At 49.7% G+C, this 115,343-nt stretch carries 85 protein-coding genes and 1 pseudogene (1 of these 86 running past the window's edge); 21 read left to right on the forward strand and 65 right to left on the reverse strand.

What is annotated here, in order from left to right:
- Positions 1 to 1,983, reverse strand: a 1,983-nt coding sequence (gene pcrA / locus BN3795_RS05605) for a DNA helicase PcrA (RefSeq protein WP_068783732.1), incomplete at its 3' end; no start/stop codon positions are given.
- 318 nt (positions 1,984 to 2,301) lie between these two features.
- Positions 2,302 to 3,009 (reverse strand): heptaprenylglyceryl phosphate synthase, encoded by a 708-nt coding sequence (gene pcrB, locus BN3795_RS05610; RefSeq protein WP_068784047.1) that lies wholly within the window; start codon positions 3,007 to 3,009, stop codon positions 2,302 to 2,304.
- A gap of 352 nt (positions 3,010 to 3,361) precedes the next feature.
- Between pcrB and BN3795_RS05615 the strand changes: the two genes are divergently transcribed.
- Entirely contained in the window at positions 3,362 to 4,504 is a 1,143-nt protein-coding gene (locus BN3795_RS05615) for an acyltransferase (protein WP_068783733.1), read from the forward strand.
- 69 nt (positions 4,505 to 4,573) lie between these two features.
- Here BN3795_RS05615 and BN3795_RS05620 read toward each other — a convergent pair whose 3' ends face one another.
- The 9 genes from BN3795_RS05620 to BN3795_RS26250 form a co-directional block, all read right to left on the reverse strand.
- Positions 4,574 to 5,980, reverse strand: coding sequence for an undecaprenyl-phosphate glucose phosphotransferase (locus BN3795_RS05620; protein WP_068783734.1), 1,407 nt, complete (start codon positions 5,978 to 5,980; stop codon positions 4,574 to 4,576).
- On the reverse strand, positions 5,977 to 6,906 hold the full coding sequence (locus tag BN3795_RS05625; protein WP_068783735.1) for a glycosyltransferase family 2 protein: 930 nt from the start codon (positions 6,904 to 6,906) through the stop codon (positions 5,977 to 5,979). Before BN3795_RS05625 ends, BN3795_RS05620 begins: the two co-directional genes overlap by 4 nt.
- A gap of 92 nt (positions 6,907 to 6,998) precedes the next feature.
- Entirely contained in the window at positions 6,999 to 7,934 is a 936-nt protein-coding gene (locus BN3795_RS05630; protein ID WP_110945067.1) for a glycosyltransferase family 2 protein, read from the reverse strand.
- Positions 7,935 to 8,036: 102 nt separating this feature from the next.
- Positions 8,037 to 8,912 carry a dTDP-4-dehydrorhamnose reductase gene (gene rfbD / locus BN3795_RS05635; protein ID WP_068783737.1) on the reverse strand — a complete coding sequence of 292 codons (876 nt, stop codon included), beginning with the start codon at positions 8,910 to 8,912 and terminating at the stop codon, positions 8,037 to 8,039.
- Positions 8,909 to 9,931: a dTDP-glucose 4,6-dehydratase gene (rfbB, locus tag BN3795_RS05640; protein ID WP_068783738.1), complete on the reverse strand. Its 1,023-nt coding sequence runs from the start codon at positions 9,929 to 9,931 to the stop codon at positions 8,909 to 8,911. Before rfbB ends, rfbD begins: the two co-directional genes overlap by 4 nt.
- A 12-nt stretch (positions 9,932 to 9,943) precedes the next feature.
- Positions 9,944 to 10,492 (reverse strand): dTDP-4-dehydrorhamnose 3,5-epimerase, encoded by a 549-nt coding sequence (rfbC, locus tag BN3795_RS05645; protein WP_068783739.1) that lies wholly within the window; start codon positions 10,490 to 10,492, stop codon positions 9,944 to 9,946.
- A gap of 19 nt (positions 10,493 to 10,511) precedes the next feature.
- Positions 10,512 to 11,255, reverse strand: a complete 744-nt coding sequence (locus BN3795_RS05650; protein WP_068783740.1) for a sugar phosphate nucleotidyltransferase — start codon at positions 11,253 to 11,255, stop codon at positions 10,512 to 10,514.
- A gap of 70 nt (positions 11,256 to 11,325) precedes the next feature.
- Positions 11,326 to 11,637: a hypothetical protein gene (locus BN3795_RS26245; RefSeq protein WP_408635014.1), complete on the reverse strand. Its 312-nt coding sequence runs from the start codon at positions 11,635 to 11,637 to the stop codon at positions 11,326 to 11,328.
- Between the two features lie 299 nt (positions 11,638 to 11,936).
- Positions 11,937 to 12,215: a transposase gene (locus BN3795_RS26250; RefSeq protein ID WP_408635008.1), complete on the reverse strand. Its 279-nt coding sequence runs from the start codon at positions 12,213 to 12,215 to the stop codon at positions 11,937 to 11,939.
- A gap of 131 nt (positions 12,216 to 12,346) precedes the next feature.
- On the opposite strand from BN3795_RS26250, the gene BN3795_RS05660 reads away from it, so the two are divergent.
- The 6 genes from BN3795_RS05660 to BN3795_RS05685 all read left to right on the forward strand — a co-directional run bounded on the left by BN3795_RS05660 (position 12,347) and on the right by BN3795_RS05685 (position 22,168).
- Positions 12,347 to 13,117 carry an ABC transporter permease gene (locus BN3795_RS05660; protein ID WP_068783742.1) on the forward strand — a complete coding sequence of 257 codons (771 nt, stop codon included), beginning with the start codon at positions 12,347 to 12,349 and terminating at the stop codon, positions 13,115 to 13,117.
- Between the two features lie 19 nt (positions 13,118 to 13,136).
- Entirely contained in the window at positions 13,137 to 13,883 is a 747-nt protein-coding gene (locus tag BN3795_RS05665; RefSeq protein WP_198524658.1) for an ABC transporter ATP-binding protein, read from the forward strand.
- Positions 13,884 to 14,833: 950 nt separating this feature from the next.
- Entirely contained in the window at positions 14,834 to 15,091 is a 258-nt protein-coding gene (locus tag BN3795_RS05670) for a DDE-type integrase/transposase/recombinase (RefSeq protein WP_068783743.1), read from the forward strand.
- Positions 15,092 to 15,625: 534 nt separating this feature from the next.
- Positions 15,626 to 16,807: a nucleotide sugar dehydrogenase gene (locus BN3795_RS05675; protein WP_068783744.1), complete on the forward strand. Its 1,182-nt coding sequence runs from the start codon at positions 15,626 to 15,628 to the stop codon at positions 16,805 to 16,807.
- A gap of 30 nt (positions 16,808 to 16,837) precedes the next feature.
- The gene (locus BN3795_RS05680; RefSeq protein WP_068783745.1) at positions 16,838 to 20,965 is read left to right on the forward strand and encodes a glycosyltransferase; all 4,128 of its coding nucleotides are present in this window, start codon (positions 16,838 to 16,840) and stop codon (positions 20,963 to 20,965) included.
- Between the two features lie 27 nt (positions 20,966 to 20,992).
- Positions 20,993 to 22,168 carry an acyltransferase family protein gene (locus BN3795_RS05685; protein WP_068783746.1) on the forward strand — a complete coding sequence of 392 codons (1,176 nt, stop codon included), beginning with the start codon at positions 20,993 to 20,995 and terminating at the stop codon, positions 22,166 to 22,168.
- A gap of 209 nt (positions 22,169 to 22,377) precedes the next feature.
- On the opposite strand, the gene BN3795_RS26255 is transcribed toward BN3795_RS05685, so the two are convergent.
- Together BN3795_RS26255 and BN3795_RS05700 are read right to left on the reverse strand one after the other, a co-directional pair.
- Positions 22,378 to 23,933 (reverse strand): IS3 family transposase gene (locus BN3795_RS26255; RefSeq protein ID WP_408635009.1). Its coding sequence is split into 2 segments (ribosomal slippage): positions 22,378 to 23,276 and positions 23,276 to 23,933, totalling 1,557 coding nucleotides; the frame shifts between segments, so codons are not numbered across the junction.
- 233 nt (positions 23,934 to 24,166) lie between these two features.
- Positions 24,167 to 26,188 carry an HAD family hydrolase gene (locus BN3795_RS05700; protein ID WP_068783748.1) on the reverse strand — a complete coding sequence of 674 codons (2,022 nt, stop codon included), beginning with the start codon at positions 26,186 to 26,188 and terminating at the stop codon, positions 24,167 to 24,169.
- 1,188 nt (positions 26,189 to 27,376) lie between these two features.
- Between BN3795_RS05700 and BN3795_RS05710 the strand changes: the two genes are divergently transcribed.
- The 3 genes from BN3795_RS05710 (at position 27,377) to BN3795_RS25485 (ending at position 31,502) form a co-directional block, all read left to right on the forward strand.
- The gene (locus tag BN3795_RS05710) at positions 27,377 to 29,833 is read left to right on the forward strand and encodes an O-antigen ligase family protein (protein WP_068783750.1); all 2,457 of its coding nucleotides are present in this window, start codon (positions 27,377 to 27,379) and stop codon (positions 29,831 to 29,833) included.
- Between the two features lie 83 nt (positions 29,834 to 29,916).
- Positions 29,917 to 30,609 carry a helix-turn-helix domain-containing protein gene (locus tag BN3795_RS25480; protein ID WP_059046659.1) on the forward strand — a complete coding sequence of 231 codons (693 nt, stop codon included), beginning with the start codon at positions 29,917 to 29,919 and terminating at the stop codon, positions 30,607 to 30,609.
- Between the two features lie 26 nt (positions 30,610 to 30,635).
- Positions 30,636 to 31,502 carry an IS3 family transposase gene (locus BN3795_RS25485; protein WP_232729871.1) on the forward strand — a complete coding sequence of 289 codons (867 nt, stop codon included), beginning with the start codon at positions 30,636 to 30,638 and terminating at the stop codon, positions 31,500 to 31,502.
- A gap of 103 nt (positions 31,503 to 31,605) precedes the next feature.
- Here the strand turns inward: BN3795_RS25485 and galU are convergent, their stop codons facing one another.
- Positions 31,606 to 32,481, reverse strand: a complete 876-nt coding sequence (galU, locus tag BN3795_RS05725) for a UTP--glucose-1-phosphate uridylyltransferase GalU (RefSeq protein WP_068783752.1) — start codon at positions 32,479 to 32,481, stop codon at positions 31,606 to 31,608.
- Positions 32,482 to 32,629: 148 nt separating this feature from the next.
- Entirely contained in the window at positions 32,630 to 32,827 is a 198-nt protein-coding gene (locus tag BN3795_RS05730; RefSeq protein WP_068783753.1) for a hypothetical protein, read from the reverse strand.
- Between the two features lie 321 nt (positions 32,828 to 33,148).
- Between BN3795_RS05730 and BN3795_RS05735 the strand changes: the two genes are divergently transcribed.
- The 3 genes from BN3795_RS05735 to fucO all read left to right on the forward strand — a co-directional run bounded on the left by BN3795_RS05735 (position 33,149) and on the right by fucO (position 35,400).
- Complete coding sequence (locus BN3795_RS05735) at positions 33,149 to 33,322, forward strand: CopG family transcriptional regulator (protein WP_068783754.1); 174 nt, start codon at positions 33,149 to 33,151, stop codon at positions 33,320 to 33,322.
- A 143-nt stretch (positions 33,323 to 33,465) separates the two neighbouring features.
- Complete coding sequence (locus tag BN3795_RS05740) at positions 33,466 to 33,765, forward strand: DUF6809 family protein (RefSeq protein WP_068783755.1); 300 nt, start codon at positions 33,466 to 33,468, stop codon at positions 33,763 to 33,765.
- Positions 33,766 to 34,248: 483 nt separating this feature from the next.
- Positions 34,249 to 35,400, forward strand: coding sequence for a lactaldehyde reductase (gene fucO, locus BN3795_RS05745; RefSeq protein WP_068783756.1), 1,152 nt, complete (start codon positions 34,249 to 34,251; stop codon positions 35,398 to 35,400).
- Positions 35,401 to 36,462: 1,062 nt separating this feature from the next.
- On the opposite strand, the pseudogene BN3795_RS05750 reads toward fucO, so the two are convergent.
- The 6 genes and pseudogenes from BN3795_RS05750 to BN3795_RS05775 all read right to left on the reverse strand — a co-directional run.
- Positions 36,463 to 37,932 (reverse strand): annotated as a pseudogene (locus BN3795_RS05750) (peptidase U32 family protein); the annotation flags it as partial.
- A gap of 417 nt (positions 37,933 to 38,349) precedes the next feature.
- A complete protein-coding gene (locus BN3795_RS05755; RefSeq protein WP_068783757.1) occupies positions 38,350 to 39,015 on the reverse strand; it encodes a deoxynucleoside kinase in 666 nt (221 codons plus the stop codon).
- A gap of 2 nt (positions 39,016 to 39,017) precedes the next feature.
- Entirely contained in the window at positions 39,018 to 39,641 is a 624-nt protein-coding gene (locus tag BN3795_RS05760; RefSeq protein WP_068783758.1) for a deoxynucleoside kinase, read from the reverse strand.
- A 217-nt stretch (positions 39,642 to 39,858) separates the two neighbouring features.
- Positions 39,859 to 42,636, reverse strand: coding sequence for a DUF5704 domain-containing protein (locus tag BN3795_RS05765; protein ID WP_068783759.1), 2,778 nt, complete (start codon positions 42,634 to 42,636; stop codon positions 39,859 to 39,861).
- Positions 42,637 to 43,170: 534 nt separating this feature from the next.
- A complete protein-coding gene (locus BN3795_RS05770) occupies positions 43,171 to 44,103 on the reverse strand; it encodes a stalk domain-containing protein (protein ID WP_232729872.1) in 933 nt (310 codons plus the stop codon).
- Positions 44,104 to 44,408: 305 nt separating this feature from the next.
- Positions 44,409 to 44,624, reverse strand: a complete 216-nt coding sequence (locus tag BN3795_RS05775) for a DUF2759 family protein (protein ID WP_068783761.1) — start codon at positions 44,622 to 44,624, stop codon at positions 44,409 to 44,411.
- A 353-nt stretch (positions 44,625 to 44,977) separates the two neighbouring features.
- On the opposite strand from BN3795_RS05775, the gene BN3795_RS05780 reads away from it, so the two are divergent.
- On the forward strand, positions 44,978 to 46,615 hold the full coding sequence (locus BN3795_RS05780) for a nitrite/sulfite reductase (protein WP_068783762.1): 1,638 nt from the start codon (positions 44,978 to 44,980) through the stop codon (positions 46,613 to 46,615).
- Between the two features lie 178 nt (positions 46,616 to 46,793).
- Here the strand turns inward: BN3795_RS05780 and uvrA are convergent, their stop codons facing one another.
- Positions 46,794 to 49,673: an excinuclease ABC subunit UvrA gene (uvrA, locus tag BN3795_RS05785; RefSeq protein ID WP_068783763.1), complete on the reverse strand. Its 2,880-nt coding sequence runs from the start codon at positions 49,671 to 49,673 to the stop codon at positions 46,794 to 46,796.
- 791 nt (positions 49,674 to 50,464) lie between these two features.
- A complete protein-coding gene (uvrB, locus tag BN3795_RS05795; RefSeq protein ID WP_068783765.1) occupies positions 50,465 to 52,456 on the reverse strand; it encodes an excinuclease ABC subunit UvrB in 1,992 nt (663 codons plus the stop codon).
- Between the two features lie 258 nt (positions 52,457 to 52,714).
- Between uvrB and BN3795_RS05800 the strand changes: the two genes are divergently transcribed.
- The 3 genes from BN3795_RS05800 (at position 52,715) to BN3795_RS05810 (ending at position 55,754) form a co-directional block, all read left to right on the forward strand.
- A complete protein-coding gene (locus tag BN3795_RS05800; protein ID WP_068783766.1) occupies positions 52,715 to 53,551 on the forward strand; it encodes a flagellar motor protein in 837 nt (278 codons plus the stop codon).
- Positions 53,548 to 54,432: an OmpA/MotB family protein gene (locus BN3795_RS05805; RefSeq protein ID WP_068783767.1), complete on the forward strand. Its 885-nt coding sequence runs from the start codon at positions 53,548 to 53,550 to the stop codon at positions 54,430 to 54,432. Before BN3795_RS05800 ends, BN3795_RS05805 begins: the two co-directional genes overlap by 4 nt.
- Positions 54,433 to 55,103: 671 nt before the next feature.
- Positions 55,104 to 55,754, forward strand: coding sequence for a transcriptional regulator (locus BN3795_RS05810; protein ID WP_068783768.1), 651 nt, complete (start codon positions 55,104 to 55,106; stop codon positions 55,752 to 55,754).
- Positions 55,755 to 56,948: 1,194 nt separating this feature from the next.
- Here BN3795_RS05810 and BN3795_RS05820 read toward each other — a convergent pair.
- From BN3795_RS05820 to ftsE, 5 genes are all read right to left on the reverse strand, one after another.
- On the reverse strand, positions 56,949 to 58,370 hold the full coding sequence (locus BN3795_RS05820; protein ID WP_198524668.1) for a PDZ domain-containing protein: 1,422 nt from the start codon (positions 58,368 to 58,370) through the stop codon (positions 56,949 to 56,951).
- 132 nt (positions 58,371 to 58,502) lie between these two features.
- Positions 58,503 to 59,954 (reverse strand): S41 family peptidase, encoded by a 1,452-nt coding sequence (locus BN3795_RS05825; RefSeq protein WP_068783770.1) that lies wholly within the window; start codon positions 59,952 to 59,954, stop codon positions 58,503 to 58,505.
- 381 nt (positions 59,955 to 60,335) lie between these two features.
- On the reverse strand, positions 60,336 to 61,553 hold the full coding sequence (locus BN3795_RS05830) for a murein hydrolase activator EnvC family protein (protein WP_068784050.1): 1,218 nt from the start codon (positions 61,551 to 61,553) through the stop codon (positions 60,336 to 60,338).
- A gap of 280 nt (positions 61,554 to 61,833) precedes the next feature.
- Positions 61,834 to 62,748, reverse strand: a complete 915-nt coding sequence (gene ftsX, locus BN3795_RS05835; RefSeq protein ID WP_068783771.1) for a permease-like cell division protein FtsX — start codon at positions 62,746 to 62,748, stop codon at positions 61,834 to 61,836.
- Positions 62,738 to 63,424 carry a cell division ATP-binding protein FtsE gene (gene ftsE, locus BN3795_RS05840; protein ID WP_068783772.1) on the reverse strand — a complete coding sequence of 229 codons (687 nt, stop codon included), beginning with the start codon at positions 63,422 to 63,424 and terminating at the stop codon, positions 62,738 to 62,740. The genes ftsX and ftsE overlap by 11 nt, the downstream gene beginning before the upstream one ends.
- A 231-nt stretch (positions 63,425 to 63,655) precedes the next feature.
- Here ftsE and BN3795_RS05845 point away from each other — a divergent pair, with 231 nt between their 5' ends.
- On the forward strand, positions 63,656 to 65,245 hold the full coding sequence (locus BN3795_RS05845; RefSeq protein WP_068783773.1) for a VanW family protein: 1,590 nt from the start codon (positions 63,656 to 63,658) through the stop codon (positions 65,243 to 65,245).
- Positions 65,246 to 65,499: 254 nt separating this feature from the next.
- On the opposite strand, the gene BN3795_RS05850 is transcribed toward BN3795_RS05845, so the two are convergent.
- Positions 65,500 to 66,165: a PDDEXK family nuclease gene (locus BN3795_RS05850; protein WP_068783774.1), complete on the reverse strand. Its 666-nt coding sequence runs from the start codon at positions 66,163 to 66,165 to the stop codon at positions 65,500 to 65,502.
- 355 nt (positions 66,166 to 66,520) lie between these two features.
- On the opposite strand from BN3795_RS05850, the gene BN3795_RS05855 reads away from it, so the two are divergent.
- A complete protein-coding gene (locus BN3795_RS05855) occupies positions 66,521 to 67,831 on the forward strand; it encodes a CynX/NimT family MFS transporter (protein WP_068783775.1) in 1,311 nt (436 codons plus the stop codon).
- Positions 67,832 to 68,023: 192 nt separating this feature from the next.
- On the opposite strand, the gene BN3795_RS05860 is transcribed toward BN3795_RS05855, so the two are convergent.
- The 13 genes from BN3795_RS05860 to argC form a co-directional block, all read right to left on the reverse strand.
- Positions 68,024 to 69,292: an MFS transporter gene (locus BN3795_RS05860; protein ID WP_068783776.1), complete on the reverse strand. Its 1,269-nt coding sequence runs from the start codon at positions 69,290 to 69,292 to the stop codon at positions 68,024 to 68,026.
- A 97-nt stretch (positions 69,293 to 69,389) separates the two neighbouring features.
- Positions 69,390 to 70,940: an MDR family MFS transporter gene (locus tag BN3795_RS05865; RefSeq protein WP_068783777.1), complete on the reverse strand. Its 1,551-nt coding sequence runs from the start codon at positions 70,938 to 70,940 to the stop codon at positions 69,390 to 69,392.
- Positions 70,937 to 71,689 carry a bactofilin family protein gene (locus BN3795_RS05870; protein ID WP_068783778.1) on the reverse strand — a complete coding sequence of 251 codons (753 nt, stop codon included), beginning with the start codon at positions 71,687 to 71,689 and terminating at the stop codon, positions 70,937 to 70,939. Before BN3795_RS05870 ends, BN3795_RS05865 begins: the two co-directional genes overlap by 4 nt.
- Before the next feature lie 29 nt (positions 71,690 to 71,718).
- On the reverse strand, positions 71,719 to 72,441 hold the full coding sequence (locus tag BN3795_RS05875; protein ID WP_068783779.1) for a hypothetical protein: 723 nt from the start codon (positions 72,439 to 72,441) through the stop codon (positions 71,719 to 71,721).
- Positions 72,441 to 73,085, reverse strand: a complete 645-nt coding sequence (locus tag BN3795_RS05880) for a YhbD family protein (RefSeq protein ID WP_068783780.1) — start codon at positions 73,083 to 73,085, stop codon at positions 72,441 to 72,443. Before BN3795_RS05880 ends, BN3795_RS05875 begins: the two co-directional genes overlap by 1 nt.
- 228 nt (positions 73,086 to 73,313) lie before the next feature.
- The gene (locus BN3795_RS05885) at positions 73,314 to 75,314 is read right to left on the reverse strand and encodes a methyl-accepting chemotaxis protein (protein ID WP_332835589.1); all 2,001 of its coding nucleotides are present in this window, start codon (positions 75,312 to 75,314) and stop codon (positions 73,314 to 73,316) included.
- Positions 75,315 to 75,591: 277 nt separating this feature from the next.
- A complete protein-coding gene (gene argH, locus BN3795_RS05890; protein ID WP_068783782.1) occupies positions 75,592 to 77,007 on the reverse strand; it encodes an argininosuccinate lyase in 1,416 nt (471 codons plus the stop codon).
- A 254-nt stretch (positions 77,008 to 77,261) separates the two neighbouring features.
- Positions 77,262 to 78,500, reverse strand: a complete 1,239-nt coding sequence (locus BN3795_RS05895) for an argininosuccinate synthase (RefSeq protein WP_068783783.1) — start codon at positions 78,498 to 78,500, stop codon at positions 77,262 to 77,264.
- A 23-nt stretch (positions 78,501 to 78,523) separates the two neighbouring features.
- On the reverse strand, positions 78,524 to 79,486 hold the full coding sequence (argF, locus tag BN3795_RS05900; protein ID WP_068783784.1) for an ornithine carbamoyltransferase: 963 nt from the start codon (positions 79,484 to 79,486) through the stop codon (positions 78,524 to 78,526).
- Positions 79,487 to 79,490: 4 nt separating this feature from the next.
- A complete protein-coding gene (locus tag BN3795_RS05905; protein ID WP_068784051.1) occupies positions 79,491 to 80,753 on the reverse strand; it encodes an acetylornithine transaminase in 1,263 nt (420 codons plus the stop codon).
- 57 nt (positions 80,754 to 80,810) lie between these two features.
- Complete coding sequence (gene argB / locus BN3795_RS05910) at positions 80,811 to 81,596, reverse strand: acetylglutamate kinase (RefSeq protein ID WP_232729855.1); 786 nt, start codon at positions 81,594 to 81,596, stop codon at positions 80,811 to 80,813.
- A 78-nt stretch (positions 81,597 to 81,674) separates the two neighbouring features.
- Positions 81,675 to 82,910, reverse strand: a complete 1,236-nt coding sequence (gene argJ, locus BN3795_RS05915; RefSeq protein WP_068783786.1) for a bifunctional glutamate N-acetyltransferase/amino-acid acetyltransferase ArgJ — start codon at positions 82,908 to 82,910, stop codon at positions 81,675 to 81,677.
- A 41-nt stretch (positions 82,911 to 82,951) separates the two neighbouring features.
- Complete coding sequence (argC, locus tag BN3795_RS05920) at positions 82,952 to 84,007, reverse strand: N-acetyl-gamma-glutamyl-phosphate reductase (protein WP_068783787.1); 1,056 nt, start codon at positions 84,005 to 84,007, stop codon at positions 82,952 to 82,954.
- A gap of 230 nt (positions 84,008 to 84,237) precedes the next feature.
- On the opposite strand from argC, the gene BN3795_RS05925 reads away from it, so the two are divergent.
- Positions 84,238 to 84,939, forward strand: coding sequence for a PIG-L deacetylase family protein (locus tag BN3795_RS05925; RefSeq protein ID WP_068783788.1), 702 nt, complete (start codon positions 84,238 to 84,240; stop codon positions 84,937 to 84,939).
- A gap of 69 nt (positions 84,940 to 85,008) precedes the next feature.
- On the opposite strand, the gene BN3795_RS05930 is transcribed toward BN3795_RS05925, so the two are convergent.
- The 7 genes from BN3795_RS05930 to BN3795_RS05965 form a co-directional block, all read right to left on the reverse strand.
- The gene (locus BN3795_RS05930) at positions 85,009 to 86,730 is read right to left on the reverse strand and encodes a fibronectin type III domain-containing protein (RefSeq protein WP_068783789.1); all 1,722 of its coding nucleotides are present in this window, start codon (positions 86,728 to 86,730) and stop codon (positions 85,009 to 85,011) included.
- Between the two features lie 1,372 nt (positions 86,731 to 88,102).
- Positions 88,103 to 88,987 (reverse strand): YitT family protein, encoded by an 885-nt coding sequence (locus BN3795_RS05940; RefSeq protein ID WP_068783791.1) that lies wholly within the window; start codon positions 88,985 to 88,987, stop codon positions 88,103 to 88,105.
- 125 nt (positions 88,988 to 89,112) lie between these two features.
- A protein-coding gene (prfB, locus tag BN3795_RS05945) for a peptide chain release factor 2 (RefSeq protein WP_110945040.1) occupies positions 89,113 to 90,223 on the reverse strand; the annotation gives its coding sequence in 2 pieces (ribosomal slippage) (positions 89,113 to 90,150 and positions 90,152 to 90,223; 1,110 coding nt in all).
- A gap of 129 nt (positions 90,224 to 90,352) precedes the next feature.
- Positions 90,353 to 92,860, reverse strand: coding sequence for a preprotein translocase subunit SecA (gene secA, locus BN3795_RS05950; RefSeq protein ID WP_068783792.1), 2,508 nt, complete (start codon positions 92,858 to 92,860; stop codon positions 90,353 to 90,355).
- 222 nt (positions 92,861 to 93,082) lie between these two features.
- Positions 93,083 to 93,634 carry a ribosome hibernation-promoting factor, HPF/YfiA family gene (gene hpf / locus BN3795_RS05955; RefSeq protein ID WP_068783793.1) on the reverse strand — a complete coding sequence of 184 codons (552 nt, stop codon included), beginning with the start codon at positions 93,632 to 93,634 and terminating at the stop codon, positions 93,083 to 93,085.
- Positions 93,635 to 93,764: 130 nt separating this feature from the next.
- Positions 93,765 to 94,271, reverse strand: a complete 507-nt coding sequence (locus BN3795_RS05960) for a VanZ family protein (RefSeq protein WP_068783794.1) — start codon at positions 94,269 to 94,271, stop codon at positions 93,765 to 93,767.
- 127 nt (positions 94,272 to 94,398) lie between these two features.
- Positions 94,399 to 94,596, reverse strand: coding sequence for a cold-shock protein (locus BN3795_RS05965; protein ID WP_009225364.1), 198 nt, complete (start codon positions 94,594 to 94,596; stop codon positions 94,399 to 94,401).
- A 355-nt stretch (positions 94,597 to 94,951) separates the two neighbouring features.
- Between BN3795_RS05965 and BN3795_RS05970 the strand changes: the two genes are divergently transcribed.
- The gene (locus tag BN3795_RS05970) at positions 94,952 to 95,773 is read left to right on the forward strand and encodes a TylF/MycF family methyltransferase (protein WP_068783795.1); all 822 of its coding nucleotides are present in this window, start codon (positions 94,952 to 94,954) and stop codon (positions 95,771 to 95,773) included.
- Positions 95,774 to 95,891: 118 nt separating this feature from the next.
- Here the strand turns inward: BN3795_RS05970 and BN3795_RS24990 are convergent, their stop codons facing one another.
- From BN3795_RS24990 to flgK, 16 genes are all read right to left on the reverse strand, one after another.
- The gene (locus BN3795_RS24990; protein WP_110945041.1) at positions 95,892 to 98,633 is read right to left on the reverse strand and encodes a glycosyltransferase family protein; all 2,742 of its coding nucleotides are present in this window, start codon (positions 98,631 to 98,633) and stop codon (positions 95,892 to 95,894) included.
- A gap of 32 nt (positions 98,634 to 98,665) precedes the next feature.
- Entirely contained in the window at positions 98,666 to 99,997 is a 1,332-nt protein-coding gene (locus BN3795_RS05980) for a UDP-glucose dehydrogenase family protein (RefSeq protein WP_068783796.1), read from the reverse strand.
- Between the two features lie 44 nt (positions 99,998 to 100,041).
- Complete coding sequence (locus BN3795_RS05985) at positions 100,042 to 101,925, reverse strand: glycosyltransferase (RefSeq protein ID WP_068783797.1); 1,884 nt, start codon at positions 101,923 to 101,925, stop codon at positions 100,042 to 100,044.
- Between the two features lie 64 nt (positions 101,926 to 101,989).
- Positions 101,990 to 103,873 (reverse strand): glycosyltransferase family 2 protein, encoded by a 1,884-nt coding sequence (locus BN3795_RS05990; protein WP_110945042.1) that lies wholly within the window; start codon positions 103,871 to 103,873, stop codon positions 101,990 to 101,992.
- A gap of 8 nt (positions 103,874 to 103,881) precedes the next feature.
- Complete coding sequence (locus tag BN3795_RS05995) at positions 103,882 to 104,970, reverse strand: glycosyltransferase family 2 protein (RefSeq protein WP_068783799.1); 1,089 nt, start codon at positions 104,968 to 104,970, stop codon at positions 103,882 to 103,884.
- A 101-nt stretch (positions 104,971 to 105,071) separates the two neighbouring features.
- Complete coding sequence (locus BN3795_RS06000; protein WP_068783800.1) at positions 105,072 to 109,292, reverse strand: IPT/TIG domain-containing protein; 4,221 nt, start codon at positions 109,290 to 109,292, stop codon at positions 105,072 to 105,074.
- Between the two features lie 17 nt (positions 109,293 to 109,309).
- Positions 109,310 to 109,651: a hypothetical protein gene (locus tag BN3795_RS06005; RefSeq protein WP_068783801.1), complete on the reverse strand. Its 342-nt coding sequence runs from the start codon at positions 109,649 to 109,651 to the stop codon at positions 109,310 to 109,312.
- Positions 109,644 to 110,036, reverse strand: coding sequence for a flagellar export chaperone FliS (fliS, locus tag BN3795_RS06010; RefSeq protein ID WP_068783802.1), 393 nt, complete (start codon positions 110,034 to 110,036; stop codon positions 109,644 to 109,646). The genes BN3795_RS06005 and fliS overlap by 8 nt, the downstream gene beginning before the upstream one ends.
- Before the next feature lie 46 nt (positions 110,037 to 110,082).
- Complete coding sequence (fliD, locus tag BN3795_RS06015) at positions 110,083 to 111,561, reverse strand: flagellar filament capping protein FliD (protein ID WP_068783803.1); 1,479 nt, start codon at positions 111,559 to 111,561, stop codon at positions 110,083 to 110,085.
- A 15-nt stretch (positions 111,562 to 111,576) separates the two neighbouring features.
- Positions 111,577 to 111,912, reverse strand: coding sequence for a flagellar protein FlaG (locus BN3795_RS06020; RefSeq protein ID WP_068783804.1), 336 nt, complete (start codon positions 111,910 to 111,912; stop codon positions 111,577 to 111,579).
- 75 nt (positions 111,913 to 111,987) lie between these two features.
- Positions 111,988 to 112,836 carry a flagellin N-terminal helical domain-containing protein gene (locus BN3795_RS06025; RefSeq protein WP_068783805.1) on the reverse strand — a complete coding sequence of 283 codons (849 nt, stop codon included), beginning with the start codon at positions 112,834 to 112,836 and terminating at the stop codon, positions 111,988 to 111,990.
- 165 nt (positions 112,837 to 113,001) lie between these two features.
- Complete coding sequence (gene csrA, locus BN3795_RS06030; RefSeq protein ID WP_068783806.1) at positions 113,002 to 113,241, reverse strand: carbon storage regulator CsrA; 240 nt, start codon at positions 113,239 to 113,241, stop codon at positions 113,002 to 113,004.
- Positions 113,219 to 113,677: a flagellar assembly protein FliW gene (gene fliW, locus BN3795_RS06035; protein ID WP_068783807.1), complete on the reverse strand. Its 459-nt coding sequence runs from the start codon at positions 113,675 to 113,677 to the stop codon at positions 113,219 to 113,221. The genes csrA and fliW overlap by 23 nt, the downstream gene beginning before the upstream one ends.
- A gap of 76 nt (positions 113,678 to 113,753) precedes the next feature.
- Positions 113,754 to 114,326: a DUF6470 family protein gene (locus BN3795_RS06040; protein ID WP_068783808.1), complete on the reverse strand. Its 573-nt coding sequence runs from the start codon at positions 114,324 to 114,326 to the stop codon at positions 113,754 to 113,756.
- Between the two features lie 11 nt (positions 114,327 to 114,337).
- Positions 114,338 to 115,240, reverse strand: coding sequence for a flagellar hook-associated protein FlgL (gene flgL, locus BN3795_RS06045; protein ID WP_068783809.1), 903 nt, complete (start codon positions 115,238 to 115,240; stop codon positions 114,338 to 114,340).
- Positions 115,241 to 115,258: 18 nt separating this feature from the next.
- Positions 115,259 to 115,343, reverse strand: the final stretch of a protein-coding gene (gene flgK, locus BN3795_RS06050; protein WP_068783810.1) for a flagellar hook-associated protein FlgK. It continues 1,481 nt past the right edge of the window; 85 of the gene's 1,566 nt are visible here — the last part of the coding sequence; its start codon lies off the right edge, out of view; the stop codon is at positions 115,259 to 115,261.

The following is a 115,343-nucleotide window of genomic DNA, read 5'->3' on the forward strand; positions in this document are numbered from 1 at the left end:
GTAGCGGTCGCGCGGCACGCGGCCGCCGCCGTCCTCCTTCAGTTCCTCGGGGATTTCGTCGAGGAACCGGGACGGCGGGTTCGCCGTCGTGCGGCCGAACAGCGTGCGCATCTGCGCGCACGAGAGGAACAGCTTCTCTTCGGCGCGGGTGATGCCCACGTACGCCAGGCGGCGCTCTTCCTCCAGTTCCTCGTTGTCGAGGAACGCCCGGCTATGCGGGAAGACCCCTTCCTCCATGCCGATGATGAACACGACCGGGAACTCCAGACCTTTCGCGCTGTGCATCGTCATCAGCACGACCGCATCGTCGTTGGGTTTCTCGGCATCGCTGTTGTCGTTCATGCTGTCGATATCGGCGATGAGCGCCAGGTCGGTCAGGAAGGAGACGAGCGACTTGTCTTCATTATTGTTCTCGAATTCCAGCGTGACAGACAGGAACTCGTCGATATTTTCCAACCGGGAGCGGGATTCGAGCGTATTCTCATTTTGCAGCTCCAGCCGGTATTGCGTCGTTTCCAGCAGCTTCTCAGTCAGCTCCGTAACGGACAGATAGGGAACCATCTGATGCAGCCCGCTGATCATATCAAAAAACTCAACCAACGCGTTCCGCGTCCGCCCGGCAAAACCCAGATCGTCCACGACCTCAAGCACGCGGTAAATCGACGTTCCCCGCTGCGCCGCAGCATCCGCAAGTTTGGCCACCGTCGTGTCGCCGATGCCCCGCTTCGGCACGTTGATCACGCGCGTCAAGCTGATGTCGTCGTCCGGATTGGACAGCAGGCGCAGGTAAGCGAGCAGGTCCTTGATCTCTTTGCGATCATAGAACTTGATGCCGCCGACGATCTGATACGGGATATCCGATTTGATCAGGATTTCCTCGATGACCCGCGACTGCGCGTTGGTCCGGTACAAAATCGCGTGATCGCGGTAGTTGCGCCCGCTTTTTACACTATTATGAATTTCCGTTGTAACAAAATACCCCTCATCATGCTCCGAATCCGCGCGGTAAACTTTGATCTTGTCGCCGTCCCCCTTGTCGGTCCACAGCTTCTTCGGCTTGCGCCCGGTGTTCTGCCCGATCACTTCGTTGGCCGCGTTCAGAATCGTCGAGGTCGAACGGTAATTCTGCTCGAGCAGAATCGTCTTCGCCTCGGGGTAATCCTTCTCGAAGTTCAGGATATTGCTGATGTCCGCCCCGCGCCAGCGATAGATCGACTGGTCGCTGTCGCCCACAACGCAGATGCGGTGGTGCTTGTCCGCCATCATCCGGCACAGCATGTACTGCGCGCGGTTCGTATCCTGATACTCGTCGACGTGGATGTATTGGAATTTCTTCTGATAGAAATCCAGCACGTCCGGCGCTTCCTTAAACAGCTCGATCGTCTTCATGATCAGGTCGTCGAAGTCCAGGGAGTTATTTTGGCGCAATCGGTTCTGATACATCGTGTAGATCTTGGCTACGATCCCCTCGAAATAATCGCCGATCTTCTGTTCGTATTGCTGCGGTGTGATCAATTCGTTCTTCGCTGTGCTGATCGCCGCCTGAACCGCCTTCGGCTCGAATTTCTTCGTATCGAGGTTCTGATCCTTCATGCAGTTGCGAATGACGGACAGCTGGTCCGTTGAATCCAGGATGGAGAAGTTGGAGTTGAACCCGATCCGTTCGATATCCCGCCGCAAAATCCGCACGCACATCGAGTGGAACGTCGATACCCAAATGTCCCGCCCCTCCGAGCCGCCCACCAGTCGGGAGACCCGGTCCTGCATTTCGCGCGCGGCTTTGTTCGTAAAGGTGATCGCCAGGATTGCCCACGGCGGCGCCTTGCGGGTCGCAATCAGGTAGGCGATGCGGTGCGTCAGCACGCGCGTCTTGCCGCTGCCTGCGCCGGCCATGATGAGAAGCGGCCCTTCGGTCGCCTCTACGGCTTGTCTTTGCTGCGGATTCAGGCGGCTGACCGCCTCTTGTATGTTCACAGGTTGCATCAAACTTGCTCCTTCCTTATTTAAAAACACATCTCTTCGACTTCGGCTTCACCCTAGCTGATAACGGAACCCAGAGCCGCTATTCCCTCATTTCCCGAGCATTTCCCGGTGTAACGGACTCAGGCGACGCTATTTCACCCTAACCGAGTGGGGAGGGGCCGAATTGGGACAAATAAGGTCTTCTCAATCCGTTAGCTGCTACGGGACTCGTTATTCCGCGCGATAAGGTCCCTGGTGTCCGTTATCACCAGGGCCTCTCTGCGAAGACGTTGCTGGCCTGGCGTTTGTTCGGCTCTTGCCACCCCTCCATCGCCGCTTCTAGCTCTTCGCTGCAGTTGGGCCCTTCACCGCCGCTACCGTCTCCAACGCCTGCTCCAGGTTCCCGTACACGGCGTTGCCTACGACCACCGTATCGCTCACGGCTGCAGCGCGGCGCGCGGTTTCGGCATCCCCGATCCCGCCGCCATAGAACAGGCGCGCTTGATCCAACGTTCGCCGCACGTCCGACACCAGCTCAAAATCGCCGGTTCGGCCGCTGTACTCCAGGTAAACGATCGGCAGTTGCAGCAAGCGGTCAGCCACCTGGGCGTACGACCGTGCTGCCGCCGAGTCCAGCGGAGCTTGCGCTTCCGTCACCTCGGCCACGGTTGCTTCCGGATTCAGCACCAGATACCCCTCCGGCACCAGGAGCTCCCACGGGATCAGGTATCCGTATTGCTCAATCGCCCGGGCATGCTGACCGATGATCCAGTCGGGATGTCCGGCGTTCAGCACGATCGGGATCATATACAGGTCAAACCCCGGCACGACCGCCTCTAGGTCGGAGATCTCCAGCACGCAAGGCACCTCAAAACGACGTACGCGGGACAGCAAATCCACCGTATTCTCATAGGTCACCCCGCTGGAGCCGCCGATCATCACGGCGTCCGTCCCCGACAGGCACACCGCTTCCAGCGAGGCCTCATCCAGGTCGCGGTCCGGGTCCAGCTTAAACACATGCCGCCAGGCAGGTATCATCTGCTTCAAATTGTATTCCTCCAACGGCAATTTCAGCAGCATGACCGCGAAAAACGGGGCATCCTGCTCCGCCCCGCTCCCGCTCGTCCATCTGCTATAAGAATCATCATCACGCCTAGAATTCCAGTTCAGTTTCTCTGTTTCTAGTCTATGTTACCGGGGGTACCCTGTCAATGTTCGCGTCGAATGCGAACAGAAAAAAAGATACGTTTTTATCGGATTTTTGCCGCCTTGAACTCGGCATAGGTCAACCACCGCTCCCTATGATCCCCCGCCCCCGGTAGATTCAGGGAATACGGTTGACGAATACGCCTAATTTCTTTATGGTCATTCTATGCAAAACAACCGTGGAGGACAATTCATGAAGAGAAAAACGAAGCTGGAAGAGATCGAAGCGCTTCGCGGTGCAGCCTTCTTGGCCGTTGCGCTGCAGCATGCGATCGCCGGATTATTTGTTCAGCCCGGTTTGTCGCCGTTCTCCGTGAGCCTGGGGACGACCTTCCTGGGATTGATTCGGTTCGCTGTACCGCTCTTTGTATTTATCACCGGCGTAGTGTTGTTTTACAACTACGACCAGTCCTTTCAATATGGACGATTCCTAAAAAGAAGAGGGCAGCAAGTAGTTCTTCCTTATCTGTTCTGGACGCTCTTTTACTATGTTTGGGTGAGTATGCTTAGCGGGGGGGCTGTCTTTCATCATTGGGGCGAGTTCCTCCATGTCGTAGAGTTGGCTTTTACGGGAAAAGCCTCCTACCACTTGTGGTTTATGGTCATGATTATTCCGTTTTATCTGCTGTTTCCCGTCTTCCGTTTACTTCTGTCGGGCAAACGGCCGGCTTCCGCCAATTTGGCAGTCGTCTTGGCATTCCTGGCCGCCAACCTTGTTCTGGTTGAGGTACTGTCGAAGGGATACTTTCAATCGAACCAACCGATTCTGCAAATCCTCTACACCTACCTGGACCGAAACTTTCTGTTCTGGACATTTTATTTCGTATTAGGCGGGTTGGCCGGCTTGTATTATGAACGCTGGAAAAAGGCGATGCAGTCCCTATGGGGCGTCAGTCTTGCAATTACCATCCTCTTTCTGATTTATATCGGTGTGAAAATCTGGGGCATCAACGAAGGCCAGTCCGCCGGCAACTATTTGACCAGCTCCTACGTGACAGGGCCGCTCAGACCGCTGATGATGCTGGCCGTTCTGGCGATGCTTCCGGCTCTGTATTATGCGGCCCAACGCTTGACCGCCACGCCGACGAAGCTCGGCAGAACTTTAAGCCTCATCGGCAGGTACTCGTTTGGTGCCTATCTGGTCCATGCGTTTATTTTGCGATTCACGAACCTGCTAGCTTTGAATTATCTCGGTTTCCTGGGCGTATACGCCCAGACGCTAATTTCGTTTATCCTATGCGCCGGCATCAGCGTGGGCTTGTGCATCGGCTACCGCAAAATGAGAGATCGTTGGCGGAGGATGCGAGTTGGTGTGGACCGAGGGGTGGCGGGGTAAGCGGGAATCGAAAAAACGGTCTTTTCTAGGTGAAAAGACCGTTTTCTGCTGTCGGGAACTGTCTCCCGGTCAGTATGCATTTTTATTGATAAAGCCATTCACGACGGTTCGCAACACAATCTTGATATCCAATAAGATCGACCAGTTCTCAATATAGAAAATATCATATTTAATGCGTTCCTCGATCGACGTATCTCCACGAAGCCCATGGGTTTGCGCCCAACCGGTGATGCCTGGCCGAACATGGTGCTTCACCATGTATTTCGGCACTTCTTCCTTAAACTGATCCACATAATAAGGCCGCTCGGGGCGGGGACCAACCACACTCATATGTCCGGCCAGCACATTGAAAAACTGCGGCAGCTCGTCAAGGCTCGTCTTGCGGATAAAAGCTCCGAACTTGGTGCGCCGGGGATCGTTTTCCGTCGTCCACCCTGTGTCCTCGACTCCCTCGGGCAGCACCCGCATCGAACGGAACTTGTACATTTGAAACGTCCGCCGGTTTAACCCTACCCGCTCCTGCTTAAAGATCATCGGACCTTTCGAGGTTAACTTGACCCCTATGGCCACAAACAGCATCACCGGAGAAGTAAGGAGGATCGCCAGCAGGGAGAACACGATATCGAAGATTCGCTTGGCCACCCGATTCCCGGTCAAGTCCAGCGGAATATCCCTGACGTTAATCATCGGCATTCCGGCAAAATTATCAAAATACGGACGGGCCGGTAGATAATCGAAGAAATCCGGGATGATGAGCGTTCTGACCCCTACTTTTTCACAGATAGAAATGATCTGGGCATAACGGTGATGCGCCTCCAGGGGAAGCGCCAGAACGACCTCGTCAATCAACTTGTCCTGCAAGACGCTCTCCAGTTGATCGATCCTTCCCAGAATCGGTTTATAGCGTGCCGCCTCGATCCCGTCCCAGGCCTTATGATCATCCAGAAATCCGACGATCTCATAGCCAAGCTCGGGGTATTGTTTGAGATTGTTGTGAAAACGCTGGCCTAAGGACCCGGCTCCGAGAATCAGGACAAACTGCTTGTTGTACCCCTTCTTCCGAAGCTGCTTTAGGCTATTTTTCAAGAAGTACCGATAGAACAAGATCAGGAGCATGTTGAACATCATATAGATCGCCAAATAAAGACGGGAAATATCCACTTGCTTGAAGAAGAACATCAGGCCAAACAAAAGAAATAAACTCGCCACATGAACCTGAACGATCTTCCAGACTTCATCGGCGAAGCGTTTTTTGCGTTTAGGGGTATACAGGGAAATTAAGACGCCGACAAAAACCGCAATTGCCCCATAAACAACGCTCCAAAAAGCATATATCTCTACAGGCAGCGGCTTCTCGTAAGCGATCAGGCCGCTTTCGAATTTCACCCACCAAGCAAGCAGGAAGGAAATCTGGATGGACACAAAATCCGTCAGAATATACAGTTGGGTTAAGAACCGTTGGTTCTTACGGATCATGATCTCACCTCCATTTTAACTTCCGCCGACTCCGGCTTGACCGCTCCAGATGGCGTTCTCGCACCTAGCGGGAGCAGTTTGTTTTTGGCTAGGGATAAGAGGAGCTTCAACGAAATGCCGCTGTAAACGGCTGCGTTCGTGATCCAGGAATAATGACGAAGATAATGTTTCCGGTGAAAGACCCACATCGCGCGGTGAAATTCATAGATGATCTTAAAGGGCTTGCGCCGGCTGCTGGCTCCCTTATAGTGAACAATGTATGTAGCCGGATGATAATGAATGCCCCAGCCCGCTTGCTTGATGCGGTAGCACCAGTCGATGTCTTCTCCGTACATAAAGAAGGTTTCGTCCAGACCTCCAACCTGACGGATCGTCTCCTGTCTCACCAGCATAAAGGCGCCAACCAAGCAATCGACGGGGTAAGTCTCGTTCGGATCCTTGTACCCCAGCTGATACTGGTTAAACCGCGGATTGTCCGGAAAGAGCTTCGAAAATCCGAAAGCATAGTAAAACGATGCTGACGGCGTCGGAAATCCGCGCCTGCACGCCTTATCCAGCGAACCGTCCGGTAGGATGACTTTACATCCCGCTGCCCCGAGGTCTGGGTGTGCATCCATATAAGAAACCATGGTCTGGAACGTATCGGGTTGCACTACGGTATCCGAATTCAATAGCAGAACGTAGCGCCCTTGAGCAACGGCCATCCCTTGATTGTTCGCTTTGGCAAATCCCGTGTTGTCCTGATTCGCGATCAGCACCACATTCGGATACTCGCTACGAATCGCCTCCACCGAACCATCCGCCGAAGCATTGTCCACCACAATCACTTCGTACGAATAGACCGTCTCCGCGTCGTATACCGACCGCAGACAGTCCAAAGTCAACTGACGCGTATTATAATTTACGATCAATATACTTAAATCCATGATTTATGCGCTCCGAATCTACAAATATAGTAGTCTATCGACATTATATCACAGATTATCATGGTGCCCTATTTCCACATAATAAGAGTAAATCAGAGTTTCAACCTTTTCTTAATCCCCTGCCGCTTCTCCCGTAATTCCGGCAGTTGATGAATGAAGCCCTTCCATGCTCCAAGTACCTTGGGTTCTCTCAAAAGCATATACCCATTACTCGCCAGCTCGTAAGCAAGCAGCTTCGGCAGAGATTGGATCCAACGGTATCCCGACAGATTCTTATAGATCATTTTGTAGCGATTAATATAGGAATATTGGCGAATAAACAGGGGCTGCGATTGGCGGCTGCCCTTCTTCCAGCCTCTCTCATGAGTGGCCACGGCCTCCGCACAATAGTAGGCTTTCCAGCCAAGCAAGTTAGCCCGCCAAGCCACATCCACGTCCTCTTTATAGGCAAAAAAATCCTCATCAAAAAACTCGCCGGCGATCGATATTTCATCGATCATCGCGCGCCTGTACAGGGCAGCTGCACCGGATACGCCAAACACTTCGCCGGATTCTCTCCATTGACTGGCCGTTTCCCCAGCCCCGCGGTCAAAGGCGCGCCAAATCCCGTTCATCGCCAGACCGGTACTGTCGACGATCTCCAGAGTTGACTTTAAGATGAGCAGTCCCGTAGCACTCCCCACCTCTGGACGATGCTCCATGACCTCCACAAGACGCTCGACATATTCAGTTCCAAGCTGCACGTCTGGATTCAATACTAACACAAAGTCACTTTGCGTCAGTCGTATTCCCTGGTTGTGGGCAGGAGCGAAGCCGGTGTTGGTTGCATTCGGAACAAATCGTACGTTGCTCCCCTGAGCTTGCTCAATATATGCCCGCACCCGGTCCGCCGTCCCGTCTGTGGATGCATTATCAATAACGATAATCTCCTTGATCGGATAGGACTGCTGCCGAACGGCGCTCAGGCATTCCTCGATATCATCGGCGCTGTTATAGGTTACGATTTGGATGGTAACAGTTGGGTTCAATGGCATGGAGTAGGTTCCTTTACTAATGCTTTGTTGTAGAAATTATATCAAAGTGCTTTTAGAACGTATACTTCGGAGGGCAGAAAAAAAGCTAACCAGAAATTAACGTTCCTGGCTAGCCTTAAATTCTGTTATAAATGCGTTAAGCGCTTCTCTCCATGACCTTAAATCCTGAAACCCATTCGTGCGAATAGACAAGTGATCCATCACCGAATTTCGGGGACGCGGGGCCGGGCGAGGGAACTCGTCGGTTGTACACGGCTTGACTTGTGCCAGATAGTTTTGTCCTAGAATATCTCGGGCTTCCTCGAAAATCGCCTGCGCGAATTCATACCAGGTGCATTCTCCCGAGTTGGATGCATGATAGATCCCATACTTCTCCGTTTGGATCAAATCCAGCAAAAAGGCAGCTAAATCAACGGTATACGTCGGAGAACCTTTTTGGTCATGAACCACGGAGAGTACCGGTTTCGCTTGACCAAGTTTCAGCATCGTTTTTACAAAATTTTGTCCATGCAAGCCATATACCCAGGACGTCCGCACAATATAAAAAGCGGAAGACAAGCTTTGGACCAACACTTCTCCGGCTCGTTTGGACTTTCCATAGACACTCTGAGGATTGGTGTTATCGTATTCCTGGTATGGAGAAGCGGCGGTTCCATCGAAAACGTAATCCGTGCTGATGTAGCAAAACTTAGCTTTCACCTGCTCGGCGGCTAGCACCATATTTCGGGTCCCGACCGCATTCACCGCATAGGCCGCATCCACATCGCTTTCCGCCTGATCGACTGCCGTATACGCCGCACAGTGGATAATTACATTCGGTTTAAACTTCTTCACAACCTCCAGACACGCCGCATCATCGGTAATATCCAACGCATCTCGATCACTCGGTAATACCTGATGCCCCGCACTCTCAAACAGACGCACGACATCTTGCCCCAACTGTCCTCTTGCCCCGGTTACGAGTACTTTCATGCTTGCTCACCCAGGCGATTACCATACTGTTTGGCATAATACTCTTGGTAAGCCCCTGTTTGGATTCGGGTCCACCATTCCTTGTTATCCAGATACCAGCGAATCGTTTCTTTAATTCCGGTTTCAAAGGTATGTTTCGGCTTCCAACCCAGCTCCGTCATGGTCTTGGTAGGATCAATGCCATAGCGGCGATCATGCCCAGGACGATCTTGCACGTGCTTGATCAACGATTCCGGTTTGCCAAGCTGATCCAGAATCGTCCGCACAATATGCAAATTGGTTCGCTCATTATTTCCGCCAATATTATAGACTTCGCCATTACGTCCTTGATGGATGACGAGATCAATAGCACTGCAGTGATCCTCAACGTACAACCAATCACGAATATTTAAACCGTCGCCATAAACAGGCAAGGCTTCATCAGCCAGAGCTCTGGATATCATTAACGGGATTAACTTCTCGGGAAATTGATAAGGTCCATAGTTATTGGAGCAGCGCGTAATATTCACAGGAAGTCCGAAGGTCTCATGATAAGCACGGACCACCAGATCCCCGCCGGCTTTGCTTGCCGAATAAGGACTGTTCGGAGCGAGCGGCGTTTCTTCCGTGAACAGTCCTGTCTCACCCAACGTTCCGTAAACCTCATCGGTAGACACCTGAACGAATTTCTGGACTCCATGTTTTTTCGCTGCATCCAGCAAGACTTGCGTCCCCAACACATTGGTTTTCACAAAAATGTCCGGCTCCAGAATACTGCGATCCACATGCGACTCCGCCGCAAAGTTGACGACAATATCAACGCTTGTACCGATTAACTCATCCATTGCCTTGGCATCCGTAATATCCGCCTTCACGAAGGTGTGGTTCGGATTGCCCTCCACCGACTTCAAGTTCTCTAGGTTTCCGGCATAAGTAAGTGCATCCACATTTACAATCTTGTATTCTGGATGCTGTTTCAGCATATATAAAACAAAGTTGCTGCCGATAAATCCGGCACCGCCTGTAACGAGTAGTTTCATGAAGAGATCCTCCTAGTCGAAATTCATTTCCGCCTCCGCGAATGTCGGATGCCTCCGGTCTTTCTCCGAAAGCAATGGCTCACTTACCGGCCAATCAATGTTCAGTGCCGGGTCATTCCATAATATGCCGCGATCCTGTTCCGGCGAGTAGTATTCGTCCACTTTATAGAAAACTTGGGTATTCGGCACAAGAGTGCAGAACCCGTGCGCAAAGCCTTTCGGCACTAATAGTTGACGTTTGTTATGTTCGCTAAGGATAACCCCCACCCATTGACCAAAAGTCGGTGAGTTTCGGCGGATATCCAGGATGACATCATAGATAGCGCCAGATAATACTCGGATTAGCTTGGTTTGGGCTTTGGGATTTAGTTGATAATGCAGCCCTCTTAGTACCCCCGGTTCAGCTGACAAAGACTGATTATCCTGGACAAAGTTGATGGCTAATCCAAGCTTCTTCATCTCGGAATGATTATAACTTTCCATAAAAAAACCCCGGTGATCCCCATGTACCACCGGTTCCAGCAATGCAGCTCCCTGCAACTTAAGCGAGGTAAGTTTCACAGTCAACCATCCTCCCCAATTATAGCTTGAGCTTACCGAATTCTTCACTAAACACGAGGTCCTTGGCTAGCTCATTAGCCCGTGCTAGTGATGTGTGCGTTCCCGCATCCGTCCACCAGCCGGTTAGCACATCAAAGGTAAGTTCTCCCCGTTCAATATATGCATTATTGACATCGGTGATTTCCAATTCGCCGCGAGCGGAGGGCTTTAGGGAGCGGATAATCTCAAACACATGATGATCAAACATATAGATGCCGGTCACCGCATAATCGGACTTGGGATTCTTCGGCTTCTCTTCAATGGAGACGATTCGCTCCCCTTCAAGTTCAGGTACACCGAATCTAGTGGGATCCGGGACTTTCTGAATCAGAATTTTAGCTCCAGTCTGCTGATGTTTAAAACGTACCACAAAAGGTGTAATATCATCGGCAAATACATTGTCGCCGAGAATAACGACCATTTGATCATCACCCACAAACTGCTCAGCTAATCCCAGCGCTTGGGCGATCCCGCCCGCTTCGTCTTGAACTTTATAAGTAAACGAAACGCCCATTTCGCTACCACTACCGAGCAAACTCACGACATCCCCCATGTGTTCTTTACCCGTGACTAAGAGAATATCGGTGAGCCCGGCTTGTTTCAGCTTATGGACAACGTGAAAAACCATCGGATATTTGCCGACGGGAAGCAGGTGCTTGTTGGTGACTTTAGTTAAGGGATAAAGGCGGGAACCTGTTCCGCCTGCTAGGATAATAGCTTTCATAAGTTCACCTTTCTATTAGAAACAAAGGAATATGGTTACTAGGCACTCTCATTATACTTTATCCAACTAGCTAAGGATAGGATGTTTTCGACGATAAGACACAACAATGAGTCGCAGTGAATAAACCGATAGCAGAATTCATCCAGAGAAAACTACAAGTGCTTAGAATCGAACCCTTGGTAGGTTCCGCCGATAAAGGCCTTTGTTTTGGAGATGACGGTATGCAGCCGATCCTCCATCGGATTGAACAACTTGGGCTCATGCGGTAGCCCTCCTTGGCAAGCACTTGGTAAGGGTGATACTTATCGCTTGAGATCGTGGAACCCGGATCAATCATTTGGTGTGCAAAGTCCACTAACGTTGCACCCTTCACATCAGGAATAACCTTCTTTTAAGTACTTCGTGCAGCCTTTCTTTTTGAGCAGCAACGCGACAAGCACCAGTGTTTTATCGGTTCCGTAGCCGTACTAGCCACCTTTCGTAGAAGCGCCGAAAAATGCGTCGTCGAGTTCCACAATGCCTACCAGCGTGTAAGCAGCATCACGATCTCTCATAATTTTGTGGATTTTATGTCCCATTCCAGGCCGTCTGATAGGCGATTCAACGCTGTGGACAGGCACGTAGCCGAACCCCCGCGTGTCATATGCGATTAAAAGTTTGCCCAAAACCATTTCACTAGGTCTATTCGATTCTTCTCCAAGAGGTAGGTGTCAGCGGTGACCGTAGTCTAGTGACCAGCACTGCACAAACTCGTAGAGCTGAAGAAGACGCGTCTACTTCATACGCCCTATGTCCCAAGCATCTTGGGCAACAGAATTCATCCGTCCATTCCATATGGTAGAGGTGCTGGTGACACGAGTCCTCCGTTTGAAAAACCTTTTGAAATTGTATAAGCGTAAGAGCTCTTTTTAGCCATGAGAAAAACTCTCGAGCATTGTTTGTCTTTATTGTATCGAACAAACGTTTGCTTATCTTGAATTTACTGAGCTAAATGGATACTCATATAAAAAAATCTCCCTAGTACCACACAAGTAAGCTATAATAATTAAGAGTCCTGCCTATAGTTTAAAGCGAGGAGTAGCAAAGTGAAGATGTATCTCAACAATTTATGGAAATATAAAGACTTATTCGTTGAGCTAGTCAAGAAGGATATCAAGCTTAAATATCGCAATTCAGTTCTTGGTATCATCTGGAGTTTATTAAACCCACTACTAATGACTGCCGTCCTAAGTATCGTTTTCATGGCCTTATTCAAAAACAATATCGAACACTTCCCGCTTTATGTCATGAGCGGTCGAATTCTATATCAGTTTTTTGCAGATTCAACTAACTTCGCGATGAACTCTATTCACGCCAACGGGCAACTCATTCGCAAAGTGTACGTGCCTAAATACTTCTTCCCTTTGTCTCGCGTGTGTTCGTCATTTATAACAACACTAATTTCTATGGTTACACTAATCATATTGATGCCAATTGAGGGCGTACCTTTCCGATGGATGAACCTTTTATTTGTCATCCCTTTATTTTATCTGTTTGTCATTTCTGCTGGAATCGGGTTGTTACTGGCATCTATTAATGTGTTCTTCCGTGACTTACAGCATATGTACTCCATCGTGCTTATGATCATTATGTATATGACACCGATCTTTTATCCGGCGTCCATTATCCCGCAAAAGTATCAGCATCTCCTTCAATTAAACCCGCTACACCCAATAATGGAGATGTTTCGTGACGTTGTTACATATGGTACTATACCTACATTAACTCTTCACTATGTCCCGATCTTCTACATGTTCTTAACCGGAATACTAGGGTTGTTTGTATTCTACAAAACACAAGACCGATTCATCCATTATTTATAAAACTGAGGTATGCCCTAAAATGAGTGACATTACAATGAGCAACATTTCGATTGAAGTAAATCACGTTAGTATGAAATATCGGCTCACGACAGAAAAAATTGACTCTTTGAAGCACTTCTTTATCAAAAAAATAAAAAGAGAAATCCAATACGAAGATTTCTTTGCGTTGAATAATGTAAGCTTTTCTGTAAAAAAAGGGGAAGTATTGGGGATTATCGGGAACAATGGTGCTGGGAAAAGTACATTATTGAAGATCATATCTGGAGTGTTGAAACCAACTGAAGGTTCGTTCTCGCGACAAGGAACTTTGGCTCCACTTCTTGAACTTGGCGCTGGATTTAACAATGAATTAACTGGAATCGAAAATATTTATTTAAACGGCTTGCTTCTTGGATATTCCAAGAAGTTTATTACAGAGAAGCTTGAGGAGATTGTTGACTTCTCAGATCTAGGCAAGTTCATTCATACACCACTTAAAAATTATTCATCCGGCATGCGGGCGCGACTCGGATTCTCCATCTCAACAGTTGTCAAACCTGACATCCTCATTCTCGACGAAGTCCTCTCCGTTGGTGACAACAATTTTCGAGAAAAGTCAGAAAATAAAATACGCTCCATGATGGAAGGCGGCACGACTGTGCTGTTCGTATCACATTCTATGGAACAGATTAAAAATTTATGTGATCGTGCGTTGTGGTTGAGAGAGGGGCAAGTTGTTGAGATCGGCCCTGCGAAAGATGTTGTCCAAAACTTTACTAAAAAATAACCACTGCCCTCCTTGGTCGCTACTAAGACCGAATGAGGGCAGTGTTTTTTCAACATCAGATCTTGAAACGCGGTTGTTCTGTTTCTAAAAGCATATTGCTCGAGAGCAATTTTTTTTCGCCTTTCTACCAAACAAAAGCTTCGTAAATGCAAACATCGCTCCTTAGTTAAATGGAATTTTCGATCTTCTGTAGATATAAGAAACATTTATATATTCAACTACGCCTTGATGCATTTGCTACCAAGGGATGGTTTTCCCAATCGAAAACTTCTACATACTGTAAACTGAAACTCCGCATTCAAATCTATCGCTTAAAACCACATCCCATGGAACTTCACTGATATCCCTAGAACTTACTTACCAACCACTAAGACATCCTTCGTTGACCATTTCCGCATTATACACTTTAAACCAAGGCTTACCAGATTCAAATTATTTGTTGGTGGTTTGGTTATTCTGTTATAATATTTATTATGCTACATAGAAACTAAACAGAAAAAAGGAGTTTCTTATGGCAAGCAGTAGAAGGAAGTTTACTCCCGAAGAAAAAGCTAGTCTGGTACTAGAAATGCTCAAAGAGGAGAAGTCAGTTCCTCAATTGGCTTCGAGCACATGCCAATATCTTCAACCGGTGGAAAGTTGACGGCCCCCCCTGCAATTGTTTGTCGATGATCGCAAGGGCATCACGAAAATGAAACATGACCACGAACAACAGGTCAGCGAACTCTATGGCTGAGATTGGAAAGTTGACCAGTCAATTGTCGTAGCTTTTAAAAAAAATCTGGCCCATGCGGGAAATGGGCATTATGGTGATCTATCCTGGCCCGAACTTGAGTAAGCGCGATCTGCAGCATCGGACGTATCCCTATCTACTCCGAAAACTCACGATTATAAAACCGGATCAAGTCTGGAGTGTGGATATCACTTCCATCCGTATGAAGCACGGCTAGATGTACCTTTATGCCGTAATGGACTGGTATTCCCGCTATATCGTGGATTGGCAGATGGAGCAGTCTATGGAGATCGATTTCGTCTTGGAGGCGATGAAACGGGCGCTATCGAAGCAAAAAGCCGATATTATCACCAGCGACCAAGGCAGCCATTTTACGAGTCCACAGTACACAGATCTGCTGAAGGAAAAGGAAGTGCGCATCAGCATGGGGGGCAAAGGCCGTGCCAAGGACAATATCGTCATTGCGCGTTTCTAGCGCAGCTTGAAATACAACGAGGTTTATATCCAGGAGTACAACAGTTCGCGAGAGACGTGGAAAGGGGTGGAAAGCTACATCCATTTACACAACCACTACCTGCACATCAGGTCGTCCTCTTGTTTACATGTGAATAAAGGAAGATAACCCCTCACTCCCGCGCTTCGCTTGAGCTAGTACTCCATCCATTGGCAAATCGGTATGATGCTCATCCCCCATTTATGAATCTTATCTTTTTCCATATGCGGGGGAGGCTAGCGTCTACTCAGAAAATACTTGTGCATATTTTCATACCTTAAAATCTTGAAAATCCTGTCTTGACATCTTGTAGCACTCTTGTGGCACTATAGTTTTTGTATACTTGGGAAACTACAGTAAAATTTGAAATATTAATTGTTGATGAAATTATCTGCGGGTGACTTTAAGCTTCAGCAAAAATGCAAAGAACGAATATAGCAAATGTTATAAAAACGATTGGGGATTCACAAAGTGTATGCGAGGCATACTTAAATAGCAAATAATGGAGGTTGCCTTGTGAAAGTCACAGTAGTAGGTCTTGGGTATGTTGGAATGTCGCTAGCAGTTTTGTTATCGCAGCGGAATGAAGTATGGGCTTTAGATGTATCCACGGAAAGAGTGCAGATGGTTCGCCAAAAAAAATCCCCCATTATGGATAAGGAGATCTCCAAGTACCTGGAGGAAAAGCCCTTGAATCTCTTCGCCACAGATTGCCCCGAGGAAGCGTATAAAGATGCGGATTATATTATTGTTGCTACGCCTACGGACTATGATCCGAAAATTAACTACTTTAATACATCGTCAGTGGAAAGCGTAGTTGCACAGGCCAAAGAGCTTTCACCAGACGCTGTGGTTATAGTAAAATCTACCGTTCCAGTGGGCTTTACCGAGCAGCTTAGGCAAGAGGGGTTTCAAAACGTACTATTTTCGCCTGAATTTTTACGAGAAGGGCACGCTCTGTATGATAATCTGCATCCTTCGAGAATAGTAGTTGGAGTGCCGTCCGAGGATGTGTACCTTAAAGAACAGGCTGTAACATTTGCGGAGCTCTTGAAACAAGCCGCTTTATCTGAGGATGTGCCGGTATTAATAACAGGAGCTACCGAGGCGGAAGCGGTAAAGCTATTTGCTAACACATATCTTGCACTTCGTGTGGCATTTTTTAACGAATTGGATTCTTATGCCGAAATACGCAAGTTAAATACAAAGCAGATCATTGAAGGCGTGTGCTTGGATGCTAGAATAGGACAGCATTACAATAACCCATCCTTCGGTTACGGTGGATATTGCCTGCCCAAGGACACGAAGCAGCTTCTGGCGAATTATCGAGATGTACCGAACAATATTATCGCTGCGATTGTCGACTCCAACAGGACGAGAAAGGACTTCATAGCCGAACGGATTTTGGAAAGAAATCCAAAAGTTGTGGGTATTTATAGACTAACTATGAAATCAAATTCTGATAATTTCAGGCAGTCTTCCATACAGGGCATAATGAAGCGTATTAAGTCAAAGGGCGTAGAAGTTATTATTTATGAACCAGCATTGGCGGAAGACACCTTTTTTAATTCAAGAGTTGTAAGTGATTTAAATGAGTTTAAGAAAATATCCGATGTGATTGTTGCTAATAGATACAATGAGGAAATTGCCGATATGCTAGATAAGGTTTATACAAGGGATTTGTACCTTACAGATTAAGAGTTTGAATATGGAATATTGGAGGAGCTAATGTTGTTCACAATGTTGTTCATCAAAAGACTTAAGGATCTCGCTTTTAATTTTTTTGTAATTAAAAATTACGATATCAAAAGTGAATATGAAAAATATGTGAGTAAAAACATTAAGGAACATCATAATAATAGATTACAGAACAGATTACAGCGTTGGATGCTATTAATTCATTTGAATTATCAGTACCGTATAGTGCCAAGAGTTCATCGATTATTCGGCAAAGGTGCTAAAATTAATGGCAAAGGGAATAACGACAAGGTTCGTTATTTTGAAAAAGCAGAACAAAGAATGTCAATTGACGAAATGTTGACTGTGCTAAGCGAATATGATGTAATTTCATTCGATATTTTTGATACCGCAATTTATCGAAAGGTTGAAAAACCTACTGATGTATTTACTATTATGGCTGCTGAAATGGGTCATAATGACTTTCGAAAAATTCGTATGGATGCCGAAAACGAGGCACGAGCATTAAAAGAAAAGTTCTTTTTTACGCGTGAGATCACTCTTTCTGAGATTTATGATATCCTTGAGAAACATTATGGAATCGATCGCTATTGGATGAAAAGGGAGATCGAACTTGAGCTAGATCTTTCACAGGTCAACCCATATATATTTGAAGTGTACCAGCATTTGGTTGAAGCGGGTAAAGAGGTCATCTTTACGTCTGATATGTACCTACCTAAGGAAGCCATCATTGAAATGCTAAAAAAGAATGGCTATACAACTTATTCGAAACTATACCTATCCAATGTAGTTAAGTTGCGAAAGGGAGATGGAACACTTCAGAAACTGCTTCTTGAGGATTATAAAGGAAGACGAATCGTGCATATAGGAGACTCGAAAGCTTCAGATATTGACAAGAGCATTGAAGTCGGATTGGATGCTATTTATAATCCAGATTCGAGCACCTCATTTCGCGAATCTGATATGGACAATTTAGCCGGCAGTTTTTATCGTTCCATTATTAATACTAATATGAATAATGGAACGTGGGATAAAAGTCTGTATTATGAACATGGCTTCAGAGTAGGTGGTATTCTCGCTGCGGGATTCTGCGAACATATTAATGCAGTAGTCGAACAGAGAAAGATTGACAAAATCCTTTTCTGTTCCAGAGATTGCGAAATTCTGTGGAATGTATACAATCAGTTTTATAAAAAGTGTGAGAATGAATATTTGCAAATTTCGCGCTATTCTATTTTCAATATTACTAGCGAACGGTATTTATATGATCTGGCTAGCCGATATATTATTCGCTATATGAATAAATATAAATCCGAAAAAACCATCGGAAGAATTTTTGAAGAGAGCGGGTTTGAGTATTTAACAGACTATCTTAATGATGATCATATTGATAGATTTTGGTTTCCTGGCACAATTGACATAAAAAGAATTGAGCGCTTTGTTTTTAACCATAAGGATATCATTATCCAGCATAACGCTTCTATGGTTAATGCTGCAAAAAAGTATTATGCATCGCTTCTTGGAGATTCAAAAAATGTATTAGTGGTCGACATTGGCTGGAGTGGCACTTGTATTACAGCATTTAAGTACTTCGTAGAGAAACACTTTCCAGAAAAAAAATATCAAGTATCCGGTGCGTTGATGTGCACCAGTAGAAATAATTCTGTAACATCCAGTATCGAAAGCGGGGACATATCATCTTATGTTTATTCAAATTTGAATAATATGGACTTGACGCGTTATATGTTTCCGGGAGGGAAAACACTCTCTGTTACAGAGAGTGACAAGTTACATATGCCGTTGGAATTTCTTTTTACTTCCTGCGAAGGCTCTTTGATAGGTTATGAGGAACGAGAGGATGGTAGCATTGATTTTATAAAATCTAGCTATACTCCTAATAATACTCATGAAATTCAAGAGATGCAATCCGGATTGATAGATTTTATAAAGATCTTTAAGGAATACACAACACCTTATGAAAAGCTATATACGATTTCTTCCTATGTAGCATTCAATCCGTTGAAAGAATCAATTAGATATCAACAATATATCAAGGCTGTATATCAAAACTTTACTTACGATGCCATGACGGCTCCATTTGCGGCTGCTAATGTCATAAGTTTTGGACAACTGTTCGGAAGTTCTTCATCAAACCAACAGGTTTCAGATGTGTCGCAAGAAAAAAAACAAATCTTGTTTATTAGCCCAGCATTGACTTATACTGGAGCACCCAGGAGTTTGCTTCGTATGTGTAAAGTAGCAATTGATCTTGGATATCATCCAGTGGTTTGGAGTGCAAAAGACGGTCCTTTTGCTGATGAATTCGCTAAGATAGATATTAAAGTTCAAATTGTCCCCGAAGCTGAATTGCAAAAGCACAAGGTCGTTCAGCAGATTAAATCCTTTGATATGGCAGTATGTAATACGATTGAAACGGATAGCTATGCAAGGCTATGTGAACGGTATATCCCGACAGTGTGGTATATTAGAGAGGCCACTAACATACCTGACTTTATCAGAAATCATTTTCGCAGAAACTATACACTTAAGCACAGCAAGAATATATATTGCGTAAGTCAATATGCAGCTGACGCAATCAATCCATTCGCTAATAATAAGGTCAAGGTCATCCACAACTGTGTAGAAGATGAAGTCGATATGGCAACACAATACCATACTGGTTCGGCAGATAAAGTCCGTTTTGTCCAGTTTGGAACAATAGAATACCGAAAGGGATATGATGTGTTGTTGTCGGCATTCAAAGCTATGCCTGAAAGGTACCGCGATTCGGCAGAATTGTATTTTGCCGGTGGCTTCATCAGTAGCGGAGCGCCGTTCTGTTCTTATTTCTTCAGTGAAATAAAAGATGAACCAAACGTCCATTACCTTGGTGAAATTCAAGGGGAAGAGAAAAAGATAAGTACACTGTCTACTATGGATGTCGTCGTTGTTGCCTCTCGTGATGAGTCATGTTCCTTAGTTGCCTTAGAAGGCGCTATGCTTTCCAAACCGTTGATTTTGACAGAAAATGTAGGTGCAAAGTATGTGGTTGGCAAGGATAACGGTGTAGTTGTTAAAACGGGAGATATCGATAGCCTGAAAATCGCTATGATGAAATTAATAGATAAAAAAGATGAGCTTGCGTCGATGGGAAGGGCATCACGTGAGTATTATGAAAAGTACGCAAGTATGGATTCCTATAAGCAGGATATGGAAAAGCTTTATTCTCTAACTGAAAAGAAAAAGTCATTAGCTTTCTTCATAGAAAAAACAAGAAATAAATTCCGCTATAATAAATATAGGGTAGTTTATGAGGAAATCCGTGAACAACAAAATAATGCTAAATCGCGGAAAAAGAAGGAAGATGTTGTCGTATCATTGACATCGCATCCTGGAAGGATAAACACAGTCTCTTTATGTATCGAAACATTGATAAATCAGACAAGTACCCCCAAAAAGATTCTGCTTTGGTTATCAAAAGATCAGTTCCCGCAATTGGAGAAGAATTTACCGGAAGAACTGATTAAATTGGAGAAGGAGCATTCTATTTTTGAAATTCGTTGGGTCGATAACGACATAGCACCTCATAAAAAGTATTTCTATACCATGAAGGAATACCCAGATATTCCTGTCATTATTGTTGATGATGATGCGTTTTATGATTCTACCTTGATTGAAAAGCTTATGAAAAGCTATCGTGCATTCCCTGATTGTATTTCGGCTATGCGTGCAAATCTAATGACATTTGAAGATAGACAAAAATATAGAGCCTACAGCGGATGGATTATGGAGTATAAAATGTTGCTGGACACTCCTTCTTATCAACTAGTACCTACGGGTGTCGGTGGGGTTCTTTATCCTCCAAAGGCGTTGCCGGAACAGGCGTTTAATTATGAGGCAATTATGGAAACCTGCCGCTATTGTGACGATCTGTGGCTTAAGGTGTTATCCAGTCATAATGGATACCGTACAGTTGTCCCAAGAGATTTCTGTCTACCCAGAATTATTCCATCGACTTCAGAAACTGCTCTTTGGCGGTTAAATGTAAACCAGAACAATAATGATACTTCAATGAAAAGTATCTTAGAATATTATGATAAGAATATTGGGCGAAGTGCTGACTGGTTGCAGAAGATATGGAAGGATCGTTACTGTTAAATTGTAATAATCCAAAAGAGGGATATTATGCCGAGAACAAACAGACAAATAAATAAGGATTCAGTAAGTAACCTGCGATTGCATAGCCTAGATGCATTGCGTGGTATAGCTGCACTTCTTGTTATTATTACACATTATGACACTGCTACTGGACCAATAGTCAGTTATAGCGGATTTGATATTTCGCATATTCCATTATCCTTTTTCGGAAATCAGTTAACAATATTGGGATATTCTAATCTTCTAGACTTATGGAATTCACTTGGTTGGGGGTATTTGGCTGTTCAGTTGTTTTATGTTTTGTCAGGGTTCATATTTATGTACGTTTATCAAAAACAGATAACAACCTGTGAGAAAAATTTTACTGACTTTGTGGTTGCACGGTTTTCAAGGTTATATCCGCTTGTATGGGTTACAACCTTTATAATGATTGGAATTTTTCTGTTAGCAGGTAAAACTAACGAACTTTCGGTCTATAGAGTTATTGTAAATTTTTTGATGTTAGGTGGGTTTGAAGGTAATAATAAATTTGGTATTAATGGTATCAACGGTCCAATGTGGACACTAACGGCGGAGATTTGGGCATATGCCACATTTTTTCTTATCTGTCGATATTGGGGTAAAAATAGATTAGTGTTTATAGTGCCAGTTCTGTTAGGTATGTTCATTAATCAGATGAACATACAATCAATAGGTTTTTTTACACCGAACTATATTCGAGTTTTTATTGGTTTCTTTATGGGCTGTTTGACATATGTGTTGGTTTCAGCGGTCAAACAAGAGAAGTCTTCAAGGCGATTGGGTTGGTGGAGTCTTCTTATCTTTATGGTTATTATAGGAATTGGAATGGCAACCGGAAATAAAAGTATAGGCGACATAACTATTGTATATTCGTTGTTGATATTTCCAGCACTCATTATAGCCGTAATGAATGTTAAGTGGCTTCGCAAATTTCTTTCAATGAGATTCTTTCGCTGGCTCGGCGACTTATCATTTGGTATCTACTTGTGGCATTGGCCTACCTTCGCATTATTTGGGATATTATACAGAAAGGGCCTGCATATCCCGCTAAATTCAAAGTGGTTTATGTTAATGATTTTTGGTATAGTGCTTGCAGTTGCACATTTATCATTTTACTATTTTGAGCGACCAATGCAGAAGTTTATACGAAAAAAATACTCTGAACATAAAATGTCCGTGTAAGTAATAATATGCTTATATGTATGTGGGCAAGTGTTAGGACTGCATGATCGTACTGTTGGTAACTAGCCAATACTGTCAACGCCAATGATAAAACATAAAAACCGCTAGTTAAAAAACGTAGCAACTCTGAGCAAACTGACAGCTAAATCGGGCCATACACTTTATGAACTGCTCCCCGTCAAGTAGACAGTACAAAAAATAAAAGTCAGTTAGGCGGCCTTGGTCCTGAATTCCGTTGGACTTAGGCCGTTTAGCTTTGCTTGTAGTTGTTCGTAATTGTAAAAGTGTATGTAGTCATCAATATCCTTTTTGAGATCCTCGAAGCTTTGGTAGGTATGCAAATAATACTTCTCGCATTTCGAGGTTCCCCAGAAGGATTCCATCGGTCCGTTATCAATGCAATGCCCTACTCGGGACATACTCTGCTTAATTTCAGCTTCGTCCAACAGCTCCTTAAAGCGCAATGACGTATATTGGAAACCACGGTCACTATGAAGCATCGGTGTGCTGTTGGGGGCTGCCTGCAAGGCTAAATCCAACGTCTGAAACACGAGAGGATTATTATTGGAGTGTCCCAGTACGTAGGAAATAATCGATTTGTCATGAAGATCAAGGATTGCGCTTAAATAGGCCTTCTGGCCATTACCGTATTTAAATTCCGTGACATCCGTTACCCACTTCTCATTCGGCGCTTCGGCCTGGAACTTACGATTAAGTATGTTCTCAGCCACCTGCTGCGGCGTAGAACGCTCATACTTCTTTTTCTTTCTACGGATGACGGACTGGATTCCCTTCATCTGCATAAGTCGTTGTACTCGTTTATGGTTAATCGATCTTTGCATTTGTCGACGCATATGTAACGTTAATTGCCGGTAACCAAAGGTGCCCTCGACTTTCTCGTACAAGGACATCATCACTTCCGTTAACTCTCTGTTCTCCATCTCGCGCATCCCAGGAGTGCGATGAAGCCACTTGTAATAGCTTGACCTCGACACCCCGGCAACCCTACACAAAAGCTGTATACTGAGTGACTCTGCTTGCTGGACAGCCTGAATATCAAGGTAGATGTTCTGTTGCCGGTGTTGGCTTAGGGACGCCTCCTTTCGAACTCTTGTAACTTTTTTAAGAACGCATTCTCCGCCCGGAGCCGCTCGTTTTCGTACCCCAGCTTTTTCATGTCGAGTTTTTGCTGATCTGCTTCGGTCAATTCTTCAGGCGCCCTTGTACGCCCTCTGCCGTCTTGCAATGCATCCTGGCCGCCTACTGCATACTTTCTTACCCATCCGTACACTTGCTGGTAAGAAACCTGGAACTGCTTCGCTGTTTTTGTGTAATCTTGTCCATTGGCAAGGCAGTACAAAACAATGTCAATTCTTTCTTGCCATGTTGTAGAACGTCCCTTGGTCATAGCCTTTGTTCCTCCTGTATAAGCTTTTAAACTGCTATGACCATTATACTTCTTAATCCAGTTGGCAAGTTGCGTTCGACTCGCAATCCGATATTTATCGATAACTTGGTTCTGCGACAATCCCCCATCCAGGTAATCTTTAACCGCTTGGCCCTTCAACTCCTCAGAATATCTACGATTACGAGTGCGGATCGCTAATCCCTCATAACCATATAGCTGATAACGACGTCGCCATTTGGCTATTGTAGACTTGTTCAAACCGTACTTCCTGACAGCTCCCTTTATTCCAATATCGCCGCTTTCAATTTCTTGAAGGATATCTAACTTCTCAGTAGCACTGAGCTTCTTTTTAGGCATGAAAAAACTCCCCTTACAGTTAACAGGTTTTATTATTTCACCTGTCTACCGTATGGGGAGCATATCATTAATACAGTGGGTGGCCCGGTTTTTTAATGGCCCAGTCCTCTTAAGGGCATAAGTTTGATCGTTTAGACCTGGATTCATCTTATAAGGGCGGCGGTTACATGGATGATGCCAGCTGTAATGCTAGATCCCCCTGCAGATAGCCCATCGCGCACTCGAGGTTTTAGCTATCTCCGTAGCTTATCTACAATATAAGGAATCACTTTGCGTGGATTATATAGCGCTTTAACAAATAATCTATACCCTTTGTGAAAGATGCTGTAAATTTTATTTGTCGTTTTATAAAGTACGTATTCTTTTCTTCTGAATGTGTTTCCATCCCACATAATCGCACTAGGCCAAAGATTGGTCCTAGCTCTACGAATCTCTTTATTTTTCTCCGTTCTACTTGCCCCACTTGGAACTGAACTCACATACACCTGCTTTGAATGAGAGTCTCCAATTCCAACAATGCCTGTCAGCTTGCTAAACTCCATCAAATCTTCGTACCGCTTATCATTAATAAACGTCATATAATCGCTCAAACATTCTTCAGAATTCAAGCCATGCAAGTATTCAGCATACTTCTCGTACTCATCCGATATGCTCAGGATAGCCAAGCTCATATCTTGAAGCGCCTGTATGACGACTGGATTATCCTCCACGTTTTTCAACACCGGAATCACCCGATCACCTACAAGTTCAAATCCTACAAGTGACCCATGAGGAGCAGAAAAAATGAATTCATACATCATGACGTTATCCATAATGCTTTTTCGATAACGGCGAGGTCTACCTAGATTAAAAGCATAGCCCTTTACCTTATCGGTAATATCATCGTAAACATTCTCGATTGTACCTAAATAGTAGCCATGAACAGACAAGCCCGTAATATCACAAATTGCCTTATGAGTCGAACCTCTCCAGCCGACATCAACAACATGGATCTCGTGATTTCCATTTATGCCATGTTGCTTTAAATACATTTTCAATAAATCCTTCTCTGCACTCAACTGATTAACAATATCTGGATATATGGACTTCAGTAATTCTCTAGCATTACGAGTATCACGCTCATTTTTCAACTTATCTGTAAAACCTATAAATCCGAAAGATTCGATTCTATCCGCATAGTGTTGCTTATCTAAACGCAGATTATCAAATATTTCGCCTACCGTAACACTCTGGCCCAGTCCAGTATTATGTGCCGTCAACAACTCTAAAGCTTCCTCCTGCTTCATATTGAGCGCATTAGGAACTTGATAGGCCCTTCTGGAAGCGTAGAGATATTGAGCTGTAGGCAGGTCTTCCCGATGTGCTGCCAGTTTCTCATAAAGCTTATATGGCAAGTATCCGTCTCGTGCCAAAAAATAAACATTAGGTTTACCTTTCAATTCCTTCATCAGCCACGTTATAAATCCGTAGAATAAGGAAGAAACCGTATTAATGCCGAACCGTTGCCAATAGTTTAAGGTTTCTTCCGTTTCGGTATAATTGATCTGAATCGCCTTCATGATGGATTGTCGTAATGTATATGCACCCTTTACGCCAGCTCTTATCCGTACATCCTCATAATGATAAGCTTCAATATTTTCTTTCTTAGCATTCTCGTAATCGGAAACCCGATTGTCGCCAATATGTAGCCAGCCAGATTCAAGCTGATATTGTTCTTTAATATGTCGATACATGCTGCGGGAGGACTTTGTATAACCATCGGCACCCGAGACCCATAAAGCATCGAAATCATCATATCCATTCTCTTTCAATAGAGATCCTATGAACTCCTTTGGCAAATACATATCCGAGATAAACCATATCGTTTTACCTTGTGCAAGAGCATAATCATAGATGCGCTTAATAAACCGATTTCCAATTGTAAACTCTCGCTCAATCGATATTTCAAGCTGTTTCGCGTCATAACTTTGTTTATCTCCTACTCGTTCCGCAAGCACTTGGTAGATCTCATCGAAATGGACGTCTTCCCGCTTCGAACGTTTTCGCGCTTGGCTTTCTGCCTCTATTCTTTGTTTTTTGAAATTCGGTATCGGATTTTGATCTTCTGTTAATTTCTGCTCAATAATTGCAAAAATATCGACAGGATAAAGAACGTTACGTAACAATGCCGTATCGAAAATGTCGAAAGAGATATAATCATTTTGATCAATCTGTAGACACAATTGCTCATACTCAATCTGTATCTTATTGTTCATAGAAATCTCCTCAAAAAACAGTACATGGCATGCCCATTCAGCCAGTACGCCCCAATATAACCATTCTCGATTAATTATAACACACATGACCTACTGTAGTTTGAGTAAGTAACTGGAAATCAAATACGGGGTCCAAAATAATTCGCGTAAATCCAAAAAATTCTTGACTTTTCGAGAATGCCACAGTAATCGCAGAGGATACCTTTTTTCAAGGTATACTTCTAGATTACAGGTGGGATCCCAATATCTGCGTTCAAAAACCATGATTTACGAAGTTGAATCACAGTGAAAGTGCTGGTACACCCTTTCTCAAATGCTTGTGGTGAGCGATCTGACTTCTTACTGCTGCTCACGCTGTCCGGTATCATGAAACACAGTGGCACGCCGTCTGACTACTTCGTTTTCTCTATGTTGTCGGTTTCGTTTCTAATTGCTCCTCAGTAGTTCAGATGGTGCAACTGGCCGATAAAAAGACGCCCTGCTAAAAGAAGTGAATTGATGCTTGACCTGTGGAGACTTGCGCGGTACACCTTAAGCTACTTCCTCACGAAGGGCTTCGCATAAGACGTCATTCGGTAAAAACCGGTTCATGCGCTTACAATAAGTTTCTATGAAACTAACCGACCTGAAATGTCGTCTATCTCGATGATTCCTTTGCCAAGCAGCTTCCATACCTGAGTTGGCTCTATGACCACTCCACCAAAGCTTGGGCGACGAATTTGGCCGTTTCGTAAGCGGTTTTGAAAAGCGGACTGAAATACCCTCTCTTCTAATGCCATCCCGAATCCGAGATGCAACACCACGCGCATTTCGAGCTATTATTCGCAGCAGAAATGTTGCTCGCTACGGCGCTTTTCAAATTGAATAAAGAAAAAACGAGTGATGAGAAAGGCTACCCCACGGCAAAATGGTTTTTGGCCTCTTCCACACTCATTGCCAGGTTCGCGAAAAAAACCACAAAGGCATTCAGCGAATCTTTATTGATTGTTACACACATGTAAAGCAATTTGCAAGACTCGTTGCATTGTTTTGGCCACCGCATTATCTCATGATTCTTTGGGCTCTCCAAAACCGGAATTTTACCAGAGTCTACCTCGAACTGCATAAGTCTTGAGTTCATAAACTAGTTTATTGTAAAGAAACTATGCTAAAATAATTGTCGTACCTATTCGCAAAGGAGATAAATACGTGTCGAATCCAGTATACGGGAAAAAAGCCACAGCGTCGAGAAATGGGGAAAAGTTACCTGCGGCGCTTTGGGTGTTAATGGTCGGGTTGATTTTGTTCTTGGTCTGGTCCCCGTTCCAGGCGGGTCTATTCAACGGACTTGCTTTAACTTTCGAAGAAGCGATCTATTGGGCAGTGATTGTGGGCAGTCTGTTGATGCTGGCCTGGGTCGCCGCCTACTTTAAAAGTATCAAGCTGGAAGACCAGCGGGATTGGACGGCGCTGTTCGTTCTGCTTATTCCCATAACTTACATTATCGCACTGATTTCCGCAGCTAGCCAGTACTTTGCTGCCAATATGGTGTTGATTCAGTGTCTCTATGCTTTTATGTTCATCATCGGACTATACCTGATGCAACATCGCAAAGTGAACCAAATCCTGGAAACGACGATGATCAGTGTAGCTTATGCCATTGTCCTGTTCGGCTTGTTCAACTGGCTCGGACAAGGTCGGACGGTGTCGGCAATTGTCGGCTGGTTTACAGATACCGTCGTCAACGGACAGTACAACCAGGCAGTTTGGGTGGACGCTAACGGTCCGCGGCTGGCATCGGTATTCCAATACCCGAATACATACGCCGCTTTCCTCATGGCGTTCTTCTTCGTTGCCGTGTTTGCGATAACCCGTTCGAAAAAATGGTATGGACAAGCCATCCACGCCTTTATGCTTGTGCCGATTGTGCTCTCGTTATTACTTACTTTGTCACGCGGCGGTTTGGTGTTCCTGCCGATCGTGTTTATCGTTTTGCTGCTGTTCCTCAAGCCGGCGAAGCAGATTCTCTGGATCGTATACTGCCTGATTGCCGGAGTCGGCACCTTGGTCATTGCCAAGCCTGTAACCGAACTGGGGCAGCAATTCCATCTGGGACAGATCGGCGATCCCGCTAAAGGGTGGTTCCCTGTCTTGGCCGCTTCGATCGTTCTGGCTGTTGTCGCTTGGCTGATCCAACGTTTTATCGCGCCTCGTTTGGAGAACGGCACGCGCAAGTGGGCCGGTAAGAAGCTTGCCAGCTTGTGGCTGCCTCTCGTTTCCGTTGTGGCCGTAGGCATTTTAGCAGCCTTGCTCTTGGGAACCAATCTCAAGCATGTTCTGCCCGGCAATATCGGGGAACGTTTGGAGAACCTCAATCTACAGCAGCACAGCTTCCTGGAACGGATCACGTTTTACAAGGATGCCGTGAAGGTTCTCAAGGATTATCCGATTATCGGTGCAGGTGGCGGCGGTTGGGCGTCCATTTTCGAAAAATATCAAAACAACCCTTACGAAAGCCGTCAAGCACACAGTTTTGTAATGCAGTACCTTGTTGAGGTCGGAATTTTAGGCTTCCTGGTTATGGGGGCTTTCCTGATCTTCATTTTCTATAAATATATTCGCGGGTACATCAAAGCGGATGAGCAACATCGCGAGTCCTACTTCGTTTACTTCATCATCGTCCTGTCCATTCTGATGCACAGCTTGATGGACTTTAACATGAGTTACGTCTTTTTGGGCATATTGGTATTCCTGGGGCTTGCGGGCATGGCTGCAGGGATGGATAACCGTCCTGTGCCAAAATTCAGCATGAAGGCGGGCACGATTCGCGGAATTTATAGCTCGGTTATGGTCGTTGCTTCTCTCGCCCTGATCTTTATCTCGATCCCTTATATTCAGGCGAGCCAGGGAGCTTCTCAAGGAAAATTCCTGATCGCGACGAGCAGTGATTTCCAGGAAATCAAAACTCCTCTGGATGAAGCGCTGAAAAAACGCAGCAATCATCCGGACGCCGTCATTTATATGAGTGTCTTGCTGCAAGCCGGATTTGAGCAAACGAAGGATGAGGCTTTTTACAATCAAGAGCTGATGCTCCTCACGAATGCCCTGAAAAAAGATGCTTTCAACAAAAATATGTACAACCAGTTGATCAAGCTTTATGAAACCAAAGGGGAGTATGACAAAGCCTACGTCGTGCTGCGGGATAATGCCGACCGTTACGCTTGGGACATGGCATGGTATGAGAAGCTGATCGTCCAGTCATTCGAACTGGGTTATCAGGCGCTTGGCCAACAGGATGTTGCAAAAAAAGAGGATTACTTCAAGTCCGGTCTGGCCGCCTATCAGCATGTGGTTGACGGGGTTGAGCACCTGAAGACGTTGCCTGAGGGTCAGATGCAAGGGAATCCGTTTGAAATCACGCAACCGATGGTGTTAAATGCCGGTAAAATGCAATTCATGATGAATGAATCGGCTAAGGCCGCGGAGATCTTCAAGGTTGGTCTTAAAGATGATTTGACCGACGGCACGAACCGCGAGATTGCCCGCTGGTATCTGGCTGCTTTGCAGAAGACAGGCGCCAGCGACCAGGCCGTGTACGACCAGTTGCTTCAAGCCGATCCTTCCGAGAAGGATTCGATTGAGCAATTAGCTAGCTTGACGTTCTAAGCAAAAAAACGGTCTCTCCCAATGATAAGCTACCCCTATATAGGACAATGAAATATAACACGTCCTATATGGGGGTATTTTTCATGTCCAAATCAATGAAAGGGATACCGACAGAGGAGAAAGTAAATCTGGTTGAAAAGTATCTGAAAGGTGAAATAAGTAGAGCGTATGCAGCAAAAGAAGCAAATGTGGATCCGGGTACCATTGCTCTATGGGTTAGACTTTACGAGGCAGATGGCCCTACTGCTTTAATGGATCAGAAGCAGAATAAAAAATATTCGACGGAGCTGAAGCTAAAAGCTGTTACTGAATACCTATCCGGAGTTGGAAGTCAAAGTACAATTTGTAAGAAATACCATATACGTTCACGAGACCAACTCCATCAATGGTTAAAGGTGTATAATTCTCATGGGACTCTCAAATCCACGACTGGAGGAAGTTACATGAGAAAGGCAAGAAACACCAATCCGGAAGAGCGGTTAAAAATAGTCCAGGACTGCCTGACAAACAATAAGAATTATGGGGCTATTGCCCTAAAATACAGGGTTTCCTATCAGCAGGTACGTAACTGGGTGAAAAGGTACGAGGCGATGGGCTCTGCCGGTCTTGAGGATCGACGGGGACGGCGTGCCGGTACGTTACCAGGCAGAACGCCCGAAGAGGAATTACGTGATCGTATTGTTCAGTTGGAACGTGAAAAACTTGACCTGCAGATGGAAAATGACCTGTTAAAAAAAGTAAGGGATTTGGAGAGGGGGCGACGACACTTACTCTGATCAGGCATCAATGCGAATACGAAGCCATTAAGGAGCTTTCTGAAGAGAAGCATTATCCTGTCCATAAACTGTGTAAATATCTGCACATCGCGCGATCCGCTTATTACAGATGGCTTAAATGCCCGAAGAGTAGACATCAGATCGAGAATGAGGAAATTGCTAGAGAAATTCGGGAGATTCACGATGAGCATCCGGATATGGGATACCGCAGAATCCGTGATGAACTTGCAATATATCATGACATCAAGGTTAATGACAAACGGGTTCTAAATATCAACCGGAAGTTGCAAATTCACTCCTGTATAAAGTACAAATCCAAGAGCTGTACTAGGGGTTCTAGCAACCCATACCATATCGCCAATAACTATCTGAACAGGGAGTTTCATGCCGAGGCTCCAAACCAGAAGTGGCTGACAGACGTATCCGAGTTTAAGTACCGCACGGGTACAGAAGTACGTAAGGTCTATCTGAGCGCTATCCTCGACCTATATGACCGCAGAATCGTGGCTTTTAAAATCAGTGACCATAATGATAATCCACTGGTGATGAACACCTTTGATGAAGCGATACAGCTTGAGCCGGACGCACACCCGCTCTTCCACAGCGATCGGGGATTCCAGTATACAAGTAGAGAGTTCTATACGCGGCTTCAGCAGTCGCATATGAAGCAGAGTATGTCGAGAGTGGCACACTGTATTGATAATGGACCGATGGAAGGCTTCTGGGGAATACTGAAACGTGAGATGTATTATGGGCATCGCTTTACTGACCATGATGTTCTTGTAAAGACAATATCGGATTATATCATTTACTACAACAACCGGCGTTTACAGCGTCGACTGAAGATTATGACACCGATGGAATTCCATAATAATTATCTGCAAGCTGCATAAACACACTGCCCGCCGTAAACCGGCAGGCAGTGTGTATAAATCTTATAGTTTTTCATTGTCCTCTTGACGGGTAGCACACCACCACAAAAGGAGAGGCCGTTTTCTAGTTCAAGCTATCCAAGATAATCTCCGACATATATTTGATGAGTTCGTCGCGCAGCTCGGGGTTTTCGAGGGCGTAATGGATGGAAGTTTTGATAAAGCCCAACTTCTCGCCAACGTCGTGGCGGGTGCCTTCGAAATTGTAAGCAAGGATCCGTTCAGTTGTTCCCAGTCGCGAGATGGCATCCGTCAGTTGGATTTCCCCGTTGACGCCAACCCGTTGCTCTTCAAGGATGCCGAATATGGCTGGAGTCAAAATGTATCTTCCCATGATTGCCAGATTGGAAGGCGCTGTTCCGGTCTTTGGCTTTTCTATTAATTGATTCGCCAGATATACGCGGTCTTCGATCATAGTAGGATCTACGATCCCATAGCGGGATACTTCGTCCCAATCCACCGGCTGAACGCCTACCACGGATGCTTTATGCTCGTCATATACATCAATCATCTGCTTTAAGCAAGGTACATCCGACTCGACGATATCATCGCCGAGCAGCACAGCAAACGGCTCGTCCCCGATAAACTTGCGTGCGCACCATATTGCATGACCGAGGCCTTTGGGCTCTTTTTGCCGAATATAATGAATGTCCGCCATCTCCGAGGATTTGCGGACTTCCTCCAGTAATTGAAATTTGCCTTTTTCGTTAAGGTTATACTCTAGTTCAAATGAGGCGTCGAAATGATCTTCAATCGCGCGTTTGCCCTTCCCCGTCACAATAATGATATCTTCGATGCCGGATGCGACCGCCTCTTCCACGATATATTGAATTGTGGGCTTGTCGACGATGGGCAGCATCTCTTTGGGCATCGCCTTGGTTGCCGGAAGGAATCGTGTGCCTAGACCAGCAGCGGGTATAATTGCCTTGCGAATTTTCATGAACAGATTTCTCCCTAGATAAGATGTAAAACTCCAATGCTGTTATTATATCACAAGCAACCGCACTAAATAGCTAGGCGGACCTAGAGTTATCCTCCGGATCCGCCGAATAATGATATTTCCTGTACGTTTTATATTTAATTCATCCTTACTGGATCCAAAATTTTCGCCATGTGAAGCGCTGGGGAAGTTGTTCCTCGTCACGGATCCGATTCCCCGGTTCCGGCGTGTGCAGGAAGCGTTCGGTGCCGAACTCGATTTTACGATATTCTTGTTCGCCGCCGATTTCCAGCCGTCCTTGTACGCGGGTCACGACCGACTGCATCTCGAGGAAACCTTCAAACATCACTTTCACCCTCCTAAAAGTTTGTGAGCGAAGCTCGAAACCAAGGTGTATCTCCGATGAACCAACCTCTGTCAAACCCGCTCTGCACCTGATTTGTTTACGCTTTCATTATAGCATATCAACGATTTCTTTATAACCGATAAAGATCGGTTATCGCCCCTTTCGAGGCCTAGTTCACAAACCTTCCACAAGTTGTATTTGATAGGAAAACAGGTGTCCTTGCAGGGTGTTTTTCTTCAATTTTCTGGAATTTTCTAATTGACTTAACGTGGGACAAATTATATAGTTTATTTGTGTGGGACTGAAAGTGAGGTGAGTACCTTGAGTCCACGAACAGGACGGCCAAAAGCGGAAAATCCCAAGAAGTACAACATCAAAGCGCGCTTCGATGAAGATTCGTACAACGCCTTGAGCGCTTATTGCGACAAGCACCAAATTACCATCACCGAAGCGATTCGGTTGGGGATCAAGAAGCTTTTGTCCGAACAAAAGTAAAAGGAAGCGGCGCCCATCCCACAAAGAACGACGCCACTTCCCCCCAAAGGCAACCCCAAGAATGGAAAGTTGCATAAATATCCTACCATGTGCAATCTATCCTTTCAAGGAGGCGGCCTCTTACATGGAAAGGGAGGGTTTACATGCCAAACCTATTGGAAGAGTTGTATGCCGGTCATATTATGCCGGATGAAATGATCGTTTCCCGTGACCCCCGGTACCGTCCGGTGTGCCGGCAAATTTCCGATCTCACCGAATACTGGCACAAGAAACTGGGCGAAGAAGCCTTCAGCGAGCTGGAAAACCTGCTCGACCTGCATGCCAAAGCCAATGCCATGCATGCCGCGGCCGTGTTTTCACACGGCTTCAAGCTGGGAGCGGCCCTCTTCGCGGAAGTTTTCAATGGAAAAGACGAGCTTGTCCGCCCAACCTCATCCCTCTAAATACGGGGCGTGAACGAACAGCGGAATTAGGTCCAGAGAGCCCGGTTAGCCGATCCGATCCATGCGGCTGGCTGGGCTTTTTTGAGCTGCATAAGTGCATTTCATGTTCCGCAGAAACGCCTATTGGAGCGACTGAAAAGCAAATGTGCAGTTGTTTTGAAATCATTTGGAAAATTAAGGGTCTACGAGCGGAAATGAACTGCAGTTTTACATTTGATAGGCTAGATCGGGGCCGTTGGGCGAAAACCACCTGCACTTTTGCATTTCGTACGTATTTATGCTTCAGCCATCCTCACAAAACAAAATAAATTCACATTTATTATGTTGTTTTATGTTGAATCACCAACACTCAACGATTATGATGTAAACAGACGGAAGTTGCCAAGTCCCCTTCGCGGTGATGATATTTCACTGTCCGGAGACGTAGAAACAGAACCCGGCAGCTTCATTCAAGTGAAAATTTTCACTACTAGGAGGATGAACATGAGTCAACGGATGATTTTGAATGAAACGTCGTATTTCGGTGCCGGAGCGGTTGCTAACCTTGTGAATGAGGTGAAGGGCCGCCATTTAGGCAAAGCACTGGTGGTCACGGACAAAGAGTTGGTGAAATACCAAGTGGTCGCTAAAGTCACGGAACTGCTGGATAACCACGGATTGCCGTACGCTGTGTTCGATGAAACGGTAGCCAACCCTACCATCGAAGTGGTGCAAAAAGGAATCCAAGCCTACAAGGCGGAAGCAGCCGATTATATCATCGCCATCGGCGGAGGATCGCCGATCGATACAGCCAAAGCCATCGGGATCATCATCCATAACCCGGAATACGCTGATGTGCGCAGTCTGGAAGGTGCGGTCGCAACGGCCAAGCGATCCGTGCCCATCATCGCCATCCCGACAACCGCCGGTACGGCAGCCGAGGTCACGATTAACTACGTCATCACCGATGCCGAAAACAAACGCAAATTCGTTTGCGTGGATCCCCATGACATTCCGGTCGTGGCGATTGTCGACCCCGATATGATGAGCTCCATGCCCAAGAGCCTGACCGCCGCCACCGGGATGGATGCCTTAACCCATGCGATTGAAGGATACATCACTAAAGCCGCTTGGGAGCTGACCGATATGCTTCACCTCAAAGCCATCGAGGTGATCTCCCGCTCCCTTCGCGGTGCCGTCAATAATGAGACGACAGGACGTGAAGGCATGGCGCTGGGCCAGTACATTGCCGGGATGGGCTTTTCCAATGTCGGGCTGGGGTTGGTTCACGGAATGGCGCATCCGCTGGGGGCATTTTATGATACACCGCACGGGGTAGCCAATGCGATCCTGCTCCCTACGGTCATGGCCTATAATGCGGACTATACTGGCGAAAAATACCGCGACATCGCCAAAGCCATGGGCGTTCCGGGAACCGAAGCCATGCGTTTACAGGAGGCACGCCATGCTGCGGTGGCCGCAGTACGGCAGCTATCGCTGGACGTCGGCATCCCGGCTCATCTTCGCGAGGTGGGCGTGAAGGAATACGACATTCCGGCGCTGGCGAAATCCGCCTTCGAAGACGTCTGCACGGGCGGCAACCCGCGCGACACGTCGATCGCCGAGATTGAGGAGTTGTATCGGGGGATTTATTAAGTCGGACGGGTTCGAAGCTCGGGTTGGTCGGGGTGTCTGAGTAGAGTGGGTTTTGAGGTTGACAGGGATTGGACCGGGGCTACTGAGGTACTGGGTTACTGGGCAGGATTACGGGTTACAAGGAGTGACTGACGAAGCATCGCAAGAATGGCTATGGAAGTTACGGGTTGCGAGTTACGAGCTACGGGTTAGGAAATACGGTTTGTGGTTTGTGGTTTGTGGTTTGTGGTTTGTGGTTTGTGGTTTGTGGTTTGTGGTTTGTGGTTTACGAGTTACGGGGTTACAGTTTACGGTTTACGGTTTACGGTGTTACGGCTTACTAAGGTTGTCCGAGGATAGTTGGGAGAGAGTCTGGCCGGCCCGCATTGATCGGGATGGAGTCATGTCTCATATTGGCTTGGTCGCGTTGAGTCGCGTGGTTCGCATTGAATCGGGCTAGTAGCGTTAAATCGGGTTGATTCGAGTCGGGTTGGTTGGTTCAGTTTGGCGGCTAACGGAACTCAGAGACGTTATTTGCTCCAACAGTGGGAACACGAATTTGTAACGGAACCAGGAGACCTTATTTGCCCCAAAATGACCGCAGACACCCACTTTAAGCTGAATAACGCCCTCTTGTTCCGTTAGAGCGGGAAATATCCGGGAAATGGGCAAATAACGTCGTTCAGTTCCGTTAGAGTCTTTTACCTCGGGACCAACCCGTCTTGGGCTCCTTTCGAAAAAAGTTCGCAAACGTGTAAATTTTATTTTGATTGTGATACAATGAAAGTACTTATTAAGGAGCCGTGCTTGCAGGCACAGCCCCGGGCAATAGCCGCTTTTAAGGGCGGTAGGCTTTTATTGGAATGGCAGCAAATAGACCGATTCCTTGGCCGAGGGCGGTCTATTTGTGTTTATGGAAGGAAAGTATCAGGACCATTAAAGTCGCGAATGAGATCATTAGTTGCTTGTCTACTATTATACTATACTTGTTAAGTAATGGTATTTTCATAGATTACAACAAAAAGGGAGCCCCTGCGGTATAACTACCGCGAACCCCGGGGGCTCCCTTCCTTATTTATTNAGCTGAAACACCGTGCCGCCGAGACGCCCGAACTGCTCTTCGAGCAGGGCAGCGTCCATCGGCCGTTTTTGCGCGACCTCGAGCTCCAGCTCCGAGTCGACTTGCACCGTCGTTCCCTTCTGTACATCCGTCCAGAAGGTCGACAGCAGCCCGCCGGCGTGGCCCACCGCCCGCACATGCACCGGGAAGACGCGATACGGCTTCTCGGTCTCGTACGTTTGACGCAGCCGCTTGTCGAGCGCCGGATCGCTGGTCTTCCAGATGCGATCCCCGACGTGCACGCGGCGCAGATCCACGTCATTGCGCCCCGGCACAATGTCGACGATCCAGCCTTCCCCGGCTTCGCCTTCCTGCTTCACGCCTTGGCGGCGCAGATCGTAGACGCGGCCGCCTTCTTCTTTTTTCGTCGGATCCCCGGCATCAAATACGATCCCGTCCCCGCGCTTCAGCGGCGCTTCCAGCTTGCAGATGACACCATCGCGCAGCACCTTCTCCACGCGGCCCAGGTAAACGCCCCGGCTTTTCGGGAACGTTCCCTCGACCAGCTTCTTATTGTTCGTTCCTTCCAGGAAGCCATGCGTAAAGCCGCGCGAAAAGCTCTGCTGCAGCTCGCGAATCTCTTCCTTCGACGGGCGGGTGTCGTCTCCATCAAAATAACGATCAATCGCCTTGCGGTATTTGCTCACCACGTTGGCGACGTACTCCGGGCTTTTCATCCGGCCTTCGATTTTGAACGATGTTACGCCCGCTTCGATCAGCTCCGGCATGATGTCAATCGCCGCCAAATCCTTCGGCGACAGCAGGTAGGCCACATCCCCCATCGGCTTCAGCTCGCCGTCGACGATCAGATCGTACGGCAAGCGGCACGCCTGTGCGCATTCGCCCCGGTTCGCCGAGCGCCCGCCCCACATTTCCGACGTCAGACATTGGCCCGAGTAGGACACGCACAGCGCCCCATGCACGAACACCTCCATCGGCAGCTTGGCTTGCTCCCCGATCACCTTGATTTGCTTCAGGTTATTTTCCCGGCCCAGCACCACGCGTTCCATATTCCACGGCTTCACAAACTCCACGGCTTCCGGCGAAGTGATCGTCATCTGCGTCGAACCATGAATCGGAAAATCCGGCGACAATTCGCGGATCAGCTTCACCAGCCCAAGATCCTGCACAATAACCGCATCCACACCCGCGTTGATGCACGCTTCAATCAGTTCCTGCGCGTCCCGCAGCTCGTCCTCGAATACGAGAATGTTAAACGTGAGGAAGCCCTTGACCCCATAGCTATGCAAAAACGCCATAATCTCCGGCAGCTCGTCCATCCGGAAATTGTTCGCCCGCGCCCGGGCATTAAACTTCTCTACGCCAAAAAAGATCGCGTCCGCCCCGTTCGCCACCGCCGCCCGCATGCAATCCCAATCGCCGGCCGGCGCCAGCAGCTCCACATCCTGCCGCGTTAACGTTGTCTTGCTCATGTATATCCTCCCAAACCGGCTGCAGCCGGCATGTATTCTACTTTATTCGTTCGGAAAACTTCAAAATTAAAGTGTCAACCAACTTATATATTCTAGCAGACATTGCTCGTGCACTCTAGCCCCCTTATGACCCTTCGCGCGGCTTCTTTACACCATTATCCCTTTCGTTCAGGATCAGGGGGAGGGATCGTAATGAGAGAAATTTGGGTGGGATAACAAGCATACGGTTACGAGGTGGCCATTTTACTGTTGCAAGCTGAGCCTTTTGTTCCCTACTTCCCACGACCTGAGGCAACGGGATAATCATCAAAAGAGCGGGGCACAGATACCCCCCACCCAGGTCCACCCTATAATTTATAATTCTCAACGCGCAAAAAAGAAGCCAACGGAAGCTGATCTCCCATTGACTTCTTCCCATTATAAACCTATCCGCTTCGCCCGCGAGGCCTGGATAATCTCCCCCGCCTGGCGGATGATCTCATCCAGCGACGCTTCGTCCGTGGCATCGTATTCGTCGATATTCAGCCGCAGCACCGGGCAGGCATTGAACTCCTCGATCCATTTCGCGTACCGTTCATGCATATGCTGCCAATAGGAGACGTCCGTCTGAATCTCCATTTCGCGGCCTCGCAGCTGAATCCGCTTCAGAATGGAAGACAGATTCCCTTCCAGGTAGATCAACACGTCCGGATGCGGAAAATACGGCGTCATCACCATCGCCTCAAACAAGCTGGTATACGTCTCGTAATCCGTCTTCGACATCGTGCCTTGATCGGCGTGCATTTTGGCAAATATTCCGGTGTCCTCGTAAATCGAACGGTCCTGGACAAATCCCCCGCCCGCTTCAACGATCGCCTTTTGCTCTTTAAACCGCTCCGCCAAGAAATAGATCTGCAGATGGAAACTCCAGCGCTCAAAATCATGGTAGAACTTCTCCAGATAAGGGTTGTTGTCGACCTTCTCCATCGAGGTGCGGAAGCCAAGACGGGAAGCAAGCGCGGTGGTTAAGGTGGACTTGCCGACGCCGACGGTACCCGCTACCGTGATCAAGGCGTCTTGGGGGATGTGAAATTGATCCGTCATTTTTATAAGTGCTCCTTTATCTTGGCAACGATCTGTTCGAAATGCTCCGGGTGTTCCACGAAATCCAGCGCATTCCCGTCAATCGTAATCACGACCGTCTCCGGCTGCTGTGCTTGCAACTGCGTAATCGCCGTTTCATAATCTTCGATCAGTTGCTGTAAGTAACCCGGATCGATGTCCTGCTCAAAGCTGCGCCCGCGTTTTTCAATTCTTTTCAACAAGGTGGCAAGCTCCGTTCGGATATACACAATGACATTGGGTTTAGGAAGATCATCGGTCAGCAGATGATAAATCTGCAGGTATTTTTCCCGTTTGTCCCCATGCAGCGTGCGCTGGGCAAAAATCCAGTTTTTATAAATATGATAATCCGACACGACCGGCAAACCCCGGGACACATAATTTTGAACCGTATCCTCCAGTTGCTTGTACCGGTTGCACAAAAAGAACATTTCCAGTTGAAAGGCCCATTCCTCGATATTCTGATAGAACTTGTCCAGGAACGGATTCTCGTCGACGATCTCCTTCAACAGCGGGTAATCAAACCGTCCGGCGAGCATCGTAGCCAGCGTGGTTTTTCCGGCTCCGATGGCGCCTTCCACGGCGATAAACGGGCATGGCTTCTTCACTTAAAGGTCCTCCCAAATCTCACTTGCCTGAAAAATAGACTCCAATATTGTAACACAGAATTCACAGCATCGTGGGGAGAAGTTCGCAGAAAAAGAGGAACCCTGTCGTCCGGGCCAGGAATCGCTCCGAGCAACAAAGTTCCCCACACCTTTTAATCCTCATCAGCGAAGGAATCCATCGATTTCTCTCTCTTGCATGGACCGCACGGCTTCCCGACTAATGCGTCACCAACGGCCGAAAATCATCCCGGCTCGACACATCCGCATGATAGAACGCCACATCCCCATCCTTCAGCGTGTAGTGCCGCCCGTAAGGGTCAATGACACTCCGCGCGAATCCCTCCATCCCGGCCCACTGGTTCATCAGCGGCGCGCGGATATATTGGAGGTACGGTTTCCCCGTCTCCCCGTTCCGCACGGTCTCGATGTTGAAGTTCACGACGAGATATCCCTTTTTCAAAAAAATCGCCGATCGATCCGTCAGCCCCCCATGTGTCCGTCCATACTCCGCCACGTTTGTACCCGCCGGAACGGCGTACAATTCGGCCGGCAGGCTGTATTCGCCGTACCATCGTTGTACCGCAGCATTCGCCCGCGCCGGATCTACGCCGGAGGGAATTCCCGTCTTCGGGCCCATCAGCGTGCGTACTCCCTCCGGCAATCGCAGCAGACTAAAGCTGCCGACGGGTGTTTTTTGCTGCGACTGTTTCTGAATGTAACGTTGCACGAACTGGCTTCGCCCAATCCCGGCCACCTGATTAAAGGTATAATCGTGATCGTATCGATAGAGCGCCGTGTCCGTCAATTCCTCGATGGGCACATTTCTCAACCGTTCGTTCAGAACAACATAACGCTGCACCTGATCCGATGCCGAACCGATTCGTACATAACTCCGGCTCCCGGTATGGTAATACAGGTCGACGGGCTGCCGCGTCCCCTTCGTTGCGTCGATGAAATCAAATGTAGGCGTAATCACGATTTGATCCAAGGGGCCAAACATGTTCCCTTTCGTTTTGAGGTCGAATTTGAAATGGTAGCCTGTTTTGATCACCGTGTTTTTGTAGAGCGGATGACTTCCCGGGCGAATCGGCAGTGTGTACAGCGGCGGATTGCCTCTGGGCGCTCCATCAATTCCGTTAAGTCCAACCCAGTAAGCCGCCCCTGTAGGCGTCCGGCTTCCCGCCGCCGCCCGAAACACGCCTTCCCAGTTGTAATCCGCGATATCCGTCACCTGAAAATCGTACACGCGCCCAATCACGTCAACCGGCACTGTGCCGTAAGCGATATGATGGCTGAGGTTCAAGTTAGCGTTCGTCTGCTCCGTGGCTCCGGAGGGCGCATTATGCGCGATGGTGCGGAATTCGACCGTATAGAACCCTTCATCCACCCAAACGGGGAGGTAGAAGGCAAATTGCTCCGGAGATTTGTCCACTTCGATCCAGGTGTTTTTCGGATAAAACGCCGCCTTCGTTCCCTCGTACACATCAAACGGAAAACGAACCTGCTTGCTGCCTATATATTTCAAATAGTCCCGATTCCCGTACCCCAGATAATTCGTGTGTTGGCCACGGTTGGGCATCATGACCATAAAAGGGCGATCCAAAATGATCGCGGATCGTCCCGCCGCCGGAGTCGTTTTCTGGTTATGAGCCCGGTCGTCGGAGACACCGGGGTACATTACCACAGGCGTATGTACGGTAACGCTGTTGATGCCGTTGATGGGGAAGCTTTTGTCGGAGCCGCCATTGATATTGCCGCTCATGAGCCCGTAGGAAATCGTCCCGGTGCTTGGCTGATTCGCTCGATTCGTCTTGCTGGTGGGAATGACCTGTCCCGGACTGTACAGCACATTGTTGGAGATTTGAGTTGCCGTGGGAATCTGCCCCGGCCGCGGTCCCGTCCGTTCGGTTTGAGTGCCGTTCATGACCGTACTGCCGTTGAAGGTGAGGCTGTCGTTTTGGACCTTAACCTCGTCAACGGCGTCCTCAGCATAGGACTTTAAGTTTTCCCCGCTGACGTCCGGTTTCGTTTTCCCGCCCGACTTGCTCCCGGAAGGCGCCTCCACCGTACTCGGCGGCGATGGCGGAGTAAAATCGCCGGACTTGGATGTGACGTAGCTTGGCGGCGTATACCCATTAGGCGATATCCGGATGCCATTTCCATCAAAAGCGTAATTCTGCAGCGCCGCTTCGTTAATTTTGTAAACCTCCAGGTTATCGATCACCCAGAACGAATACTTCCGCTCAATCGTATACGACTTGGTCACCGTCTCGCTGGCCGACTGCGGGTCGGGTTCGGTATGCGTGTTCCCTTTCTCGTCCGTGACTTCTTTTCCGGGATCCCAGGTTAGTTCAAACGTTCGGTTCACCGTAATGGCAAAGCTGCAAGTTCCGCTCATTTCCACAAATTTATTTTGGGATAGATAGCTTTTGGCAAGCACATTCCCGTACAAACTCTCGGTTGTGGGGATGCCATCCAACACATTGAATCGTTCAGACCCGCGGCTGTCCGCCCGAATGACCGCGCTGACCGTCGGATCGTTCAGCGGGACGTCGATGATGTTGCCGCTGGGAGCAGGTGAAGTGCACCCGCCGGTCGGGTTACCAGGATCTCCTCCAGGAGGTAGCCCCTCCTTTTCATAATAGTAGTAAACGTAATAAATGGAGAAGTTCCCTTCATACTTGAACCCTGGCGGGTCTCCCGTAGCCTCCGTCGGCCCTCCTTCCGGCTCTCGATCAATCCTTTTCTGATAACCCTTATAGGTATAGTCCGGCGGAAGATTCTCCCGATGCTTCGCTTGAAAGAACTGATCCTTCACAAGTTTATGCGTTTCATTCTTAAAGCCATCCACCCCGTCCAGCGGGGTACCTTTGGTTGTGTAATATTTGATTATTGCTTGGCCTTCCTCAGGTTCAAGTGTGAACTCAAAAAGAATCGGAAAGTAATAACGATATGCTTTAACGCCCGCCCCGAATTCGCCAGGGCTGTGTTCCATAGCTATTACATCATATATGTCTGATGAGTAAAGACGCCCAGTAACCCCAAGGCGAAAAGTAATATTACTTGTTCCTCTACCGTTTATCCCCTCTGCCGCTCCTACTGAGATAACTTGAGAAAAATAATTTTCTAAATCGTTTATGTTTCCAGCTCTTGAGTTCGTATAATATTCAATATGCTTTGGATTACTTGCTGTAAACTTTTGAATCTGTACATCCAGAACTTTTCGCCCAGGGAATGCAAAATTATAATTATGAAATAATTCATCACTTCTTACCGTTTCTCCAGGAGACTTCGTTACCCAATCCCCTGCAGAATTCGACCATATTTCATAGGACATGAATCCGACGGCATATCGCTTATTGGGATCCCCTGTCGGATCCTTGTATGGAGTGATATGAGCGTTACCAAAATCTGAACTCGAGGCCGATTTGACTTGTTCCGGACAATAAAACGATACAATGTATGTAAACATTAAAGTAAAGCAAATAGCTTTCCAACCTATTTGCTTGTGCAACATTCAACACCACCTTTAATCAATCCTCTTGAAATCATTCTTAACGAATACTGCTGCATCCGAATCGACATCTATTCCGACATAATCTACCTTTTTCAGTTTTAAATTCAAATAATTTTTATCCCTAAGCAAATCTTCATCCTTACGCGCTATAATCTGATGGTATTTAATTCTTAAATTACGTTCCAAGTCAACTCTCTCTCGTAGTCGAACAATCTCCCCCCTATACCTTAGGGGCCCACCATTTTGCATTAAGTAATAATTTGTGCCTATCTGCGATTTACTATCAGATATAGATCGTAAATACTCCATTCCATCTGCTGACTGGGCATAATCAATCCGATAAATAATCTCATTTTCAAACCTAATCGGAAAATCATCTTTACTTAGGATACGAACTTGAGAGTAAGTGATATTGCCAAACTTTAAGACATACTCTCCCTTCTTAAACAAATCCAAATACGGCTCAATCGACACTGGCTTCGCCACATCTTCCAATTTAGGGACTTCTGTGCTGCCAATCCATATGTACTGATTCACGCTGTCCCACTTAACGGTTTCACCTAAAGCTTTGCTGACGAAACGAAGCGGTACCAGCGTCCGGCCGTTAACAGCCACGGAGGGAGTATCCATAGTGACAATTCCCCCGTTAACGGTTGCGGTTCTTTCCCCTATCGTCATAATGATTTGGCGGTCGTCTTTTTCTATCGATATCTCCTTACCGGTTAACGTCAACCTGCCGCCTAATTTATCTGTTACAAAACGCAGTGGAATCAGTGTACTCCCATTTTTGATTTGCGGTCGGACATCCGGGAAAGCGACTCTACGAGCATCGACCAGGACTTCGATCATCATGTTTTTGACCCTAGGAGTGTCTGAGTTCGCCGCGTTTGCGACTTGTCCAATACTCCCTAACAAAATACAGCCCAAAAATCCAACCATCAGCATCTTCTTCACTTTCATCACTCCCATAAAGCGAATTATTTTCTCATTCAGGTACAGGAAAATTATGTTTTCTCACTTATTCGCTGCCCTCTTTCCCAAACCTCCTTTGTTCTTGCTTTTCTGATAAAATCATCCATTTTGTTCAAAGCAAAAAAGCACACCTCGCCATCTAAATGATGTCAAGGTGTGCTTCACCTGCCACTTATTATAATCCATATCCTGTCAATTGAAAAGACACCTCATTCCTTCCCCAGGAATCAAGTGCCTTGGCTTATTTCATATCATGAAATAGGTATCGTTCGCCCGGTTTAGCTAAACCAGGTCTTAATCATGATCGCATCCGACGCCAAAAAGACCAACAAGCTGATAATCCCAAAAGCGATAGCGAACAGATTCTTCTTCGGACGCTCAGTCACCAGGCGGATGACGCCGATCAAAATAATGATCGTAAACAAAATCATAAAAATATCGAACCCGTTAAATGTCGTTGCTTTTGCTGTTTCTTCCGCTGCTCGGAGCAACATCGCGAAACCTCCTCTTGAAATCCACGAAATCACAACTCTTCTTCTATGTTATCTTCCCTCCCGCTCGGATGCAAGAGAAAAGACAAGTTTTTGTCAAACTTTTCGTCAAATCCCCCAAATCACACCCGGATTCCACCTTTATGATATGCCGAAGGTCATTGACAAATACATTATCACCAGATCTTTAGTTATTCATAAGGAAGTTTGATGTCCAGAAGTCCCTTTCTTTATTTACGCTATATCCCATCTATGGTACCATGAAAATTAATCTTATTCATAGTTTTATTGTCGGAATTAATGAGCGGAATCCATCTTGGATTCTTTACCCAAACGTATCCCAGGGAGGTTATCGCATGGCTTATGAACCGATATGGACCGCGGAGCCGGAGAAATTAAACAAATTCGAATTCGTTAAACTGGAAAAAGACGGGCTGGACGTCATCCGTACGATTATTGAGGAATATGCGGTCAAAGGCTACGACTCGATTCCTGCGGACGATATGGATCGTTTCAAATGGGCTGGCGTCTATCAGCAAAAACCGAAGGACGGACACTTCATGATGCGCGTCCGCATCAATACCGGAATCATGACTACTTCGCAAGCCCGTGCCTTGGTGGACATCGCCCGTTTGTATGGACGTGATCTGGTGGACGTAACAACGCGCCAAGCGATCCAGTTCCACTGGTTGCGCGTGGAGAACTTGCCGGATATTTTCAAGCGGCTGGATGAGGTCGGTTTATATTCGTATGAAGCCTGCGGCGACTGCCCGCGTACCATTGTCGGCAATCCGCTCGCCGGGATCGACAAGGACGAATTAATCGATACGACGCAAATCGTTGAGGAGGTTAACCAATTTTTCCTGCTGAACCGGGACTTCTCCAACCTGCCGCGAAAATATAAGATGTCGATCTCCGCAAACCTCTACAATAACGCCCAAGCAGAAATCAACGATTTGGCCTTCACCCCTGCGGTTAAGGTTATCGACGGGGAAGAAGTCATCGGCTTCCATGCCATGGTCGGCGGTGGGTTATCCGCGAAGCCGCATTTGGCTAAACCGCTGGATATTTTCGTTAGACCGGAAGAAGTGTTAAAGGTGGCAATTGGGGTCACTACGATTTTCCGGGATTACGGTTACCGGGAGAAACGCCACCAGGCCCGCCTGAAATATCTCGTAGCCGATTGGGGACCGGAGAAATTCAAAGAGAAGCTGGTTGAACTGGTGGGCGAACTGGAAACTCGCGGAGAGGACAAAACCGTCGGCTGGCAAGCCGCCTATTTCGACGGAGTCCACCCCCAGAAGCAGGAAGGCCTGAATTACATCGGTCTGAACGTCCCGGTCGGCCGGCTCAACGCCGATGAATTGGAGCAGTTAGCTGATGTGGCCGATCAATACGGGGAAGGCAAAATCCGCACCACCATGTCGCAAAATATTTTGCTCAGCGGCATTCCGGACGACAAGGTGGCGGAAGCCCTTCAAGCACCGGTTCTACACCGTTTGACGCCGTTTCCGAAGCCTTTTATGAGCCGGACCGTGTCTTGCACCGGCAATGAATTTTGCAACCTCGCGATTGTTGAGACAAAACGCCGCGCCGTCGAAGTGGCAGAGTATCTGGACCAGCATGTGGAGCTGGACGAGAAGGTGCGCATCCACTTTATCGGTTGCCCCAATGCCTGCGGCCAGAAGCATATTGCTGATATCGGCTTGCAAGGTTCCTTGGTCAAAACGCCGGAGGGCATGGTCGACGCGTTCGATATTGCGGTAGGCGGTACATTGGGCGGCGGTGCCAACGGACCCCAAGCTCAATTTAACCAAGCGCTCAAAGGGCGCGTCAAAGGGGATCAAGTGGCTTCTGTGCTTGAGCAACTGCTGTTGTTTTACAAAACGAATCGGAAGGCTTCCGAATCCTTCCATGATTTCGTCCTGCGCGTAGGCGTTCCGGCGTTCCAGGAGCAATTAAGCCGGATTTTGGAGGCCGGGGTGGCTTCCTAACTCCGATTCGGTTCCAAGCAGGAGAAGCCGCCGCTGATGAAGAGCGGTAAGCGGTATAGATGGATTTGCCGAATAGACCGATACCTACTAGTTGGGGGCGGTCTATTTTTTTTCGCAAAGGCCTCCCTCCAGCCAAAAAAGAAGCAGCCTCCATTTAAAGAGACTGCTTCTTTTACTTCTACACGACTTCCCGATCCTGCTCCTCTACTTCGCCTAGTTCTGCGGTGCGTTGGGCGTCCCGCTTGAGGATCGGAGCCAGGTAACGGCCGGTGTAGGAGTTCTCCACCTTCACAATGTCCTCCGGCGTGCCGGTCGCGATCACCGTTCCACCTCCGCTGCCGCCTTCCGGTCCCAGGTCGATCAGGTAATCGGCCGTCTTGATCACGTCCAGGTTGTGCTCGATCACAAGCACGGTTTCCCCGGAGTCGACCAGACGATGAAGGACTTTGAGCAACCGGTCGATATCGTCGACATGGAGTCCGGTCGTGGGTTCGTCCAGGATATAGATCGTTTTGCCGGTGCTGCGGCGATAGAGTTCCGAAGCCAACTTCACGCGCTGCGCTTCCCCGCCGGACAACGTTGTCGCCGGTTGCCCCAGCGTCACATACCCCAACCCCACATCCAGGAGCGTTTGCAGCTTGCGATGAATTTTCGGGATGTTTTGGAAGAACTCCGTGGCATCCTCAATCGTCATCTCCAGCACATCGGCAATGCTCTTGTTCTTATATTTCACTTCCAGCGTCTCCCGGTTGTACCGCTTGCCTTTGCAGACTTCACAAGGCACGTACACGTCCGGCAGGAAGTGCATTTCGATCTTGATGATCCCGTCGCCTTTGCAGGCTTCGCAGCGGCCGCCCTTGATGTTGAAGCTGAAGCGCCCTTTCTTATAACCGCGGACCTTCGCCTCCGTTGTTTGGGAGAACAGATCGCGAATATCATCAAAAACGCCGGTGTACGTCGCCGGATTGGACCGCGGCGTGCGGCCGATCGGGGATTGGTCGATGTCAACCACTTTATCCACATGCTCAAGCCCTTTGAGCTCCTTGTATTGCCCTGGACGGACTCTCGCCCGATTCAGGTCGCGGGCCAAGGTCTTATACAGGATTTCGTTGACCAGGGTCGACTTGCCTGAACCGGATACCCCGGTCACCGCGGAAAAGACGCCAATCGGGAACTTCACGTTGATATTCTTCAGGTTGTTCTCCTTGGCCCCCTTGACCTCCAACCAGCGCCCGTCCGGCTTGCGCCGCGACAACGGGACCGGAATAAACTTCTTGCCGCTCAGATATTGGCCGGTCAGGGAACGCGGATCATTCATGATTTCCTTCGGCGTCCCTTGCGATATGATCTGGCCGCCGTGAATGCCGGCTCCGGGCCCAATATCAATGATGTAGTCCGCAGCAAGCATGGTGTCTTCGTCGTGCTCAACGACGATCAGAGTATTTCCGAGATCGCGCATATGGGTTAACGCCGAGATCAGCTTATCATTATCCCGTTGATGCAGCCCGATACTTGGCTCATCCAGGATGTACAGGACGCCCATCAGACTGGAGCCGATTTGCGTAGCCAGCCGGATCCGCTGCGCTTCGCCGCCGGACAGAGTGCCGGCCGCCCGGCTAAGCGTCAGATACTCCAAGCCAACGTTCACCAGGAAGCCCAATCGGCTGTTGATCTCCTTCAAAATCAGGTTGGCGATGGATTTCTCCTTGTCTGTAAGCTCGAGCTTGCCAAAGAACTCTCTGGCATCCCCAATCGATAATGACGTCACATGTGCGATGTTCTGGTCATTCACCGTTACCGCCAGGACTTCCTTCTTCAGCCGATGTCCATGACAGGTGCCGCAAGGCTTGGAGCCCATAAATTCCTCGATGAACTCGCGGATGCCCTCCGACGCGGTATCCCGGTAACGCCGTTCCAGGTTAGGAATGATTCCTTCAAACGTCACATAGGCGTCCCGGCTCATGCCGAAGTCGTTCTCATAACGGAAGCGGACCTTCGTGTCCCCGGTTCCGTACAGCAGCTTGTCCATCTGTTCGGCAGTCAACTCGGATACCGGGACATTTTGCGGAATATTAAAATGCTCGCAAACCGATCTCAAAAACTGCGGATAATAGTTGGAGGTGCCGCCTGCCCACGCTGCAAAAGCGCCTTCCTCAATGGACTTGGAAGGGTCTGAGACAAGCAGATCCTTATCGATGATCATCTTCACCCCAAGGCCGTCGCACTCCGGACACGCCCCAAACGGGCTGTTGAACGAGAACATCCGCGGCGACAGCTCTTCGATGCTGAACCCGCAAATCGGACAGGCGTAGTTCGAGCTGAAGCGGAGCTCCTCTTGGCCGATAATATCCACGAGGATTTGCCCGCCGGACATTTTGAGCGCCGTTTCGATGGAATCGGCGAGCCGGCTGCGCGCATCTTCCTTGACCACGATCCGGTCGACGATGACCTCGATGGTGTGCTTCTTATTTTTCTCAAGTTCAATTTCCTCCGACAAATCGCGTTGCTCTCCGTCCACTCGAACCCGAACGAAGCCTTGTTTGGCGATTTCGCTGAACAAACTTTTGTGCTCGCCTTTTTTGCCGGAAATCACCGGGGCGAGGATCTGCAATCTCGTCCGTTCCGGATACTGCATAATCCGGTCAACCATCTGCTCCACGGTCTGCGACGTGATTTCGATGCCATGCTCCGGACAATGCGGATGCCCAATCCGGGCAAACAACAAACGAAGATAGTCATAGATTTCTGTGACCGTTCCTACCGTTGAACGCGGGTTGCGGCTGGTCGTCTTCTGGTCGATGGAAATCGCCGGGGACAAGCCTTCGATCGAATCCACGTCCGGCTTATCCATTTGTCCCAAAAACTGCCGTGCATACGCAGACAACGACTCGACATATCGACGCTGCCCTTCGGCATAAATCGTATCAAAAGCAAGCGAGGACTTGCCGGAACCGCTCAGCCCCGTAAGCACGACAAACTTGTCGCGCGGGATCGTGATATCGATGTTTTTCAGATTATGCGCTCTAGCGCCTTTGATGACGATACTCTCACTACCCAACAACTTCATCTCCCTTATTTTAGATGATGTTTAAAAATCGGCTTCCCATCACGATGTCATTCAGAGAAGCATACTCGGCGTCGAATCTTGCATTCAGTCGGTCGCTCAGTTGCTCACGTAGCCCCAACTACGCTCCGCTACTCGCCCTCTCCTTCATCCAACCTTCTCGGTGCTGAGTCGGATGTCCAAAGCCTAACGGAACGTAGAGACGTTATTCGTTCATTTCCCGGCTATTTCCCGGGCTAACGGATCCCAGCGACCTTATTGGAGAGAAACAGCTGCTAATTCGGTCGCATTGGAGTAAATAGCGTCTCCTCGTTCCGTTAGAATGAACATCCATGCTCTCCGAAGCCAATAAGGTCGCTCAGTTCCGTTACAGCAGCCTGAACCCGGCGGCCATTTCGGCGAGAGAAGAGATCGGCGTGAGTCAGCGGTCTCCGGTGAGAAAAGGCGAGCGCCAGCGTGAGCCGGATCGGGCTAGCGTGAGCCAGCGCGGGCCAGCGCGTACCGCGGCCTGATGAGCCAACGCGTGCCAGGCGCGTGCCGGCCTAAGCCTGCACCGCACGGTGTCGGCTCAGGCTGGCACCACACGGCGTCGGCCAAGCGGGCCCCATGCCGGCCCATGCAGCACAGCGAGCCCGCAGCGGCCCAGCATAGAGCCGGCCCATGCCGCTGATCACAGCGACCGAACCGCGGCCAGGGACCCCGGGCCCCATCGTCGCGATCACGCCGGCCCCAGCCTGATCAACCGGCCCAGCGAGGCTTGGAGCGGGCAGGACTGCGCCGCTCCGTCACTCCGCCCGAAGCTCCAGGATCGCATCGCGCAGCTCGGCGGCACGTTCGAATTGCAAGTTCTTCGCCGCTTCCTTCATCTCGGCCTCGAGACGGCCGATCATCGCTTCGCGATCGCGTTTGGACATCTTGCCTTTGACGTCGGTGAGGTAATCGTTTTTGCTCTCGGCTACCTTGGTAGCCTCGATCACATCGCGAACCTTCTTACGGATCGTCTGCGGCGTGATCCCGTGCTTCTCGTTGTAGGCGATCTGGATGCTACGCCGCCGCTCGGTTTCCTTGATCGCCCGGTCCATCGACTCGGTGATCGAATCGCCGTACATCAGCACTTTGCCTTCCGAGTTCCGTGCGGCCCGCCCAATCGTCTGAATCAGCGAGCGCTCCGAACGGAGGAAGCCTTCCTTGTCGGCGTCCAAAATCGCCACAAGCGACACCTCCGGCAAGTCCAGACCTTCCCGCAACAGGTTGATCCCGATCAACACATGGAACGTTCCCAGCCGCAGGTCGCGCAAAATCATCATCCGCTCCAGCGTTTTGATGTCGGAGTGAAGGTACCTGACCTTGATCCCGACTTCCTTCAGGTAATCGGTCAAATCCTCCGCCATCTTCTTGGTCAACGTCGTCACAAGCACGCGCTCGTCCTTGGCGATACGGTCGCGAATTTCCCCGATCAGGTCATCGATCTGCCCCTTCGTTGGCCGCACCTCAATGATCGGATCCAGCAGACCGGTCGGACGGATGATCTGCTGCACCATCGTGTCGCAATGCTCGATCTCGTACGGCCCCGGCGTTGCCGATACATAAATCAGCTGCGTTGCCTTCTCCTCAAACTCCTCGAAACGCAGCGGCCGGTTATCCAGCGCCGACGGCAGGCGGAATCCGTGATCCACCAGCACATTCTTCCGCGCCTGGTCCCCATTGTACATCGCCCGGATCTGCGGCAGCGTGACGTGGGACTCATCGATGACGATCAGCATATCATCTGGAAAATAATCCAACAGCGTATACGGCGTGGCCCCCCGCTCCCGGAACGTTAACGGTCCCGAGTAGTTCTCGATACCGGAGCAGAAGCCGACCTCCTTCATCATTTCGATGTCGTACCGCGTCCGCTGCTCCAGCCGCTGGGCTTCCAGCAGCTTGCCTTGCGCGCGGAATTCCGCCAGCCGCTCCTCCAGCTCGCGTTCGATGTTCTCGATCGCGATCTTCATCGTCTCTTCCTGCGTAACGAAGTGAGACGCCGGAAAAATCGCGATGTGTTCCCGCTCGCCAACCAGCTCTCCGGTCAACACATCAATTTCCGTAATCCGCTCAATCTCGTCTCCGAAAAACTCCACGCGCACGGCCTGCTCCCCCCGGGATGCCGGGAAGATCTCCAGCACATCCCCGCGTACCCGAAACGTGCCGCGCACGAAATTCAAATCATTCCGTTGATATTGGATATCCACCAACCGGCTCAAAATCTGGTTGCGCGGCTTCTCCATCCCTACCCGCAGCGACAGCACCAAATTCCGGTATTCCATCGGTGAACCGAGACCGTAGATACACGACACGCTCGCCACGATAATGACGTCCCGCCGTTCAAACAGCGAGCTGGTCGCCGAGTGCCGCAGTTTATCGATTTCTTCATTAATACTGGAATCTTTCTCGATGTAGGTATCGGAGGAAGGAATGTAGGCTTCCGGCTGGTAGTAGTCGTAGTAACTGACGAAGTAGTCAACTGAGTTATTGGGGAAAAATTCGCGAAACTCACTGGCCAGCTGCGCCGCCAGCGTCTTGTTGTGCGCGATGACGAGGGTGGGCCGTCCGAGCTTCGCGATGGTGTGCGCGATCGTAAACGTCTTTCCCGTCCCCGTCGCCCCAAGCAACGTCTGGTGTTTTTTGCCTGCAAGCACGCCCTCCACCAGTTGTCGCACCGCCTCCGGTTGGTCCCCCTGCGGACTATACTCGGAGATCAGCTCAAATTTATTGTCGCTAACCACGATTTCACTCATTGTCCAACATCACCCTATCGTCTAAAATGGAATACTAGAGGCATCTCCGTATTCGTTCTATCTATAACATGAGATGGTTCCTTAGATGTTCAGTTCCAGATATAAACTAGGATCGTCATCCTTCCGATGAATAAACCAAGCTTAACTCTGCGGACCCTTCCTTATTTTATCAAAATAGGAATGGGTGTTCCCATGTATTATACCTTTTTCATCCTATAGATGCAAACGGTAATCGAGAATAGGAGTTGTACACAATTCATGGATATTGCAACGCTCATAGGTATCATTGTTGGACTAGCTGCCCTGGTTGGCGGATTTATGCTCGAAGGCGGTCAATTGAGGGGTCTACTGCAGATCACCGCCGCTTTAATCGTGTTTGGCGGGACCTTTGCCGCGGTGTTAATCAGCTATCCTGTCGCCAAGCTGCGGACGGTGCCGAAAGCACTGGCACTGGCGTTTAAGAGTAAATCCCCGGCGCAGGATGACGCGATTGAGGATATCGTGGGCATGTCGCAGATTTCCCGCCGTGAAGGCGTGCTGGCTTTGGAGAAGAAGGCTGCCGAGCATCGGGATCCTTTTTTGCGCGAAGGCATTCAATTGGTGGTGGACGGCACGGACCAGGCGATGGTGCGGCAGATCATGGAGCTGGAAATCGATGCGGTGGCGAAAAAATATGACGGCTACGCCAAAATCTTCGAATCGGCCGGCGGATATGCTCCGACGATGGGGATTATCGGTACGGTGATGGGGCTCATTCACGTACTCGGGAGCTTGTCTGAGCCGACCGCGCTGGGGCCTTCGATTGCTCTTGCTTTTACGGCGACGTTGTACGGGGTGGCGAGTGCCAACCTGATTTTCCTACCGATCGCCTCTAAAATCAAAACGCGCTGCGATGACGAAATCGACCGCATGGAGATGATGCTGGAAGGGATCCTGTCGATCCAAAACGGGGACCATCCTTTGCTTGTGCGGCGGAAGCTGGAGTCTTACACCGCGGAAACCTCGCGATTGTTGCCTGATGCCGAACTGCCGGAGAACCTTGCCAGATTCGAAAGCGGCGGCCGCATCCGCAGCACCGAGGAGAATGAACTATGAGACCGTCCAACCATCCGGGCAAGACTCCGGATCCGGACCGTTTGCCGAGGGGGCCACGCCGGCGCGGACGCCGTGCGGAGCGTAATGATACGAAGGATCGCTGGATGATCACCTATGCGGATTTGATTACGCTGCTGTTGATTTTTTTCGTGATGATGTATGCCATGAGCCGGTTAGACGTGGAAAAATATGAAGTGGTGACCTCCTCCCTGCAGCAGACGTTCAAAGGCGGGGATTCGATCCTGGAGCTGGGCAGCGGGATTATCGGGACGGAGGGCCGGTCCAATCCCAAGAATCCTTCGGCTTCGGACGATCGCGGCACGAAGCAAGGCGAAGGGCAAGGCACGACGACGGGACAAGCGGATCGCAGCGGCCAAGCGCCGTTGACGGAGCGGGAGCTCGCTTTTCGCAAACAGGAGGAAGAGCTCGCCAACCTGATGAAGCTGATCGAGAGTTACATCAAGGACAACTCGCTGGAGGATCAGATCCGCGTGGCGGACTTGCCCAAAGGCATCTCGATTACGTTAAGCGACCGGTTCTTGTTCGATACCGGGAAAGCCGACCTCAAGAGCGAGTCCGCCAAGACTCTGGCCAAGCTGGCCAGCTTGTTCCGGCAGCTCGATACGGTGATCAGCATCGAAGGCCATACCGACAGCCTGCCGATCGTGTACGCGTCGGATTATAAGGACAACTGGGAGTTATCGGGGGCGAGAGCGTTGTCCGTGCTGCGGTTTTTCGTTGACAAAGAGAAGCTAGACCCGCAGCATTTCCAATACGCCGGTTATGCCGATACCCGCCCGGCCGCCGACAACGAAACCGCCGAAGGCCGCCAGAAAAACCGCCGGGTGGAGATCACCGTGCTGCGGCAGTTGCCGCAGTAGGGACGGAGAGCGCTTGACGGAACGTCGCTTGCGTTTTGCCTGCGTTCAGCCATGTTCCGTCAACTCTGAACGCTAATAGGGTTGGCCTGATTTGAGGGGGTTAGGGGGGCGCCCCTGAGCCTGAACCCGAACCGGAACCGGAACCCTGAGACCCGAACCGGAACCCGAACCCTGAACCCTGAACCCGAACCCTGAACCCTGAACCGGAACCCTGAACCCTGAACCCGAACCCTGAACCCTGAACCGGAACCCTGAACCCTGAACCGGAACCCTGAGCCCCTGGTTCATGCACCTCTCCCCGCACTCTAACGGATCTCAGAGACGCTATTCGCTATTTCCCGGCCTATTTCCCCGGCTAACGGATGGGAGAGACCTTATTGGCTGGGATATCGGCGCAAACACACAAAAATACCCCCTATAACGTCTCTGGAGTCCGTTAGAATTCATGATGGGTGATTGGGAATGAAATAGAGGCACTACGATCCGTTACAATCGACGGCTGAGCGGGTACCTCCTAACATACCTATTGCCAGAATACGGTAAACGCGATAAACTATGCACAATTAGGCTGTGAAGCACACGCCGTCTTGATCCTCATCCTCCCCTTAGTTGGGAGAATGGGGTCGGGGCGGCGTTTTTGTTTTCACAAATGGAGGGAAGGTTGAGTTGGGATGAAGTTTAATCAAGCCTTTGATGCGTGGATGGCACGTCAAATCGAGGAGGAGAAGAACCCCAGACGGTTGGAACTCCTGAAAAAGGGATTGGGACACGGCACTATGGAATTTTTGCGATCCGTCTGGTTCCCTGCCGTTGGACAATTTGATGACTTATCCCCGGAATGGGAGGTGCGGGACTTCAACAACGGTTATAGGTACTTGGACCTCGCTTATCTCCCGGGGGCAGGCTCAGCGAAAGGGGCCATTGAAATTCAAGGATACGGCCCCCACGCCAGGGATTTGGACGTCCGGCGCTTTAAGGATTTATGCTGGCGCCACAGCTTGCTGGCACTAGACGGTTGGACGTTGCTCCCCGTCGCTTACTTGTCTATCGTGGAGGAGCCGAAGCAATGCCAGCAGTTGATCTTGTCGTTGATCGGTAGGTTCATGACTTCCGACGTCACCGCCGATCTCAACTGGCTGGAAGCGGAAAGCGTGCGCTTCGGCCGCCGTCTTTTGCGCCCATTTACGCCCCGCGAGCTGGCGGCGCATCTCAACATCTCCGACCGCCATGCCAGGTACCTCTTACACGGGTTAAGCGAGAAGAACCTCTTCGCCGTCACCAGCGGCAAAACCCGGTACCGTAGCTATCAATTAGTTGAGTAACTTTGCTGGGGGAGGCGGGGGATTCGCGAGCGTTGATGTCGTTTGGGAGCGCTGGAGCCACGAGTGCGTTTGGTACAGGAGGTTGGGCGTGCTGATTGCGCTGGGCGGGTTGAGCGAATTGAGGCTGTTGGGGATTGGGTACGTGAGGGCAATGAGGCTGTTGGGGCGGATGAGTCGCGAACGTTGAGGTCGTTTGGGCACGTTGGAGCCACGAAGGCGTTTAGTGTGCAGGTGAGTTGGACGTGTTGCTTGCGCTGGGCGAGTTGAGCGAATTGGGAGCGTTGGGGGCGGATGAGTCGAGCGTTGAGTTCGTTTGGGCACGTTGGAGCCGCGAGGGCGTTTAGTGCGGGTGGGTTGGGCGTGTTGGTTGCGCTGAGCGGTTTGAGCGAATTGGGAGCGTTGGAGCCACGAGTGCGTTTGGTGCAGGAGGTTGGGCGTGCTGATTGCGCTGGGCGAGTCGAGGTCATTGAGGCTGTTGGAGGCGGATGAGTCGCGAGCGTTAAGTTCGTTTGGGCACGTTGGAGCCGCGAGGGCGTATAGTGTGCAGGTGAGTTGGACGTGTTGCTTGCGCTGGGCGAGTTGAGCGAATTGGGAGCGTTGGGGCCACGAGTGCGTTTGGAGCAGGAGGTTGGGCGTGCTGGTTGCGCTGGGCGAGTTGAGCGAATTGAGGCTGTTGGGGATTGGGTACGTGAGGGCAATGAGGCTGTTGGGGCGGATGAGTCGCGAACGTTGAGGTCGTTTGGGCACGTTGGGGGCGCGTGTGCGTTTGGTGTGCGGGTGAGTTGGACGTGTTGCTTGCGCTGGGCGAGTTGAGCGAATTGGGAGCGTTGGGGCCACGAGTGCGTTTGGAGCAGGAGGTTGGGCGTGCTGATTGCGCTGGGCGAGTTGAGCGAATCGGGAGCGTTGAGGCCATTACGGGCGGATGAGTCGCGGGCATTGAGGTCGTTTGGGAGCGTTGGGGGCGTTGAAGTCGGGGGAGCCCATGCTCTAACGGAACGTAGAGACCTTATTTGTTATTTCCCGCACGATTTCCCGACTTAACGGAACGTAAGGACCTTATTCGTGATGTTTCGCCGCTTATTGCACACTTTGAGGTCTAATAAGAGCATCTGGTTCCGTTACATTCCTGGGCGCGTCAATTTGTGCACAATAAGGGCCACTGGTTCCGTTAGAGAGACAGCGCGGCCAAAAAAACTAGCGAGGTGGCAGATAACACCATCTCGCTAGGGGAACAGGAGCGTGCCGCCGCAAAGTAGTTGCGGCACGCTGGTCATTGCGCGCCGGGCCGAGGCCGGTTGCGCTGCGCCAGAGCCAAGCTGGGCCGGTGCCCCCGGCCTGGCGCGGGGCTCTGGCGCAGGCCTGCCACGGGCCTGCACNCGGGCGCAGCAGCTGCAGCAGCGACAGCGGCTGCAGCCGAACCGCCGCCGGCGCCAGCTCATCCGGCGCGAGGATCGCGCCGAGCTGGTGGTGATCGCCGGCGTAGATGGCGCGCTGGAGGAATTTGCTCTCGCCCGCGAGATTCAGCACCTCCAGCTTGCAAAAAGCCGGGTTGATCCGCAGCGCCGCATGCAGATCCTCCTTGGTTGGCACCGGCACGCCGTTGACCTTGACGATCGACTCGCCGGCCCGGATGCCCAGCTCTTCCGCCGGGCTGCCCGGCAGCACCGCGAGCACCTTCAGTCCCCCCTGCGGGTGGACGAACAACGGACTGCGCTGCTGCTCCTCGTAGCGGCTCAGCCAGATCAGCGCTTCGTGCAGCACGAACGCCGCGAGCGCGGCCACCGGCAGCAGCGGACTCCACCAGGCCGCAAGCACGGCCAGCACCGTGATCACCGCGCCGTACCCCAGCAGCCGGCCTGACGAGATCCGGGCTTTCTCCTTCGGTAGCAGTCCCATCGTCATCTCGGAGAACCCGAGCACGATCGGCAGCGCCATCAGACTAAAGCCGCCTTGCCAGCCATCCCCGCCGAACAACGGCATCCACGGCAGGATCCCGCCGGCGGTCTGCGCCGGAACCAGCAGGAACAACGGCACCGGCCACAAGCTCTGCATCTGATACCCGCCGATCAGCTTGCCCCGTTTGCCCTCGAAGAACAAAGGCCCCGCCAACGAAGCTCCCTGCCACCGGACTAACAAGCCCTCAGCCAAATGCAGAAGCCCGACCAGGCAGAGCAGCGCCGGAATCTCCAATTCCCGGACGATCCGCACGACATCGCTCACCAGCCCGCTCCCCGCAAAGCCCGGGAACAAGTTCAGTCCGAACTGGATCACGCCGAGCAAACCTACGGCATAAGCCAGGCATAAATAGCGGATGCGGAACAGCATCAGCACCAACGTCACCGCCCAAAGGCAAAGGATGCCCTCCATCGTCAGATTCATTCCGAGGAAGACGAAGACGACGGAAACCGCCAACCCCGCCAGCAAGCCGCCCAAGGCGGTACGCCAGGTCTGCAGGCCCCAGCTGTGGAGGCGAACATGGAACAGGCGGCGCTCCAGCACTACCTGCCTGCGATACATCAGCAGGACAACGATGATCGAAATATAGTAGAACGGCTGCAACAACAGCTGCGCGCCTGCTTCCGCCAGACTCCACAATCCTTCCAGAATGAGATCCAAGAGGTACACACGCTCCTTTTTTACGGTATAAGTCACACCTTGCTCTATGAAAAATACGGATCGTAACTTATGTACTTCCGCTAATCAGACAAAAAAGAGGGCCGGATTTCAGCCCTCTATGGGATTCGACAGTTACGAGGCGATTTCCTTCCGAACGATCTCCAGCGCGCGATTTAACTGCGCATCGTTTTTCGGATCACGGATATGTTCGATGACGCCCGCCTCCAACGCTTGAGCGGTTTTCGCATCCAGCACGCCGTTCGCCGTCAGCTTCTGGTCGGTCTGGAACTCCTTCAGCGCCTTCTCGGTATTTTTATCGAAATACCCGTCCTTCCGTCCCGGATTGTAGCCGAGTCCGTCCAGCATCGTTTGGGCGCTTTTGATATCCTCGCCGAGCATATCGTATTTGTACGTCTTTTCCTTGTTAATCGGGGCCACCGTAAAATAATCCGGCTGGGACACCGCAACATCCGGCTTGATCCCCTTCTTGTGAATCCATTCGCCGTTAGGCGTCAACCATTTGGCGATCGTGATCTTCAGGAGGCTGCCGTCGCCCATCTCTTGACTATAGCTCGACTGCACCGTCCCTTTGCCATAGGTCGCTTCGCCAACCAGCTTCGCTCCTGCGGATTCCTGCAGAGCTCCGGCCAGGATCTCGGAGGCGCTTGCGCTGCCTTTGTTGGTTAGGACGACGATCGGATAGGACTTGCCCTCTCCTTTGGAAACCGACTGCTGCCGGCGTTTGTACTTATCTTCGATCTGAACGATGGCTTTGCCTTCCGGCACGAACATTTCGGCCATCGCCTCGACGACGTCCAACACCCCGCCCGGGTTGTTGCGCACGTCGATCACCAGACCTTTCATGCCTTGTTTCTCCAAGGCGTCCAGCTCTTTTTTGAAACGATCAGCCGTATTCAAAGAGAACTCGGTTACCTCGATGACGCCGACCTTGCCTTCCTTCATCCCCGCATTCACGGTTTCCAGCGCGATGTCGTCGCGGACAATTTCAAACTCCAGCGTGTTGGCAGTTCCCGCCCGTTTGACCTTCACTTTGGCCGTCGTCCCTTTCGGTCCGCGGATTTTGGCCACCGCCTCATTCAGGCTCAAGCCTTCGAACGATTCCCCGTTCACCGACAGCAGGATATCCTTCGGCTGAATGCCGGCTTTTTCCGCAGGAGAGCCCTTGATCGGAGAAACGACGACGACATTCCCGTTCTCCATGGACACCTCTGCCCCAATTCCGGTAAAAGAACCCTCAATCTGCTCCGAAAATTGCTGCGCCGTATCAGGCGCCATATAGGAGGAAAACGGATCCTCCAGCGCATTCATCATACCGTCGATTGCGCCGTCGATCAGTTTGTTCGTATCCACGTCTTCGACGTAGTTTTTCTGGACGAGCTGCAGCGCCTTCTCGATTTTTTTGATATTTTGCTTCGAGCCGGTGCTGGCCGTGTCGGCAAAATTTCCGCTGCGCAGCGGTCCCGTACCGGCAAAGCTCCATTCCCCTGTCAGCGTTAATGTCAACAAGCTGCTGACCAGCATGGCTGCGACAACGAGCAGGGTTACCGTACGACCTTTAAACATCCTTGATCACCGCCTCCAAAAAGATGGACGTCCCCGGGAACGCGCCCGGCCCGTCCGAGTTTGAACGTCCCATAGTATATGTCCCGCCCATGAGAAATATTTACAATTAAAAGGTTGTTTTAAAATCGGCTTATGATCACGTTGCCTATTCAAGCTGCTAAGTCGACGTCGAATCTTGAATTCAGCCGACCCTAAGCGTAGGCTTCCGATGCATGTTTCCTGCGGAAACATTTCAGCTGCTCACGTAGCCTATGACTACGCTCCGCTGCTCAGTCTCTAGCTTCATCCAACCTTCTCGGTGCGAATAACCTCAAACGGGGAAAACGGACCCAGCCCCAAAAAGGCGGTATCCGTTTTCGATCGAACACTATAGCTATTTTATTACAAATAAGGCATCGGGTCTACCGGATTCCCGTTAATCCGGACCTCGAAGTGGCAGTGAGGGCCTGTGGAGTTGCCGGTGCTTCCGACTTCGGCGATTTTTTCGCCTTTCTTGACTTGCTGGCCTTTCTCTACCTTAATCCCGCCGTTGCGGATATGACCGTAAAGCGTCCAGACATTGTCGCCGTGGTCAATAATGACCGTATTGCCGTAACCGCTCCACCATTCCGCCACGATCACGACGCCGTCCTCCGCCGCATGGATGTCCGTGCCTTGAGGGGCCGCCATATCCACGCCGGTATGCTTCTTCTTCACGCCGGTAATCGGATGAATCCGCGTACCGTAATTGGAGGAGATCCGCGCGCCGTTCACCGGCAATCCAAACGAACCGCCGTTGCCTTTGAATCCGCCCGAACCGTTGGAGCTCTTCTTATATTTGTACACTTGAGCGGCCTTCAGCTTGTTCTTCTCCTGCTCCAGCGCCGCCCGTTTCGTCGCCAGTTCGATCAGGAGCGCTTCTTGCTCTTCGCTGATATCTTCGGATTGTTCAATGTCAGCGTTGTACTTCGCAATCAGCTGCTGCTTTTCGACCTCTTTGGCTTCCAAATCGCTTTTGCGCGCTTCCGCATCGGCGTATAGCTGCTTCACTTTTGCATAATCCTGCTCCAGCTGTTGCTTCTGCTGCACGATCAGCTCTTTATCCCGTTTGTGCTCGTCGAGCAGGACATGATCCTGGTTCGCAATCGCCTGTAAAGAATCGGCCCGCTCCAGAAAATCGGTGAAGCTGGTGGAGGACAGCAGCACATCCAGATAAGAAACGGCGCCGTCCGTATACATTAACCGGACACGAGTATCAAGCAGATGCGAACGCTCCTCAATCCGGGCCTGGGTCTCGTCCAGTTTCTCCGCAGTTGTACGCAAGTCTTGCTCGGTCTGGTCGATTTCCATCGAGATCTGGGTCAGCTCGTTGCTGACAACGTCGATCTGCCCCAGCAATTGTTTGAGGTAATTCGTGTTTTTATTGACGTAATGCTGTGCTTCCTGTTTCTGGTTCGCGGCCTTCTCCTGCTGTTTTTTGGCTTGCTTGGCCTGTTCCTGAAGCTGCTTCAGCTCTTTGTCGATCTGGCTGATGGTTTTTGTCTTGGCGAAGCCTTCGGTAGGTTGGAAGATTAAAGCGGCTAATGCGACTACAGTGATCGTGGTTACCCATTTCTTCAACTTCGTTTCCCCATCCTTTATCATATTCTCCATCTTAACGGAACTGAGCGCCGCTATTCGGGCAAAATTCAAGGTTCGGTTGCAGCTAACGGAACCAGCAGCCCTTATTTAGCCAGTTGCTGTCGTTTTCTCCGCATTCAAGGGCCAATAAGGGCGCTCCATTCCGTTAGAAAATAAAATGACGGTCATTGAGCCAAATAAGAGCGTTCAGTTCCGTTATCGTTCCGGTTGCCATCATCGTCCATCCGGTCGCGGTTATCGTCCTATCATCCGGCCTCCGCTACACCTTCAAAAACTTCCGGATCGACATCGTACTTCCCCAGATCCCGATCAGAAGTCCCAGGCCGACGAGCAGTCCGCCCAGTTCCAACCCGACCTCGCTGAGAGGAACCAGTTGAATGGCCAGCGTGACATCCGCTTTGACCGAGGACACCAGCTCGCCGTAACTGAAGAACAACACGCCTACGGTGATCAAGGAGCCAATCAGACCAATCAGTGCCCCCTCCACGAAGAACGGCCAGCGAATAAAGGTATTCGTTGCGCCAACCAGCTTCATGATGCCAATCTCACGGCGACGGGCCAAAATCGTTACCCGGATCGTGTTGGAGATGAGGAACATCGCCATCAAGGCCAGCCCCGCCACAAAAGCGAACCCGATATTGCGGATCGCCCGGGTGATTTTGAACAATTTCTCCACCGTGCCTTGTCCGTAATTGACTTTGTAGATCGGCTTCTCCTCGTATTTATCGTTCAGCGCGGAAATTTTACTGGCTACGTAAGGCGCGGTCGTCGGCTCGATTACCTGAACCTCGAACGTGTCGGGAATCGGGTTCGTTGTCTCGTCGTACCCCTCCAGCAAGTCCTTGCCTTCCTCGCCAAGCTTCTCGCGGAAATCCTTCAAGCCTTCGGCCTTAGGGATCAACGTGACTTTGCTGACTTCTTCCATCGAACCAATGTCGTTATTAATCTGGTCGCGTACAGCTTCCGTCACATTCGAGTTCAAATAAGCCTTAATCTGCACCTGGCTGTCCGCCTCATCGGCAAACGAATTGACGTTCAGCACAAGCAAGGTAAACACGCCTAAAATCAGCAGCGAAACGATGATCGAGGTCACGGACGCGACCGTCATCCAGCCGTTGCGGAATATGCTCTTCGCACCTTCCCGCAAATGCCGTAAGAGGGTGCTAAAAGTCATAACCGTAATCCCCTCTCAGCTGATCTCGCACGATGTTGCCGTGTTCAATGGCGATGACACGTTTGCGCATCGTGTTCACGATTTCTTTGTTGTGGGTAGCCATAACGATGGTGGTGCCGCGGAAATTGATTTCATCCAGCAGTTGCATAATGCCCCAGGAGGTCTCGGGGTCGAGGTTCCCTGTAGGCTCGTCCGCAATGATGACGGACGGATTGTTGACGATCGCCCGAGCGATCGCCACCCGCTGCTGCTCTCCGCCGGAAAGTTGGGAAGGATCGCGATTTGCTTTATTTTTCAACCCGACAAGGTCGAGCACTTCCATCACGCGTTTCTTGATGATCTTCTTAGGGGCTTCGATGACCTCCAAAGCAAAGGCAACGTTCTCATAGGCCGACAGCTTCGGAAGCAGCCGAAAATCCTGGAAAATAACCCCGATATTTCGGCGCACATAGGGAATTTTGCGAGGTTTGAGCTTGCCAATGTTAAAGCCGTTTACGGAAATCTGCCCTTTCGTGGGCACTTCCTCCCGGTAAATGAGTTTCATAAAGGTCGACTTCCCTGCGCCGGAGGGACCAACCAAATATACGAATTCATTACGGTCGATCTTGACCGAAACGCCTTTAAGGGCGTGGGTTCCATTCGGATACGTCTTCCAGACATCCTGCATTTCTATCACTTGATCACGTCCTAAATCTATGATTCCGTTTCTATAGATGACCCTTTTTTACATTCGACATGTTCCTGCCAAATCCTTTAAAACCCGAGTAATTTCCTTTTCGTCCGATTTTTATTGTAACAAAGATGTTACCTCTTGAGTACCCGAAAGTTTCCGGCAGTTGGATCATACATATGGTTGTACCAGGTTCTTTTCTATGAATAAGAAGGTCTTCACCTAAAGGAGACGGGTATGAAAAAGAAACATTTGGCAGTGATCCTCCTCTGCGTTGGGCTCCTCGGCACGGCGTTTTGGGGAGCGCTAACTTTCTATGTCTCACAGGACAACTTGCCTCCGGGCACCCTCATTGCCGGATTGGAGGTGGGCCGGCGCCCCCGGGACGAAGCCCTGCAACTGCTCGAACAGGAACTTGCCGCATTACACAGGAAGAACCTCGTGCTCACCGTCGATGGCAGCGTAAAAACGATGACCTTGGCGGAAGCCGGGTTGACGTTTGATGCGGAGCATTTTCGAGATGAAGTGCGTCAGTTGGAAGAAGGATCTTTGTGGGAGCGGGTGCAGACCAGGCGAAATTTCGATAGACAGTGGATGCTCACCTTGACCTTTGATCCCAAGAAGCTGCAGGCGGTGTTTACTCCGGAATGGGAAAAATCCCGGTTCGGCTCCCCGGTCAACGCCGTGCGGACCATTACGGCCGAGGATCAGATTCGTTACGTGCCGGGAACCGCAGTGCAGCGCATCGACTGGGACCGTTTGTTGGAGATGGTGCCGAAGCAGTTCGGGGAGGAAATTCGCCGATTGGAAAAAAGTTCATGGCATGAACCAACGCCGACCTCACCGACGTTAGCGTTGTCGAAGCAGCTTCCGACCTTGCGATTTGCCGTGCCGCTGAAAACTGTCCAGCCCAAGGTCACCGTCGATACGCTCCAGAAGGAAGGCATCCGCCGCAAAATCGTACAGTTCTCCACGAGTCTGCACACCAGCGGCACCGGGCGGGTGCATAACGTGGATTCGGCCGCGCGCAGCATCGACGGCAGGGTACTGGCTCCGGGCGAGATATTCGATTACAGCGAAGCGATCGAGTATGCCGAGAAGACGTTTGGCTTCCAGGAGGCGCCGGTCATATTTGGAGGCAGGCTGGTGCCGGGCGTCGGCGGCGGTATTTGCCAGGTGTCGAGCACGCTCTACAACGCCGCGGTTCGTGCCGGGTTGTCGATTGTGGAGCGCCGCAATCACTCCCTGCCGGTCAGCTACCTGCCCAAAGGCCAAGACGCCACGTTCGCCAAAGGCTACATTAATTTCCGCTTCAAGAACACCAGCGGTCATCACATTCTGATCCGCGCCAAGGTGGAGGATCGCCAGCTTACGGTGAAGCTGTTCGGCGATATGCCGGAGAACGTCAGCTACTCGCTGGAATCCCGCACGACGCGAACCCTCCCTCCGCCGAACAAATATGTGGCGAACGGTTCGCTTCCTGCCGGGAGCCGGCAGGTGCTTGTGAACGGCAAGCAGGGATATGTCGTCGAGACGTATCGCATCAAGAAGGTGGACGGTCAAACTGTCGAACGTACGCTGATCTCCAAGGACACCTACCCGGCCCAGCCGACGGTAATCGCGGTACGCGATGATCCCAAGGGGGGCGCAGCCGGAGGCGGGAGCAGCCATAGCAATGGCGGAGGAAACGGCGGCAATGGGACCGGCGGCACAGGGGGCGGTGGCAATTCCAGCAACAGTAGGAGCGGAAGCCCCGAGGGTGCGCCGTCGGAGCAGCCACCCAAACAAATTTTGGAGGACGGCGTGACTGGACCGAATTTCCGGTGAGAATCGCGGGGGCGGGCAGCCCCCTTCCACGCCGGGCCTCGCAGATAACGGTATAAAAGGGCGCTATTTCGTCAAATTCATGCCACTCTACAGAAATAAGGGAAAATTGTGGCGTTATTTTACGATATGAAGCTAATATTCACGTCGATTGCGACGTTTCTTCAATAATAAGGACATTTTTTACCGTTATTTCCCCGGAAATTGTCTGTGCGAGTCAAATAAGACCATAAAAGGGCGTTATAATTCCCGCCAAGTTAAAATAGAAGTCGTTCGGCATCCCGCGTGAGCCGATAGGAACGAACTCGTGCGCTTCCACTGGCGGGTTGAATCCACTGTTTCTCGGACAATTGGCGCAGCCATTTGCGGGCCGTTTTATTTTCCACTCCCATCGTTTGACAGATATCACCTGGTGTTAAAGGTCTTCCTGCACGAAGAAATTGACGGAGCAGTTCTTTCTCCTGGTAATCGGCTTGCAGTGCATTCTCTCCCTCCCCCAACCACCTCCCCATAAACTGCTGCAGCGTTTGTTGGCAGTAGCGCGGATTGTCGGTGACGTCATCATAGGTAAAACGCAGTACCTTCCAGCCGTCCAGGATCAAGTCGTTTTGCCGCCGGCATTGGTCCGAGAAGCGGTCGCGGCTGATCTTGCGCAAATGCGGGCCGTATCCATCGATTTCCATCGCCAATCGGAGTCCGGAGCGTAGATAAGCCAAGTCGAGATAGCGGAACCCGTCTTTGAAATCCGTTACCTCGTATTCGGGGTGAAGCGCTCGAAAGTGACCGAAAGCGGGCCACCACACTTTTTCGACAAAAGCCTTCTCCGCGTGTCCATGCCCCTCCCGCAATCTTCGCTCCCGCTCCCCTTGCCGCAAACTTAAATGTTCGTTCAGCCACAACTCATAAGCCTCCTGAAATCCCATCTCCATAACCTCCTATGTACCAAAATAAAAACGCCTATCGTCGACGGATGAGACTCCTTCATCATCCGACAACAACAGGCGTGTGCTTCACGACTGATGGATTTTATTTACTATTGATTCTACCACAAGCCTGCAAGAGGCTTCCACTCCTTCTCCGAGGGTTGCATTGTTGCATTACCGGCTAGCTCCAGCCTCGTCCTTCATGCTTCGTCCGAAGTTGCCGCACTACCTGACATGAAGTATACTGAACTGCGTCTGACGTATCCCTACCGATTATGACAGAGATCAATTCACTGCATAAAATAAAATTTTTAATCTAACAATGGTAACGAGCGAAGGAGGCCTCCTTATAGATATGAATAAATCGATTGCTCCCGCTATGAACTCTGCTCGCGGTGCCTCTACCTGGCTGTTGGTCACCGCCGTTCTGCTGACAGCCGCCGCCTTGCGCTCCCCTATTACCGGGGTAGGCGCCCTTATTGGCGAAATCGAAGCGTCCACCGGCTTATCGCACACGATGTCGGGCATGCTGACGACCCTGCCGCTGGTCGCCTTTGCGGTATTTGCATTGGCGGCGCCGGGCTTGTCCGCGAAGCTCGGGATCGAGCGGACGTTGTTCTTCAGCATGGCTCTGATGACCGGCGGCATCCTGGTCCGCGCGCTGCCGTCCGTCGCCGCCTTGTTTGCCGGCACCGCGCTGATCGGCATCGCCATCGCCGTATGCAACGTGCTGCTGCCCGGGCTGATCAAACGCGACTTCCCGCAGCAAGTCGGATTGATGACCAGCCTGTTCACCACGTGCCTGACCTTCTGGGCGGCGATCTCCTCCGGCATCAGCGTGCCGTTGGCGCAAGGGCCGCTCGGGTGGCGCGGCGCGTTGACCCTATGGGCTGCGTTGACGGCGACCGGCATCTTCGTCTGGATGCCGCTGCTGCCGCGGCGCTCCAGGAAGTCCGGCGGCAACCGCGACAGCATGGATCACCTGGCCGCGAGCCTCGCTGCTGTCCCGGCGGAGGCGGCGATATCGGCCACCGCTCCAGCTGGCAGCCGCCCCCCCGGTAATAATGGCCAAGCCCCCGGTTCGCAACGCCGCATATGGCGTTCTCCCGTCGCCTGGCTGGTGACGATGTTTATGGGCTTCCAATCGATCCTGTTCTATGTCAGCATTTCCTGGCTGCCGGACATCCTGCAGGAGCGCGGGATGAGCGCCGCGCAAGCCGGCTGGATGTTGTCGCTCATGCAACTGGTCAGCATGGCCGGCTCGTTCCTGATGCCGCTGCTCGCGGCGAGATCCGACAGCCAGAAATGGCTGACCGCCGCCACCGCCGCCTTATGCGTGATCGGATTCGGCGGCATCTGGGCAGGGCCGGTCTCGCTGGCCGCGCTCTTCATCCTTCTGCTCGGAATCGGCTCCGGCTCGACCTTCGGTCTGGCGATCGTCTTCTTCTCCCTGCGCTCACGGACGACGGAGCAAGCCAGCGCCCTCTCGGGCATGGCGCAGTCGATCGGTTACATCCTGGCCGCGTTCGGGCCTACGCTGTTTGGCTATCTCCACGACCTTAGCGGCAGTTGGGACACCCCGCTTGCGGCAATCACCGGCGTGTCGGTATTAACTGCGGTGTTTGGCTTTGCCGCCGGGCGCAAGGGATATGTCGACGCAACGTAATACGCCTGCGGCCAATTGAACTTCATCCATTCGACGGCCCGTCTGCCGGCGACCCAAAGCTGTACAAACGGCACTTTCCTTCTCTCCCTGCCCCTGCCACCACGCTACGACACGCCCCACACCACGCAAAAAGCTGTCCCCTCAGGCTCTAACAAGAACCCGAAAGGACAGCTTTTGTCTATACTTCTATTCTTAGCTCGTGGGCTGTTCGCCCAACTGAGGCTGCGGCTGCACTGCCGGCTTATGCTTGAAGATGGGCACCAGAATCATCGCACCCAGCAGCATGATAATCCCGGATACGGCGTAAATCCCAACGAGCGGAAAGATCGTTTTCAGCACGCCGGACAACGACATCATAATGACCATCATCCCCATGAACATCGGGCTGAGTACGCCGTTGACGCGACCGACATAGGAGTGCTCGGTCCATTGCAGGATCATCGTATTGATCCCGATCTGGATGCATGGGAACGTCAGACCGTTCAGGAACTGCAGCACCAGGGTTAACGGTACGCTGGTCGACAGCCCCATGCCCACGATACAGACGGCGCTGATCGTCATCCCGAAGGCGAGCAGCACTTGGGGCGGAATCTTCTTGGCCAAGCCCATGATCACAGCGCCGCCAATCAGCATCGCAACCCCGTTCACCGCCAGCAGGAACTGCAGGAATTCCTTAGGTTGCCCCAACCGTTCAGTGACGACAAACAACCCGAGTGTCTGGATGATCCCGACGGAGAAGCCGGCGATCGCAAATGTGGCCCCAAGCACCTTCAGCACCGGACTGCGCCAGACATACCGGAAGCCATCCGCCAGCTCTTTGCGGATACTGCCGGTTTGCATCGGCTTCGCCTCCTGCTCCTCATCCGCCGGAAGCCGGAACAGCACCACGGCGGAGATCAGGAACGCCACGCCCATGACGCCAATCGACACGTAAATCCCAAACTGATGATAAGAGAAGATCCCCAGCGACGGCCCGATGACCATGAAAATGGCGACCAATGACTGGAATAAGGCCATCCCTTGCTGCACTTTATCCGGATGAACATGCTGCTTGAACAATTTCATCACCGAAGGCTGCGAGAACTGCGACAGAATCGCGGAGATAAAGGTCGCAAAATAGACCGCCTCCCACGAACCGTACAGCAAGGTCAGCAGCACGGCAAACACCGAAACCGCAGACAAGAAGTCGCACCAGATCATCGTCCGCTTCGGCTTCCACCGGTCGGCAAATGCTCCGCCAATGAAGGAGAATACGAAGATCGGCGCAAATTCCACAACGGAAATCAGCGAGATCGCCAGCGGATCGTTATTCGTCTGATCCGTTACGAACATCAGAATCGCAAAGTTGCGGACCCAGATCCCAATCTGCAAGAACAGGTTGGAGATCAAGATCGTCTGATAGAACCGGTTCCGGAACAAGCCGCCGGAAGCGGGTAAAGCCTGTGCATCATTATTTTTCACGTAAGCACCTCATTATTGCCAGGATGAACTATAGATTATCCAGATTTGCGGGTAGGATGTCAATCGTTTCTTTTCCTTCCTCGTTTTCGGGAAACATTCAATCCGACGCTGCCGCTTTGACTTCCTGACGGCTTACCGCCCCCGGCCCGTGTCCCATCATTTTGGCGCTGCCCATAAAACACACCGTAATCAAGGCCAGCGCAGCCGGCACCAGCGTCCACCAAAACATGGTCGTAATCGACTGCGACAGATCGCTAACGATTTGCTCCAGGACCGGAGCCGGCAGCGCCTTGCGCGCTTCGGAGGCCAGCAACGTCCGCGGATCGTCCATGGACGGCAGCCCTGCCGCTCCGCCGCCCATGGCGGACAGCGATTCTCCCAACCGATTCGCAAACAGGTTGCGCTGCACGATCCCGAACACGGTAATTCCCACCGTCATTCCAAGCGAGCGGATGAACGACATGGTTGAACTGGCAGCCCCCCGCTGCGAGGGCCCAAAATCTTGGATCGCCGACATCCCCAGTACAGAGAAGGAGAACCCCACGCCAAATCCGGCGATCGCCATGTAGACGGAGAGCAGCGTTTTCGTCGTATCCGGCGTAATCGTCGCCAGCAAAGCGATTCCTGCCATAAAGATAACGGCCGACAACATCATCACGTTGCGGAAGCTGGTGCGCTGCACGAGGAAGCCCCCGACTTGAGAAGCGACCACGGAGCTCAGCGTCATCGGCAGCAGGATCAAGCCCGAGTTGGTGGCCGTGCCGCCCGTAACTCCCTGCACAAACAAGGGAATATACACCGAAGCTGCGATAAATGCGGCGCCATAGAACAACCCGGCCAGATTACTGCTGGCAAACAGCCGCTTGCGGAACATCGCAAAGGAAATGATCGGCTCCTCCGCTTTACGCTCGACCAGTAGGAAGGTAGTGAACAGCACGGCAAAGGCCGCAAACAATCCAAGGATCTGCCCGGAGTCCCAAGCGTACAACTGACCGCCCAGCTCCAGGGCAAACATCAGGGCGACGATCGAGCCGATCAGGGTCAAAGCGCCCCACCAATCGATCCGCTGCTTCGAATGCACGGCCGATTCCCGGTAAAAGGCTAGAATCAGGAACAAGGCGAGGAGCCCCAGCGGAATGTTAATGTAGAAATTCCAGCGCCAGTTCAGATGGTCGGTGATAAAAGCGCCCAGCAGCGGTCCCGCCAAGCTGGAGATCCCAAAGACCGCGCCGAATAAACCACCCATCGCACCGCGTTTTTCCACCGGGAATACGTCGAATACGATGGCAAAAGCGATCGGCATCATTGCCCCGCCCCCGATCCCCTGAATCGCGCGGTAGATGCTGAGCTGCACGATCGTATCGGCCGTGCCGCACAGCACGGACCCCAGCAAAAACATGGCGATGCCGAACACAAAAAACCGCTTGCGCCCATACATGTCGGACAGCTTGCCGAAGATCGGCATCGCTGCCATCTCCGCAACCATATACGCGGAAGTAACCCAGACGTACTTATCCAAGCCGCCCAGCTCGGATACGATCGTCGCCATCGCCGTGGACACGATCGTGTTGTCCATCGCTGCCATGAGAATGCCAAGCAGCAATCCGGCGACAACGAAGCCGAGACGGCTGTTTTGTTGCGCAGTCATCCCTCATTCCTCCAAACGTTCAGGTGTTCCCCCACTTCCGCGTGCGGGTCCTGGTGATAATGTTTTGTATATTCCACGAGCCGAATGCGGCAGCCGGGACCAATCGAGACGTCCCCGCCGCGCACAACATCGGCTACGGTATTTTCCAAACGAAGGACATCGCCTTCGATGACGGTTGCCTGCAGCTCCGGTGTCCCCAAGGATTTGAACAGCGCCACCCACTTCCAAGTCGGATGCGGAGCGATGCGGATCTGCCCGCCGACGATTTCACGGACCTGGCTGCGACCGAACATCGCAAGCTCCACCCGTTCGGCGTTAATTATGCCTTGAATTTGCACCGCCCCTTTCAGGCGAAACCGCTCGGCCTGGCAATCCCCCGACATTTCGCAGCTCCCATGCAAGCCCAGATCCTCCCCGGTGAAGCCCCCCTCGATGTGGACTTCCCCGTTGAGTCGGGCCCGGTCGGCTTGCAGGCCGCCCCGGACACTCAGGTTGCCGGTCAGATGCAACTCCTCGCCGCTCATCGATCCGGATACGGCAATCGTGCCCGTTGCCTTCAAGGTCCCGACACGCAAACCTCCGTCGATCTCCAGCGTTCCCGTGCCGGTCAAGGTCTGGCAATCCACATCTCCGTTGATCTCACCTTCACCGACGATCTTGATTTTGTTAAACACCCCGCCGTTCGACATCCCGTTGCCAATGATTTTCAAATCAGCATTCCGGTCGCCGTTCATCGCTTGTGCGGCCATCCTCAATCCCTCCTCAGGTATCCGTCCTCTTATTTCTGCTCCGCGTGCCCGACCGCAGCCTGCGGCGAAACCTCGTATCGTTCCCTATACTCCACGCGGCCGATCTCGCAATCCGGCCCAATTACGACCGAATTGCCGCGCACCACGTCAGCGTTCGTGCCTTCCAGCTGGATATCGTCCCCCTCGATGAGATCGGCTGTTAACCGGGAGGTTAGCAGCGGGGATAGATAATCGAGCAGCCGTTTGCCCTTGCGCTTCCGGACAACGATCCGCTCTCCTCCGATTTCTTTGGCCCGGCTAGGTCCCTCCAAGCCAATCGTTAACGTACCGGCATTCAGCATGCCGCCAACCTGAAGCTGACCGTGCACCTCGGCTTCCTCAAACTCGGCGTTTCCCTCCAGCTTCAAGGTGCCTTCCACCTTGGCGGTCTCCCCGATGACAGATCCTCCGGCCTTGAGGATTCCCCGAACCTGCAGCGAGGAGAACCGTACGTCCTGGCTGACTTTAAACATCCCGTCCAGATCGAAACTTCCGCCTCGCAGCGACGCTTCGGAAGAACCTGTGCCGTTAAGATGGAATTCCCCCGCATCGACCGTCCCTTTGATCTTCAGCGTCCCGTTAGCCCCCAGCGATTCGCAGGTGATATCTCCGCTTAGCGTGGCGATCCCTTCGGCCTGTATTTTTCGATAAGCGCCGCCGGACGCCTGACCCACACCGTTAATCTTCAAATCCTTGATGCTTCGTTCCGCCATTATCCTTCACTCCCGCTCACCCATAATTTCAATTCCTCCGTACAGCGCGCCAGCGAGAGCCGGGCGACCGTCCTGACGCTGCGGTCCAGATAGATTTCGACATCTCCAGGCACCAGGATAAAAGCAGCCACCCCCATTTTACGGGTGAGATGCACGCCGCATTCCTGACCAGCCAGCCCCGGCAAATAGTCTTCCAGCGCCTGAATCAGTAAACGCCCTTCCTCCAACGAAAGGTCTCCGCTTTGCAGCAGCTTGTCGAGTACGTACAAAGTCAAAATTTGATCGAAGTTCAGCTGCGACTTCCCCTCAACCACCCCTACGGTCTCGATATATAAATTCAATGATGTAGATGTAACAATGTTACGACCTAATAGTTCATCTGCGCTTAAACGAATATCCCCCGGGTTTGGCGAGAAGACGTCTGCCAAGGCATCCAGAGACAAATCGTCCTTCATCCCCAGAATCCGGTCGATCCGCTGAAGCACTTTTTCCCTCGGAAAAAACGTCTCCTGCCCCGTGAAAGAAGACTTCCGGATAAACCATTGCTCCGGAATCAGGTTCTTACGCTTCCAGCGATATAATTGTCCATACGAAATCCCCGTTAAATCCAGCAATTCCTTCTTGGAGATCAATTCCTCACTCATGTGCATGCTCCTTTCTCGCTTCATGAGCGTAACATAACATTGTTACGTTGTAAAGTGAGCATAAGCAGTTTCAGTACAAGAGCGTTGCTGCTATTCATCTTAATCGACTTTCCGACCGGCTCCATCCGTCCCGAGGCGGATTTGTGTGCCCGGCTCAGGGTGGAATATACGCAGTAAAAAGCCCCCTTCGCCACTGTTCCCGGCTCAAGGGGGCTTAACCTTCATTTCTTATAGCTTAAAGCGGTCGATCTGGGTATGCATATCCGTTGCCATTCTCGACAATCCTTCCGACGCCGAGGAGATCTCTTCCATGGACGCCAGTTGCTCTTGCGTCGCAGCCGTCACACCTTGGAAGCTCTCCATGCTGCTGGCCGAGACCGCTGCGATCTGCTCGACGGATTGGGCGATCTCATCGGCGCTGGCCGACATTTGCTCGGTAATGGCGGACACCTCGTGGATCTGTTCCGAGATCCGCTGCGTGGAGCGTTCGATCGCCTGGAAGGCGGTTTGCGCTTCTTCGGTTACGGACATCCCCCGCGCTACGTTGCCGTTCACTTTCTGATCCATCATATGGTAGGCCTTCCCGGTCAACTCAGTCATCTGCCCAATGTGCTGTTGAATCATTTCCGCCGTAGTCCGCGACTGTTCCGCCAGCTTCCGTACTTCCCCGGCGACGACCGCGAAACCGCGGCCGTCCTCGCCGGCCCGCGCCGCCTCAATCGCCGCGTTCAAGGCCAGCAGATTGGTCTGATTGGCAATGTCCGAAATCGCGTTGCTCATGCCAGCGACCTGTTCGCTGAGCTCATTCATCTGCTGCATCAGCTCCGCCGATTCCAGCGTCGACCGACGGATTTCTTCCATCTGCAGTCCGACGAGGTTCACCTTCTCGCTGCCTTCCCGGACATCCTCCACCGTTTGCAGGGACGACTCGACGATCGTACCGGAGGCTTCGGCGATTTTCCGAATGCCATGGGACATTTCGTCCATCGTTTTGGCGCTCTCTGCCGAAGTCGAGGCTTGCTTCTCCGCATTATCGGAAGCGTCCTGAACGAGCCCGGCGACGTATTCCACCGCCTTGGCGTTCTGCTCCGTGCCTGCGGTCAACTCCTCGCTGGAGGCCGCCAGCTGACTGGCGGTCTCCGACATCTCCTGCACCATCTGCCGCAGGGACGCCAGCATCCCGTTATAGTTCTCGGCCAGCTGGCCGATTTCGTCCTTGCGTTTCGCGGTTACATCCTCGTTCAAATATCCTTCGCTGACCCGTTTAGCCGAACGATTTAATTCCTCAATGGGCCGCGTGATGCTGCGGATCACGAAAAACAGCAGAACACCGGCAACTACCAATGAAATCCCCAAGACGATCATGGCCGTCCAGAAAATCGGCATGGAAGCATCTTCGAACTCCTGAAGATTCAGCACGCCGACGACTTTAAAGCCAGTCAACTGGTTCGTCGTAAAGTAGGCGCTTTGCGCAATCCCCGTTTCCGGGTTCTCATATTGCAGGAATCCCGATTCCTCCGCTTGCATCTTGGGAAGAAAATCCCCTGCCGCCTCCTCTCCGGCTTCTATGGTCGGGTGAGCGACGAACTTATTGGTCCGGTCAATCAGATAGACATAGCCGGTGGTCCCGAGGCGCACTCGCTGAACGATTTCATTTAAATTGGCCATATCGAGGGAAATCGTCACCGCCCCTTTCCCATCCTTCAGCGCACGGCTGATAAATAAGTTATAATGGCCGGTTGTGTTCGATTTAAACGGATCGATAATGACCGTCTGGTCCGGCTTCTCGAGCGCAGCCTTGTACCAGTCCCTGGTCCGGGGATCGTAATCCTGTTGTCCCGGATCGGGTGCCTTCATCCAGGCTCCGTTCTCATTGCCGAGGGTCAATATCTCCAACTCGGGATGCTTCTCCATAAATAAATCGATCAGGTTTCTCACTTCCGGCGATTGAGCATCCACCTGCGCCGAATCGATTTGCATCACGAGTTGTTCAACGTTGCGAATCTCCGCTTCCACGATGTTGTCTAAGGTTTCATTAAGTAAGTTGATGCTTGACTCCGTGCTTTCATCCATTTTGGCGTGCAGTTGTCCGCCGGCGCTTTGAAAGCTGAAGAAGCCAATCAGCAGATTCGGAATGATCAACAAGATGGCAAAGATCAGAAGCATCCGGTTGCGCAGCGTGCGAATCTCCAGCAGACGTCTTAAGCGGGCATAAAAAGTTTTCATCATTTCTCTCCCCTTTTGAGCATTACGAGTAATGGTGTATAATCAGTCCGCCATTCTGCCACGCAGCGGAATCGTTGTTCTTCATGCGCCTTCTCGAAAATGCCGATTTCTATAATTTTCAATGATGGATATAACTATGTTTCGACATTTTGCGACCTTTTTTTAATAATTTTCTGAAAATATTATGAAATTGTAACTTCTACAGAAAAAATACAGCCGTTCGTCCTGCGACGAAGGCTGTAATTTATCAATAGGCACCCGCTCCCTGACAGGGGCTGGCTTATTTGCTTTTTTCCGCGTACGCTTGCGTCCACTCGCGGCCCGCTTCCAGCTTGCTCTCCGCGCGTTCGATCGCTGCCGTCACCTGCGCGGTTGCCGTTCCGCCGTACACGTTGCGAGCGTTCACGACGCTTTCCGGCTGCAGCACTTTATAAATGCTGTCGTCGAACAGCGGCGAAAACTGCTTGAACTCCTCCAGCGTCAGGTCCAGCAAATATTTGCCGTTCTGGATGCAGTACAGCACGGTTTTGCCGATGACCTCGTGCGCCTGACGGAACGGCAGCCCTTTATTCGCCAGGAAATCGGCGATGTCGGTCGCGTTGGAGAAGTCCTGGTTGACGGCCTCGCGCATCCGCTCCTTGTTCACCTTCATCGTGGCGATCATCGGCGCGAACAGCTGCAGCGCTCCCTGGAGCGTGGCTACCGTATCGAACATGCCTTCCTTGTCTTCCTGCATGTCTTTGTTGTACGCCAGCGGCAGCGACTTGAGCACAGTCAGAAGGCCCATCAAATTGCCGTACACTCGGCCTGTCTTGCCGCGAACCAGCTCCGGCACGTCGGGGTTTTTCTTCTGCGGCATAATGCTGCTGCCGGTGCAGAACGCATCGTCCAGCTCGATGAAGCGAAACTCCGTGCTGCTCCACAGGACCAGTTCCTCGCTGAGGCGCGAGAGATGCATCATCAGGATGGAGGCGTCGGCCAGAAATTCGACGATAAAGTCGCGGTCGCTGACCGCATCCAGACTGTTCTCATACACGCCGTCAAAATGCAGCTGCTCGGCTACAAAATGGCGATCGATCGGGAACGTCGTCCCGGCCAACGCCCCCGCGCCCAGCGGCAGCACATTAATCCGCTTGTAGCTGTCCTGCAAGCGTTCGATGTCGCGCTGGAACATGGACACGTACGCCAGCAGATGATGGGCGAACAGGATCGGCTGCGCCCGCTGCAGATGGGTGTACCCCGGCACAATCGTATCGAGATTGGCTTTGGCTTGTCCCAGCAGCGCCTCCTGCAGCTCCTGCAGCAGGCCAACGAATTCCACCACCCGCTTGCGCAGATACAGGTGCATGTCCGTGGCCACCTGATCGTTGCGGCTGCGTCCGGTGTGCAGCTTCCCGCCCACGGAGCCCACCTCGTCGATCAGCTGCTTCTCGATGTTCATATGGATGTCTTCGTCCGACACGGAATATTCCAGCTCGCCGCGGCGGATTTTGAGCAGGACCTGATGCAGGCCTTCCTTGATCTTCTCGACGTCTTCTTCCGGCAAAATCCCGCATTTCCCCAGCATGGTCACATGCGCGAGACTCCCTTGCACATCCTCCTCCGCCAACGCTTTGTCAAACCCGATGGAGGCGGTATACTCCTCAACTAAACGGTTGGTCTGCTTCGTAAAGCGTCCACCCCACAGCTTGCTCACCTGACCCACTCCTTAACTCGAAACTTGCGGATTGGTTATCCCGTAACCCGCCCCTGCCGATGAAAGGTATTCGATTTTTCGAGTACATTTCATCGCAAACCTGCAAAATGGCGGATTCTATTCGAAAAATCATACAGATTCCCGCCTCACGCCCGCCAAATGCAACAGTATATACGAAATTTCATACCCATTGCGATCCAAACGCCGGAATCGGCGAAATCGATTCGATTTTTCGAATAGATTTGAAAATCACTTTACTTGCCGTTGTTCTGCGCTACCCCTGTGCCAACCTTCAACCGCAGCGCGTTCAGATGGATGAAGCCCGTCGCATCGCCTTGGTCGTACGCCTGCGTCGGATCGGCCTCCATCGTGGCGATGTCCGGGTTGTACAAGCTGACCGGGCTCTTCACGCCGGCGGCGATGATGTTGCCTTTATACAGCTTCACGCGCACCGTGCCGGTCACGTTCTTCTGGCTCTCCGTCACCAGCGCCTGCAGCGCGAGGCGTTCCGGCGCAAACCAGAAGCCGTTGTACACGAGCGTGCTGTAGCGGGTGATCAAGCTGTCGCGCAGGTTCATGACCTCGCGGTCCATCGTCAGCGACTCCATTTTGCGATGAGCCGTGAACAGGATCGTCCCGCCCGGCGTCTCATATACCCCGCGGCTCTTCATGCCGACGAAGCGGTTCTCCACCATGTCGACGCGGCCGATGCCGTGCTTGCCGCCCAGCTCGTTGAGCTTCTCCATCACCGCAAGCGGGTTCAACCGTTCACCGTTGAGCGCCACGCAGTTGCCCTGCTCGAACTCCAGCTCCAGGTATTCCGGCTGATTCGGCGCATCCTCCGGCGAAGCGCTGAGCAGGAACATGTCCTTGTTCTCCGGCGCGGACGCATCGAACCACGGATCCTCCAGCACGCCGCTTTCATAGCTGATATGCAGCAGGTTGCGGTCCATCGAATACGGCTTCGCCGCCGAAGCCGTGACCGGAATGCCGTTCGCTTCCGCGTACGCGATCATCTCCGCCCGTCCCGGGAAGCGGTCGCGGAACTCGCTGAGCCGCCAAGGGGCGATCACGCGGATCTCCGGCGCCAAAGCGGCTGCTGCCAGCTCGAAGCGCACCTGGTCGTTGCCTTTGCCGGTCGCGCCGTGGGCGATGGCCGTGGCGCCTTCCGCGCGGGCGATCTCCACCATCCGCTTCGCGATCAGCGGGCGGGCGATGCTGGTGCCCAGCAGATATTGCCCCTCATACAATGCTCCCGACTGGAACATCGGGTAGATGAAATCCTTGGCGAATTCATCGCGCAGGTCGTCGATGTAAACTTTGGAAGCCCCGGTCGCGAGCGCCTTCGCTTCGAGCCCGTCCAGCTCCTCCTTTTGGCCGATGTCAGCCGTAAACGCGATGATTTCCGCATCATAAGTCTCTTTCAACCACTTCAGGATGACGGACGTATCCAGGCCCCCGGAGTACGCCAGTACGATTTTTTCCTTTGCCATGTTTCCTAGTCCTCCCCAGATATTTATCCCATCAAAGCAGCCATCAGCGCTTTTTGCGCGTGCAGCCGGTTCTCTGCCTGGTCAAAAATAATCGAATGCTCGCCGTCGATCACACCTTCGCTCACTTCCTCGCCCCGGTGGGCCGGCAGGCAGTGCATAAAGACGTAATCCGGCTTCGCGTGCCGCGCCAGCGGCTCGTTAACCTGGTAGTCGCGGAAAGCCGCTTCGCGCGCCTTCTGCTCGTCCTCGAAGCCCATGCTCGCCCAGACGTCGGTGTAAATCGCGTCAGCGTCCTGAACCGCCGCTTTCGGATCGCGAACCACCTCAATAACCGCCCCCGTCGCCTTGGCGATTTCCTGCGCATCCGCCACGATTTGCGGATCCGGTTCATATCCTTCCGGGCTGGCAACCGATACATGTACGCCCAGCTTCGCCCCGCCGATCATCAGCGAATGCGCCATGTTGTTGCCGTCGCCGATGTAAGCCAGCTTGAGGCCTTGCAGTGTGCCCTTATACTCGTAAAGGGTCTGGTAGTCAGCCAGCACCTGGCACGGATGGGCCAAGTCGCTAAGCCCGTTAATGACCGGCACCGTCGCATAACGCGCCAGATCAACCACTTTATCGTGTCCGAAGGTCCGGATCATGATGCCGTCCAGATAACGCGACATCACCCCCGCCGTATCGGCAATCATTTCGCCGCGTCCGAGCTGGATATCGTTTTTGCTGAGAAACAGAGCGTGCCCCCCGAGTTGATACGTCCCCACCTCAAAAGATACCCGCGTCCGCGTCGACGATTTTTCGAAAATGAGTCCAACGGTTTTTCCCTTCAGCGGCTGGTACTCCTCGCCGTTCTTCTGCTTGCGCTTCAGCTCAATGGCCAAGTCGATCAAATAGTGGATCTCTTCGGTCGTGTAATCGGTCAGTTCAATAAAATCGCGGCCGCTTAAGTTCATGCTGCTGCGTTTCGATGGTTCCAGTAATGTCATGGGTTCAGTTTCCCTCCTTGGATAAATGGGCGGCGATGACTTCGGCCAAAATCGCTACGGCCTGGTCGATCTCCTCCTTCGACACCTTGAGGTTCGGCAGCAAGCGGATCACATCCGGGCCGGCAGTGACGAACAGCAGGCCGTGTTTCTGACCGAGCAGGACGATGTCGCCCACCGGTCCCGCGCACCCAATGCCGATGAGCAGGCCTTTGCCGCGTACTTCTTGAACGAAAGGCTGATCCTTAAACGTCTCCTTCAGGAGACCCGTCAGGTAATCGCCCATCTCCGCGACATGCTCCGGAATGCGTTCCTCCTGCATCGTCTCCAGCGTTGCAAGGATGGCCGAGGTGACGATCGGGTTGCCGCCAAACGTCGAAGCGTGGCTACCCGGAGGAAAGGCTTCGCGCAAGTACTCTTTGGCCAGCATTGCCCCGGCCGGCAAGCCGCTGGCAATCCCTTTGGCCGAGGTGAAAATATCCGGCTCGATGCCGTAATGCTGGTGCGCAAACCAGGCGCCCGTACGCCCCATGCCGGTCTGCACCTCGTCGATGATCAGCAGCAGCCCTTGCGCCTTGCACAGCTCGGCCAACTCCTGTACGAATGCCGGCTCAACCGGATAGACGCCGCCTTCGGCCTGCACCATCTCCAGCATGACCGCCGCCGTTTGGGGGCCGATCGCCGCTTTCAGCGCGGGAATATCATGCAGAGGCACGGTCTTGAAGCCCTCGGGGAGCGGCAGATAGCCGTCCTTCACCTTCTGCTGACCGGTGGCGGTCAGCGTGGCCAGCGTCCGGCCGTGAAAGGACTGCTCGAAAGTAATAATCTCATAGCGGTTGCTCCCTTTGACCTTCTGATGGTAGCGCCGCGCCAGCTTGATCGCCGCTTCATTCGCTTCGGCGCCGCTGTTGCAGAAGAAAACGACGTCCGCGCAGCTGATCTCCGTCAACTTCCGCGCTGCCGTCTCCTGCTGCGGAATGTGGAACAGGTTGCTCACATGCCATAACTCATCCAGTTGCGCCTTCACCTTGGCCGCGACCTTCTCCGGAGCATGACCCAGGTTGGCGACCGCCAGGCCGCTCATGAAATCGAGATAGCGGTTGCCCTTGTCATCCCATAACCAGCTGCCCTTCCCTTTGACCAGATGAATCGGGTACCGGGCATAGCTGGGGAACAATGCGCTGGGGCTGCTCCCTTCCGCCGCGGCTGCCGCGCTGTCGGCTCCGGTTGCCGGAACCGTTGTTGCTTCTCTCAGATCACTTTGCGCCATCGTTTTTTCCACTCCCATCTTCTTCATTATTAATATAACCTTGTCCTCATCGATTCGCTACGCCATGCGCACGATTCGGGTCCCGATACGTTCGCCGGACAACACCTTGCCCAGCACACCCGACTCACTGCCGCCCACAATGACCGCTTCCTTCACGCTGCCGCTGATACAGGCCACTGCCGCGCGAACCTTCGGGATCATGCCGCCGTAGATTTCTCCGGTCGAGATCATGTCCTCGATTTGCTGTACGGTGATGGAATCAAGCACTTTTTTTTCGGTCCCGGTCATTTTCAGAATTCCCGGCACGTCCGTGACAACGATCATCCGCGACACGCCCAGCGCGGAAGCGACAGCTCCCGCAGCCGTATCCGCGTTAATGTTGTAGCGTTGTCCGCCATCCGCGTCGATGCCGACGGGGGCGATGACCGGGATGTAGCCGAGATCCAGCACCCCGCGGATCAAATCCGCGTTGACGTCCGTCACGTCGCCAACCAGCCCCACCTCTTGGCTGTTGACGACCGGCTTCGCCTGCAGCAGACTTCCGTCCACGCCGGATAGGCCTATCGCTTTCCCGCCGCTTTGGGCAATGCGGCGCACGATCATTTTGTTGATGCTGCCCGCCAGCACCATTTCTACGACATCCAGCACTTCCTCGGTCGTATACCGCAACCCGCCGACAAACTTGCTCTCGATCCCCAGCTTGCCCAGGTTCTCCGAAATCGCCGGTCCGCCGCCATGGACGATCACCGGCTTCATTCCGTCTTTCTGCAGTTGCACCAAGTCGGCAAAAAAAGAATTCGGCAGCTCCGCGAGCGTGCTGCCGCCACATTTCATCACAAACATTGCTTGTTGTCTCCTTTCCGGAGGTGATCTCATCTGGTTAATGATTTAGGTTATGAATTCAGGACCCGCCATTGCCGCTCAGGTTCGATAAGCCGCATTGATCCGTACATAGTCATAAGTCAAATCGCAGCCCCATGCGGTCGCTTCGCCACTACCGTTATGCAAGTCGACGGAGATCGTCACCGTGTCGCCTTTCAGGTAAGCGAGCGCTTCTTCCTCGTCGAAAGGAATCGGACGCGAGCCCGTCAGCACGGCGATGTCGCCCAGCTTGATATCCACCGTCTCCGGATTGACCGGCTCGCCGGCACGGCCGACCGCGGCGATGATGCGGCCCCAGTTGGCGTCAGCGCCAAACACCGCCGACTTCACGAGGCTCGAGCCAACGATCGTCTTGGCTATAGCGCGAGCCGAGTTGTCGGTCACGGCGCCGCGAACCGTCACTTCCACGAGGCGCGTTGCCCCTTCGCCGTCCCGGGCGATCGCTTGGGCCAGCGTCTCGCACACGTGACGGAACGCCGCAGCGAACGCATCCCAGTCGGCATGCCCGGCCGACAGCTCCCGGTTGCCGGCCAGCCCGCTGGCCATCGCCAGCAGCATATCGTTCGTGCTCGTATCGCCGTCGACGGTAATCATGTTAAACGTCACGTCGGTCGTTAGCCCGAGCAGGCTTTGCAGCGCCTGCGGCTCGATGGCGGCGTCGGTCGTGACGAACGCCAGCATCGTGGCCATGTTCGGGTGAATCATCCCCGAACCCTTAGCGGCCCCGGCGATCGTTACCTCGCGGCCGTCCACTTCAAGCTTCACGCACACCTCTTTCTTCACGAGGTCCGTGGTCAGGATCGCCTGGCAGAACTGCTCGGCCCCCTCGCCGTTCGCCGCCAGCGCCGCCGGCAATCCGGCGATGCCGGCGTGGACGCGATCCATCGGCAGCAGCTCGCCGATGACGCCGGTCGAGGCTACGGCGACTTCGTCTTCGCCGAGCCCAAATGCCGCGGCCGCCGCGGCGCGCATCGCGTACGCGTCGGCTTCGCCCTGCGCGCCGGTGCACGCGTTGGCGTTGCCGCTGTTCACGACGACGGCCCGCAGCCGCCGCCCGCTGGACGCGACGCTCTCGCGCGTCACTTTCAGCGGCGCAGCTTGAAATACGTTCGTCGTGTATACGGCCGCGGCCACCGCCGGAACCTCGCAGAGGATCGCGCCGAGATCATTGCGCGTCGTCTTCTTCAGACCGCAATGCAAGCCGCCGGCCCAAAAACCCTTCGGAGAGGTAATCCCCCCCTCCGGCGCTGTACGAAATAAACTAACCACTCCCATGACGTGCTCCTTTCACAAGCCTGTTGTATAAGTGATAAAACCTAGGGATAAATCGGCGTCAGCTTCAAGCCGGTCGTTTCCTCCCAGCCCATCATCAGGTTCAGGTTCTGGATGGCCTGCCCGGCAGCCCCTTTGACCAAATTGTCGATCACCGCTACAATCGTCAGCCGTCCCGTCCGCGCATCCGCCGCAAAGCCGATATCGCAGTAGTTGGAGCCGAACACTTCCTTGGTCGCCGGCCATTTGCCCTTATCCCGAATCCGGACGAACGGACGCCCTTCGTAATATTGACGATACAATTGAATCAAATCTTCCTCGGTGTATGCCCCCTTAAGCTGGGCGTACATCGTGCACATAATCCCTCGTGTCATCGGCACGAGGTGCGTTGTGAACGTCACCGTTACCGGTTCCCCGGCGATTTGCCCCAAGGTCTGCTCGATCTCGGGGATATGCTGATGCTTGTTGACTTTATACACTTTCAGATTTTCATTGATTTCCGCATAATGGCTCGTCAGGTTCATTCCCCGGCCCGCGCCGGACACGCCCGACTTGGCATCGATGATGATGCTGGCCGGATCAATCCAGCCTGCGCTCAGCGCCGGGATCAGGCCGAGCAGGGTAGCGGTCGGATAACAGCCCGGATTGGAGATGAGCTCCTTGCCCTTCACCTCGTCGCCGTAAATTTCGGCCAAACCGTACACGGCTCGCTCCAGCCATCCGGCTGCCGGAGCTTCATGTTTATACCAAGCTTCATATTCACTGCCGTCCTTGAGCCGAAAATCGCCGGACAAGTCAATCACCTTCAGCCCAACCTCAAGCAGCTGCGGGACCAACTTGGTGCTGACCCCAGACGGTGTCGCGGTAAACACAACGTCAACCTTCGCCGCAAGCTCCTCCGGATTCAAGCCTTCCAGCGGTTGAACCATAATCTCCGACAAATGCGGGAATCCATCCGTCAAGGGCTCTCCCGCGCTGGAGACGGAAATGACCGATACGATCTCGGCCTGCGGATGTCCCCATAAAAAACGAATCAGCTCCACGCCCCCATACCCCGTGGAACCGACAATGGCAACTTTTACTTGATCCCCATTCACGATGCTAACCTCGCTTTCCTCTCCCGATGTATAAACCTATGAAATCAGCAATATGCATTATTCCGTTGTAAATATGTATTATTATACGGCTGGACTTATATAAATACAACAACTCTCGCAAAAAAATTTCCCTTCCGTGTCAGCCCTCCTCTGCGCCGCTTTTAATGCAGGGCCTGGATCAAGTATAGTAAGAAGGAGTCCCTATAGACCGCAGATGAAGGAGGAGAAGCAACATGACGACAGGCAGAACCATCGCATTCGTATATGCTCATCCCGATGATGAGACGTTTGGCTGTTCTTATCTCATCCGGCAAATCGCCGATGAAGGGGGCCACGCCGTCCTGTTGACGGCCACCCGGGGCGACGCGGGCAAAACCGGACATTTAGGGGAGATGACGCGCGAGCAGTTGGCTGCCCGCAGAGACAAAGAGTTGGACCAAGCCGCCGAGATTCTGGGCATCTCTGTCGTGGAGCAGCTGAGATTGCCGGACGGCAAGCTGAAGGAGGCGGACCCGGCCCGGCTGCGGGAGAAAATCGCCGACTTTCTGCGGCGCCATCAAGCTGAAGTGGTAGTCACGTTCCCGGAGGACGGCTTATCTGGTCATGCCGATCATATTACCATCCATCATGCCGTGAACGAGGTGGTGTTTGGCGGCCAAGCGCCTTCCGTACAGAAGTTGTATTATAATCAATTCGGATCGTATGCTTCGGATCATTCCAGTGTACTGCATGTGGAAGCCGGCGATCGCTGGGAAGCCAAACGTCAGGCATTGGCCGCCCATGAATCGCAAATTTGGAGCGTGGAGCGGGTGTTCGGCGTTCTGGGACCGAAGGTGCCGCCCGGCCACCAGTTCGAGTCGTTCGAGTTGGTCTGGGAGCGGGGCGAGCGGTTTCCTAGGAAATCCGAGCAATCCATCTACGACGGTTTGAATTGAGCGCATTTGTCATCAATAGCAAAAGCACGGGCTGAAGAATTCACTTCAGCCCGTGCTTTTTGATGATTTTTAATATTCTCCCGGATAGGAGTTAGGCACTTCCTCAGGATCCTCTGGTGCACTCGTGCCGCTGTCGTATCCATTCACTTCAAAAGTAATAATTTTATCGTAGAAGACATAGTCTTTACGATTTTTAAACGGACCTTTATTGTTCGCGTGTTTATCAATCGCATACATCACGGTCCCGGTTCCGTTGGCCCGCCCCTCATACCAATTAATAAAGGCGTTGACTTCTGCCATGGACAAATCGTACTCTTTTTCAATGCCATTGTTTAAAGTAATCCGAAGCAGTGCTCTCTCTCCAGGCTGGTTGTTGCCCGGGTCCGGATCCGGCGGATTGACCACATCGGCTTTAGGTGTAGCCAATGCCTCGTTCGAATTCGCGCTTTCCCCCGCCGCTCCAACTGCAGAGACGACATAATAATAAGTCGTGCCGTTCAACACGTTCGTATCGGTGTAAGTGTACGTAGTACCTGTTACCGTAGCAATCGTCGTATAAGGTCCCCCTGCCACCAGAGACCGTTTCACATTAACACTTGTCCCATTGGCGCCCGTGCTTGTCCAATTCAGAACGACCTTCTGGTTCCCCGCCGACGCCGTCAAATTCATCGGAGTGTCCACAGGGATCTCCCCGCCTTTGCCGAAGACGTTCCATTCGTAGACGTACATGTAACTCGCCGTTGTTTTTAAAACAACGGTCGTAACATCTTTAACGGGGGTAGGGAGATTTTTCAGTTCCCCATTGTTTGGAACATCATACTTCAGCAGCAAGTTATTGCTAGCATCATAAAGTTCAACGAATGCAGCCCCGTTGCTTTTCAAAATGATAGCGGACACTTCGACCGGCGAAGCAAATGTGTACCACGCCATTTCACCAGAAGAGTTGAGGGCCCCTCTTGTTGCTTCGTTATTGTCAGTCAGTTCCAGAACCGTCTTTGTCGGATTTGTAATAGAGGCTCCGATCTTTAACGGAAGTCCGTCCAGTAAACCGCCGGTATATTTTGTAGCTTGAGGTTTCATGCTCTTTTCTGGCGAATTTGCGCTTTCTCCGGCTTCATTTACCGCACTGACCACGTAATAGTAGGTCGTCCCGTTTGTTACAGCTTTATCAATATAAGAAGTGCCCTTTACATTTGCGATTGTTGCATAGGGGCCTAGCGAAGACGTCGATCGTTTGACGTTATACGATGCCGCCCCCGTATTTGTCCAATCAAACTTCACAACTTGATCTCCACCTTGAATCCAGGTGATCGTTGTTGATGTTGGCGGTGCTGAAGGAGTGGCAAACACATTCCACTCATAAACATACATGTAACTTGACTCCGTCTTTAAGACGACGGTTGCAACATCCTTAATAGTTGTTGGAAGGGTCTGGATTCCATCATTGCTTAGCGCCTTATACTTTAGCAGTAAATTGTTGTTCGTATCATAGAATTCAATAATTGATGTCCCGCTACTTTTTACAACAATCGATGAGATTTCTACGGGTGAAGCAAAGGTATGCCACACCATTTCACTCGGAGAATTAAGGAGCCCTCTCGTCGACACATTGCCATCCGTCATCTCTGTAACCGTAGACTTCGGTTGCCCCACCGAGGTGCCAACCTGTACGGGAATTCCGTCCAATAAGCCACCCGTAAACTGGGATGCCGCATGGGTAGCTGCAGGATATGTAATTGAACCGCCTATAATTCCAACGATCAGTAAAATGATGCCGATCAGTCGTTTCAATATAATTCCTCCTATGAGAAATAATTGCTATCAGGCCTGATAAGTTTAAGGCTATCACTCGNTACATTCCACTCATAAACATACATGTAACTTGACTCCGTCTTTAAGACGACAGTTGCAACATCTTTAATAGTTGTTGGAAGAGTCTGGATTCCATCATTGCTTAGTGCCTTATACTTTAGTAATAAATTGCTGTTCGTATCATAAAACTCAATGATAGAAATTCCGTTACTCTTGACTACAATTGAAGAGATTTCGGCTGGTGAAGCAAACGTGTACCATGCCATTTCACCAGGAGAGTTGAGGGCCCCTCTCGTTGCTTCGTTATTGTCAGTCATCTCCAGAACCGTCTTTGTCGGATTTGTAATAGAGGTTCCGATCTTTAACGGAAGTCCGTCCAATAAACCGCCGGTATATTTTGTAGCTTGAGGTTTCATGCTCTTTTCTGGCGAATTTACGCTTTCTCCGGCTTCATTTACCGCACTGACCACGTAATAGTAGGTCGTCCCGTTTGTTACAGCTTTATCAATATAAGAAGTGCCCTTTACATTTGCGATTGTTGCATAGGGGCCTAGCGAAGACGTCGATCGTTTGACGTTATACGATGCCGCCCCCGTATTTGTCCAATCAAACTTCACAACTTGATCTCCACCTTGAATCCAGGTGATCGTTGTTGATGTTGGCGGTGCTGAAGGAGTGGCAAATACATTCCACTCATAAACATACATGTAACTTGACTCCGTCTTTAAGACGACGGTTGCAACATCCTTAATAGTTGTTGGAAGGGTCTGGATTCCATCATTGCTTAGCGCCTTATACTTTAGCAGTAAATTGTTGTTCGTATCATAGAATTCAATAATTGATGTCCCGCTACTTTTTACAACAATCGATGAGATTTCTACGGGTGAAGCAAAGGTATGCCACACCATTTCACTCGGAGAATTAAGGAGCCCTCTCGTCGACACATTGCCATCCGTCATCTCTGTAACCGTAGACTTCGGTTGCCCCACCGAGGTGCCAACCTGTACGGGAATTCCGTCCAATAAGCCACCCGTAAACTGGGATGCCGCATGGGTAGCTGCAGGATATGTAATTGAACCGCCTATAATTCCAACGATCAGTAAAATGATGCCGATCAGTCGTTTCAATATAATTCCTCCTATGAGAAATAATTGCTATCAGGCCTGATAAGTTTAAGGCTATCACTCGTGACGTTTCTTGTCCAAACATTAAATCCTAGAAAAGGATTGAATAACTAATATTTTCCTTAAAAGTGTTGTCTGTGTAAATTGTCACTCCGAAAATAAAAAAATCCATAAGCAGGGTTAGGAGAGCCATCTCCTTCCCCACTTATGGATTTCACCGCAAAACCCTATGTTCTTTTAAACCCTTCCCCCAGCACTTCATGGGCATTCGTGATGATCACAAAAGCGTTTGGCTCGATCGTTTGCACCAGCGTTTTGAGCCGCGTGGTTTCGCTTTGCCCTACGACGACCATCAGCACGGTCCGCGCATCGCCGGTATAGCCGCCGCGGCCGTCCAGCTTGGTCAGCCCACGGTCCAGGTGGGTAAGCACCGCCTGCGAAATCTCCTCCGTCCGCTCGGCAATGATGTAAGCGACCTTCGTGTAATTGAAGCCCATCTCGATGGCATCGATGATCTTGCCCGTGATGTACAGGCCGATCAGGGCGTACAGCGCTTTTTCCGGGGACAGCAGGAATCCCGCCAACGCGATCACGATCCCGTCCATCATCACCACGCAGACGGAGAGGCTGAGGCCGCTGTATTTCTGGATGATTTGCGCCAAGGTAGATAACCCGCCGGTTGACCCTCGGCCCCGGAACACGATCCCCAGCCCAAGCCCCACGCCGATGCCTCCATATAAAGAAGCCAGTAGCGGATCCGTCGTTGGCACGGGAAGCTCCCGCGTCAGAAAGACAAAAAGCGGCAGCACCACGGTACCCAGCAAGGAACGGATGGAGTAATCGCGCCCGAGCAGCAGATAGCCTGCGACAAACAGAGGAATGTTCAGCGCCCACTGCGTATAAGCCGGTTCAATTCCAATCAGGTACTGAACGATGATTGAGATCCCCGATACCCCGCCCGAAGCGATATTGCTCGGCACCAGAAACAGGTTGAACGCCAGAGCGGTGATCAGCGAGCCTACGATAATCATCACCGTATCTAACGTGTGGCGAACCGGTCCGGTGACCGGGATATAGTCTTGAAACCGGCGTTTGCGAACTTTCGGCGGCATATCCGCCCCTCCTTACTTGCATTTCAGTATGTAAAAAAAGAAAAACCCACCCGTTCCAAGCGTGGCCAAGGTGGGTCGTATCCCTAAAGCTCCGGTGGGGTGGTGCGCCGTGCGCTCCCCGCCGATCAGCTCTCCGTCTTAATCTGGCTGCGCAGATACCCGTCGATAAAAGCGTCCAGATCCCCGTCCATCACCGCGCCGACATTCCCTGTCTCCACGGAAGTCCGGTGATCCTTGACCATGCTGTACGGGTGGAACACGTACGAGCGGATCTGGCTGCCCCAGGCGATGTCCGACTGCTCGCCGCGAATTTCGTCGAGCTCGCGCTGCTGCTCCTCGATCTTGCGTTCGTACAGCTTGGAGCGGAGCATCGTCATCGCCCGTTCGCGGTTCTTGATCTGCGAGCGTTCGTTCTGGCACGTCACGACAATCCCCGTCGGGATGTGAGTGATCCGCACGGCCGAGTCGGTCGTATTGATGTGCTGGCCGCCAGCGCCGCTCGCGCGATACGTATCGATTTTCAAATCCTCGGTACGGATTTCAACCTCCACGTCATCGCTGATCTCGGGCACAACGTCACAGGAGACAAAAGACGTGTGCCGGCGTCCGGAAGCATCAAACGGCGAGATGCGCACCAGCCGGTGCACGCCCTTCTCCGCCTTCAGGTAGCCGTAAGCGTTGTAGCCCTTGATCAGCAGCGTCACGCTCTTGATCCCGGCTTCGTCGCCCGGCAGATAGTCCAGCGTCTCGACCTTGAAGCCGCGTTTCTCCGCCCAGCGGGTGTACATCCGCAGCAGCATTTGGCCCCAGTCCTGGGACTCCGTGCCGCCCGCGCCGGGATGCAGCTCGAGAATCGCGTTCATTTTGTCGTACGGCTGGTTGAGCAGCAGCTGAAGCTCGAACTCCTCCAGCTTCTTCACAAGCGCCGCGACCGCATCCGCGATCTCACTGACCAGCGATTCGTCGCCTTCTTCTTCGGCGAGCTCGGCCATCATTTCCAGCTCGTCATATTCGTTCTGCAGCGCCGTGTACTGGTCCACGGAGGATTTCACCGCATTCATCTCGGCGATGAGCCCCTGGGCTTTCTCATTGTCGTCCCAGAAGTCCGGCGCTGCCATTTTCTCCTCATAGTTGGCGATCATCTCTTGCTTCAGATCTAAGTCAAAGAGACCCCCTAAGGTTGGTTAATTTCTTCGCGATTTCGCGCATGTCCTGTTTCACGTTCGGATCGATCATACGTGGGATCACCTTTCTTTGTTCGGATTCGCTGCCCTAACGGGCAAAAACGGGCAACCCGGGGATTCCCAGGCCACCCGCTGTATCTGCTGACTTCAGGCTTTACTTCGCAATCAAAAGATGACCTTGTTAAGCGTTTTGGCCGTGGCAGTGTTTATACTTCTTCCCGCTGCCGCACGGACACAGGTCGTTGCGTCCAACGGTATCGCCGCGTTTCACCGGGCGTTTCTCCGCCGGCTCGCCGCTGGTGGAGATTTTATCCTCGTCCACCACCGCTTGGCGCTCCTGGTTCGTTTCGACTTGCGCCTTCATGATGTAGGTCGCGACTTCTTCCTGAATGCTGGCGATCATCGCGTTGAACATCTCGTAACCTTCAAATTGATACTCGCGCAGCGGATCGGTACCGCCGTAAGCCCGGAGGTGAATCCCTTGACGCAGCTGATCCATGGCGTCGATATGGTCCATCCACTTGCTGTCTACGGCGCGAAGGGCGATGACCTTCTCGAACTCACGGACCATTTCCGGACCGATCGCTTCTTCCCGCGTATCGTATTTGGTCAGCACGCGTTCAAAAATGTACTCGACCATCTCGTTCGGCTCTTTGCCCCACAGGTCGTCTTTCGATACGGCACCTTCGTCCAACAGCTTGCTGTTGACGTAATCCGCCACCTCTTGCAGCTCCCAGTTCTCCGGCAGCTCGTCAGCGGTATGGGCTTCAACAACCCGCTCAATGACCGGCTTGATCATATCGAGAATGATCTGCTTGATATTCTCCGATTCCAGCAGCTCGCGGCGCTGTTTGTAAATGATCTCGCGCTGTTGGTTCATCACGTCGTCATATTGCAAGACGACTTTACGCACGTCGAAGTTGTTGCCTTCAACGCGTTTCTGTGCCGATTCGATGGCCCGGGTGATCATCTTGCTCTCGATCGGCTGGTCTTCCTCAAAGCCAAGGCGGTCCATCATGTTCAGCACGTTATCCGCGCCAAACCGCTTCATCAATTCGTCGCCCAGCGACAGGTAGAACTGCGTAGAACCCGGGTCGCCCTGACGGCCGGCACGGCCGCGCAACTGGTTATCAATCCGGCGCGATTCGTGGCGCTCGGTACCTATGATATGCAGGCCGCCTAAATCGGCCACGCCTCCGCCGAGCAAAATGTCGGTACCACGACCCGCCATGTTGGTGGCAATCGTTACCGAACCCGGTTCCCCGGCGCGGGAGATGATTTCTGCTTCCTCCGCATGATACTTCGCGTTCAGCACCTTATGCGGGACGCCTTTGCGCTTCAGCATTTCCGATACGCGTTCCGAGTTCTCGATGGAGATCGTACCGACAAGCACCGGTTGATTTTTCTTATAGCGTTCAACGATTTCCTCTACAACCGCCTTGAACTTGCCGTCGACGCTCTTATACACGACGTCCGGCATATCGACGCGTTGGTTCGGACGGTTGGTTGGCACTTGCAGCACTTCAAGGCCGTAAATTTTCTTGAATTCCTCTTCCTCCGTCTTTGCCGTACCGGTCATCCCGGCCAGCTTGCGGTACATCCGGAAGTAGTTCTGGAAGGTGATCGTCGCCAGCGTCATGCTCTCGTTCTGAACCTCGATGCCTTCTTTGGCTTCGATCGCCTGATGCAGACCGTCGCTGTAACGGCGGCCCTGCATGATCCGGCCGGTAAATTCGTCGACGATCAGCACTTCATCTTCAGTTACGACGTAGTCAACGTCGCGGCGCATGATGACATTGGCTTTCAGCGCCTGCACCACGTGGTGGTTCAATGTTACGTGTTTATGATCGTACAAGTTATCAATGCCGAAGACGCGCTCCGCTTTGGCGACCCCTTTCTCGGTCAGCGAAACGGCCTTCACTTTAATATCTACGGTATAGTCCTCTTCCGGCGTCAACGTCTTCACGAACCGGTCTGCTGCATAATACAGCTCGGTCGATTTCTGCGCCTGGCCGGAAATAATGAGCGGTGTCCGCGCTTCATCAATAAGAATGGAGTCCACTTCGTCAATAATACAGAAATACAGCGGTCGCTGAACCATCTGTTCTTTATAAAGCACCATGTTATCGCGCAGGTAGTCAAACCCGAATTCGTTGTTCGTTCCGTACGTGATGTCGCAAGCGTACGCTTCTTGTTTCTGATTATGCTCCATGCCGTTCAGGTTCACCCCAACGGTCATGCCGAGGAAGTTGTAAATCTGCCCCATCTGCTGGCTATCGCGTTGTGCCAAGTAGTCGTTGACGGTAACGACGTGCACGCCTTTCCCCAGGAGCGCATTCAAATAAACCGGCAGGGTTCCGACCAGCGTTTTCCCTTCACCGGTTTTCATCTCCGCGATTCGGCCTTCGTGAAGCGCCATACCGCCGACCAACTGCACATCGAAGTGACGCATGCCCAGCGTGCGCTTGGAGGCTTCCCGTACCGTGGCAAAAGCTTCCGGCAGCAGGTCATCCAGCGTTTCGCCTTTCTCGATCCGTTCCCGGAACTCGGCGGTTTTCGCCTGCAACTGCTCGTCCGAAAGTGCCTCAAATTGCGGCTCCAATGAATTAATATGATCTACCGTCTTCATCAGACGTTTGACATCACGTTCGTTCGTGTCGCCAAAAATCTTCTTTACTATTCCCAGCATGATTTACCCCTTTCACGCATAAACAGATGATTTGCCTAAATTGTAACAGTTTGTAAGGCACGCCGCAACACGCTCCGTCACGTCTGCACTGCGGTAAAGCGCCCTTCTATACGAATAAAGAGCCCTATCCGCGGGCGGATAAGGCTCGTTTCCTTTGCGTTCGGATCACAGGAATTACCACCTGGTTCAACCGATCGTCATCAATCTACGACCCGCTGGGAGCTAATCCTGCTCGATCAAACCGTATTTGCCATCATTGCGCTTGTAGACAACGTTGACTTCTTTGGTGTCGATGTTCGAGAAAACGAAGAAGTTGTGTCCTACCATATTCATTTGCAAAATCGCTTCCTCTACGTCCATCGGCTTCAAGGTGAAGCGTTTCGTACGGACCACTTCCAGCTCATCGTCGCTTTCATCCAGCGCCACGGAGCCTGCGGTCGCGCCCTCTACAAAGAGGCTGTTCTTCACGCCCTTCTGGCGCAGCTTACGGTTGATTTTCGTCTTGTGCTTGCGGATTTGACGTTCGAGCTTGTCCACAACCGCATCAATCGATGCGTACATGTCGTCGCTGCGGTCTTCCGCGCGAAGCACAACGCCAGTCAGAGGAATCGTTACCTCGACCGCGTGCAAACCTCGTACCACACTTAATGTGACAGTACCGTCAGAGGTGGGGGGTGCATCAAAGTACTTGTCAAGCCGGCTGAGCTTCTTGTCTACGTAGTCACGCAAGGCCTCAGTCACTTCAATCTGCTGTCCTCGAATACTAAAATTCATAGGGCACTCCTCCTTTGCTTTGCACCTTCATTATATCATGGCGTAAAGGCAAAGTAAAAAATGTTAAAGGGGAGTAAAGCGCCCCCGAACCGTTCATCCAAGGGGTGGAATTCGCATATCCACCGTGCTGTCAGGCGCGGCGCTGCCTCCCGGATCCCCGCCAGCGATTCAATAACATCGTGAACGCCGCGCCGCAGGCAGCCCCAACTGTATCGAGCACCACATCCTGCACCAAGGCCGTCCGCCCCGGGGTGAGGCTCTGGTGCAGCTCGTCCGTGCAAGCATAAAGGAACGCGATCAGGATCGCGTAGAGGAGACGCCGGCGGGTGGAGCGCACACGTCCACCTAAAGCGTATACCAGGAAAGCCGCCAGCAAGGCATAACTTCCGAAGTGCGCTGCCTTGCGGATGAAGAACTCGATAAAGCTCGCCCCGCCCACGCTGGCCACGCTGATCTCATGCCCGCCGTAGCTGAACCGGATCCCGCCGAACCAGTCGGCGATCGTATGGTCGGAGGTATTCTTTTCGATCTCCGGTACCAAAGACTGCTCCTGATAAGACTGCGAAGAGAACCCAAACAGGATCGCCATCATCGCGATCGCCGGCAACCAGCGCAGCCAGGGTCTAAGGTTATGCATGGAGGTCACCTCGATGGTTTGTGAAATGAGTACATAAGAAAACCCCGGGTTCCCCCGGGGAGTGCTAGCGAATCTTTAATTGTTAACCATCGTACCGTTCATATGTAGGTCGGCTCTGCCGGGATGATTACAGTTTGATTACGTTAGCGGCTTGTGGACCACGAGCGCCTTCAACGATTTCGAACTCGACGGATTGGCCTTCTTCCAGCGTCTTGAAGCCTTCGGCTTGAATTGCGGAGAAGTGTACAAATACGTCGCCGCCTTCTTCAGTTTCGATGAAACCGTAGCCTTTTTCTGCGTTGAACCATTTTACTTTACCTTGCATGCACTAACATTCCCTTCATTATCAAATAAGAGTGTGATCCTTGTAACCAAGCCCCACATTTCTGACTATACCACCCGAACTTATCCAGTGTCAATTACCAAGGAAAAGGTTTTATTGTAAGGAATTTGTAAAGTTTTGTCGGATTTTAGTCAGAGACCGTTGTATGAGACTGGCTACTGTTAAACCTTATTAACCGGGAAGGGAGAATGTGAAACCGACAACCATCAAAATACCGAATAATCTTATCTCTAAGAAAAATAATATTATAATTCATCTTGAACCTTCCGATATTAGTAATGAAGAAAAAGGTGACAAATTTCGTTTATAAAAATTCTACTACGAAAGGAAAATTCTAATGATTACCCATAACAACCCTGCAAGAAACCTCTATCTAGAAATGTTAAAGAAAACAATTTTGGGTGAAATCTGGCTAGAAGATCTGGAATACGGACCAGTCCCATCAAATATTAGAATCCCCGAAGAGCTTATTAACGAACTAGCAAAACTTAATTTGGAAATCCTACAGAGGATTGCTCCTAACAAGGAAAAAAGACGAGAAGGACTTGATTGGCCTCTACTTGCCCACAGTATGATCGGAAGGCTACGTCTTAATAATTTACATGAATGTATGGAAACAGTAGTTAATGAGTCTATTGAAGGTGATTTTATTGAGACCGGCGTATGGCGTGGCGGCTCTTGCATCTTCATGAGAGGGTTTCTAAAAGCCAATGAAATTCACGATCGCAATGTATGGGTAGCTGACTCGTTTGAAGGTTTGCCCAAACCAGAACTCGACAGATTCCCTCAAGATGCGGGGGACATTCATCATACATTTGATTTCTTGAAGGTTTCCCTGGAGGAAGTTAAAGAGAACTTCGCGAAGTATGACCTGCTAGATGACCAAGTTTTATTTTTAAAAGGGTGGTTTAAAGATACTTTGCCGACTGCACCCATCAAACAAATAGCCATAGCTCGTTTGGATGGTGACATGTATAGTTCTACCATGGATGGTTTGATCAATCTTTATGATAAAGTTACCTCTGGAGGATTTATAATTATTGATGATTATGGTTTACCAAATTGCAAAAAGGCAGTGACAGACTTCAGGAACGCCAGAGGGATCACCTCTCCGTTGGAAACCATCGATAAATATGGGGTTTTTTGGAGAAAAATATAATATTCATAGATCTTTCCTTTGAAACTGGTGGCCCAGCCCCAGTTTCAAAGGTTTTTTGTAGAAAAGAGGGATACTCTTTTCCACATTGATATGGACACATAAGCACTCCCAGAAAAACTTACTTTGTTATTATCCCCTGCAAGATCGAATGTATTGTCTGGATAAAAGTAGTTGCTCTATGACGGTAAGTATGCTTATCAATTACTTCTTGCGCATACTTTCTCGCCATCTCCTTACGTAATTGAGGGTTCTCGAGATAGAAATGGATTAAGCTCTGTAGCTCTTCTCGTGAATCGTAAGTCACAATACCATCACCAAACACTTCTTCAATGCCCCGTACATGGTCTGATATGATGAAAGCCTCCGCAGCTAAAGCATCAAAAATTCGATTAGATATAAACCCTTTATCCCGCATATCATCCCAATGATCATTGAGCAATATGTCACAAGAACTATAATATTGGCTTAGTTCATGATTAGGAATATAACGCCCTTTGATATATTTAGGATCGACATAGGATTCCCAACCATTTCCGTAAATATGCAAGTCATAATCGGTAGGCAATAGATCTTTAATAACTTTCCGGTGAACGAATCGCGAGTTACCGACAAATAATAACTGAATGTGCTTATTCAGCAGACCCTGTTCATTAAACAACTCTGGATCGGTGCATTGCAGCATACTTTCTACAGGAACATGGACTGTCGGATTTATTTGATCTGCCCAGAAATCAGAAGCGATAAATACGTAGTCGTATTGGTTCATTTCATTGATGTCCACCAAATCAGGATGCGATATATTCCACATAATATTTATATGCCGGCGTTTGGGTTCGTAAGCGTGCAACCCTCTTAGAACAATAACGACATTAAAATCCTCGTCTTCCCCGTTGTACCAATCGGGGTATACTTGAATAATTGCCTCATGCCCCAGAAGCTGAAACTGCTTTTTCAAGCCCAAAGCCATGTGATAATCTCCCCATAATTGCATCGTTTCACGGTCGGCGGCGATTTTAATGGCAATCCGATACTTACCTGTATTAGCTATCCATTTCTCCCGAATCACCGCGATCATCTGATGAATTTCTTCATCCAACTCATCGTCTTTAATTTGTTGGAGATAACTCAAAGCTAGTTTATATTCTGTAGCTTCAAATAGAATGTAGCCTAAGTTGAACAATGTATCTTTATCTTGAGGAGCTAACGATAGAGCCTGTGAAAGTAACGGAATGATATACTCAGACAAACCTCTCTTATAGAATTCATTAACCAAACAATTGTAGGTATCTATTTGATTAATTGTATTTTCTTCTACTAGTCTAATAATTTCATGGAGCCCCACGTTATTTTCAATAATGTTCTCTATGAACTTCTGAGACACTTCGTCATTCACCAACTCAGAGTTCATTAGTTTAATAAGCTCACTTAATTCCACAAATGGATTACTGTTGTAGGACTTAACCAAGTATTGATATACTCTGTACTGTTGATCAAGATTAGTGGAAAATGACTCCCCTCCTAAATTGCTCAATTCAGCCAGTCCCCTAATCCACTTTTCATCTTCATCGGGTATCAAAATAGTTTTCGCACGAATCTCCGTGTTAAAATATTCTGCTTCTTCAAACATTTTCTGAATTTCACGCAATGTAAAGAAACGAATGTGCGTTCGATCCATGAGTCCTCTGTCTTCGTATTCCCACTTACCCAAAATTGTATTTCTTAAGACAGTATAATGCATAACATTTGGAATACTAGCGAGTAATTTACCATTTTTCTTCAAATGTTTTTTTAACTTTTTCACAACTTTCCAGGGGTCGTATAGGTGCTCAAGGACATCCGGGAAAAGAATATAATCAAAGTAGTTCTCTTCATAATCAATTTCATTTTCAACATTTTCTGCCGTAACTCTAGCAAACGTTGACGCGATTTTTGCGGCAGCTTCGTTTAATTCGATCCCGTATAACTCCGCATTCTTGTACCTGTTCTTTATATCTAATAGTGTGGCCCCACACGCGCAACCCACTTCTAAAACTCTAATCGTTTCATTTACATCATGACTATCCAATAGAGATAAAAGGTCGGTACGGACATAGCTAGAATAACGCCCATCGAAGCCCCATTTATCCTTGAACTTCTTTTTATTAGAAGACATCATATTATTGTGTTGTTTAAATACACCCGTGGAAGTCACACCGGCATAATGATGAACGAAAACATCCTTACATAGCACTAATTTATAACCGGCCGAAATCATTCGGAAACAATAATCGTCATCTTCAAATAAGCCTAGAGAGAAATCTTCATCAAAAAGGCCAATTTTTTGAATGACTTCACGTTTAACTAGCAATAAAAATCCATACAAATTAACCCGATTTTCCCATCGCTGTGAATTCGAAATGTTGTTATTCCGGGCAAGATTGAACATCTGTTCTAAGTTTTGATAATTCACTACAACACTTTGACTGTCCGCATTATTACTGATTGGGCCAACAGCCCCAACCTCTTCCGAACTATACAAACCAGCCAACAGATTGTCAAGCCAATTTTCAGTAACAATCACATCATTATCCAAAAAGGCAAGTGTTTCACCGTTGGATACTTCAATCCCCTGATTATATCCTCTGGCGATCCCTTCATTCTGACTATTGTACACAGCAATAATATCTTCCTGATCAAGCAACCAATTTTTAGTTCCATCAAACGATCCGTTATCAATGACAACAAGCTCATACTTAGATTTATCCGTATATTGCCGGATACTCTCAATGCACTGTTTAGTATACTCGAGATTATTGTGACATAAGATAATGATACTTGTCTTCTTCATAAATTGCTCATTACAGTAAGCATTGCTGGTCATCGTTTGTACCTACTCTCTCTATTTCAATATAATCAACTCAAAATATTTTGTGTCTCCAAGTAAACACTTGGTCGTCCTATGGAATGATATTCTACCCTCTGAGTCTGTGCATAGACTTTATCAAAACAATTTCTCCCGTCGAAAATGATGGGACGTCTCATATAAGTACTAAATTGCTCCAAACCATATTGCTTAATTTCAGGCCATTCAGTAAGAATAAACACACAGTCTGCCCCAAGGATTGCACCTTCAATAGTTTCTGAAAAATCGACACTAAGGGGTAATACGCGCTTCGCATTTTCAATGGCAATCGGATCATAAGCGACTACCTTCGCACCAAGATTGATTAGTTCCGAGATGATCGGAACGGATGCCGCTTCTCGCATATCATCCGTATTTGGTTTAAATGCTAGTCCAAGTACTGCTATGGATAAATCTTTCAAAGAACCAAAGCGTTCTTTCGCTTTTTCAATCAATTTTTTATGTTGCTTTCTATTCACTTCAATCACTGATTTTAATAACTCAAAGTCATAATTTGCATTCCCTGCAATTTGCATAAGGGCATTGGTATCCTTTGGAAAGCATGAGCCCCCATACCCTATTCCCGCATTCAAAAAATGGGGCCCAATACGTTTATCCATCCCCATGCCTTTAGCTACTTCAGTTACATCCGCATCCAATTTTTCACACAAATTAGATATCTCGTTAATAAAACTTATTTTGGTTGCAAGAAATGCATTAGAAGCGTATTTAATCATTTCAGCGCTGCGAATGGAAGTCCTGAATACAGGAACCTTGAATGGTGCGTTAATTTCCTCAATCAAATCTGCCGAAAACTTATTATCCGCACCGATAATGATTCGATCTCCATTAAACGTATCATGAATGGCCGAACCTTCCCGCAAAAACTCCGGGTTAGAAACGACGTCAATATCTATATTTCCATTTGTTTTGTTGTACTCAATAATATCTCGAATTCGATCGTTTGTTCCGATAGGCACAGTACTTTTTGTAACGATGACTGTATCATTTTCAATATGCTCCGCAATAGCTATCGCCGCTTTTTCCAAAGCTCTTAAATCAGCGGTCCCATCCATATTTGAAGGGGTTCCAACTGCAATATAAATTGCTTTGGAGCCGGCTAGACCTGTTTTATAACTAGTTGTAAATGTGAGCCTATTTGCTGCTAAGTTAGTTATAATTAATTCTTCAAGTCCAGGTTCATAAATTGGAGCTATACCATCTTGCAACATCTTTACTTTTTTCTCGTCGACATCGATACAAGTAACGTTATGACCGACTTCGGCTAAACAAACTCCTGTTACTAGGCCAACATACCCTGTTCCTATAACGGTTATTCTCACTAATAATCACTCCAAGGTTTTGTGAAATATCATGCTACCCTACACTACTCTTTTGAAGTAATCAGTTGAACTAAACCATGGATACTGGATACTAGCTCCTGATCGCTCCAGTTACCTTGTACAGCCGCTTGACCCAATTTATGGATATTTTGAATGGCCTCCATGCTAAAGCACGGGTTTCCAAAACCGAAAGCATTATTTTTAGCGATTACCAAATCTTGCTTTGCCTCTTCCAACAATCCGCGTGCCGCATAAACCAATGCCCTTTCAATAAATGCCTCAAGCATTAGAGTAACATTATCTGATTGAAAGATCTCTTTATACATTTCGTTAATCGGTACGTTTTGATATAGCTTTTTAAAAATGACTTGCTCATATTTAGCAGTTTTGGAGACGAGCTCATTAAAGGTAACGGGTTCATTTGCTGATCCTCTATGACCAGTGTGGACTCGATATCTCACTGTCGGGACCGGAAGGTACTCCATCTCGAAAACTAATGCCATCCTTAACCAAAAGTCATAATCTTGAGCCCTTACAAGCTGCGGATCCCACCCTCCTAATTGATCAAGACAGCTTTTTCTAAAAATAACGGTAGGACCATGTACGAAACACCCTCGCATCAGCAACCTAAAATCCAATTTATTATTTATTGGTGATAGGTCATGGACCCTTATGACTTGACCATTAATGTCATTAAAATCAACTGAACGGCTATGAACCATTCCCAAGTCAGGGTTCGCCACGAACCGTTTTAACTGCAGTTCTAATTTTAAAGGAAGCGCAATATCGTCATCATCAAATACCCAAATAAACTCTCCATTTGCATAATGAATAGCTTCATTGAGCGCAGAAGATTTACCGCCATTTTCTTTATAGACATACTTAATATGGTCTAAGTACGGAAAAAGCTCATCCTTTGGAGATTCCAATGATCCATCATCTACTACGATTATTTCAATATTTTTGTGCGTTTGATGCAGTACAGATTGTACTGTCTCGGCGATATATTCTTTTCGATTGTACGTAGGAATTATCACCGTTACTAATTGATGACTTTTAGGGAGACTATATGGTTGAGGGAGAAAATATGATTTAATTTCATATATAGAAGTTTCTTCATATTTTTCAAAAGGCTTAATTAGAGTTCCCATGATCCATTCCTCTGATATGCGGTGACTCCATTGCAACGATTGCCCAATTGAAAATTCAACTAGATTATTCAATATTTTCTTCGTGAATATATTATTCGTTGTTGAAGTCGGAAGAGAATATCCATTCGGCACGCTAATAATGATGGTGCCCCCAGGTTTGCAAACTCTATATGCTTCAATAATGACTTTCTTTGGATCATCAACTTGTTTCAGAACATCTCCAATAACAATTGTATCAAATAAATTACTTTTAAAATCCAGCCCGTACGCATTTCCAAGCTGAAAATGGCATGTATCAATGCCAAGTTTTGCGGTTTTATGTCTTGCTAGATCAATTGCGACAGCCTCAATGTCAATCCCGTAAAGTTGAGATCCATGGCAGGCGATAAAGATTGAGAGATCACCGCTGCCGCATCCTATCTCTAATACATCTCCATAGCATTGCGAAGCGATCTCTGCCATTCTTCTTAGTTCTTGTTGAGTTTGAATTTTTCGATAACTGTCCCATTTCTGTTCAAAATATGGATTATTAATATACTTCAATACTTCAAGGCTAATATTAGGCTGCTCTAAATGCTTGGAAAATGATTTACACTTGTTAAGATACCATTCAGCAACTTCATCATTTCCAACAATCATAGAAAGCAAACCTAAACAGAAATCTATATCCTCATCTTCGGGATGAGAGACAAGCTCATTGAAACAATGCTCGTAAGCTTTCCCCGGATTCTTCTGTTTGATCGACTCAAATACTTTATTAACTAGTTCACTCTTCATTCAATTGTATCTCCTGTCTAAGTCAACCATTAATATGCAAATAAATTTATTGATCATGCAACCATTAGTTGAAAAGTTGATGTTTCATCCACGTAGAAACTACATCCCAATCCATCATTTTCCCAAGAATAAATTTAATTGTATCCACATCATTTAGATGGATTGCCAAGTTACAGATGTGAAAGGCTACTTCTGAATTAGGTTTAATCTTATAGGCTTCCTGATAATAATACAAACTGTCTTCCCAAGAATTCAAATGTCTTAGCGTTTTGGCTGCCAGAAGATTTATATGAAACTTGTCTTCTTGGTTTGATCCTTGCACAAGAACCTCTAGTAGAATTTCATAAAAACCGTAATCATATAATACTTGAGCAAGTACAAGACGCATTTGTGGAGTAGAAAACTGTTTGGTGAAATAATCCAAGAACTCGTATTTTTGAATTTTCAGAAGATCAGAGAGCAAAATATAAACCATTTCTCTGAATTCGCGTGAAAATTCACCGCATTTGATATCTTGCATCTCGCAAAACGCTAACAACGCCCTTTTCTCCTCATGACGAAGGGAAATTGTTCCGAGATAGCGATCTAACAATTGTTTATTCTTCTGAGCCACACTCAATAATAATACGTCTCTCAAATTCTCTTCCTTGCACTCTTGTTTGTTAGTCCAATACTCCTCAGCCGCAGCAAAATCACCTGCCACCATATTGATAAAAGCCATTACTTCTTGATCACAATCTACGTTGTACCTGTCCAAAAAATAGTGAATTGCCGGGTGCCTTAACTGGTATAAAGCATAAATTAATTGCTGAAGCACTTCTTGATTCTGAGGCCAAAGAACTGTAATTTGATCAAATATTTTACGAGCATCAATATTCCGATTAAAATCCAAATAGCTCTTCAGTAACCCCATAACCCTAGGCGCTTGAGATATTGCCTGATTTAAATATGCTTCGGACTGTTCAAAATTGAAATTCATGTAAGCTATTTCGGCCAACCTCGCATTTGCAAGGTAGCTGCCTGTTCCTTCATACGTATTAAAATGTACACTTGGGTCACTATCACCTGTCTTGATGCATTCTTCGAAACATTCCTGTGCATCAGGCAAGTAACCTATCTCCTGATAAATCAAACCTTCATAATACTTGAATTCCACGTAATCAGGATAAAGCTGAAATGAGTCATTAGCGATTGATAACGCATCTTTGAATTGTTTGACCAACATTAAACTTTGTATCATGCCAAGAAGAAGTCTCTTGGTAAACGTAAACTCGCCGCCATAATTATATGCCTTCTTATACGCATCGACGGCTTTCCGATATTCTCCCATGGTGAAATATTGCTGTCCTAAATTAAAATAATTAAAAGCAGAGGGGTTATCTTTGATTTCTGCATATAATATTTTTAGGTTCCGCTCTTTTTTTCCCTTTGAATTCACAATTTGATTTAAATAACCATCATGATGAATCGTAACTTGACTCAAAACAGCAGAGCTTCTATGCCAATTTGTAGTAATATTAATTTGTTCATGTAGTGCCCCCTCATATCTTAATTCCGGAATATTCCGGAATAAACGAGGGAACTTATGAACCTCCGCCAACCCTCCGCCCAGATCATTACGAATAGGTATATAATAAATCTCCTTATCCAGTCGCTGGTTTAATTCATGGACAGGATCATCTATCCACTCGTCGGCATCCAATTGCAAGATATATTCACCAGTGGCCTGCTCAATCGCATAATTTCTTGCATTGGCAAAGTGGTTATCCCATTCATAATAAAATAATTTTGCATCATATTTATTAACAAGCTCCAAGGTGCGATCAGAAGACCCAGTGTCAACAATGATGACTTCATCCACTAAAGGAGCTACGCTATTCAAGCATCGTTCTATACAGCGTTCCTCATTTTTGACAATCATACATAAAGATACAGTAGGTTTATCCATGTTGCCTCCTAAGACAGATGAGTTAGGCGAGACCGAGCCTGTGCAAAACCTAATTCACTGCTTTTCGTATAATGGTATCTTGCCTTGTCCGTATTGCGAGTCAGTTCATAGTAAAGTCCCAAATTATAGTGAGCAAGATAGGTTCCAACCCCTTGTTGAGTCTCATAATAGCTGGAATTTGACTCCCCTAACTCAATGCACTTTTCAAATGCATCCGGGATTAATTGGAATACCTCCACATTTTTCATTTCTATCAGGGCACTTCCATATATATAATATAAATCGGTATAATCCGGGTAAGTCTTTAGGGCAACTTCAATAAGTGAGAATAATTCAGTCCACTTTCGTTCTCTTAGATAAACCCAAGCCAAATTGTGAATAATACTAGGATAGAAACGGAAACTTTTATTCGAACTTTTATAAGCCTTTTCCAAATAAGGTAACGCCTCTCTATCCTGCTTGTTAACTGAGTAAGTTCTGCCAATCTGAAACAAGGTGTATGCGTCCTGAGGATTTTCAACGAGTTGTTTAAATAACAAATCAAGATTCCTATTTATTTTCTCTTTATTACATATGGCTTGTTGGATATATCCAAAATGAAGAAGTTTAATATTTGTTGAATATGTCTCAGGCATAGCACCTCTATATAATAATTGTTCGTGAATGCGCCCCGAATACTGAAATTCTGGAGCATTGGGAAATAAGCGCGTAATCTGTGTTGTCGTATATCTACCATCACTCATCTTATTTCGGATCTCTACTCTTCCTGCTCTATGAGGATCCTGCTTCAGTAATGCTATTCCATTCTCCAGGTCTACTGACTCAGCGTCCATTAGCCGCTCGTCTGCGTCCATCATTAAGATATAAGGCTGGGTTGCGTATCCAATCAATTCATTTCTGGATTGTCCAAAATGATTGGCCCAATCCCCGCGTTTAACCAGCGCCCCTTCTCTTGTTGCTATTTCAATAGTAAGATCTGAAGAGCCAGTGTCAAGAACGACTACCTCCTCAACATACGAGATAACTGATCGAATACATTCACGAATGTCATTCGCCTCGTTTTTCGCCAAGATGCACACAGTTATTGGTGATTTCACTGTTTGATCCCCCAACATTCTATATTCGACACAATAAAAACAGGTGCCTATCTATAAACTATAGACCCGGCACCTGTTTCTTACAAACAAAAACACAAACGTTAGATATAAGTGAATCCATCAACCAGTGTTCCCGATTGTCCATCAGGATTAATTATTTTAACTGTCACTGGTCCGGTTATCGTCGAAGCTGGAACTTTGATTCTAAGCTGAGTCGAGCTCAAGTAAGTTGCAGCAACAACTACGCCATTGATTTCAACAGTAGCTCCGCTTTGGATATTGGTTCCATAAATGGTTGCCACATAACCCCCATTTTTACTACCGCTTTTAGGCGATACACTAACTACCGTTGGAGCTGGCTTAGGTGCAGGTGAAGTATAAACATATCCTCCGCTCAGCACTTCTGAATCTTGTCCATCAGGATTCGTTACTTTTACATCAACAGCACCTGCTGCAGTCCAAGCGGGGACCTTAATCCGAAGCTGTGACGCACTTAAATAAGTAGCAGCTATGGCTTGCTGATCAAAGTATACGACGGCGCCGGTTCTAAAGTTGCTTCCGTTAACCGTGACGGTTCCTCCGCCTGTATTCAATCCTGTGTTTGGAGATAAACTGGTTAAAGTTGGAGCCGGATCTTGTCTAAAGGTAAAACTGTCCACTAGTTCGGCGGACTGTCCGTCTGGGTTTATCACTTTTACTGTAACCGTCTCTGGAGCTGCCCAAACAGGTGAACTTACCCGCAATTGGGTTTTACTTAAAAATGTTGAAGACACCTCTTTATTTCCGAAAACAACCTTCGCACCGTTAACAAAATTATCACCGCTTATTGTAATAACACTACTCGTCGAGGCTAAAGCCGAATTAGGCGATAACGAATTCAACGTAGGTGCTGGAGGTGGCGGCGGAGTCAAATAGGAAAATCCACCTTGAAGTACTCCGAACTTCCCATCAGGATTCACGACTTTAACATCCACTGATTCTGCAGTTGACCATGCAGGTGTTTTGATTCTAAGTTGTGAAGCGCTTAAGAAGGTAGCTGCTATCTGCATATCATTAAAATAGACTACAGCGCCACTTTCAAAGTTTTGACCACTCACCGTTACTATAGCACCGCTTCCAGGAAGTTCTGCGGAATTCGGCGATACCGAGGTAACTACTGGATTTGGTTTCTCAGGTGGTGCAATAAAGGTAAATGCGTCATTCAATGTAACTGATTGCCCATCCGCAGCAATGACTGATACTTTCACGGATCCGGCTGTCGGCCAAGCCGGCGTTTTTATTCTATATTCAGAGGAAGATAATAAAGTCGCAGCAACAACGGTATCCTCAAATTTCACTACAGAATTAGCTGTGAAATTGCTTCCTTTAATTGACACCGTCGTACCACCTTGTTGTGGTCCACTGTTAGGCGTTAAACCGGTAATAACAGGGGCTGGCGGCGGTGGCGGCGTTTCAAAGGTATACCCTCCAGCTATCACGGCCGATTGATTATCGGGATTCACTACCTTGACATCCACGGTCTCAGCGGCACTCCAGGCCGGTGTAGTAATCCGCAATTCACTTGCTGTAACGTACGTAGCACTAATCTCCTGTTCAGCGAAGAACACCTTCGTACCGTTTTTAAAGTTGCTTCCTGTTAACTTGACTGACGTACCGCCATTCACCGGTCCGACATTCGGTGTAACGGAAGTAAGTGTCGGGCCAGGTATAGGCTCATACTTATAGCCATTCGGAAGATCTACCATTTGATTGTCAGGATTGACGATTTTTACGGTCACGTATTCTGGCGACGCCCAAGCCGGAGCCAATATGCGAATTAACGAATTACTAACAAACGTATAACTAAGCTCTTTCTCATCAAAATACAACTTCAAACCGTTTGTAAAATTCGAACCGTTAATGGAAACAATATTTCCTCCTGTGACCGAGCCTGATGAGGGAGAAATGCTGGTAATCTTCGGGGCAGGCGGCGTCGGTAGCGGTAAATACTCGAATGCATCCGGCAAACTAATAACTAATCCACCCGAAGTTTGAATTTTAACATCTACCTTTTCCGGAGTTGACCATACAGGCGAAGTAACGGTAATTTTCGCTCCAGTTTGAGATACAACCGGCAATTCCTGATCGTCAAAGAATACCTTCAAATCACTTGGGAAGTTGGCACCATTAATGGTAACCGTGGTTCCACCGCTAACTAATCCGTTAACCGGTGAAATCGACGACAGGGTTGGATCAGGCGGTGCCAGATACTCAAATACGTCCTGCAGCTCTACTTGCTTTCCGTCTGGATTAACAATCTTCAGCGATACCTTCTCTGCTTTTGGCCATGCCGGTGCTCTCAGACGGATCTCAGCGGTGCTGACATAAGTGTATGAGGTCTGTTCCTGGCCTCCCCAGAACACTTGCATTCCGGATTTTAAATTACTCCCCTTTACAATTACGATCGTTCCTCCGGCCATCGGGCCTGAAGAAGGGGTTACAGAAGTTACGGCAGGGTCCAGATCCTCATAAGTATAACCATCTTGCAACATAGCTTGCTGTCCGTTTGGATTCACAACTTTTACATCCACAATATCCGCTTTCGCCCAAACCGGGGTAGTTAAAGTTATTTTCTGGCTTGACACAAAGGTGGAATTTACCAGAGTGGAATCAAAATACACTTTCGCTCCGTCAACAAACCGCTCGCCAGTAAGTTTGACCTGCTCACCACCGCTTCTAATTCCGGTATTCGGTTCAATTGAGATGATTTCAGGGCCTTTAATGTATGTAAATGCATTAACTGCCGTTACTGTGGTTCCGTCAGGATTGTTTACCGTTACATCAACCGGAATGGCTGATGCCCCTGCAGGCGAAACAACCTCTAATGAAGTCGCTCCCGATTTTGTCACAGTAGCCTTGACGCCGCCGAACAGAACCTCGGCACCCGTCATGAAATAGTTCCCGCTGATAACGACTTTGGTGCCGCCCTCAATGGGGCCCTCATTTGGAGTTATACTTGAAATCACGGGGAACGCATAATAGCGATAGTTGGCCGTTGCAAATTGCCCATCGTCATTGGTTATTTTAATGGTCGCATTTCCTTGAACACCCGGAGGAGCAGTAACCACCAACTCATTTGAACTAATAAATTGGACAGATGTCGCCGTGGCACTTTCAAAGCTCACTGTTGGATTAGGTCTGAAATACTGTCCTTTTATGACAACTTGCTCGCCGCCCTGAATTAGCCCATTGTCTTTCTCGACAGATGTAATAATTGGAGCATAATGTTTTACGTTAATCATCGGTTGAGGGACCGTATATTGATGTTGTGTGCCCAAATAATTCTTATACTGGACATCAATATTCTGGCTTCCCGCCGGCAATTCGCCTACCACTGCGCCTGATTTATGTCTTATTTTATACTTGAAAGTCAGGAGTTCATTTTTAAGTTCAAGGAATTTCCAAGAAATTGTATTGCCGTTAACAGTTGGCTGCGGTATATTATCTTTGTATGAATCTGGAACAATTTCGAATTCCGGGGATATGGAGTCAGTAACAAGTACGTCATATGCACTGGCTACACCGATTTCTTGAACGATAGCGGCATAGATTTCCGCCAGTCCCACCGAACCTAAGACAAAATGATGGTGATGGGCTGTCGTTGCCATATCTTTCATCAGCAAATTAGGTGCGCTGGTGACAGGATCCTCGGTTTTCAGTAAAAGTGCGATCGTATAAAAAACGATGCCTTCGTTCTTGGCGATGGCCGCTTGTTCCAATGCCTTTTGAGTATCGGTTGCTTGACCATCCGTCATCAGAATGATTACCGGCTGAGCATCGGGTCTGTGGTTACTTAATAGCTGCCGTGCTTTTTCGATAGCTAAATTGGTATACGTACTCCCATCTGCTTGAATGCCGTCAACATATTGTTTTAATTCAGTAGGATTGGTTGAAAGGTCTTTATATTTCACGTTAGTTGCAAAGTCGATAATCCCGACCCGGTGTTTGCTGAAATCAACCAAATCGATAAAACCTTTAGCCGCTTCTCTCGCGTTTTTCATTTTATCTTCACCGTTATTGGGTCCATATGAAGATGCCATACTCCCCGAGCGGTCAATGATAAGGATGACGTCATTGGGCTTAACGAAGTTGCTGTCTGGTGTCCCTTGTACATTTAAGGTGACTTCCGTTTCTCCTCCTTCCAAAATATCAGCAGGATTCACCGTTTTCGTTACCTGCACGTTTTCCACTGTGGTCGCAGCATTCGCTGTTGGGAAGCCTGGAAATTGCGCAAACATGAGAACGAATACAAGAAAAAGTAGTATTCCGGATCTTTTTTTCATATAAACCTCCCACGATCTCATTTTTTAAAATCCACAAAAAAGGCGCCGACATTATTGGTATTCGACAGCCTTCCGTAATGATCAGAGACGCGTTTTTTTCTTTCCAGAAGATCAATTTGCTCGACTAACTCACCTTTCTCCAACAAAATGACATTTGTGATTTGCTCATGAATCAACCGTACTTCCGACAATAACTCCCGATCAGAGTCGCTTAATTGCATAGTCATAATACGTTCAAACAACAATGTAATATCCGACTCATATAACTGATACTGATCAAAGCACGGATGATCCATAACTTTGCGGTAAAGAAAAAGAAGTTGCTCTACAGGGTTAATGGCTTGCTCTTCCCTAGGCATTTTCTTTTTTTCCGCCCGTCTTCAATGATATTAAAGCTTGTTTCCAGGTTGTTGCCAAGTCCCGGGCAAACTCCAAAGTATCATTTAGAATGGCCTCGTCTCTTTTGATGATAAATTCTGCGATGTAACGACTATAAAACTCATATAACGACCGCAAGTCCTTCGCAATATCATAATCCATGTTCAAAGTCACGATTAATTCGTTTAGAATTACCCGAACTTTATGTATCGGTTCATTCATGACTTCAAACTGATCTTGAGAATATAACTTTTTGGCAAGGAGCAATGATTTGACCATTTCCTGATATAACAGCAAGGTTAATTCTCCGGGACTCGCCGTTTCTACTTGAACTTTCAAATATTGCTGTTGTTGTGCGTAGTGCATAGTTATCCTCTCTCCATCAGTCATTTTATTTATTGTAGCAAAGTGGTTAGCCTAACTGGGAAGATAGCCACGAGCTCTGATTATTCAACTTTTGCAGCGCCTGTTCCATAGCTGCAAATTGTTTGTAATAACGGTCCTCGATAGTTTGCAGTTTGGTCTTCCAATTCGATTCTTGTTCCGATAAGGTCTTTAATTGTTTCCCTAATACGCTGTCATCCATAGCTTCGATAGATCCTGTTCCGATCTTTTTCTTAAACATGTCGATCTGATCGTTTGCCACATTAAACAGTCGGTCGGCGATCCCTAATTTGCTTTTACCCGTAGCGGGCGTATCATCAGAATATGCTACGAACAAATTTACTACTTCATTAAAATTGGTATTGACGGCATTCTCAAGCTTGGCTTCGTCAATTTCTAATTTCCCATTTTCCCTCCAATCACTCTTTACCGTGATTCCAATATCCGAAAGCATGTCAATTTGGCCTTTCGGAACATCCAGCGGGGTATTCAAAGCCCTTCTTAGGGATGAAAGCGTATCACGAAGAATGCCATCGTTATACAAAGTTCCTTGACGTGCTTTTTTCTCCCATGCCGTAATCTGAGTTTCCGTCATTTCTTCTTTTTGCTCTGGAGTAAGCGGCTCGTAGTCTCGATTGCGTTTCGTATCCGCGGCAGCAGAATAAAGGTCGATCAAAGAATTGTATTGTGTAACAAAGTCTTTGATTTTATCAACAATCCCGCTCCGATCCGTTACTACCCCGACACTTGCTTCTCCAGGGCTACGCAAAGTAACCTGGACTCCATTGATCGATACGCTGTTCGTTGCTGACTTTATGACCGTAGAGGAGCCATTTACATAATACTTTGCATCTGACCCATTCGCAGTAGAAGAAGAAAGATTGAGAAAGCTCTGTAAACTGGAAAGACTGGTATCAGTCGTATCGTTTGGATCCACATTGGTTAATTCGACCGCCGCGGCATCCCCCGTCTGTGTCGAAGTCAAATAAAGAATGCCGCTCGTATTATCCCAGTTTGCCTTTACTCCAGTTAGCGAGGACTTGCTGTTGATGTCTTTGACGATAGAGTCCACCGTTGATACATCTTTGGTAAAAGCAATCGTGGCTTTTCCGTTAATCGATATTTGGCCGCTAGCACCTATCGCTTGAGTCGAAGAGTCGATTTTACCACTCACTAGTGTAGCAGAAGTAGCAAGACTTTCTACTTTAACGCTGCTAGTTCCGGCTGAAGTTCCGCTTGAAGCCACTTCCAGAACTGAAGAATTGGAAGATGTAGCCGAGGTCTTCTGAAAACTGCTCTCATAACGCAGACTACTTACCGAATTTCGAAAAGACAGCAAAGCCGTGTTCATGTTTTGATAGTCTTCCCTCTGCCATAACGTAAACTGTTTCGATTTTTGTATCTTATCAAGAGGAAGACGTTCCGCCTGCATTAACTTGGTGATGATGCTATCGGTGTCCAGTGTTCCGCTAAAACCAGTTAATCGAATGGGACCATTGATTGCCATTAATCCACCCCTCCTTTACATTTTTTCATCCACAAAAATCCCAACTTTTTGGCTAATGTTGTAAATTAAATCAAGCATTTTTTCACTCGGGATCTCGCGAATAATTTCATTCGTTTCATCCCTCATCACAAGTACCATGATCGTATTTGTTTTCTCATGTACCTTCACTTGGATATGAGTTCCGAGTTGTTCGAGTTTTTTATTGACCGACTCGACAAGTTCCGGAACCGTTTTCTCTTGGGTGGGTTTCGACTTCTCCGCATTTACGTCCAGCGAGGCTTCGTTAGCTAAACTATTGAACCACGGCAGCAAGGATGAATGTGAAGTGTTTGAAGTCGGATCTACCCTCATCACTAATCTCCCATCGCCTACCTAAAGGCCATATTAAAAAAAGCCGACCGGTTCCCCGGCCGGCTCTTAAACCAATTAACGAAGCAGTTGCAGAACGCCTTGCGGTTGTTGGTTCGCTTGGGCCAACATAGCCGTTGCAGCTTGCTGAAGAATGTTGTTTTTCGTGAATTCGGACATTTCTTTAGCCATGTCAACGTCACGAATACGAGATTCAGCTGCCTGCAGGTTCTCAGCCGTCGTTCCCAGGTTGTTGATAGTATGTTCCAAACGATTTTGAACAGCACCGAGGTCGGAACGCATTTGAGATACCGTGTTAATTGCGGCTTGAACGAGGCTCAAGTTACCAGCTGCCGTAGAGTTCAACGCTCCTGCAGCGCTTGTACCCAGGCTTTGCAAACCTGTTGTGCTGCCAAATTCAACACTCAATTGGGTAGCTGTAGCCGACTCAAGAGTCAACGAAATTGTTTCTCCGCCATTTGCACCCACTTGGAACAATACGCCAGTGGTTGTCCCATCCAACAATTTCTTAGTATTGAATTGCGTTTGCGAAGCGATGGAACCGATTTGAGCAGAAAGTTGTTTTACTTCGGAGTCAATTTTCGCAGCATCTGTAGTTGTCAATACTTCGTTAGCGCCTTGTACGTATAGTTCAGCCATACGTTGCAGCATAGAATGAGTTTCGTTCAACGCGCCTTCAGCAGTTTGGATCAAGGAAATACCGTCCAGAGCATTTTTGTTGGCTTGTTCCAGACCACGGATCTGGTTGCGCATTTTCTCGGAAATTGCCAAGCCGGCAGCATCGTCAGCCGCGCGGTTGATCCGGAAACCGGAAGACAATTTTTCCAGGGATTTGCCAGATGCAGAGTTATTGATAGTCAACTGGCGTTGTGTGTTGTATGAACTGATGTTGTGGTTAATACGCATAATAAAATTCCTCCTTGGAATATGTTGGTGATCAGCATCCTTGCTTCACCCTTTGTTTGGTCGATTCATGACTTGCGGCCGTCAATATCATGACATTCGTCCCATATTATCTATATCGGACGCTAAGCGGCATTGTTTAACAGATATCTCGACATTTTTCAAAAATTATTTTTTATCAGGTTGAACCATATTGAGGAGAAGCCTCTCTACCATATCGCCTTTCAACAATGCAGCATCCATGTTTTGCTGCTGAATCGCATGATAGATCTCTTCCCGGTAAATACTAACCTGCTCCGGCGCTTCAATGCCGACTCTTACCTGATCGCCGGAAACTTCCACAATGGAGATCACGATATCGTGATTGATCATGATTTTTTGCCCTTTACTTCTCGATAGGATCAGCATGACCGGCCTCCTGTCCCACAGCGTTCATTATCAAGTATCGGGTCTGATATTCCGAGCGATCCAGTATAATTTGCGCCGCTTCCTTTGTTTTGGAATTCATAATGATCGGGGCCTTCAAATTAATGGAGATGTCGGATGAAGACCTTACCGCAACGATGGAACGTACAACCACTTGTTCTACTTTTTCGATGTGCAATAGGTCTAGCCAGCGCTGCTCAAGAGAAAAGTCATAGTTCAAGTAAAATCGAAAGGGGTCGGTAACTACAAAAGTTAAATGCTCGTCCTCCAAAGATTGAAAAAATTCAAAAGGACCTTGGCCTTCGGAAAGACTGATAAACTGTTTGTATTGCTCGAATCCTAGGATGGGAGAGACGAAAGTCCACGTATTATCGGAAACAGCTTCAATCTCACCAAACCTCGCCGTATTTACGATCACACCAAATACCTCCTTCGTCTCATAAAAATAGCTAGATGAAACCATTATGGGGTCCATATAGCTATAATGAATTCCACTAAACAACTTCGTCTAATTGTCTTCCAGTGGCCGTAATAAATATAAAGTTTTTCTGAATCAAGTATGGATTAACTTTCCCCGGATAATAATCAACAACCGGCTTGCGAAGCTCGGGATCCGCTGTCACTTTACCAGGAAGGTAATTCATCGAGAGAGACCCTGGGGTAAAGGTTACATCAACATTGTCATAATTCGGGGAGCCGCGAAACTCGATCGGCCTATCCTTCAACGCATTTTGCCGGGCAATCTCCGCAAAGGCATTCCCTGGGATATGAAAGGCCATCATTCGGTCACCTGCCTGAGCGATTTCACCGATATTTTGCAAGGACGACTCAAGCGAGCTTTGGGCGACTCGATCCGTAAACTCATCGAACTTGGCTAGTCCTAAGGCTGACCATGCTTTTCTTGCATCAATCTCCAGGGTTCCTTCCGATCGCTGCATTTCCAACTTTCCAGGCTCCTGATGCAAATTCAGTGAAGGTCGGGGTTGCTCTATACTCCAACGTCCTGGAGTGGTCTCTAGCGCGATTTTACTGAACCCCTGTTGAATCTGAATGCGAGGGATTTGCATTTAACCCCCTCCTACCTTAGAAAGTCGAGCAAACTCGGTCTAATGATGCGCGCCATCGTATCCAGCGAAGCCTGATAAATGCTTTCCGCCGTCTTGAGTTCAGTAATCACTGAAGGCATGTCCGCATCTTCTGTCAAAGACTGAAGGGACTGATAGTTTAAATTCAAGTCTCCCAGCCTGCTCATCGTGAATTCAAGCCGGTTTTGCTTTCCCCCCACTTCGGCTTGGGCGGTAATCACATTTTCGAGGTTCTTTTGCAGCTGCGGGATGATATCCTGGATGGCCTGCGTTCCAGCAGCGCTTGTATCGTTTAGAGCGCTTTTAAAACTATCGACAACAGCAAATAATCCTGCCGCATCCCCCGATGCTCCAAATACCTTGTCTCCCAAAAGGTTCACTGAGATATAAATACCCGCTCCGATCTGGTAATCGACCTCTCCCTGATCCAGACTATAAGCCGTGTTGGCCGGATCACTCGGATACGGTTGTTCATTTACACGTTCCCCATTAAAGATATACTTCCCTTTAAATTGCGAGTTTCCGAGGGAAACCAGTTGCTTGTAGAGTTGATCCACTTCTTGGGCTATGTTATTTCTGGCATCAGACGGAACGGTATCCGTGCCGCCTTGTACCGCCAATTCCGACAATCTTTGAATGATAGATGTCGTCTCGGTCAAAACACTATCCGTAAACGCCATCCAAGAATTCGCGTCTTCAGTGTTCTCCTCGAACTTCGTAGTCGAACTAATCTCCGCTCGATACTGCAAGGCGCTGGCAACGCCAACCGGGTCGTCGGAAGGGCGATTGAGGCGGCGGTTGGTCATCATTTGTTCCTGGTATTTGTCCAGACGTTTAAAATTGTTTTGCAGATTGCTCATCATGGAACTGCTCATCATCGATTGAGTAATACGCATTTGTTATTCATCTCCTATCTACCGACCAACGACTCCGGTCCCGTTAATCAATTTGTCCAACATTTCATCCATTGTCGTAATCACACGTGAGGAGGCGCTATAA

Origin of the sequence: Paenibacillus phocaeensis, from assembly GCF_900021165.1 — a bacterium.
Taxonomy (GTDB): domain Bacteria; phylum Bacillota; class Bacilli; order Paenibacillales; family Paenibacillaceae; genus Fontibacillus; species Fontibacillus phocaensis.

Excerpts from the sequence above, each read along its gene's own strand:
- BN3795_RS05615 (WP_068783733.1), top strand. The coding sequence starts at position 3,362 with ATGAAGAGAAAAACGAAGCTGGAAGAGATCGAAGCGCTTCGCGGTGCA.
- BN3795_RS05620 (WP_068783734.1), bottom strand. The coding sequence starts at position 5,980 with ATGATCCGTAAGAACCAACGGTTCTTAACCCAACTGTATATTCTGACG.
- BN3795_RS05625 (WP_068783735.1), bottom strand. The coding sequence starts at position 6,906 with ATGGATTTAAGTATATTGATCGTAAATTATAATACGCGTCAGTTGACT.
- rfbD (WP_068783737.1), bottom strand. The coding sequence starts at position 8,912 with ATGAAAGTACTCGTAACCGGGGCAAGAGGACAGTTGGGGCAAGATGTC.
- rfbB (WP_068783738.1), bottom strand. The coding sequence starts at position 9,931 with ATGAAACTACTCGTTACAGGCGGTGCCGGATTTATCGGCAGCAACTTT.
- BN3795_RS05650 (WP_068783740.1), bottom strand. The coding sequence starts at position 11,255 with ATGAAAGCTATTATCCTAGCAGGCGGAACAGGTTCCCGCCTTTATCCC.
- BN3795_RS05660 (WP_068783742.1), top strand. The coding sequence starts at position 12,347 with ATGTATCTCAACAATTTATGGAAATATAAAGACTTATTCGTTGAGCTA.
- BN3795_RS05665 (WP_198524658.1), top strand. The coding sequence starts at position 13,137 with ATGAGTGACATTACAATGAGCAACATTTCGATTGAAGTAAATCACGTT.
- BN3795_RS05670 (WP_068783743.1), top strand. The coding sequence starts at position 14,834 with ATGTACCTTTATGCCGTAATGGACTGGTATTCCCGCTATATCGTGGAT.
- BN3795_RS05680 (WP_068783745.1), top strand. The coding sequence starts at position 16,838 with ATGTTGTTCACAATGTTGTTCATCAAAAGACTTAAGGATCTCGCTTTT.
- BN3795_RS05685 (WP_068783746.1), top strand. The coding sequence starts at position 20,993 with ATGCCGAGAACAAACAGACAAATAAATAAGGATTCAGTAAGTAACCTG.
- BN3795_RS05700 (WP_068783748.1), bottom strand. The coding sequence starts at position 26,188 with ATGAACAATAAGATACAGATTGAGTATGAGCAATTGTGTCTACAGATT.
- BN3795_RS25480 (WP_059046659.1), top strand. The coding sequence starts at position 29,917 with ATGTCCAAATCAATGAAAGGGATACCGACAGAGGAGAAAGTAAATCTG.
- galU (WP_068783752.1), bottom strand. The coding sequence starts at position 32,481 with ATGAAAATTCGCAAGGCAATTATACCCGCTGCTGGTCTAGGCACACGA.
- BN3795_RS05730 (WP_068783753.1), bottom strand. The coding sequence starts at position 32,827 with ATGTTTGAAGGTTTCCTCGAGATGCAGTCGGTCGTGACCCGCGTACAA.
- BN3795_RS05740 (WP_068783755.1), top strand. The coding sequence starts at position 33,466 with ATGCCAAACCTATTGGAAGAGTTGTATGCCGGTCATATTATGCCGGAT.
- fucO (WP_068783756.1), top strand. The coding sequence starts at position 34,249 with ATGAGTCAACGGATGATTTTGAATGAAACGTCGTATTTCGGTGCCGGA.
- BN3795_RS05755 (WP_068783757.1), bottom strand. The coding sequence starts at position 39,015 with ATGACGGATCAATTTCACATCCCCCAAGACGCCTTGATCACGGTAGCG.
- BN3795_RS05765 (WP_068783759.1), bottom strand. The coding sequence starts at position 42,636 with ATGGAACACAGCCCTGGCGAATTCGGGGCGGGCGTTAAAGCATATCGT.
- BN3795_RS05770 (WP_232729872.1), bottom strand. The coding sequence starts at position 44,103 with ATGCTGATGGTTGGATTTTTGGGCTGTATTTTGTTAGGGAGTATTGGA.
- BN3795_RS05775 (WP_068783761.1), bottom strand. The coding sequence starts at position 44,624 with ATGTTGCTCCGAGCAGCGGAAGAAACAGCAAAAGCAACGACATTTAAC.
- BN3795_RS05780 (WP_068783762.1), top strand. The coding sequence starts at position 44,978 with ATGGCTTATGAACCGATATGGACCGCGGAGCCGGAGAAATTAAACAAA.
- uvrB (WP_068783765.1), bottom strand. The coding sequence starts at position 52,456 with ATGAGTGAAATCGTGGTTAGCGACAATAAATTTGAGCTGATCTCCGAG.
- BN3795_RS05800 (WP_068783766.1), top strand. The coding sequence starts at position 52,715 with ATGGATATTGCAACGCTCATAGGTATCATTGTTGGACTAGCTGCCCTG.
- BN3795_RS05805 (WP_068783767.1), top strand. The coding sequence starts at position 53,548 with ATGAGACCGTCCAACCATCCGGGCAAGACTCCGGATCCGGACCGTTTG.
- BN3795_RS05810 (WP_068783768.1), top strand. The coding sequence starts at position 55,104 with ATGAAGTTTAATCAAGCCTTTGATGCGTGGATGGCACGTCAAATCGAG.
- BN3795_RS05825 (WP_068783770.1), bottom strand. The coding sequence starts at position 59,954 with ATGTTTAAAGGTCGTACGGTAACCCTGCTCGTTGTCGCAGCCATGCTG.
- ftsX (WP_068783771.1), bottom strand. The coding sequence starts at position 62,748 with ATGACTTTTAGCACCCTCTTACGGCATTTGCGGGAAGGTGCGAAGAGC.
- BN3795_RS05845 (WP_068783773.1), top strand. The coding sequence starts at position 63,656 with ATGAAAAAGAAACATTTGGCAGTGATCCTCCTCTGCGTTGGGCTCCTC.
- BN3795_RS05850 (WP_068783774.1), bottom strand. The coding sequence starts at position 66,165 with ATGGGATTTCAGGAGGCTTATGAGTTGTGGCTGAACGAACATTTAAGT.
- BN3795_RS05855 (WP_068783775.1), top strand. The coding sequence starts at position 66,521 with ATGAATAAATCGATTGCTCCCGCTATGAACTCTGCTCGCGGTGCCTCT.
- BN3795_RS05865 (WP_068783777.1), bottom strand. The coding sequence starts at position 70,940 with ATGACTGCGCAACAAAACAGCCGTCTCGGCTTCGTTGTCGCCGGATTG.
- BN3795_RS05870 (WP_068783778.1), bottom strand. The coding sequence starts at position 71,689 with ATGGCCGCACAAGCGATGAACGGCGACCGGAATGCTGATTTGAAAATC.
- BN3795_RS05875 (WP_068783779.1), bottom strand. The coding sequence starts at position 72,441 with ATGGCGGAACGAAGCATCAAGGATTTGAAGATTAACGGTGTGGGTCAG.
- BN3795_RS05880 (WP_068783780.1), bottom strand. The coding sequence starts at position 73,085 with ATGAGTGAGGAATTGATCTCCAAGAAGGAATTGCTGGATTTAACGGGG.
- BN3795_RS05885 (WP_332835589.1), bottom strand. The coding sequence starts at position 75,314 with ATGATGAAAACTTTTTATGCCCGCTTAAGACGTCTGCTGGAGATTCGC.
- BN3795_RS05895 (WP_068783783.1), bottom strand. The coding sequence starts at position 78,500 with ATGGCAAAGGAAAAAATCGTACTGGCGTACTCCGGGGGCCTGGATACG.
- argF (WP_068783784.1), bottom strand. The coding sequence starts at position 79,486 with ATGACATTACTGGAACCATCGAAACGCAGCAGCATGAACTTAAGCGGC.
- BN3795_RS05905 (WP_068784051.1), bottom strand. The coding sequence starts at position 80,753 with ATGGCGCAAAGTGATCTGAGAGAAGCAACAACGGTTCCGGCAACCGGA.
- argB (WP_232729855.1), bottom strand. The coding sequence starts at position 81,596 with ATGTTTGTGATGAAATGTGGCGGCAGCACGCTCGCGGAGCTGCCGAAT.
- argJ (WP_068783786.1), bottom strand. The coding sequence starts at position 82,910 with ATGGGAGTGGTTAGTTTATTTCGTACAGCGCCGGAGGGGGGGATTACC.
- BN3795_RS05925 (WP_068783788.1), top strand. The coding sequence starts at position 84,238 with ATGACGACAGGCAGAACCATCGCATTCGTATATGCTCATCCCGATGAT.
- BN3795_RS05940 (WP_068783791.1), bottom strand. The coding sequence starts at position 88,987 with ATGCCGCCGAAAGTTCGCAAACGCCGGTTTCAAGACTATATCCCGGTC.
- secA (WP_068783792.1), bottom strand. The coding sequence starts at position 92,860 with ATGCTGGGAATAGTAAAGAAGATTTTTGGCGACACGAACGAACGTGAT.
- hpf (WP_068783793.1), bottom strand. The coding sequence starts at position 93,634 with ATGAATTTTAGTATTCGAGGACAGCAGATTGAAGTGACTGAGGCCTTG.
- BN3795_RS05960 (WP_068783794.1), bottom strand. The coding sequence starts at position 94,271 with ATGCATAACCTTAGACCCTGGCTGCGCTGGTTGCCGGCGATCGCGATG.
- BN3795_RS05965 (WP_009225364.1), bottom strand. The coding sequence starts at position 94,596 with ATGCAAGGTAAAGTAAAATGGTTCAACGCAGAAAAAGGCTACGGTTTC.
- BN3795_RS05970 (WP_068783795.1), top strand. The coding sequence starts at position 94,952 with ATGATTACCCATAACAACCCTGCAAGAAACCTCTATCTAGAAATGTTA.
- BN3795_RS24990 (WP_110945041.1), bottom strand. The coding sequence starts at position 98,633 with ATGACCAGCAATGCTTACTGTAATGAGCAATTTATGAAGAAGACAAGT.
- BN3795_RS05985 (WP_068783797.1), bottom strand. The coding sequence starts at position 101,925 with ATGAAGAGTGAACTAGTTAATAAAGTATTTGAGTCGATCAAACAGAAG.
- BN3795_RS05990 (WP_110945042.1), bottom strand. The coding sequence starts at position 103,873 with ATGGATAAACCTACTGTATCTTTATGTATGATTGTCAAAAATGAGGAA.
- BN3795_RS06000 (WP_068783800.1), bottom strand. The coding sequence starts at position 109,292 with ATGAAAAAAAGATCCGGAATACTACTTTTTCTTGTATTCGTTCTCATG.
- BN3795_RS06005 (WP_068783801.1), bottom strand. The coding sequence starts at position 109,651 with ATGCCTAGGGAAGAGCAAGCCATTAACCCTGTAGAGCAACTTCTTTTT.
- fliS (WP_068783802.1), bottom strand. The coding sequence starts at position 110,036 with ATGCACTACGCACAACAACAGCAATATTTGAAAGTTCAAGTAGAAACG.
- fliD (WP_068783803.1), bottom strand. The coding sequence starts at position 111,561 with ATGGCAATCAATGGTCCCATTCGATTAACTGGTTTTAGCGGAACACTG.
- BN3795_RS06020 (WP_068783804.1), bottom strand. The coding sequence starts at position 111,912 with ATGAGGGTAGATCCGACTTCAAACACTTCACATTCATCCTTGCTGCCG.
- BN3795_RS06025 (WP_068783805.1), bottom strand. The coding sequence starts at position 112,836 with ATGCGTATTAACCACAACATCAGTTCATACAACACACAACGCCAGTTG.
- csrA (WP_068783806.1), bottom strand. The coding sequence starts at position 113,241 with ATGCTGATCCTATCGAGAAGTAAAGGGCAAAAAATCATGATCAATCAC.
- BN3795_RS06040 (WP_068783808.1), bottom strand. The coding sequence starts at position 114,326 with ATGCAAATCCCTCGCATTCAGATTCAACAGGGGTTCAGTAAAATCGCG.
- flgL (WP_068783809.1), bottom strand. The coding sequence starts at position 115,240 with ATGCGTATTACTCAATCGATGATGAGCAGTTCCATGATGAGCAATCTG.